At 47.7% G+C, this 95,358-nt stretch carries 84 protein-coding genes and 2 tRNA genes (1 of these 86 running past the window's edge); 37 read left to right on the top strand and 49 right to left on the bottom strand.

The genetic code is table 11. The annotated features are described in order from the left end of the window. The first annotated feature begins 180 nt into the window (after window positions 1-180). The gene (locus HR45_RS02515) at window positions 181-1,266 is read left to right on the top strand and encodes a GGDEF domain-containing protein (protein ID WP_037439336.1); all 1,086 of its coding nucleotides are present in this window, start codon (window positions 181-183) and stop codon (window positions 1,264-1,266) included. Between the two features lie 5 nt (window positions 1,267-1,271). Here the strand turns inward: HR45_RS02515 and HR45_RS02510 are convergent, their stop codons facing one another. The 6 genes from HR45_RS02510 to HR45_RS02485 form a co-directional block, all read right to left on the bottom strand. Continuing rightward, window positions 1,272-2,582 (bottom strand): HD-GYP domain-containing protein, encoded by a 1,311-nt coding sequence (locus HR45_RS02510; protein ID WP_052074428.1) that lies wholly within the window; start codon window positions 2,580-2,582, stop codon window positions 1,272-1,274. 217 nt (window positions 2,583-2,799) lie between these two features. Continuing rightward, window positions 2,800-4,842 carry a TonB-dependent receptor gene (locus HR45_RS02505; protein ID WP_037439460.1) on the bottom strand — a complete coding sequence of 681 codons (2,043 nt, stop codon included), beginning with the start codon at window positions 4,840-4,842 and terminating at the stop codon, window positions 2,800-2,802. Between the two features lie 397 nt (window positions 4,843-5,239). Further along, on the bottom strand, window positions 5,240-8,134 hold the full coding sequence (locus tag HR45_RS02500) for a glycoside hydrolase family 2 (protein ID WP_052074427.1): 2,895 nt from the start codon (window positions 8,132-8,134) through the stop codon (window positions 5,240-5,242). A 182-nt stretch (window positions 8,135-8,316) separates the two neighbouring features. Then, window positions 8,317-10,620, bottom strand: coding sequence for a DPP IV N-terminal domain-containing protein (locus HR45_RS02495; RefSeq protein WP_206537874.1), 2,304 nt, complete (start codon window positions 10,618-10,620; stop codon window positions 8,317-8,319). Between the two features lie 231 nt (window positions 10,621-10,851). Beyond that, window positions 10,852-11,310 carry a YaiI/YqxD family protein gene (locus HR45_RS02490; protein ID WP_037439334.1) on the bottom strand — a complete coding sequence of 153 codons (459 nt, stop codon included), beginning with the start codon at window positions 11,308-11,310 and terminating at the stop codon, window positions 10,852-10,854. Between the two features lie 8 nt (window positions 11,311-11,318). Continuing rightward, entirely contained in the window at window positions 11,319-11,687 is a 369-nt protein-coding gene (locus HR45_RS02485) for a hypothetical protein (protein ID WP_037439332.1), read from the bottom strand. A 255-nt stretch (window positions 11,688-11,942) separates the two neighbouring features. Between HR45_RS02485 and HR45_RS02480 the strand changes: the two genes are divergently transcribed. Next, window positions 11,943-12,506: a cytochrome b gene (locus HR45_RS02480; RefSeq protein WP_037439330.1), complete on the top strand. Its 564-nt coding sequence runs from the start codon at window positions 11,943-11,945 to the stop codon at window positions 12,504-12,506. A 58-nt stretch (window positions 12,507-12,564) separates the two neighbouring features. On the opposite strand, the gene HR45_RS02475 is transcribed toward HR45_RS02480, so the two are convergent. Next, complete coding sequence (locus HR45_RS02475) at window positions 12,565-14,667, bottom strand: TonB-dependent siderophore receptor (RefSeq protein ID WP_037439329.1); 2,103 nt, start codon at window positions 14,665-14,667, stop codon at window positions 12,565-12,567. A gap of 441 nt (window positions 14,668-15,108) precedes the next feature. Here HR45_RS02475 and HR45_RS02470 point away from each other — a divergent pair, with 441 nt between their 5' ends. After that, complete coding sequence (locus HR45_RS02470) at window positions 15,109-16,998, top strand: M61 family metallopeptidase (protein ID WP_037439326.1); 1,890 nt, start codon at window positions 15,109-15,111, stop codon at window positions 16,996-16,998. Between the two features lie 83 nt (window positions 16,999-17,081). On the opposite strand, the gene HR45_RS02465 is transcribed toward HR45_RS02470, so the two are convergent. Next, entirely contained in the window at window positions 17,082-18,230 is a 1,149-nt protein-coding gene (locus HR45_RS02465; protein WP_037439320.1) for a hypothetical protein, read from the bottom strand. Between the two features lie 73 nt (window positions 18,231-18,303). Further along, the gene (locus HR45_RS02460) at window positions 18,304-19,767 is read right to left on the bottom strand and encodes a sensor domain-containing diguanylate cyclase (protein ID WP_037439318.1); all 1,464 of its coding nucleotides are present in this window, start codon (window positions 19,765-19,767) and stop codon (window positions 18,304-18,306) included. A 172-nt stretch (window positions 19,768-19,939) separates the two neighbouring features. Between HR45_RS02460 and ettA the strand changes: the two genes are divergently transcribed. The 3 genes from ettA (at window position 19,940) to HR45_RS02445 (ending at window position 26,127) form a co-directional block, all read left to right on the top strand. Then, entirely contained in the window at window positions 19,940-21,607 is a 1,668-nt protein-coding gene (gene ettA, locus HR45_RS02455) for an energy-dependent translational throttle protein EttA (RefSeq protein ID WP_037439316.1), read from the top strand. A 304-nt stretch (window positions 21,608-21,911) separates the two neighbouring features. Further along, complete coding sequence (locus HR45_RS02450; protein ID WP_037439453.1) at window positions 21,912-23,018, top strand: efflux RND transporter periplasmic adaptor subunit; 1,107 nt, start codon at window positions 21,912-21,914, stop codon at window positions 23,016-23,018. Further along, window positions 23,005-26,127, top strand: a complete 3,123-nt coding sequence (locus HR45_RS02445; protein WP_037439314.1) for a multidrug efflux RND transporter permease subunit — start codon at window positions 23,005-23,007, stop codon at window positions 26,125-26,127. The genes HR45_RS02450 and HR45_RS02445 overlap by 14 nt, the downstream gene beginning before the upstream one ends. Window positions 26,128-26,564: 437 nt before the next feature. Here the strand turns inward: HR45_RS02445 and HR45_RS02440 are convergent, their stop codons facing one another. Both HR45_RS02440 and HR45_RS02435 read right to left on the bottom strand, forming a co-directional pair. Then, window positions 26,565-28,067, bottom strand: a complete 1,503-nt coding sequence (locus tag HR45_RS02440; protein WP_037439312.1) for a putative bifunctional diguanylate cyclase/phosphodiesterase — start codon at window positions 28,065-28,067, stop codon at window positions 26,565-26,567. An 80-nt stretch (window positions 28,068-28,147) separates the two neighbouring features. Continuing rightward, window positions 28,148-28,990, bottom strand: coding sequence for an HDOD domain-containing protein (locus HR45_RS02435; protein WP_037439310.1), 843 nt, complete (start codon window positions 28,988-28,990; stop codon window positions 28,148-28,150). 358 nt (window positions 28,991-29,348) lie between these two features. Here HR45_RS02435 and trhP point away from each other — a divergent pair, with 358 nt between their 5' ends. The 3 genes from trhP to HR45_RS02420 are packed head-to-tail and all read left to right on the top strand — an operon-like array spanning window position 29,349 to window position 31,237. Continuing rightward, window positions 29,349-30,719 carry a prephenate-dependent tRNA uridine(34) hydroxylase TrhP gene (gene trhP, locus HR45_RS02430; RefSeq protein WP_037439308.1) on the top strand — a complete coding sequence of 457 codons (1,371 nt, stop codon included), beginning with the start codon at window positions 29,349-29,351 and terminating at the stop codon, window positions 30,717-30,719. A 10-nt stretch (window positions 30,720-30,729) separates the two neighbouring features. Continuing rightward, entirely contained in the window at window positions 30,730-30,981 is a 252-nt protein-coding gene (locus tag HR45_RS02425; protein WP_037439307.1) for a YfhL family 4Fe-4S dicluster ferredoxin, read from the top strand. A gap of 49 nt (window positions 30,982-31,030) precedes the next feature. After that, a complete protein-coding gene (locus tag HR45_RS02420) occupies window positions 31,031-31,237 on the top strand; it encodes a hypothetical protein (protein WP_037439306.1) in 207 nt (68 codons plus the stop codon). A 57-nt stretch (window positions 31,238-31,294) separates the two neighbouring features. On the opposite strand, the gene ltaE is transcribed toward HR45_RS02420, so the two are convergent. Further along, window positions 31,295-32,308: a low-specificity L-threonine aldolase gene (gene ltaE / locus HR45_RS02415; RefSeq protein WP_037439300.1), complete on the bottom strand. Its 1,014-nt coding sequence runs from the start codon at window positions 32,306-32,308 to the stop codon at window positions 31,295-31,297. Window positions 32,309-32,570: 262 nt separating this feature from the next. Here ltaE and HR45_RS02410 point away from each other — a divergent pair, with 262 nt between their 5' ends. Further along, the gene (locus tag HR45_RS02410) at window positions 32,571-33,200 is read left to right on the top strand and encodes a trimeric intracellular cation channel family protein (RefSeq protein ID WP_037439298.1); all 630 of its coding nucleotides are present in this window, start codon (window positions 32,571-32,573) and stop codon (window positions 33,198-33,200) included. 39 nt (window positions 33,201-33,239) lie between these two features. Here the strand turns inward: HR45_RS02410 and tpx are convergent, their stop codons facing one another. From tpx to HR45_RS02395, 3 genes are all read right to left on the bottom strand, one after another. Further along, window positions 33,240-33,818 carry a thiol peroxidase gene (gene tpx / locus HR45_RS02405; RefSeq protein ID WP_037439296.1) on the bottom strand — a complete coding sequence of 193 codons (579 nt, stop codon included), beginning with the start codon at window positions 33,816-33,818 and terminating at the stop codon, window positions 33,240-33,242. A 120-nt stretch (window positions 33,819-33,938) separates the two neighbouring features. Continuing rightward, on the bottom strand, window positions 33,939-34,769 hold the full coding sequence (locus tag HR45_RS02400) for a mechanosensitive ion channel family protein (RefSeq protein ID WP_037439291.1): 831 nt from the start codon (window positions 34,767-34,769) through the stop codon (window positions 33,939-33,941). A 256-nt stretch (window positions 34,770-35,025) separates the two neighbouring features. After that, window positions 35,026-35,571, bottom strand: a complete 546-nt coding sequence (locus HR45_RS02395) for a DUF4136 domain-containing protein (RefSeq protein ID WP_037439290.1) — start codon at window positions 35,569-35,571, stop codon at window positions 35,026-35,028. 168 nt (window positions 35,572-35,739) lie between these two features. Here HR45_RS02395 and HR45_RS02390 point away from each other — a divergent pair, with 168 nt between their 5' ends. The 4 genes from HR45_RS02390 to ruvX all read left to right on the top strand — a co-directional run bounded on the left by HR45_RS02390 (window position 35,740) and on the right by ruvX (window position 37,562). After that, the gene (locus tag HR45_RS02390) at window positions 35,740-36,060 is read left to right on the top strand and encodes a hypothetical protein (RefSeq protein ID WP_037439288.1); all 321 of its coding nucleotides are present in this window, start codon (window positions 35,740-35,742) and stop codon (window positions 36,058-36,060) included. Between the two features lie 161 nt (window positions 36,061-36,221). Then, a complete protein-coding gene (gene yciH / locus HR45_RS02385; RefSeq protein ID WP_037439286.1) occupies window positions 36,222-36,551 on the top strand; it encodes a stress response translation initiation inhibitor YciH in 330 nt (109 codons plus the stop codon). A 22-nt stretch (window positions 36,552-36,573) separates the two neighbouring features. Next, window positions 36,574-37,134, top strand: coding sequence for a YqgE/AlgH family protein (locus tag HR45_RS02380; RefSeq protein ID WP_037439285.1), 561 nt, complete (start codon window positions 36,574-36,576; stop codon window positions 37,132-37,134). Between the two features lie 8 nt (window positions 37,135-37,142). After that, window positions 37,143-37,562 (top strand): Holliday junction resolvase RuvX, encoded by a 420-nt coding sequence (gene ruvX, locus HR45_RS02375; protein WP_037439284.1) that lies wholly within the window; start codon window positions 37,143-37,145, stop codon window positions 37,560-37,562. Window positions 37,563-37,632: 70 nt separating this feature from the next. On the opposite strand, the gene HR45_RS02370 is transcribed toward ruvX, so the two are convergent. The 4 genes from HR45_RS02370 to HR45_RS02355 all read right to left on the bottom strand — a co-directional run bounded on the left by HR45_RS02370 (window position 37,633) and on the right by HR45_RS02355 (window position 41,661). Then, a complete protein-coding gene (locus HR45_RS02370; RefSeq protein ID WP_081933357.1) occupies window positions 37,633-38,199 on the bottom strand; it encodes a glutathione peroxidase in 567 nt (188 codons plus the stop codon). A gap of 70 nt (window positions 38,200-38,269) precedes the next feature. Next, window positions 38,270-39,337 carry a hypothetical protein gene (locus HR45_RS02365; RefSeq protein WP_241461040.1) on the bottom strand — a complete coding sequence of 356 codons (1,068 nt, stop codon included), beginning with the start codon at window positions 39,335-39,337 and terminating at the stop codon, window positions 38,270-38,272. A gap of 164 nt (window positions 39,338-39,501) precedes the next feature. Then, window positions 39,502-40,614: a PilT/PilU family type 4a pilus ATPase gene (locus tag HR45_RS02360; protein ID WP_037439282.1), complete on the bottom strand. Its 1,113-nt coding sequence runs from the start codon at window positions 40,612-40,614 to the stop codon at window positions 39,502-39,504. 9 nt (window positions 40,615-40,623) lie between these two features. Continuing rightward, window positions 40,624-41,661: a type IV pilus twitching motility protein PilT gene (locus tag HR45_RS02355; protein ID WP_037439280.1), complete on the bottom strand. Its 1,038-nt coding sequence runs from the start codon at window positions 41,659-41,661 to the stop codon at window positions 40,624-40,626. Between the two features lie 35 nt (window positions 41,662-41,696). Here HR45_RS02355 and HR45_RS02350 point away from each other — a divergent pair, with 35 nt between their 5' ends. The 7 genes from HR45_RS02350 (at window position 41,697) to hemW (ending at window position 46,456) form a co-directional block, all read left to right on the top strand. Beyond that, a complete protein-coding gene (locus HR45_RS02350) occupies window positions 41,697-42,404 on the top strand; it encodes a YggS family pyridoxal phosphate-dependent enzyme (protein ID WP_037439279.1) in 708 nt (235 codons plus the stop codon). An 84-nt stretch (window positions 42,405-42,488) separates the two neighbouring features. Next, window positions 42,489-43,307, top strand: a complete 819-nt coding sequence (gene proC, locus HR45_RS02345; RefSeq protein WP_037439278.1) for a pyrroline-5-carboxylate reductase — start codon at window positions 42,489-42,491, stop codon at window positions 43,305-43,307. A 17-nt stretch (window positions 43,308-43,324) separates the two neighbouring features. Continuing rightward, window positions 43,325-43,876 (top strand): YggT family protein, encoded by a 552-nt coding sequence (locus HR45_RS02340; protein WP_037439277.1) that lies wholly within the window; start codon window positions 43,325-43,327, stop codon window positions 43,874-43,876. After that, a complete protein-coding gene (yggU, locus tag HR45_RS02335; protein WP_037439275.1) occupies window positions 43,876-44,175 on the top strand; it encodes a DUF167 family protein YggU in 300 nt (99 codons plus the stop codon). The genes HR45_RS02340 and yggU overlap by 1 nt, the downstream gene beginning before the upstream one ends. Before the next feature lie 59 nt (window positions 44,176-44,234). Further along, entirely contained in the window at window positions 44,235-44,672 is a 438-nt protein-coding gene (locus HR45_RS02330) for a DUF4426 domain-containing protein (RefSeq protein ID WP_037439273.1), read from the top strand. Between the two features lie 48 nt (window positions 44,673-44,720). Then, complete coding sequence (gene rdgB / locus HR45_RS02325; protein WP_037439270.1) at window positions 44,721-45,323, top strand: RdgB/HAM1 family non-canonical purine NTP pyrophosphatase; 603 nt, start codon at window positions 44,721-44,723, stop codon at window positions 45,321-45,323. Next, window positions 45,323-46,456, top strand: coding sequence for a radical SAM family heme chaperone HemW (gene hemW, locus HR45_RS02320; protein ID WP_052074433.1), 1,134 nt, complete (start codon window positions 45,323-45,325; stop codon window positions 46,454-46,456). The genes rdgB and hemW overlap by 1 nt, the downstream gene beginning before the upstream one ends. A gap of 398 nt (window positions 46,457-46,854) precedes the next feature. On the opposite strand, the gene HR45_RS02315 is transcribed toward hemW, so the two are convergent. The 4 genes from HR45_RS02315 to trmB all read right to left on the bottom strand — a co-directional run bounded on the left by HR45_RS02315 (window position 46,855) and on the right by trmB (window position 50,171). Further along, window positions 46,855-47,796, bottom strand: a complete 942-nt coding sequence (locus HR45_RS02315) for a LysR family transcriptional regulator (protein ID WP_037439267.1) — start codon at window positions 47,794-47,796, stop codon at window positions 46,855-46,857. Window positions 47,797-48,082: 286 nt separating this feature from the next. Next, the gene (locus HR45_RS02310; protein WP_037439265.1) at window positions 48,083-48,868 is read right to left on the bottom strand and encodes a YggN family protein; all 786 of its coding nucleotides are present in this window, start codon (window positions 48,866-48,868) and stop codon (window positions 48,083-48,085) included. Between the two features lie 236 nt (window positions 48,869-49,104). Next, window positions 49,105-49,428, bottom strand: coding sequence for a 50S ribosome-binding protein YggL (locus tag HR45_RS02305; protein ID WP_037439260.1), 324 nt, complete (start codon window positions 49,426-49,428; stop codon window positions 49,105-49,107). Between the two features lie 26 nt (window positions 49,429-49,454). Next, window positions 49,455-50,171, bottom strand: a complete 717-nt coding sequence (gene trmB / locus HR45_RS02300; RefSeq protein ID WP_037439257.1) for a tRNA (guanosine(46)-N7)-methyltransferase TrmB — start codon at window positions 50,169-50,171, stop codon at window positions 49,455-49,457. 166 nt (window positions 50,172-50,337) lie between these two features. On the opposite strand from trmB, the gene mutY reads away from it, so the two are divergent. Together mutY and HR45_RS02290 are read left to right on the top strand one after the other, a co-directional pair. Then, window positions 50,338-51,438, top strand: coding sequence for an A/G-specific adenine glycosylase (mutY, locus tag HR45_RS02295; protein WP_037439255.1), 1,101 nt, complete (start codon window positions 50,338-50,340; stop codon window positions 51,436-51,438). Between the two features lie 3 nt (window positions 51,439-51,441). Continuing rightward, window positions 51,442-51,720, top strand: coding sequence for an oxidative damage protection protein (locus HR45_RS02290; RefSeq protein WP_037439253.1), 279 nt, complete (start codon window positions 51,442-51,444; stop codon window positions 51,718-51,720). Window positions 51,721-51,775: 55 nt separating this feature from the next. Here HR45_RS02290 and HR45_RS02285 read toward each other — a convergent pair whose 3' ends face one another. After that, the gene (locus tag HR45_RS02285) at window positions 51,776-52,954 is read right to left on the bottom strand and encodes an MFS transporter (protein WP_037439251.1); all 1,179 of its coding nucleotides are present in this window, start codon (window positions 52,952-52,954) and stop codon (window positions 51,776-51,778) included. Window positions 52,955-53,294: 340 nt separating this feature from the next. Here HR45_RS02285 and HR45_RS02280 point away from each other — a divergent pair. Together HR45_RS02280 and HR45_RS02275 are read left to right on the top strand one after the other, a co-directional pair. Then, window positions 53,295-53,370, top strand: a tRNA-Phe gene (locus tag HR45_RS02280). A 6-nt stretch (window positions 53,371-53,376) separates the two neighbouring features. Continuing rightward, window positions 53,377-53,452: transfer RNA gene (locus tag HR45_RS02275), tRNA-Thr, on the top strand. 126 nt (window positions 53,453-53,578) lie between these two features. Here the strand turns inward: HR45_RS02275 and HR45_RS02270 are convergent. The 12 genes from HR45_RS02270 to HR45_RS02215 form a co-directional block, all read right to left on the bottom strand. Then, window positions 53,579-54,280, bottom strand: a complete 702-nt coding sequence (locus HR45_RS02270) for a SapC family protein (protein WP_037439249.1) — start codon at window positions 54,278-54,280, stop codon at window positions 53,579-53,581. A gap of 234 nt (window positions 54,281-54,514) precedes the next feature. Further along, window positions 54,515-55,804, bottom strand: a complete 1,290-nt coding sequence (locus HR45_RS02265; protein WP_037439247.1) for an NAD(P)/FAD-dependent oxidoreductase — start codon at window positions 55,802-55,804, stop codon at window positions 54,515-54,517. Window positions 55,805-55,929: 125 nt separating this feature from the next. Beyond that, on the bottom strand, window positions 55,930-57,312 hold the full coding sequence (locus HR45_RS02260; protein ID WP_081933354.1) for an MATE family efflux transporter: 1,383 nt from the start codon (window positions 57,310-57,312) through the stop codon (window positions 55,930-55,932). After that, window positions 57,313-58,368 carry a CobW family GTP-binding protein gene (locus HR45_RS02255; RefSeq protein ID WP_037439444.1) on the bottom strand — a complete coding sequence of 352 codons (1,056 nt, stop codon included), beginning with the start codon at window positions 58,366-58,368 and terminating at the stop codon, window positions 57,313-57,315. It abuts the gene before it with no gap. Window positions 58,369-58,598: 230 nt separating this feature from the next. Beyond that, a complete protein-coding gene (locus tag HR45_RS02250; RefSeq protein WP_037439245.1) occupies window positions 58,599-61,652 on the bottom strand; it encodes an EAL domain-containing protein in 3,054 nt (1,017 codons plus the stop codon). Between the two features lie 69 nt (window positions 61,653-61,721). Beyond that, window positions 61,722-63,314: a glycogen synthase gene (locus HR45_RS02245; RefSeq protein ID WP_241461039.1), complete on the bottom strand. Its 1,593-nt coding sequence runs from the start codon at window positions 63,312-63,314 to the stop codon at window positions 61,722-61,724. After that, window positions 63,314-64,582 carry a glucose-1-phosphate adenylyltransferase gene (glgC, locus tag HR45_RS02240; RefSeq protein WP_037439243.1) on the bottom strand — a complete coding sequence of 423 codons (1,269 nt, stop codon included), beginning with the start codon at window positions 64,580-64,582 and terminating at the stop codon, window positions 63,314-63,316. Before glgC ends, HR45_RS02245 begins: the two co-directional genes overlap by 1 nt. Window positions 64,583-64,620: 38 nt before the next feature. Continuing rightward, window positions 64,621-67,140, bottom strand: a complete 2,520-nt coding sequence (locus HR45_RS02235) for a glycogen/starch/alpha-glucan phosphorylase (protein ID WP_037439241.1) — start codon at window positions 67,138-67,140, stop codon at window positions 64,621-64,623. Further along, window positions 67,137-69,383 carry a glycogen debranching protein GlgX gene (gene glgX / locus HR45_RS02230; RefSeq protein WP_037439239.1) on the bottom strand — a complete coding sequence of 749 codons (2,247 nt, stop codon included), beginning with the start codon at window positions 69,381-69,383 and terminating at the stop codon, window positions 67,137-67,139. The genes HR45_RS02235 and glgX overlap by 4 nt, the downstream gene beginning before the upstream one ends. Continuing rightward, window positions 69,377-71,662, bottom strand: a complete 2,286-nt coding sequence (gene glgB / locus HR45_RS02225) for a 1,4-alpha-glucan branching protein GlgB (RefSeq protein ID WP_241461038.1) — start codon at window positions 71,660-71,662, stop codon at window positions 69,377-69,379. The genes glgX and glgB overlap by 7 nt, the downstream gene beginning before the upstream one ends. A 26-nt stretch (window positions 71,663-71,688) precedes the next feature. Beyond that, window positions 71,689-73,842, bottom strand: a complete 2,154-nt coding sequence (gene malQ / locus HR45_RS02220; RefSeq protein ID WP_037439237.1) for a 4-alpha-glucanotransferase — start codon at window positions 73,840-73,842, stop codon at window positions 71,689-71,691. Between the two features lie 377 nt (window positions 73,843-74,219). Then, window positions 74,220-74,696 carry a MarR family winged helix-turn-helix transcriptional regulator gene (locus HR45_RS02215; protein WP_037439439.1) on the bottom strand — a complete coding sequence of 159 codons (477 nt, stop codon included), beginning with the start codon at window positions 74,694-74,696 and terminating at the stop codon, window positions 74,220-74,222. A gap of 327 nt (window positions 74,697-75,023) precedes the next feature. Between HR45_RS02215 and yiaY the strand changes: the two genes are divergently transcribed. The 5 genes from yiaY (at window position 75,024) to HR45_RS02190 (ending at window position 78,880) form a co-directional block, all read left to right on the top strand. Beyond that, window positions 75,024-76,172: an L-threonine dehydrogenase gene (yiaY, locus tag HR45_RS02210; protein ID WP_037439235.1), complete on the top strand. Its 1,149-nt coding sequence runs from the start codon at window positions 75,024-75,026 to the stop codon at window positions 76,170-76,172. A 184-nt stretch (window positions 76,173-76,356) separates the two neighbouring features. Continuing rightward, window positions 76,357-76,518, top strand: a complete 162-nt coding sequence (locus HR45_RS02205; protein WP_241461037.1) for a hypothetical protein — start codon at window positions 76,357-76,359, stop codon at window positions 76,516-76,518. A 29-nt stretch (window positions 76,519-76,547) separates the two neighbouring features. Continuing rightward, window positions 76,548-77,219 (top strand): DUF2461 domain-containing protein, encoded by a 672-nt coding sequence (locus tag HR45_RS02200; protein WP_037439233.1) that lies wholly within the window; start codon window positions 76,548-76,550, stop codon window positions 77,217-77,219. 67 nt (window positions 77,220-77,286) lie between these two features. Further along, window positions 77,287-78,573 (top strand): RsmB/NOP family class I SAM-dependent RNA methyltransferase, encoded by a 1,287-nt coding sequence (locus HR45_RS02195; protein WP_052074425.1) that lies wholly within the window; start codon window positions 77,287-77,289, stop codon window positions 78,571-78,573. A 139-nt stretch (window positions 78,574-78,712) separates the two neighbouring features. After that, a complete protein-coding gene (locus tag HR45_RS02190; protein ID WP_037439231.1) occupies window positions 78,713-78,880 on the top strand; it encodes a hypothetical protein in 168 nt (55 codons plus the stop codon). 85 nt (window positions 78,881-78,965) lie between these two features. On the opposite strand, the gene HR45_RS02185 is transcribed toward HR45_RS02190, so the two are convergent. Then, window positions 78,966-79,304: a P-II family nitrogen regulator gene (locus tag HR45_RS02185; protein ID WP_037439230.1), complete on the bottom strand. Its 339-nt coding sequence runs from the start codon at window positions 79,302-79,304 to the stop codon at window positions 78,966-78,968. Window positions 79,305-79,516: 212 nt separating this feature from the next. Between HR45_RS02185 and HR45_RS02180 the strand changes: the two genes are divergently transcribed. The 3 genes from HR45_RS02180 to HR45_RS02170 all read left to right on the top strand — a co-directional run bounded on the left by HR45_RS02180 (window position 79,517) and on the right by HR45_RS02170 (window position 81,091). Continuing rightward, a complete protein-coding gene (locus HR45_RS02180) occupies window positions 79,517-80,023 on the top strand; it encodes a GspH/FimT family pseudopilin (RefSeq protein WP_037439228.1) in 507 nt (168 codons plus the stop codon). A 90-nt stretch (window positions 80,024-80,113) separates the two neighbouring features. After that, window positions 80,114-80,611 carry a GspH/FimT family pseudopilin gene (locus HR45_RS02175; RefSeq protein WP_037439226.1) on the top strand — a complete coding sequence of 166 codons (498 nt, stop codon included), beginning with the start codon at window positions 80,114-80,116 and terminating at the stop codon, window positions 80,609-80,611. Between the two features lie 111 nt (window positions 80,612-80,722). Beyond that, complete coding sequence (locus tag HR45_RS02170; protein WP_037439224.1) at window positions 80,723-81,091, top strand: PilZ domain-containing protein; 369 nt, start codon at window positions 80,723-80,725, stop codon at window positions 81,089-81,091. A 22-nt stretch (window positions 81,092-81,113) separates the two neighbouring features. On the opposite strand, the gene radA is transcribed toward HR45_RS02170, so the two are convergent. Continuing rightward, complete coding sequence (gene radA, locus HR45_RS02165; RefSeq protein WP_037439220.1) at window positions 81,114-82,481, bottom strand: DNA repair protein RadA; 1,368 nt, start codon at window positions 82,479-82,481, stop codon at window positions 81,114-81,116. A gap of 151 nt (window positions 82,482-82,632) precedes the next feature. Here radA and HR45_RS02160 point away from each other — a divergent pair, with 151 nt between their 5' ends. Next, window positions 82,633-85,023: a PilZ domain-containing protein gene (locus tag HR45_RS02160; RefSeq protein ID WP_037439218.1), complete on the top strand. Its 2,391-nt coding sequence runs from the start codon at window positions 82,633-82,635 to the stop codon at window positions 85,021-85,023. A 20-nt stretch (window positions 85,024-85,043) separates the two neighbouring features. Here the strand turns inward: HR45_RS02160 and serB are convergent, their stop codons facing one another. After that, entirely contained in the window at window positions 85,044-86,012 is a 969-nt protein-coding gene (serB, locus tag HR45_RS02155) for a phosphoserine phosphatase SerB (protein ID WP_037439216.1), read from the bottom strand. Window positions 86,013-86,092: 80 nt separating this feature from the next. Between serB and HR45_RS02150 the strand changes: the two genes are divergently transcribed. Beyond that, window positions 86,093-86,728 (top strand): AhpA/YtjB family protein, encoded by a 636-nt coding sequence (locus HR45_RS02150; protein WP_037439214.1) that lies wholly within the window; start codon window positions 86,093-86,095, stop codon window positions 86,726-86,728. 51 nt (window positions 86,729-86,779) lie between these two features. Here the strand turns inward: HR45_RS02150 and HR45_RS02145 are convergent, their stop codons facing one another. From HR45_RS02145 to rplU, 7 genes are all read right to left on the bottom strand, one after another. Beyond that, window positions 86,780-87,169 (bottom strand): DUF3718 domain-containing protein, encoded by a 390-nt coding sequence (locus HR45_RS02145; RefSeq protein WP_037439212.1) that lies wholly within the window; start codon window positions 87,167-87,169, stop codon window positions 86,780-86,782. Between the two features lie 80 nt (window positions 87,170-87,249). Next, entirely contained in the window at window positions 87,250-87,732 is a 483-nt protein-coding gene (gene folA, locus HR45_RS02140; protein ID WP_037439211.1) for a type 3 dihydrofolate reductase, read from the bottom strand. A 12-nt stretch (window positions 87,733-87,744) separates the two neighbouring features. Beyond that, window positions 87,745-88,212, bottom strand: coding sequence for a threonine/serine exporter family protein (locus tag HR45_RS02135; protein ID WP_037439209.1), 468 nt, complete (start codon window positions 88,210-88,212; stop codon window positions 87,745-87,747). Continuing rightward, window positions 88,212-88,970: a threonine/serine exporter family protein gene (locus tag HR45_RS02130; protein WP_037439208.1), complete on the bottom strand. Its 759-nt coding sequence runs from the start codon at window positions 88,968-88,970 to the stop codon at window positions 88,212-88,214. The genes HR45_RS02135 and HR45_RS02130 overlap by 1 nt, the downstream gene beginning before the upstream one ends. A gap of 25 nt (window positions 88,971-88,995) precedes the next feature. Next, window positions 88,996-90,162 (bottom strand): Obg family GTPase CgtA, encoded by a 1,167-nt coding sequence (gene cgtA, locus HR45_RS02125; protein WP_037439206.1) that lies wholly within the window; start codon window positions 90,160-90,162, stop codon window positions 88,996-88,998. 124 nt (window positions 90,163-90,286) lie between these two features. Continuing rightward, entirely contained in the window at window positions 90,287-90,541 is a 255-nt protein-coding gene (gene rpmA / locus HR45_RS02120) for a 50S ribosomal protein L27 (RefSeq protein WP_037439204.1), read from the bottom strand. Between the two features lie 14 nt (window positions 90,542-90,555). Next, window positions 90,556-90,867 (bottom strand): 50S ribosomal protein L21, encoded by a 312-nt coding sequence (gene rplU / locus HR45_RS02115; protein ID WP_037439203.1) that lies wholly within the window; start codon window positions 90,865-90,867, stop codon window positions 90,556-90,558. A 266-nt stretch (window positions 90,868-91,133) separates the two neighbouring features. On the opposite strand from rplU, the gene ispB reads away from it, so the two are divergent. Beyond that, a complete protein-coding gene (gene ispB, locus HR45_RS02110; RefSeq protein WP_037439201.1) occupies window positions 91,134-92,105 on the top strand; it encodes an octaprenyl diphosphate synthase in 972 nt (323 codons plus the stop codon). Window positions 92,106-92,203: 98 nt separating this feature from the next. Here ispB and mdh read toward each other — a convergent pair whose 3' ends face one another. Then, window positions 92,204-93,139: a malate dehydrogenase gene (mdh, locus tag HR45_RS02105; protein WP_037439200.1), complete on the bottom strand. Its 936-nt coding sequence runs from the start codon at window positions 93,137-93,139 to the stop codon at window positions 92,204-92,206. 277 nt (window positions 93,140-93,416) lie between these two features. On the opposite strand from mdh, the gene argR reads away from it, so the two are divergent. Then, window positions 93,417-93,887: a transcriptional regulator ArgR gene (argR, locus tag HR45_RS02100; protein ID WP_037439199.1), complete on the top strand. Its 471-nt coding sequence runs from the start codon at window positions 93,417-93,419 to the stop codon at window positions 93,885-93,887. A gap of 63 nt (window positions 93,888-93,950) precedes the next feature. On the opposite strand, the gene HR45_RS02095 is transcribed toward argR, so the two are convergent. After that, complete coding sequence (locus HR45_RS02095; protein WP_037439196.1) at window positions 93,951-94,886, bottom strand: Dyp-type peroxidase; 936 nt, start codon at window positions 94,884-94,886, stop codon at window positions 93,951-93,953. A gap of 77 nt (window positions 94,887-94,963) precedes the next feature. Next, window positions 94,964-95,358: the end of a gamma-glutamyltransferase gene (gene ggt, locus HR45_RS02090; RefSeq protein ID WP_037439437.1), read on the bottom strand. Its footprint extends 1,312 nt past the window's final position; only the last 395 of its 1,707 coding nucleotides appear in the window; its start codon lies off the right edge, out of view — the gene reads right to left on this strand; the stop codon is at window positions 94,964-94,966.

Genomic DNA, 95,358 nt, shown 5'->3' with positions numbered 1-95,358 from the left:
AGCCACCTGCTATGCAGGTGGATTTTTACTACCAAAAAGATAATTAATTGACACTAATGCTGTTTATGTCAAAAAATTAGGATCTGCAAGCTAGTTTTTCGCAGCAATTGTCGGTAATGTCTGAGCCGTAAATAAAGGACTATAAAATAAATCTAATATTAGGGAGCATCTAGCCAACAGATGCAGGACGCCAGTCGTAATCCCGCATTATGGGACGATAACAACCATTATCGACGCTCTTTATTGCGCATCATGCTGTGGCTGATGGCGGCAATTGCGCTCGGCCTGAGCCTCAGTAATCTTTCCTCTCATAAAAGCCTGGGCTTTATTCTGGCTGAAGCTGGCATCGGCCTTTATTGTTTGCTGTTTCTGGCACGTCTAAAAACAATTCAGCATTTGCGTTGCTGGACCACACTGCTCATCACGCTGGCGTTTACCATCATTAGCTACGGCATTTACTCCAAGGCGTTGTTTGCCGATGGCTTTTACTGGCTAATGTTATTGCCGCCCATGAGTTTACTGTTCAATGGCCTGCTGGTGGGGGGAATATTATCGGCCCTGTTTGGCGTGGTCGGTATCGGCATTATGGGGCATTCACTGCGCATGCCGGACCAATCGATAGATATTCCATTATTTGTAAATGCAAGTGTCTGCTATCTGCTTATCTGGGCCATCTGCCATGTGTGTGAATATCGACGCATAAGAGTCGTGAGGAAGCTACGTGACATCGCCTCACGCGATCCGCTCACTGGCATCTACAACCGACTGCACCTCGAAGATGTATTCTCTCTATTGGTGCAACAACATCAACAGGGCGCAAAGTCGTTTGCCTTACTGCTGCTGGATATCGACTATTTTAAACGTCTTAATGACCAATTTGGTCACAGCGCTGGCGATCAGGTTTTACGGGAATTAGCCGCCAGATTGAAGCAAATCTGCATGAAGAACGACTGGCGTTTTCGCGTTGGTGGTGAAGAATTTTGTATCTTGCTGCCGGACTGCGACCGAGAGCTGGCGCAATCGATGGCAGAAAGCTTAAGGCAAAATGTGCAACGTCAACCCGTTCAGTTTCATCAGCAAGCGCTGCCATTTACCGTCAGTATTGGCATTGCCATCTGGCAGCAAGATGGCGACGACTTTGATGCCTTGTATCGTCAGGCGGACCAACGGCTATATCATGCCAAACGCTGTGGCCGTAACCGCACCGTTGTAGCTATCGGAAACAGCCCGCGAATGACAACAGATGTCGACAGTCAGCAAACCTAAGCGGGTTACATTAACGGTGTCCAATGCTGCTGATAGTTTTGTCTGGGCATCAATTGGTTGAGATATTCCAGATTTGCGTTGGGATCAGCGCCGCGGGCAATCTCATAACAACGCTCGGGCTGTTGCAGCACAATTTGCACTATCTGTTTATCGAGCTTGCCCTTATCGACAAAGCCACTCACGATGTCGAGCACACGACTCAAATCCATTCCCGGGCGATAAGGCCGATCTTGCACTAATGCCTGAAACACGTCAGCAACGGCAATAATGCGTGCTTCGGTACTAAAATCACGCTCCGATGGATGAAACGGATAGCCCGCATTATTAATGCCTTCGTGGTGATATGCCGCCCAGCGCGCAATCTCCTGCATGCCATCAATATGGCGCAAAATTTCATAGGTTTCATAGCTATGCTGGTTCATCACCGCCCGCTCGGCATCATCTAACGGCCCAGGTTTATCTAAGATGCTGTCCGGCGTATGCAGTTTGCCGATATCGTGCAATAAGCCAGCAATCTCTATCTTGTCGCACTGCTGCTGTGATAAACCATATTGAGTAGCGATAAACTTGGCAACATCGGCGACTTTGACCGAATGCTGCGCGGTAAAGGGACTCTTTTGATCAACAATATAGGAAATGATCAGCGACAGCTGTTTGACCTCAGCCAAAGATAACTGTTGATGACTGGCGATTTTGCCCATATCCCAGGTGTAGCGAGTGATGTGCCGATCTTCCAAGGCTATCCAGAATGATTCACAGTCTGCCACCCGCTGAAATGCCGCCACTAACTCGGGATCGAAATAGCGGCCGGAATGACTATCGATCATCTGACAGATCTGTTGCCGCGCCAGCAAAATATCGCGTTCGTAATGCGCCGCAGCAAACACATCGACCCGATCACTGAGGAAAATCAGATTCGCCATGCGTTTGTCATGTTCGCTGATCGACTTTTCTCGCAACGTTTGCCAAGCCGTATGGTGATGTAATAGCGGCAGCGCGAATTTCTTTAGTGGCGCAAAGGCATTCAGCAAGTGATACCCGATATCGCAATGAATGTGGGAATCTTCCCAGTCGAAAAAATTCACCAGATTGGCATGCATCTGTTCAGAGGACACTCCACAATCATGCAGCAGGCCGAAGTCAAAGGCGTATTGCAGCGAATTATCGCTGAGCCCCAGTTCATTGCCGATTTGCGCCGCAATATAGCCAACCCGCTTGCCATGATTGGTATCATTCATTCCAACCAGTGACACCGCAGTTTCAATCGCCAGAATCATCTGCCGTAAATCGATAGTGAGTGAGCCAGAGTTATTCATGTCATTCCTTCGACACTGAAATTATGATTGCTACCAATAATAGTCAGTAATCAATATTTGTCTGGCTTTCAAGCCCCAAAAACGACAAAAAAACACCAAAGTGGCATATAAAAAATATAAGTAAATTAGCAGGTTAAATTAGATAACAGCTGATATTAGCGGGTTTGACGGCCAACATCACAACCAAACCCGCCATGAAACAACAGCTTAACGGTGATTAGAAAGAATAAGTAACAGAAACGCCAACGTTGCGCGGATCGGCAACCGACGCATAACCAGTAGGATAACGTCCACCTGCAGCAGTGCGGCTGAGTACCGCCATTTTATCAAAGGCGTTATTGACGAATGCATTGATCTGCCAGTCCGCGGTTTTATAGCTGGCTTGCAAACGCACTAAGGTATAATCCCCGGCTTTGTTGCCAGCGGTATTGGCAAAATCACCATAGTATTCGCCCACATAATTGGCCGAAGCGCTGGTACTTAACTCATTGGTTAACCAATAAGTCACACCAAGGTTACCGGTAAATTTAGGGGCATTATTCAGCTCATTGCCATTGGCACTTTGGTAATCAGCGCCTGCATCCTTAATATCACTGTGAAGCCAACCAGCTCCGGCGTTTACCTGCAGTGAATCGGTCACATCAGCGTTAATGCCCACCTCAGCACCATATGTCACGACGTCATCCATGTTGATGATGTAACGCTCAGTATTGAGTGACTGAAAGCCGTCATAGTCGTTGTAAAACAGGTTAGCAGTCAGGAACACAGCACCATCAAGCAGTGCACTGCGGCTGCTGAGTTCATAGGTCATGACCTTTTCTTCGTCATAATAGTAATAATCTTGCGCGGTAAAATTCAGTGCGCCACCCGCCGCGTTGTAGCCCTTACGCGCACTTAGCGCTAAGGTGGTGGCATCCGTCATGGCGTACTGCAGTTCCAGTTTAGGCAGGAAAACATCCGTGTCTTTATCGAGACCAGCATCAATGGCGCCATAGATAAAATGACGTGTTTGCGACTCACGCTCCAAGCGCGCGCCGGTCAGTAAACTTAGCTTATCGGTTAAGGAAAAGGTGATTTCACCGTAAGCCGCCAGCGAGTCACTGCTGTCATCGCCGTTATATGCCGCCGAACCAACGCTGAGGATATCGTGCTCACGTTTAAAATAATCGACGCCAATGAAACCAAACATGGCATCGCCGCGCTGATTGAATGACAGCTTGGCATCCACCGTGTAGTTGTCTTCATCAAAAGCCAGCACCTGCTTTTCCGCTTCAGTTTCATCGTAACTGTCAAAGCCCCAGTGATAGTCCATGTAGGCGGTTAACACTTCCAAACGCAGATCATCATTAAACGCATAATCCGTTTTGAGACTGGTCGTTTTCACACGGGTTTTAATGTCGCGGAAATAGAGTCGATTAAATTTGGATAGATCATCTGCTTTGTAATAGACGCGGCCAACATCGCCCTTTTCGTTGCTGTCAGAATAGCTGAGTAACATCGATAGCTTATCGGTCGGAGTCCATTTCAGCTTGGTACGGACGTGAGATGATTTCACCTTATCCAGATCGTAATCCGGTGAATTGCCTTCATAGCCACTGTCATCCGTAATGGTATTGCCATTGAGCTGCTGAGCACTGATACGAAACGATAGCGTGTCGGTCACCAACGGGCCGGAAAGCGCTACCGAGGTATCGATATAACTGTCCTGATTACGATAGCCCAGCCGCGCCGCACCATGCCAATCTTCGGTCGGATCTTTGGTCTTAATGTAGATGGCCCCTGCCATGCTATTGCGACCATTGCTGGTTGATTGGGGGCCGCGATAGATTTCCATCTGCTCCATATCCCACAAGCCCATATCGCCACTGTTGTCCGCCACAAAAGGTTGCGCCACACCATCGACCAAAATAGAGACGCGACCTTTCGCACCGCCGGAAATCGAGTTAAATCCACCGGCCGAGCCATTACCACTGACACCACGAATATCAGGCAATGAACCCGCTACCGCCACCACATTGGGGATCTCAGATACCGCTTCGGTAATCGACTTATATTGGGTGCTGTTGAGCACCTCTTCCGACAATACCGCCACCGATGAACTGGTGTCTTTGAGCGATTTAGGCGCTTTTTCACCAATAATCACAATTTTTTCAATCGCCTGCGTATCAATAACAGCATCGTCAGCCAGCGCATTCTGCGCCATCAACGCCGAGGTGATGGCCAAACTAAGAGGGAGTTTTTTATATATGAGTGGGGACATCATCAGCTCCAAGCTAATCATTTTGCACATATCTAAGCCAGCCTCCGTTAAGTGCTTACCACCGCATTGAAGGCGAAGCAACACTGAACAAAAGAAAGCTTATATGTTTAAATTCAATGACTTTAAGAGCCATAAGTGACTCATGAAGACATTCACGAGTCATTACTCTAGCGCCGAACCAAACAAATACAAATGAGTTTGATTATCATTTGTGATCATTTACACAGATGGACCGTCTTAACGACTGATATTTACATTTGTTGGCAATCACAGACGACATGCAAGACATTTAAGCAACTGAGGCAAGCATCGAATAAAAAATGCCGCACAAGGCGGCATTTTGACAACATGACTCATAGGTACGGATTAAGCGACAAGCGCTAACCCAAGCGGCGATTTAGAAAATATCCAACTTGATATTACGTATCCCCCACTCACGCATTGCTTCACCTTGCGGACCCATCTCATTGGCCGGATGGAACTTGGTACCAATCGGGCTGATACGATGCAAAAAGCTAATCTCACCTGGATAATGCAACGACAAAGTATTGGCTGGTTGTGCGCCATCATCAGGCTGCATCACCCGTACAAACAGATTATTGGTTGGGGTGGAGAAACTAATCTTGCTGTTATTCCCCGTCAGAGTCAGCCAGTGAATGTCCGAGAAATACCCCTTAAACTCAGGAAACTGCCATTTTTCGCCGGCAATACCGTCATTATAATCATTCTCCCAAGTGCCGTACTTAACCCCTTCTAAGCGGTTAGCCCACACGCGATACGGACCATCACCTAGCCAACGTTTATGCTGAATCGCGGCTTTCGGATAGTCAAAACTGACGCCGTGCAGCACATATTTGCCATCTAGCTGATAGTCGAGATCCATCGACAGATAACCTGCTGCGTGTACCGTCCAAATCAGCTTGCTTATCCCCGCAGGCGGATTAACCACAGTGATCACTATGTCGCCGTTTTGGGTGGTAGTTTTGAGCTCTGTGGTGCCTTTAGCTGTCGCCTTGTCGTCGACACGCGTGCCATCATGTAGCGGCCACACACCTCTGCGACTATCAAAGGCACTATCGTCGGAACGCAGTAATACCGGTCCATGGGTCAGCGCAGCTTGGCCCTGCTTTTGATAGGACTGTAAGAGACCCGTAGTCGCATCGAAGTTAATGATCGTGTCAGCGACGCTCACTTGCAGTTGCTTGCTGGTATGCAAGGTAATTTGCGGCTTGCTGCCAGACTGCGCTTGCTTAGTAAAATCCTGTTCTGCCTGCTGCGCGGCCGCTGTTGCGGTCTGAATTGGCCAGGTGTCAGTCCAGATTGGCTCATGTTTTGCGTTATAGAATTCGACTTCCAAACGGCCTTGCTGCTGCCAATTATCTGGTAGCGCTAACTGCACTTTGCCCTGCTGCTTAGGTTTAATCGCGGGCAATGCCATCTTATGGCTGGCGACTAATTTTGCTTTACCAGCAAACGGGGTCACTGGCTGATACAAGCGCCACTCCAGCGTTGCACCACTTAAGTCGATAAAGTCATAGAGGTTTTTAATGGTTAACTCACCATTAAATTGTGGCGATAGCGTTTTGCCATTGGCGATATTGACGACCTTAATCGGCGCCCAGATATCTTTAATAGTGAAGTAACTGCCTTCCAATTCATGGTGCGGGCCAACAATGCCATCAGGTGCATGATTTCCATCAGTGTCGATGCGGTTATTTTCATCGGTGCGCACTACGCCTTCATCGGCCAGCACCCATAAAAATCCGCCAGCACCAAATGGCGCATTACTGATGTAATTCCAAAAATCGCGTAAGCCAGCACCGTGACCACCATCGTACAAGCCATGCAAAAACTCCGTTGGCATCAGAATTTCGTTCTGCTCTGTTTTCGCCAACAGCTCGGCATAGGTTGGGTAATGATCGGTATCAATATGACGGAACAGCTCCCACGGATGGATCACCGGCCGCTGTTGAAGATCGTACTTGGCGTAATCGTCATTAACCTCGTTATTCCAACCACCTTCATTACCATTGGCCCACATTAGAATGCTTGGGTGGATTTGATCGCGGCGAACTAACTCACCCACCAAGCGCTGCGCGGTAGGCGTATCTAACACTGGCTTTTGCCACGTCGTCAGTTCGTCAATCACATAAATTCCCATGCGATCGGCGGCTTCTAAAAAATGCACATCTGGCGGATAGTGCGACATACGTACCGCATTCATGTTCATGCTTTTTATCAGCTTGATATCATCAATGCTGATTTGCTTAGTGAGCGTGCGGCCAGTTTCTGGACGGAAGCTATGACGGTTAACGCCCTTCAAGGTGATCTTGGTGCCGTTCAAGTACAAACCATCATGCGGCCGAACTTCAAAGGTTCTAAAACCGAATGTCTTGTCCAAGCTATGAACCGTGTTAGCCCCAGCTTTGAGCTGCAATCTGACTTGATACAGATTAGGTGTTTCCGCTGTCCATAACGCCGGGGCATCGATTTGTGCAGTTAAATGCGCTTTATGCTCACTCACGCTGCCAGAACTAAATGGCTTGCCGACCGGATTGCCCGCCATATCAAGGATTTGCCCTTCAACATAACTGTTAGCTGGTAGTGCATCACCGCCGACGTAAGCGTCCAGCGCAAATTGACCATTGGCTTTGGCATCGAGGCTGACCCAATCGATATAAGATTTTGGCAATGCCTGCAGGAAGACTTGACGGAAAATCCCGCCAAACACCCAGTAATCCGCTTGGCGTTCCGCGGCTTCAATGTGCTTATTGGCCGAGATTTTATCCACGACCACTTTCAGCTCATTGCTTTGCCCAGCCTTTAAAAACGGGGTGATATCGTAGCTGAAGCGATAAAAGCCGCCTTGATGCTTAGCGCCAACCTGCTGACCGTTAACAAATACGGTGGCATCGGTCATGACACCATCGAACACTATCTTGATGGTTTTACTCTGCCAGTCGGACGGAATGCTAAAGTCTCGACGGTAGATGCCCTGCTCATCGTGTTTATCCACTACGTGGCCATAATCGTAGCCACCGAAGCCTTGCAACTCCCAATTAGACGGCACGGCAATTTTGCTCCATTTGCCACAGTTGCGGCCTTTGGTGCAGTAAAAATCCCACTGCACGGCATCATCGCTGCCGGTACCACTGAGCATTTGGATCTGAGTAGTCACCTTGGCAGAAGGTGCTGCTGCTTGCGGTGTTTGATTAGAACAGGCCGCTAAACCGAGACTAAGCCCGACAACGAACAGTTGCCATAGCCGATGTCTGACGCTACGAATATCCATCATGTTTCCTTGTATAGTCTTGTGTCTTGCTCCCTCAGGAACAACCTTGCCCACCAATTCACTTATGGTGCAGCAAAACCCATTAGTAATACAATTAAACTTGAGTGGAATTAGCTCATCATTAAATCTGAGCACCGCGCACTAACAAAAAACGCCGCTGTTCGCGGCGTTTTTTTATGTGGCTATTGAGTCGTGTTCCAATTGGGCAACCGCACTTGCGTTAAATGCTCAATAAAGAACATAAACTGACGCCGCTGCACATAATCAATCGGGCCGGTGGAGCGACCGACACTGTGCTCACCGCCGGGTACGGCTAATAAATCAAAGTCTTTATTTGCCTTGATCAGTGCGTTCACCAATTGTAGTGAGGAGGATGGGTCAACATTGCTGTCTTGCTCACCATAAATAATCATCAGTTGGCCTTGCAGCTTAGCGGCATTCACCACCGCCGAAGCGCGTAAATAGCTGTCATCAACAGGCCACCCCATCCACTGCTCGTTCCAACTCATTTTATCCATACGGTTGTCATAACAGCCCGCATAGGCCACGCCAACTTTATAGAAATCGGGGTGAAACAGCAGCGCACTCAAGGTGCTTTGACCACCCGCCGATGCGCCATAGATACCGACGCCATTGTCGATGTCATACCAAGAATATTTTTTCGCAGCGGCTTGATGCCACAGCATGCGATCGGGAAAGCCGGAATCGCCAAGGTTCTTCCACGCCACATCGTGAAACGCCTTGGAGCGATTTTTAGTCCCCATGCCATCCATCTGCACGACGATAAAACCTAAGTCAGCCAGTGCTTGCATGCCAATCACTTTATCGCCGCCAGAATGATAACCAAACGGCCAGAAATCCTTTGGCACAAAGCTGTCATGAGGGCCGGCATAGATATTCTCAATCACCGGATAGCGCTTATTGGGATCAAAATTTTGCGGCTTAACAATCAATCCCCAAATGTCGCTCTTGCCATCACGGCCTTTAGCAACAAACACCTGTGGCGCCTTAAAGCCAGCTAGGGTCAGCAAGCTGATATCGCCCTTCGCCACAGTGCGGATTAGCTGACCATCGGCGTGATTTAACGTCATCACATTAGGCAGGTCCACACGGGAATAGCTATCGACAAAATACTGCATGTCACTAGAAAAACTCAGATGATGATTGGCTGGCGCCTTGGTTAACGCGGTTAAACCGGAACCATCAAAGTTGATGCGGTAGTAGTGGACAAAATAGGGATCTTCACCGGCATTAACGCCACTGGCGGCAAACCAGATTTGCCGCTTGTCATCATCCACATGCAGCACATTACGCACCGGCCAAGCACCCTCGGTAATTTTATGCTTCACCTGACCGCTGGCACCATCCATCAGATACAAATGCGCCCAGCCATCACGCTCTGACAGCCAAATGATTTCATTCCCCAAACCATGTACTTCATGGGCATAACTGCCACCCCATTGATTAATAAAGGTATCAGTTTGCTCATCAACAACAGTCCGCGGCTTGGCAGTTTCGACACTGACTTCTATTAGCTTGGCGCGCTGGTGACCACGCTCAGTGTAAGTAAAAGCGAAGCTTTTACTGTCGCGACGCCAATGCAGATTTTCTAGCAGATAGCCGTTAGCAAACAAAGCGCGATCGATAGCAACTTGCTTGCCGCTGTTCACCTCAAACAACACCGGCTGCTCGACATCCATCACATCGCCGGGCTTGGGATAAAGCTGCTTGATGACTTTGGGCTGCAACTGATCATCGGGCGATGACAGCACCCGCGTGACGTAACGCGCATAACCGGGCGTGACTTTCAATGCCACAACAAAACGTGAGTCTGGCGACCATTGAATCGACTCAGCATCGTAAAAGTTGTCTTCAGTGCCATCTTGGCTGAGCAGCAGTTGTCGGCCATCACTGCCAAGTAACTCAATATTATTGTCTTTTACATGGGCACTGAATTTAGCGTTAGGGGCTGGCCGCAAAGGGTTAGCAGCTGGCACCCGCATATCTCGCACTTCGCCATCCGCAATCGGCCTTGATGGGTCTGCAACGGCATTGCAACTAGGTGCACTAAGGCTGCAATGCCAAGGCGCATAATGCAGATAAAAACTGATGCCATCGCCTTCGTACCAAAAATCATCAAATGGGAGTTGTAATGCGATAATGGTTTCGCCCAGCGCAGTGGTCATGCCCTTGGCCACCAGCGTTTGGTCAAAAGCTGCAGCTTTAGTATCGCTGTCGGCATTTTCTTTAATAAAAGCAAAGCCACCCGCGACAGTTTTGCGATAGTAAAATTCGTGGGTATCGGGAACCCAGCGCGCCGGAAAGGCAATATCACGGGTAAGGCCTTGCCAATTTTTGCGTAAATCGACACTGGCTTGTATCTGCTCAGCAGAGACTTTGGCGTGGGCAATTGGCGCAAAAAACGCCGTAAAACAGCAGGTAAGTAGGACTGAGGTTGATAGTTTCATCTTGTTATAGGTTGTCATGATTGGTTGGCATCAAATCAACAATATGCCGCATGGTTCGTTCGATAACTGACACCATTCCACAACCGCATAATTTATACAAAAATTTAAGCGTTTCTAAATATGACAGGTGCGCAACCTATACAGAGAAACGACGATAAGCAGACAGCTTAAACAGCAAGTGACGAGCGCAGAAACAAGGAAAGTGCAGAGCCCAGACTGCGCTAGTTGCTAACATCAGACGCCATCATATTAACGGGCTTGCCGCACATGGCGAGCCAAAATAGTATCCAGTTTATTGGCAAAGGCTTGACGGTCAGCTTGGCTCAAGGCCGGTGGACCACCGGACTCAATACCACTAGCACGCAGTGTATCCATAAAATCACGCATGGTGAGCCGTGACTTAATGTTGTCATCGGTATATTGCTCGCCACGCGGCGTTAAGGCCAAGGCCCCTTTTGCCAACACATCTGCCGCTAACGGAATATCGCTGGTAATGACTAAATCGCCGCTTTGCACCCGGGCTACAATTTCGTTATCGGCGACGTCAAAACCTTTTACCACTTGTAAGGTATTGATGAACTTTGACTTAGGCACTCGCAGCGCCTGATTGGCCACCAGCGTCACCATCACTTGGCAGCGCTCGGCAGCGCGAAACAACACCTCTTTAATCACGACAGGACAGGCGTCAGCATCGACCCAAATTTGCATCTTAACTCCTAAGATTCAGCCAATGGCGGCACTAGGCCCCACATTGCCAGTCCGGCAACCGCTGACACCAATAAGGCTATTTTACTCACCGTATTACCTTTTGATGGAGCGCTGAGTTCCATGCGTCCCCGCACCACCATGACCAACATGGTAATACCGCTGAGGTAAGCTAGCTCCACTAAATTCGCCAGGGATTTGCCACGCATATCCACTGCGGATAGCAGCGCCCAGACAAAGAAAGGCATAAACAGTTGGCCCCAATCCCAGACATAAAGCTGGGCGCGACTTTGATAACGCCACCAAATCACCAACCCCACAATGGCAGTGGGCAATCCAAAAAACGGGTACCAGACAAATAAAGCGTTTAGTTGATCCATGAACAATTACACATAACTCATTTTCTTGCGGTTATTGTGGCCTAATTCAGGCGGCAATCCTAGCGCTGTGCGCGAGCAGCATGACGATGCAACAGCCGCTATAGTATTGCTTGAACGAGGATGTTGCGAAAAAGCTAAACATGCCAGCGCTGATATAATCGAAAAATGTAAACTGTAGCTTCAAAAAATTCACATATTCTTTGCCAAATTAGCAGGATATGATGACCTCAGTTTCTGATACAGGATGTTAACTACATGACAACTCAACGTTCTTACACTGGTATTGCCAAATTGCTGCACTGGACGATGGCGGCGGTAATTTTGGTCGCAATGGCGATTGGCGCTTATGCTGCATTATTCATGAGCTATGGTATTGATGCTGCGCACGATGCCGCCAAAGGCGAAATGATCACGCTGCATAAAGAGATTGCAACTGTGAGTATCTTTCTGATTGTGCTGCGTATTATCTGGCGTGCCACCCACCGTCCACCCGAGCTAGTAGGCATGAGTCAGTTCATGCAAAAAGCAGCGCACGGTGGCCATCATCTGCTGTACCTGCTGATGGTACTCGTTCCTATTTCAGGTTGGGCATTTAGCTCAGCAGCGGGCTACCCAATTCCTGTTGCAGGCTTATTTACGCTGCCACCTTTGCTGGACAAATCGCCAGATCTGCAACCCATTTTTGCTGAGATCCACGAGATTTTGACCTACGGCTTATTGGTGGTGATTGCTGGTCACGTATTCTTTGCCTTGAAACACTACTTCATCGACAAAGATAAGAGCTTGCAATCTATGCTGCCGGGTAAGATTAAAGACTAATCTGCCCAGCCATAAAAAACGCCAGCATATGCTGGCGTTTTTTATGGCTGAATCTCAGTTAGAAGCTGTACTTCACGCTGACCTTATAGCTGCGTGGCTCACCAGGCATAGTCCAGATGGCCGAATAAGAGCTTGGGTAGTAGGTCTCATCAAATAAGTTGGTCACGTTCAGTTGCAATGACAATTGCGCGTTAATCGCATAGTTGGCAAACAGATTCACTAAGGTGTAGTCCGGCAACACATAGTCAGGGTCAATGGTTTCACCTAAACGCTCGCCCACATATTTGACGCTGCCACCAAAGTTAGTTTCTTTACCAAACAATGAGGTGTAATGCTTCAGCGTTAGGCTACCACTGTGCTTGGGAATATTAATCAAACGACTGCCGCTGGGAATGTTGACGCCCCAATCAGCATTAATCACATCGTTGGCGGTATGCGCATCGGTATAGGCGTAAGACAACCACAGCTGGGTTGCTTCGCTAATGAATGCTGTCAGCTCCACCTCAACACCATCGCTTTCCGCTTTACCCAACGCAGCCGAATAACCGGAATTCACCGGATCGGCGGTCAACACATTACTCTTTTCCGCTTTAAATAGCGCAATTGAGCCCGAGATAACGTCAAACTCAAATTTGGTGCCGATTTCATAAGATTTACTTTCTTCTGGCTCAAAGGCAACGCCCTGATAATCGGCACCCGTGTTAGAGCGGAAGCCCTCAGCATAGCTGCCATAGAAGCTGACTTGTGGACGCCATTGATAAACTAAGCCAGCGCGCGGACTAAAGACGTTTTGCTTTTGCTTACTCGTGGTTTGAGTGTTGTGCTTATCAATCTGTTGCTCAAAGCTGTCAAAACGGCCGCCGAGCAACATTTTCCACTGCTCACTCAAATCCAATTGATCTTGCAGGTAAATGCCATAGCTATCTTGCGTCTCAGTTTGATCGTTTAGCAGTGCCATTTCCGGTGCTTGCTGACCATATTCTGGTGTAAATACATTGATGCTGTAGCTGTTGTCTCCTGCTGAAGGACGATAACGCAACCAATACTTATCAAAATCAAAATGATAGCCATCGATACCTAACAACAAATGGTGTTGTAAGCTGGCCAATTCAAAGCTTCCTGAAAGCTCTACTCGGCCCGATAAATCTGTCGCAGAAAAATCACGATAACTGTGCTGACGACTCAAGGTCTCACCATCGGTAAACAAGAGTTGGCGACCATGCACCAGTTCAGGATCGCTAGAAAAACCTTTTAGCGAGGTATCGCGATAAGCAATGCCACCAAGTAAGCTCCAATCACCAAAATCGTGTTCAATTGAGAGTTGATGTCCCAATACATCTATTTCATTGGCACCATCACTTTCTTCGCCCAGAAAGCGGGTCACAGGCAGTGCTTCGGGATCGCCATCAATCGCCACAATGCCACGATCAAATGGCGCTTCCTGATCCACATATTCCAGCTCATAGCTGACTCTGGTTTGCTCATTCAGCAGCCAAAGCAGAGACGGCGTAAGTACGGTTTTTTTCGACGCTATTGGGGTGCGGAAACTGCCCTTATCTTCATACGCGCCATTGATACGCGCGGCAACCGAGTCAGAAAGTGCGCCAGTAACATCCCCTTCCACTCGATAGTTGTCCCAACGCCCAGCAGAAAGCTGCAGGTAACCTTGCGGCGCAAACTGCGGCTTTTTGGTAATAATGTTGATAGTTCCGCCCGGCTCTGAGCGGCCATAAAGTGCCGAGCCAGGTCCTTTCATCACTTCGATACTTTCAATATTGGAGGTATCCCGAGTGCCACCAAAACCGCGGCCAGCGTTATAGCCATTTACCAAGTAACCAGACGGGACATTTTCATCACCAATAAAGCCGCGCACAGCAAAGCTGTCCCATACGCCACCAAAGTTGTTCTGCCGACTCACCGCCGCAGACATATCCAATGCATCCATAAAACTGGTGATACCCGCGTCATTCAAGCGTTCTAGCGACAACACTTCCACTGACTGAGGTTGCGCGTTCAGCGGCACATCGCCACGAAATGGCTGACGAATATGATTTACTTCGATGTGTTCAATGTTGTCTTCAGCGGCGGAGACGTTAGCTGACATTGCGGCGGCAACCGCAGCGGTTAATGCGGTAAGACGAAAAGCCCCGATTACGGACATAGGGTGAGACTCCAATATGAGACTCAGCACGACTTTAATTCAGCCCAGTTCCGATACAGGCGACCAAGTGGCGAGCGCTCAGCAGATTTAGACTTGCGGCGAAGGAGCACATTCCCTGACCAGCACCACACGTCATCCTAATTGCAGCGAATGTTAATGGTAATTATTGTTATTTACAAACAAGAAAATGCAATTTATGAGGAAATGTTAAGCAACTAACATTTTTACCACGGTATGCCCGTAAGTTAGCGGTGGAGCAGACAGTAACAAACAGCAACACTTCCGTCGTTGCGTCAGCTTTTATTCACTAGATTTCAGCGTTATTGTGTGTTTGCTTTTAGAGTGTGGCCCAGATCACCTTTTACAGCGCCACGCCGTAACTAACCAACCAAATAGAAGGCGTCACGAACGCCCAATACATAACAAGAATTAGGAGCCCCTGTGAAAAATGCTGCAATTACACTGGCGGTAGGTCTCGCGCTGACTGGCATCGAGTTTGCTGCCAATGCTGAAGTGCCAACCCCAGTTGATAAACCCTATACTGGCAATATCCAATTAAAAGTGGATGCTACAGACCTCTCCCACCGCATCTTCAATATCAGCGAAGTTATCCCCGCCAAACCGGGCAAACTCACGCTGTTGTACCCTTCATGGATCCCCGGCCATCATTCACCAACCGGCCCTATCGATAAAGTGGCGGGCTTTGAATTCAAAGCCAACGGCAAAGTGCTGGCATGGGAACGCGATGCGGGGAATGTTAATGCTTTCCATATCGACGTGCCGCAAGGCGCTGACAAAGTGGAAGTCAGTTTTCAGTTTTTGTCTCCACAAAACCGTGGTCAAGGCCGCGTAGTAATGACACCAGAGATGCTCAATCTGCAATGGAACACAGTTGCGCTATATCCGGCAGGTTATTACACCCGTCAGATCCCAGTCGATTCCTGTGTCACACTGCCACAAGATTGGCATTACGCCACGGCGCTGGAAGCCAAAAGCAGCAAAGGCAACAGCTACTGCTTTAAGACTATCGATTTTGAAAACCTCGTCGATTCCCCCATGTTTGCTGGTAAATACTACAAGCGGGTTGATTTGAATCCCGGTGCAGAAACGCCAATCCACCTGAACGTATTTGCCGACCGAGCTAAGGATTTGGAGATCAGTGATGAAGGCTTAAAAGCGCATCGCGAGCTGGTACAGCAGATGTATAAACTGTACGGTGCGCATCACTATAATCACTATGACTTTCTACTGGCGCTAACCGATAAACTCGGTGGTATAGGTCTGGAACATCACCGCTCCAGCGAGAACAGCGGCAAACAAGATTATTTCACTAAGTGGGATAAATCTTGGTTAGGTCGTGATTTATTAGCGCACGAATTTAACCATTCATGGGATGGTAAATATCGTCGTCCGGCTGAACTGTGGACCCCAACTTACAACCAAACTAAGCGTGATATGGGGTTGTGGGTGTATGAAGGTCAAACGCAATTCTGGGGTTATATTGTCGCCGCCCGCTCCGGCTTGTGGAGCCACGACAACGCGATGGATATGCTAGCATTGTTAGGTGCTACCTATGATAAAGGCCGCCCTGGCATGCAATGGCGCAATATTTTGGATACCACCAATGATCCAACGATTGCCCAGCGGTCACCTTTAGCGTTCCGCAACTATCAAATGAGTGAAGACTACTATCAAGGTGGACAGCTGATCTGGTACGCCATTGATGCCAAACTGCGTAACCTGACCGGTAATAAAACCTCAGTAAACGATTTTGCGAAAGCCTTCTTTGGCGTACATCCTGGCGCGTGGGATATCAATACCTACACATTTGATGACGTGGTCGCGACGCTGAATGGTCTGCAACAATACGATTGGGCCAGCTTCATCAATGCCCGACTGAAAGGCCATGTTAACCTGTCAGATTCGCTGAAAGATCAAGGTTGGCAGTTAGTGTATAACGACACACCATCCAAAGCGGTTAAAGCGATGGAAGACCGTTATAAGCGTTATAACTTCACCTATTCACTTGGTTTTGACACCAACAAAGATGGCACGTTGAGAGACGTGTTATGGGATAGCCCAGCCTTCAACGCCGGTTTGTCGCCAAGCATGACTATCATTGCGGTTAACGGCGAAAGCTACAAAGCTGAACGTTTGAAAGACGCGATTACCGACGCCAAAGACAGCAAAGCACCGATTGAATTGCTGGTAAAAGATTTCGATCAATACCGCACCATCAAAGTGGATTATCATCAAGGCCTGAAATATCCGCATCTGGTGCGTATCGAAGGCAGCAAAGATTACCTGTCTGAGATGCTGACACCGCTATAAGTTCTGTTGGTTCGCCTAGATATGATGACAAAGCAAACAGCCCGCACTGCGGGCTGTTTTTTATTTAAATCATCGGCAAGCGTTTACCAATCAATAACACATGGATCAAAATCCGGCGACTGAGTTTCGAGCAAAATCTGCTGTGTCGTTATCCGCGTGCCTTCGAGCTGTCCGGCATTACGAATATTATCGAGCCAATCGCTGTAGCGTTTGCGGTCAAGATAAATCAACAGCTCCATCAATGACGCTTCCCGCTGAATTTTGTCAAATTCGGCCCTTTTTTCGGCCACTTGCGCTAAACCCGCTTCGGCGTTAGTGAGCTGATAAACCCGCTTTTGAAATGAAAGTCCATTGCTATTCACAAACATGGTTGATGGGCTATTCGCCATCCTCTGCCCTGCTCGCAAACACATATCTAGGCCTGCTGCATTGGTTTCCTCTAACTCCATGCAGTAACTAGACACAGGCTGATAACCTTCAATGGGGCGAGCAGCTAGTCCTAACGCACTCATCATGGTGCCAACGCCATCTGCAGCCCCAGCAGTTACATAGGCTTGCTGGAACGCCGCAAGGTGTTCAGCCCAAGCATTAAAGTAAAGTGGCTCGCTGATGATATGTTCCATTGCTGCGAGAGCTTGCTGTTCTTGCTTGTGTTGCAACAAAAACGATGCCTTTTGCATCCAAAACGCCGCATCGTTTTCGTGACCTTTCATCAATCGCTCAACATCGGTCACGCTACAACGGTCAGTGAACTTATTGCAGTACGATAACGCATCGTAGGCCACTAGTGCGTTGTCTGGATACTGCTCGCTTAATGCTAATAGCGATTGGGTTTTATCTTGGTCAGTAGCGTATTTTTGCAGATAAAAATAGGCTAGCTGCTGCAGCGCGTCATCAGACTTTCCCATGTTATCAATATAGCTGTCTCGCTGGGCTTCAAATGCTGCCTCATCTTCATCTAGCGTGTGGACGATTTTTGATCCATCACAACTTGCCATCAGTTTAGATAATCGCTGACTATCAAGGATAGGTTTGGAAGAAGATACAGTTGCCAAGTTAGTTTCGGAGGCAACTGGTGCCACTGAACTTTTTAGCGATGTCGAATCTGGTGCGAGTTCGCGTGATGTTTCAGTGTTTGCAATATAAACAACAGAAGCGCTCGATTGCGACCACATCCAATACCCGATGATGACCAACAATACGATGACAACCACTACTCCATATTTTTTCATTCGCATCATCCGTAATATCGTTTAGCAACACCATGAATAACAATTGACTCACATTATTATCAATCAAATCCCGCTAATGTGTTGCTGGCCACCATACGATTTGATTGCGGCCTTGAGACTTGGCTTGGTATAGCGCTTCATCAGCATGTAACAACCAATCACTCAAACTACCACTGGGCTCCATCATAACCATGCCAGCACTAATTGTGACACTAAGACGCTTACCGCCCGTAATAATGGTTAACGCCTCCACGCCGAGGCGAATGCGTTCAGCCAGATCCTGCGCTTTTTGTGCATCGCAATGGCTAAACAACATCACAAACTCTTCACCACCCCAGCGGCAGATAATATCGGACTGGCGAACATGCGTGCGACAATGCTCCACTAACTTTTTCAACACCAGATCGCCGGTATCATGCCCATAGGTATCGTTAATCTGTTTAAAATGATCGATATCCAAAATCATCAATGCCATCGGCCACGAGTCACTATCTTTACTCATAGCACTAAAAATCAGCTCACCTGAACGACGGTTATTCGCCCCCGTTAACGGATCGACGGTTGCAGCATGCGCCAAGCGGCGATGAAAACGTCCTTGAGTGACAAAACCCACCGCCAGCACCACCAGAGTAACCGCTAATGCAGTACCCACATTGATAAGAAATTGGGAAAACATCGGTGAGTTACTGACACCATCCCGTTCTTCAACAATCAAATACCAATTGAATTCTTCCACCAAACGCACATTGAGATACACGGTGCCCAGTTCATCCTCAAAGTGAAAGCTGGTCTCCTCACCAGTAAATAACCTGTTATAGATAGCGGCGATGCCTTGCCGCTGTTTCAGTGACTGCAATTGACCATTTTTACTTTGCAGCATCACCTTACCTTGCTGATCCACAAAATAGATTGTGCGCTGATATTTCTGTTGATATTCAGTAATTAACTTTCTGACTTTATTAACCGATAGCCCAACCCCAGTGACGCCAATACGCTGGCCCGCATAGTCATAAACCAGATGGTCAATATAGATATCTGTGCGTTCCGGATTATCAGGATCGTGGCCAATATCCACAGTGTAATGCTGCTCAAGCGGCAAGGCTTGCAGGCGGCGATACCAGTCGCCATTACCGGGCATGTTGTCGAGTTGCAGCACTCTATCAGGCAAGAAATAGCGGCCGTCTTTTTCCAATATGAAAAAACTCAGAAAGGTACCGAACTTACTATTAATCTCAGTCAAATAGCGCTGTATAGGCGCTGCTGGAGGCGAGGCTTGTAACGCCCAATCTCGCACAAACGTGTCGTGCGCCATAAGGGACGCGATAAACATCGGATTGACTAAGTCACGTTGGATTTGTGAATACACATTATCACTGGTTAATGGCAATGAGTTTTGCTCAATACGTTGACTCACCACCTTACTGGCGACGTGGTAACTGCTCCAACTCATCACAAAAAAGACCGTAAACAGCACTGCGCAATATAACAGCAGCACTTTGAGTCGCTTTTGCGCTAACCACTTTTCCGATGCAGGCATACCAGCTATCCCTTAGGGTAATAAACAGGCGAAATTTCATGCACATCACTCATAACCAATTAAAGCACAAAAATTTTTTAATGATGCGTCAATGACTCATCGACTATTGTCATTGGCAGCCATTGGCGCAATTTAGTAAACTTCCGCCAGCATCAAAAACGTAGGAATGTTTATGGCCCAGTTTGTATACAGCATGCTGCGGGTGGGAAAAATCGTCCCGCCTAAAAAGCAAATTTTAAAAGATATTTCGCTGAGCTTTTTCCCCGGCGCCAAGATCGGTGTACTGGGCTTAAACGGTTCAGGTAAATCCACCCTGCTGCGCATCATGGCAGGTCTGGACACCGAAATTGAAGGTGAAGCTCGGCCAATGCCGGGACTGAAGATTGGTTATCTGCCGCAGGAACCACAGTTAGATCCTAGCCAAACTGTGCGTGAAGCGATTGAAGAAGCCGTTAGCGAAGCCAAAAATGCGCTAACACGCTTAGATGAAGTCTATGCTGCTTACGCTGAGCCAGACGCCGATTTCGATGCGTTAGCCGCCGAGCAGGCCAAGCTCGAAGCCATCATTCAGTCACAAGATGCGCACAACTTGGACCATATTCTGGAGCGTGCCGCCGATGCACTGCGTCTGCCAGAATGGGATGCCAAGATTGAGGTACTGTCGGGTGGTGAACGTCGCCGTGTGGCGATCTGTCGTCTGCTGTTGGAAAAGCCAGAAATGCTGCTGCTTGACGAACCAACCAACCACTTGGATGCCGAGTCAGTGGCATGGCTGGAGAACTTCCTGCACGAATACTCAGGTACAGTTGTCGCGATTACCCACGACCGCTATTTCTTGGATAACGCCGCGGGCTGGATTCTGGAACTTGACCGCGGTGAAGGTATCCCATGGCAAGGCAACTACTCTTCTTGGCTTGAGCAGAAAGATCAACGGTTGCAGCAAGAAGCAGCCAGCGAAAGCGCGCGCCAAAAAACCATTGCCAAAGAATTGGAATGGGTGCGTCAAGGAAGTAAAGGCCGCCAGTCAAAAGGCAAGGCGCGTATGGCGCGGTTTGAAGAACTCAACACCCAAGATTACCAACGCCGTAATGAAACCAATGAACTGTTTATTCCACCGGGCCCTCGCCTCGGTGACAAGGTCATTGAAGTACGTAACCTAACGAAGAGTTATGGCGATCGTGTGTTGATTGATGATCTCAGTTTCTCTATCCCGAAAGGCGCCATTGTGGGCATTATTGGCCCTAACGGCGCGGGTAAATCAACACTGTTCCGTATGCTCAGCGGCGCTGAACAACCCGACAGTGGCGAAGTAGAAGTCGGTGAAACCGTTGAGCTGGCGTCAGTTGAGCAGTTCCGTGACTCAATGAATGATAAAAACACCGTATGGCAAGAGATCTCTGGCGGTCAGGATATCATTCGTATTCATGGCATGGAGATCCCGAGCCGCGCTTACGTGGGTCGCTTTAACTTCCGTGGTGGCGATCAACAGAAAATCATCGGCAGTTTGTCTGGTGGTGAACGTAACCGGGTGCATTTAGCCAAACTGCTGCAAGCTGGTGGCAACGTGTTGCTGCTTGACGAACCCACCAACGACCTCGACGTAGAAACGTTGCGAGCTCTGGAAGAAGCGCTGCTGGAGTTCCCGGGTTGCGCCATGGTGATCTCGCACGACCGTTGGTTCCTCGACCGTATATGTACCCATATTCTCGACTATCGTGATGAGGGTAAAGTGAACTTCTACGAAGGTAACTACACCGAATACTCAACCTGGTTGAAAGAGCAATTTGGTGCCGATGTGGTTGAACCTCACCGTTTGAAATACAAAAGAATGTCGAAGTAAATTTCGGCAAATTCGATTAAAAAGGGAGCCGAGGCTCCCTTTTTTGATGCGTTAATGTGTCAATCTATGGCAAAGATCTGACCTCAATAATTATGCAATTTTACTAAAGCGCCAAACACGAAAAATAACTTGTTGATTATTATGATTTTTAAATAATAATGCCGACCACTTTCAGACATCATAATTAGTGTATCAGCGAGCATTTATTTACACTTTTTTCACGTTAATCGCTTAGCTTTTACAGCGCCCTTCCTTAGAATACTGAGCATCGATCCTGGGGAAGATCTCGAACATCTTTATTATGCTGAAAAAACTCGTTATAGCGATTGCCCTCGTAGCAATCGGCAGTGCTGTAGCTTACAAGATGCGCGCCGCCACCAATACCGATGCGAGCCACACGTCGCATGCTCAAACAATTCCTGTTGTGACAGCCACGGTAAAGAAAGAAGCCCTTGCTGCCGATCTGCGCCTGATTGGCAAGTTAGCCGCCGAACACTCAGTATTTATCGCCTCTCAAGTCGCTGGCAAAATCGACAAAGTGGCGGTGCGTTCTAATGAACAGGTGAAGGCTGGCCAAACACTTATCATCATCGACGATGCCAAGGCCAAAGCAGCCGTGATGGAAGCTGAAGCTTATCTGGCTGATGAGACGCGTAAACTCAAAGAATATGAAAAACTGGCTCACAGCGATGCCATTACCCAAACCGAAATCGATGCCCAACATGCCAGTGTTGATATTGCCGCTGCACGCCTCGCGTCAGCCAAAGCAGAGTTAAATTATCACTACATCAAAGCCCCGTTTGATGGCGTGATAGGCTTAGTGAGTTTTAGTCGCGGTAAGATGGTCAGCCAAGGAGAAGAACTGCTGTCACTGGATGATTTGAGTCTACTACGACTCGATCTACAAGTGCCAGAAGCGCATCTGTCGCAACTCACACTCGGCATGGAGGTCAGCGCCAACAGCGCCGCTTGGCCAGCAGAGGATTTTGCCGGAAAAGTCACGGCGATCGATCCTCGCATTAATGAAGCAACGCTGAACGTACGCACGCGAGTGCTCTTTCAAAACCTTGCGAACAAGTTGCGCCCCGGCATGATGCTAAACACCAGAATGAGCTTTCCTCCCACCTACCTGCCAGTGATCCCTGTGCAAGCGTTGGAGTATTCCGGCACCAAACGTTTCGTCTACAAGGTCGACAACAAACAGATTGCCCACCGTACAGAAGTCCATTTAGGCACCAGAGTTGATAACCAAGTGCTCATCACTGATGGCCTCAATCCCGGTGATGAGATTGTGGTACAAGGTCTCGTCAATATTCGCGATGGCATGCAAGTAAAACAGTTAAAACCTACCTCAGCTGTGCCGGAAACCAGTCAAGCAGCAACCAAGGAGAACGCTGATGCTGCTGTCTGATGTGTCAGTAAAACGGCCGATTGTCGCCATCGTACTTAGCTTATTGTTGTGTGTATTCGGAATCGTTTCATTCAGTAAACTCTCGGTACGTGAGATGCCGGATGTGGAAAATCCGGTGGTCAGTATTCGCACCTCCTACAGTGGCGCCTCAGCCGCTATTATGGAAAGCCAAGTCACTAAAAACATTGAAGATCAGTTGACGGGGATCAGTGGTATTGACCAGATCACCTCGGTCAGTCGTAACGGATCATCACGCATTACCGTCAATTTCAAAATTGGCTGGAATATCATGGAAGGCGTGAGTGACGTGCGTGATGCCGTATCGCGAGCACAGCGTCGTTTACCAGAAGAAGCTGACGATCCGATTGTGTATAAAGATAACGGCTCTGGTCGCCCGGCAATCTATATCCGCTTGCGCTCCAGTGAGATGGATCGCACTCAGCTAACCGACTATTCGCGCCGAGTTTTAGAAGATAAATTCAATCTTATCAGCGGTGTCAGCTCAATTAACATCTCTGGCGGTCTTACTCAGGTGATGTATATCAAGCTCAAGCCTGAAGCGATGGCGGGGCGGCAGATTACGGTTAGCGATGTCATTACCGCGCTCAATAATGAAAACTTAGAGTCGCCCGGTGGCCAAATCCGTAACGATGCCACGACCATGACAGTGCGTACGGCAAGACTTTATCTGCAGCCGGATGATTTCGACTATATGCAGATCCGCACCGCCAGTGACGGCACCCCTGTATACCTCAAAGATATTGCCGATGTGTATATTGGAGCACAGAACGAAAACTCCACCTATCGTAGTAACGGGGTATCAAACGTCAGTCTTGGCGTTGTGCCGCAATCAGATGCCAATCCGCTGGAAGTCGCCAAAGGTGTACGGGCGCAAGTAGATGCCATGCAGAAGTTTCTGCCAAAGGGCACTAGTCTTGCCATCGACTACGACTCCACCGTGTTTATCGATCAAGCCATTGATGAAGTGTACTCGACACTCTACATCACTGGCGGCTTAGTAATTTTGGTGCTGTATGTATTTATTGGCCAAGCGCGGGCGACGCTGATCCCTGCAGTGACAGTACCGGTATCGTTGATCTCGGCGTTCATGGCGGCATACTTTTTTGGTTTCTCCATTAACTTGTTGACCTTGATGGCGCTGATCCTAGCAATCGGTCTAGTGGTCGATGATGCCATTGTGGTGGTAGAGAATATCTTCCACCACATCGAGCGCGGAGAACCACCGTTGCTGGCCGCCTACAAAGGCACCCGCGAGGTTGGCTTTGCCGTTATCGCGACAACCGCCGTGCTGGTGATGGTGTTTCTGCCGATTTCTTTTATGGAAGGCATGGTGGGGCTGCTGTTTACTGAGTTCTCGGTACTGCTCGCCGTGTCAGTGGTGTTTTCATCAATTGTTGCGCTAACGCTGACACCAGTGCTGGCCAGTAAATTACTCAAACCGCATCAGCAACCCAATGCACTCAACCGTGTGCTGGATTGTATTTTTAGCAAGTTGGAAAGTTACTATCGCCGCGGGGTGCGCTACTGCGTTAAACATAAGTTTGCCGCTCCAATTGTGATTCTCGCCTGTATCGGTGGCAGTTATCTGCTAATGCAGCAAGTGCCGGCCCAGTTAGCACCTGCAGAAGATCGTGGTGTGGTGTACGCCTTTGTGCGGGGTGCAGAAGGTACCAGCTACAACCGCATGTCTGGCAACATGGACATCATTCAGCAGCGTCTCATGCCGATGTTAGGCAAAGGCGTGTTGAAGTCATTCAGTTTAGAAACACCTGCGTTTGGCGGCGCCAGTGGCGATCAGATTGGTTTTGTCATCATGCGCCTAGAAAACTGGAAAGACCGTGACGTTAATGCCGCTCAGGCGTTAGAAATGATCTCAAACGCGCTCAAAGATATTCCCGACGTGATGATCCGCCCCATGTTGCCAGGTTTCCGCGGCCGCTCTAGTGAAGCCGTGCAATTTGTCATTGGCGGCTCTGACTACAAAGAGCTGTATAAGTGGGCGCAACTGCTGCAGTCTGAAGCAAATGCCAGCGGTATCATTACTGGCGCCGATTTAAACTATGCGGAGACCACACCCGAACTGATGGTACGTGTTGATCGTCAGCGGGCAGCCGAATTAGGCGTTAGCGTATCCGATGTATCAGATACGTTAGAGGTCATGCTCGGTGGCCGTCGTCAAACCACCTATGTCGAGCGTGGTGAAGAATATGACGTCTACCTGCGCGGCGATGAAAATCACTTCAACAGCATGACAGATATGAGCAAAATCTACGTGCGTACCCGCTCAGGGCAACTCGTCACGCTCGACTCTGTTGCGCACGTACAGGAAGAAGCCTCAGCTCAGCGTCTGTCCCACACCGATAAGAAGAAATCGATCACTTTGAGCGCTAACGTTGCCAATGGCCATACATTGGGAGAAGCGCTGAACTATCTGGATAATCTGGTGGTAGAAAAACTGCCGGGCGATATCAGCGTCAGTTATTCTGGCGAATCCAAAGACTATAAAGAAAACCAAAACAGTATTTTTATCGTGTTTGGCTTAGCGCTGTTAGTCGCCTATTTGGTTCTGGCGGCGCAGTTTGAAAGCTTTATTAACCCGCTAGTAGTGATGTTCACTGTACCCATGGGAGTATTTGGTGGTTTCCTCGGGCTCTGGTTTACTCATCAAGGGATCAATATTTACAGCCAGATTGGCATGATTATGCTAATCGGCATGGTGACTAAAAATGGTATTTTGATTGTCGAGTTTGCCAACCAATTACGGGATAGAGGCCTCGCTTTTGAGCAGGCGATTATTGATGCTTCCGCGCGCCGTTTGCGCCCGATTCTGATGACGGCGTTTACCACCTTGGTTGGGGCGGTGCCGCTGATATTCTCCACAGGCGCCGGTGCTGAAAGTCGGATTTCCGTGGGCACTGTGGTGTTCTTCGGCATGGCATTTGCGACTTTGATTACCTTGTTCGTCATTCCGGCCATGTACCGACTGCTGTCGTATGGCACCAAATCACCAGGTTGGGTGGAGCAACAATTGAATGATGCATTAGCCAGTCAGAGTAACCCCGCTGAAGCGGTAAAAGTGACAGACTAAGCCGATAAAGGTAGCCGAACTTAACCTCACTGTTTCGACAAAAGAAAAGGGATGCCCAGAGGGCATCCCTTTCTTTCACTCAGGGTAAAAACCGACCCGTCAAAAGCCGGTTTGTTTATGGTCAATCTGTAACAGACGCCATAAACCAACATGAATGCTAGCGCGAGATAGCTGTAACTCTGACACTTGAGTTAGCAGCGTCACTAACATTCACTGATATCCAGGCCACATCCTAGTGTCTCGACATCTTGGGTTGGCATTATACGTATATGAGAACAGTTAGTATAGTGTTATTAAGATTTAACAGAACTAAAATCAATTTATTGTTGCTGAAACTGCAAAAACTGGTCAAACATCAGTAACAAATCGAGGTTAACGTGTTATTAATCCGAATAATTAATGGAATTTTCGCTATTTTTTGAAAATAGCAGGAAAGTCTAATGGGTAAGATCTCGACCTTCCACATTTGAGAACAGGTGTAAATTCAGACCGTGATATTCTAATTCGGCAGCACGCATGGGGTTCGCGTAAAACTGTCCTTGAATAACGTCAGCACCGAGTTTACGCAAGGCTTCACGCTGCGCTTTAGTTTCCACACCTTCAACTGTTACGCGGAAACCCAACTGGTGGGCAAGTTGAATAGTACTACGCATAATGTGTAGCGCACTGACATCGGTCAATAAGTCTTGCAAAAATGCTTTATCTATCTTGATTTCATCCACCGGCAGATCTTTCAGGTAGGCCAGCGAAGAATGACCAGTACCGAAATCATCAATCGCCACTTCAATGCCCATCTCTCTGAGTTGGCGCAGCTTATCCCGAGTATCCAGCATATCGGCAACTAAAGTTCCCTCAGTAAGCTCTACCGCGAGCGAACTCGCGGGAATATTATGCGCTTTCAGCTTGCTGGCAATAATGGCGACAATATCTTTCTCAAAGTCGCTGCTACTGAGATTGACCGCCACCCGCAAATGTATTCCTTGCGTATGCCAGCGGCTGATTTGCGCCATGGCATTTTCCATTACCCAATCGCTGACCAGCCCTTGCATACCAGCACACTCGGCCAAAGGAATAAATTCCGCTGGTGAAATAAAGCCTAACTCTGAGTGATCCCAACGAATTAGTGCCTCAACCTGCAAACACTGGCCGGTTTCGATGCTTTCCTTCGGCTGATACACCAGGTAAAGCTGATTACGATTCAGCGCTTTCGGCAGGCTATTAATGATCTTCATTTCGCGCAAATTAACCGTGTCATCGCCGGTTTCATAGATCGCCAGCAACTGGTGGTTTTTGCCCGCTTTTTTCAACGCCAAATCTACTCTACGCAACATCAATGAAATATCAGCGTGATCCTTCGCTAGCTGCAGACAGCCAATTTTAGTTTTTACACCAATGGGTGCGTTATCAATCACGTAGGGCTGTTGCACCAGTTGCTGCATTTCGTGCAAAGCTTCACTCGTCACTTCCTGCTCATAAAACAGCAAAAACTCATCACCATCCATACGTGCTAAAAATCGAGGTTGGTGCTCCAACTGCCGCAGGCGCAGAGAAAAAGCCTGCAACACTTTATCGCCGGTACTGAAACCAAAGAGATCATTAACAAATCGAAATTTTTCAATATTGATTAGGACTAACGAGCCCTGCGTGATTGGCATTAACGGCGTTAACGCCTTTTTGAGCATGGCGCGATTAGGTAAACCAGTGAGTGTATCCCGCCCGATACTTGAAGGAAGTTGCCGCAACAGCGCTTTAAATGCGGTATAGAGCGGCATCATTAATTCGGGGACTTCAGTAAATTCCAACGGTTGCCGTTGATCCGCTTGCTCACGCACATTGGCGGCAAGCTTATTGACGAAACGTTTGAGGTGAATATAACGCCACGCTGCAGCCAGCAGCAGGAGTACAGCGACTAACAGCAGCACGCTTAAAAGATAGCTCATGTTTGCCCCAACTATTTCCTCAAAAACCACCTTGGGCGCGAGGAAAAATATATTCCCGTCAGAATACCGAAAATTACCGCTTAATGGTAACTGGCTTTAATCGAATGGAATTGTTCTAAAAACGCTTCACTGGCCAAATCATCTGGAGTAACAGGTAAGCCTTTCTCAGCAAACACGTCGAGTCGCTGCTCCAGCTCCGCCCCAGCACGCAGCTCACCGACATAAAACGCGGCGGCACGAATAAAATCCAAATAGGTAACGTTTTCAGGCAAGTAATGCAGATCAGCCCAGCGCTCAACCACTTCGGTCACTTCTGGCGCAAAATCCCAGCTATTGAGCACAGCGCGCCCAATTGGACCTTGTAGCTTTCGCACCAATGCGCGTAACTGGCCAACACTGTTAAATAATTCTGGGTGAGACTCAGCTTCGGTCAGTACCGGCAAGGCGCCGATATTATGCACTAACCCCGCTAACGTCAGCGTATCGTAATTCAATGGCGTTTGTGGGTGCTGCTTTTTATACATTAATAACATTGAGCACGCTGCCGACGTCACTTCAATAGACGTCGTCCAGACTTCGTCCATCACTTCCCACACCATCTCATTAGTAGAGATAAATAATTGCTCCATCGCAATTGAGGTCACAATAGACTTAATCTGCGTTAGCCCGATGCGACTAACCGCATTATTAATGTTTTCCGCTTTAATACCGCGGCTATAGAGCGCACTATTGGCGACTTTGATTAAACGCGCCGAAATTGCCGCATCTTGCCCAATCACCTCCGCAACCTGTTTCAGGCTCGAATTAGGCTGTCCTACTACCTCTTGTACACGAATTGCTACTTCAGGCAGCGTTGGAAGCACCAGCGTATCGCTTTTTAGTTTTTTTAGCAGACCGACCAGTAGCAGGTGTTCAGTAGACATGCACGCCTCAAATTTGTTAACAGTTTGTTTTAAAAATTTTATCAAGTATATCAGTTAAGACCCGAAACAAGGGAAAGATAATGCAATCAGGTTGCGAATCCAACCGCAAATATACGGGATATGACCAAACTCTACATTTGTTGCATGCCTTTCGCAGCACCAGATTTAGCCAGTTAGAGAGCTCGGATGAGATCGTTAGCCATCATCAGCTAATTGCGCTAGTAACTACTGGCTATAAATCAGAGTAATTTAATCAACTTTTTGATTTGCATCACTTGACCAATCTTAAGTAAAATGCCGCGCCTGCACTGCTATACAATAGTAGCGGCAGCCTTATTCACGTCATTGAGAGAGTGTTATGTTTAAACCTGAGCTGTTGTCCCCTGCCGGGACCTTAAAAAATATGCGCTATGCCTTCGCTTACGGTGCTGATGCCGTCTATGCCGGTCAGCCGCGCTACAGCCTGCGGGTACGTAACAACGATTTCAAGATGGAAAACCTTGCCAACGGCATCAATGAAGCTCATGCACTCGGCAAAAAACTGTATGTGGTGAGCAATATCGCGCCACATAACGCTAAGTTAAAAACCTATATCAAAGATATGGAACCTGTGGTTGCCATGCAGCCAGATGCATTGATCATGTCTGATCCTGGTTTGATCATGATGGTGCGTGAAGCGTTTCCTGAACAAGTGGTACACCTTTCTGTACAAGCTAACGCCATCAACTGGGCATCAGTAAAATTCTGGGAATCTCAGGGCATCAAACGGGTGATTCTGTCACGCGAACTGTCACTGGATGAAATTGAAGAAATCCGTCAACGCTGCCCAGACATCGAGCTAGAAGTGTTCGTTCACGGCGCGCTATGTATGGCCTATTCTGGCCGTTGCCTGCTGTCGGGCTACATCAACAAACGTGACCCGAACCAAGGCACTTGCACCAACGCTTGCCGTTGGAAGTATGACGTGCACGAAGCGAAAGAAAACGACAGTGGCGACATTATTGCCGCTAACCCAGTACAGATTGAGCAACCTCAACCTACGCTAGGCGAAGGCTCTGCCACTGACCGTATCTTCCTGCTGCAGGAAGGTAATCGTCCAGGCGAATATATGCCAGCGTTTGAAGATGAGCATGGCACTTACATCATGAACTCCAAAGATCTGCGTGCGATTCAACACGTTGAGCGTTTGGCGAAAATGGGCGTTGACTCGCTGAAGATTGAAGGCCGCACCAAGTCTTTCTACTATGTAGCGCGTACCGCGCAGCTATATCGTAAAGCAATTGATGACGCTGCTGCAGGTCGCGCATTTGACCCAAATCTGATGCTGCAACTCGAAGGCTTGGCACACCGCGGTTACACCGAAGGCTTCCTGCGTCGTCACGTACACGACGAGTACCAGAATTACGATTACGGTTACTCTGTCAGTGACAGCCAGCAGTTTGTCGGCGAATTTACCGGTAAACGCAATGCCGCAGGCATGGCCGAAATTGATGTGAAAAATAAGTTCGGCGTTGGCGATAGTGTTGAACTGATGACGCCTCAAGGCAACATCAGCCTGACCATTGAAACACTGGAAAACCGTAAAGGTGAGCAGATTGACTGCGGGCCAGGTAACGGCCATACCGTTTACCTGCCAGTACCGGCAGAAATTGATGTTAGCCACGCGATTTTGCTGCGCAATCTTACGTCCGGTCAAGACACCCGTAATCCGCATCAAGTCGCGGGTTGAGTAACGCATTATGGCGCTGTTAATCGACGATAGTTGTATCAATTGTGATATGTGTGAGCCTGAATGTCCGAATCAGGCCATCAGCATGGGCGAAGAGATCTACGAGATTGACCCGGAGCGTTGCACCGAATGCGTTGGTCACTACGACAAGCCAACCTGCGTATCGGTTTGCCCTATCGACTGCATCGACAAAGACCCACAGCGGGTTGAGTCCGACGACGAATTGTTGATTAAATATGCCAAGCTGACGGGGCGTTTATAACGCCCCAATAGTCCCCTAGTGTGCGTGTGAACACGGAGAGTGCCCAATAATGAAAACATTTGCCCTGTTGAGTCTTCTCGCATTAAGCCTATTAAGCGGTTGTGCGGAGCTCAAGCACGCTGGTCAAGATGTCGGTCACGCCACCAAAAAAGCCACAACAGCCATTGGCCATGCTACTCGCGATGTAACGCGTGAAATAGGTCATGCATCTCGCGACGCGGTGAATTCAGTTAAAGAAGAGATTAACGAAGACTGATATTAGCTGTCGCTAACAAGGACGGCGACAAATCTGCTGACGTGCCGCCGTAATGACTTAAGGTAATTTGGCAAAGAAATCCTTGCAGGCAGCAACCACTCGCGTGATATCGGCAGCGCTGATATCCTTATGCGTCACCAACCGCAAACGCTTCGCCGCCGAAATTAAAATCCCTTGCTCCGCCAGCGTTTCCACCAATAACGGCACAAGCTCTTCTGCAACCGTGGCAAACACCATATTGGTATGAACTTCCACGCCTGCGGCAATCTCGTCAATTTCAGTGAGTCCCGCCGCTAAAGCTGCGGCATTGGCGTGATCGTCAGCTAAACGTTCCACTTGCTGAGTTAAGGCTATTTCCGCCGCAGCAGCCAAAATCCCCGCTTGGCGCATGCCACCACCAAGCATTTTGCGCCAACGGCGAGCCCGGCTAATAAAATGTTCGCTTCCCAACAGCAACGAACCCACTGGTGCACAAAGTCCTTTTGATAAACATACCGACACTGAATCAAAGTGCTGGGCAATATCCGCAATCCTAATGCCTTGAGCAACCGCGGCATTGGCAATGCGGGCGCCATCCAAATGGATTTTCAAACCATGATAAAACGCCAGTTGTTGTGCTTCAGCCAAGTAGGCTTGCGGTAACACCTTGCCACCAATCGTGTTTTCCAAGCTCAGCAATTTCGTGCGGGCAAAATGAATGTCATCAGGCTTTATCGCTGCAATCACCTCGGTTAGCGGTAGGCTACCATCGGCATTGTTAGCAATAGGCTGAGGCTGAATACTGCCTAAAATCGCCGCACCACCTGCTTCATATTTGTAGTTGTGAGCCAACTGACCACAGATATACTCGTCGCCGCGTTCACAGTGAGACATCAATGCCAACAAATTGGCCTGAGTGCCTGAAGAGGTAAACAACGCATCTTCAAAACCTAGCATTTCAGCAGCGCGTTGCTGTAGGCGATTCACCGTAGGATCGTCGCCATATACATCGTCCCCGACCTCAGCATTTGCCATCGCTTTGCGCATAGCCGCCGTCGGCTGGGTAACGGTATCACTTCTTAAATCAATCATTTTATTCAGATAATTACCGCAGAAAGCCTCACTCTAACGCTTGCCATTTTCACTGTACAGTGAAGGTTCTTCTTGCCTCCCACAAAAACATCAATATAACTAACCCACAACAAACAAGCACAAACTTTAAAAACGCGATAAATTGGCAAAAAAATGAAAGTTTTTAATTATTTTTTCTAATCCAAAAGTAAGAATATTTCATTGTTCATCTAGCCATTTATACGCCAGAATGCCGCGCCTTTGAAACAACAGGATAAACATCATGCAAGACAGTCAATTCGTCATGTTGCTTTGGTTTGTTGGCGTATTAGCCGAAGCAATGACCGGAGCGTTAGCCGCCGGCAGAAAGCGCATGGACCTGTTTGGTGTGATGATTGTCGGCTGCGCCACGGCAATTGGTGGTGGCACCCTGCGCGACATCCTGCTTGGCAATTATCCTTTGATTTGGGTAGAACATTCACATTATCTGTTGGCCATCATTCTGGCGTCGTTACTCCCGGTATTGATTGCGCCGTTAATGCGTTATCTCACTACGCTATTCCTCACTATTGATGCGCTTGGTTTGGCCGTTTTTTCGGTGATTGGGGCACAGAAGACCTTAGCATTAGGCTTTAGTCCGTCGGTAGCCATTGTAATGGGTGTCATTACTGGCGTGTTTGGTGGGGTCATTCGCGATGTGCTTTGCAATGAGATCCCGCTCATTTTTCACAAAGAGCTCTATGGCATTGTCTCGATAGTAACAGCCAGCTGTTACGTGATACTGCAAATGGCTGATACCAGTGCTTGGATAAGCTTGGGGGTGAGTCTTTGGCTGGGTTTTAGCTTACGGCTGCTAGCAATTCGCTTTCGTTGGTCTGCGCCCACGTTTTACTATTTCGACAAGGCCCAGTGAACCCAGAAGAAAAAAGCGCCAATACTGGCGCTTTTCCGTTTAGTTGGTAGCTTGGCTGATCTGCCGTAATGCAGTCAGCGCCTTATCATAATCCGGATGATGCGAGACATCCGCCACCAACTCTTTATACTGTAGCTTTCCATCGGCATCGACAATAAAGATAGCGCGTGCCAATAAGCCCATATTCGGGATGAGCAGTCCGTAACGCTTAGCAAAGTCACGCCAAACAGCGTCCGACAGCACCTTAATTTTATCGACGTTTTCTACTTTGCAAAAACGCTTCTGCGCAAAAGGCAGATCTTCACTGATCGTGAGCATCACCACATCGTTATCGAAGTTAGCAACCTCTTTATTAAAACGTTTGGTCTGTAACGCACACACGCCTGTGTCTAGACTAGGTACAGCACTAATGAGCACTGTTTTACCTTTGAAATCTGACAAGGTAATTGGTGTGAACTTATCATCAACCACTTTGAATGATGGGACGACTTGGCCAATTTCAGGTTGTTCGCCTGACAGCGTGACCGGTTTGCCGCCCATAAGCACTTCAGCGGCGATGGAAGAGCCAGACACAAGCAGGCTTGTCGCGAGAATGGATGCAGTAAACCAGTGTTTCATATGCTGCTCCTTGTTGGGATAGATGTGATAGAGAGTGTTACTAGCAAAGTGTCTAACGCTATCTTCAGCTGAATAAATTAGGCTGGCGTCAACGCCAGCCTAAGCTCAAACACTAAGCGATTATTTAGCTGCAGTACTAGGCAGCTCTTTGACATGAATATCCATTTGTGGATAAGGAATGCCGATACCATTTTCGTCCAGCGCCAGTTTGATTTTTTCCATCAAATCAAAGTGTGTTGGCCAGTAATCACTGGAGTTTACCCAAGGGCGCACCACAAAATTAATCGAAGAATCAGCTAACGCATGCAAACCGACAGTGTAACTAGGATCCTTCAATACTTTTTCGTGATTTTCCAAAATGTCGATCAACAGCTGTTTGGTCTTTTTAATATCCGCGTCATAAGACACACCAATCACGAGATCAAGACGACGCGTGCTCATGGCTGAATAGTTGGTAATACTGCCGTTCATTAATGAGGAATTCGGTAAGGTTATGACTTTGTTATCCGGCGTTTTTAAGCGGGTAGCAAAGATAGTGATTTCATCGACAACACCTGCAACACCACCAGCTTCAACATAATCCCCCACCCGACATGGACGGAACATGACCAACAACACGCCAGAAGCAAAGTTAGACAGTGAACCTTGCAGCGCCAAACCTACGGCTAAACCCGCGGCACCGAGCACTGCGACCAGAGAGGCGGTTTGAATACCAAGCTGCCCTAATGTCGCAATCACAGTAAACGTAAATACCACTGCCCATGCCATATTAGACACGAAAGAACTGACTGTTTTTTCTGTCTTACGGCTTAATACGTTGGCAGTAATACGTTTTGCCAATCCGGCAAAGTACTTACCAATAAAAAATATCACCAAGGCTAGGATGACTTTCATACCATAGGCCATCACCAGATCCGGCAGTTGTTCCATAAAACTCTGTAGATTTTCCATTCACATGCTCCTAATGAACGCAGATGTCATCCAGGCTGAAATGCCGAGGCTTCAGCTCACTTTTAACAACAGTGTTAAGTTAGCGCTAACTTGGCAAAAATTCACCATAAAGTCGTTACTACGCCATTTTTTTAAATAATGCGTATTAAAACCTACTTTGGCCGCGCTAAATACCGAAAAAATGTAGGGGTATCAAATAAAAACGGCTAGTAGTTAGCAAAATAACTACTAGCCGAGTAATGGATAACAACAGTGATTAGTCAGCTTTAGGCGGGAAATTTCCCAACATAGCGGCTGCCGCTTCATTGACCTTGTCAATCCGCTGCTGTGGCGTCTTATAGTCACGCACAATATTTTTAGCAGTACTGCGCCAAATCAGTTGATGGTTTTTGGCATCCACCATATCCAAAATCAGATCACCCACATCATACTCTTTAACCTGAGAATAAGATGGGCCCCCCCACCAGCCGCGATACCAATAAGGTCCCCAACCAAAGTTAGCATTCAACGTATCGACGTCAGCGCGCTTATTAACTTTGGTCATGTAGTTGACCATCAGTTCAGCGTCTTTAGCATCGACTTTAACAAAGCCTTTTGCTGCTAGCTGTTGATCGACCGCAACATGAACACGTTGCGCCAGTAACCCATCTTTTTGGTACTCACCGTCGGTTGCCTTAGTCTCCACCCAAGCATAAGTTTTATATTGGGAGAAATTAGTAGCAGGATCATAATCCCACCCCGGATGCACGGAGGCGCAGCCGGCCATCACTAACGCTACTGCGGCTAACATAAGATATTTCATAAAAATCACCTAGTTGCTCTGCAAGTCAGTTGCTTTCACCATCAGCTTACCGCCAGCTCAACAAATCTACAACTGCAATTAAGTATCGAATAATTTCACTTCATACTTGCAATTTAAATTTTTTAAATGATAATGATTATCATTAATTTGCTAACAAAGGAATAGCATATGGCTTGGATTATCTGCGCGTTTATTGTGACAAGTATGGTGTATCTGCTGACACCACAAGCGGTAACGAAAGGCGCTAACAGTCATATGTTAGGACTGACCGCGATCACTCAACCTAAGTTGTTAATGATATTGCCGTTGGCAATGCTCACATGGCTAGCAATCAGATCGTTTTCAATGCCATTCTCCTTTTTCACGCTTGCCGCAGTAAGTTTTGTTTCCACCTCAATTGTGCTGCTAGTGCCTAAATGGCGCTTTGCAATACTGCCCTGCGCCTTCCTCTCATTACTATCTGTGCTGTTAGGCGTTATTTGGGGCTAATCGGTTTATTGTTTTCATCTTACTCCCTGCAGCCTTGAGATGAGTCAGCCGCTTCTATTGAAGCGGCTTTTTTGTTGGCTAACTTTCTTGGTAACTATGCGGAATTAGACACAAATCTGCTAAAATCCGTCTTATATACAAGAATTAATGAGATAAACGCTATGCGAGTAGATCCTAATGTGTCACTGGTATACAGCACAGATAAGGGACGAATTACCGAAACTGAAGCGCCAGTTGCTGTGCCTCATGGAGATGGCATTGTGCGTATTCATCGTGATAGCAAGGGCCGCAAGGGTAAAGGAGTATCTGTTATCAGCGGACTCGGTTTAGCGGCGGACGAGCTAAAAGCCCTAGCTCAAAAACTTAAAAAGCAATGTGGTTGTGGTGGTACAGTAAAAGACTTTACTATCGAAGTTCAGACTGACAATCGTGAGCAACTCAAAACATTGCTGGAAAAGCAAGGTTATAAAGTGAAGCTCGCGGGCGGTTAAGGCGCAAATTTCAGGAGCTGTTATGGATAGTTTGCAGAATCACTTCTTAATTGCGATGCCCTCGCTAAATGACTCGTTTTTCGAGCGTTCGCTGATTTATATCTGTGAACACGACGAAAAAGGCGCCATGGGTATCATGGTCAATCGCCCTATCGGCGTTGATGTAGAGGAGTTATTAGCTCAACTAGAACTGCAAGATGAACGTCATTTAGCGCCATCGCTCGAAAACCAAGTCTTAGTGGGGGGGCCCGTTAATCCGGAACGAGGCTTTGTTCTGCACAGTAGCCAACAAAACTGGATTAATAGCAACGCCATCAACGACGAGCTAATGCTGACCACATCACGTGATATTTTGACCTCCATTGGCACCCAAAAAGCGCCTGAGCACTTCTTAGTCGTGCTTGGCTATGCTGGCTGGAGCCGTAATCAGTTGGAAAAGGAACTGGCGGAGAATTCGTGGCTTACTATCCCCGCGACCGCTGAACTGCTTTTTGATACACCATTTGAAGAGCGTTGGGAAAAGGCCACCAAATCGCTAGGGTTTGATTTGTGGCAGATGTCGACCGACATCGGCCATGCATAAGGTTTTACATGTCTCGTACAGTGTTAGGTTTTGATTTTGGCACCAAGAGTATTGGTGTTGCAGTGGGGCAGGAAATCACCGGCAGTGCCCAGCCACTAAAAGCGATAAAAGCCACAGATGGTGTTCCGGATTGGACGCTGATAGAGGCATTACTTAAAGAATGGCAACCCGATTTGGTGGTGGTAGGCCTGCCACTGAATATGGATGGGACCGAGCAAGAGATGACTCAGCGAGCGCGGAAGTTTGCCAATCGTATTCATGGCCGTTTTGGCGTCCCTATCGCAACACAAGATGAGCGCCTGACTACCACCGATGCTAAAGCACGGCTATTTGAATATGGCGGATATCGAGCACTGTCTAAGGGACAAGTCGATTCAGTGTCGGCAGTATTGATCGTCGAGAGTTATTTTGAAAACTCGTATCAATAGTTAACAATAACTAAAAAAAGCGGCGAGCATAACATCTATGCTCGCCGCTTTTTTAACATCAAGATTCATGCTAATTAGCCGTTGCCAGTAACTTATCAATTGCTTGATTAAGTTCCTCGCTGTCTGGCGTCACTCGCGAGCTAAACTGCTGTACCTGTTTGCCGTCACCACTGACTAAATATTTATAGAAATTCCATTTAGGTGAGCCCGCCTTATCATCCAAGTATTTAAACACTGGGTTTACGTCACTACCGCGTACTGCAGAAGTGGCCAACATGGTAAAAGTCACACCATAATTGATGTAGCAAATTTTGGCCGTATCCTTTTCATCATCTTCTTCCTGAAAAAAGTCGTCCGATGGAAAACCTATGACCACAAGTCCTTTGTCAGCATAACGTTTATGCAGTGCCTCTAACCCCTTAAATTGAGGGGTAAAACCGCAATGGCTGGCAGTATTGATGATAAGTACTGGCTTACCCTGTGTTAATTCGCACAAGTTAACCGTTTGCGAAGAGTGCAGCTTACGCATATCGCGATTGAGATAATCAGGACAATCGGCAGCGAAACTTACACTACCGAATAATCCCAATCCCACCACCGCTAGTTTAAGACTCTGGTGCAGATATTGAGTAAACATTGGACCTTCCTGTGTCTATCGTGTTGATTCCCAATAATACGCAGCTTCAGCCGTGGCAGATCATCGTCGGTTAGAAGTATAAGCCGATGTTGATATTTAATCGTGAGTGCCAGCCGTTTTCGCCTTCAGCAATGCCGATACCTGGACCGTTAGCGAACCACATATTCTTACCAGCAATCCAGTCAACATAGGTGTAAAACTTACCCGCCGTCAGCATACAGCCCGTCACGTTTTGAATGGAGTTATCCAAGCCCGCGCCAGAAGCGGCGGTGTAGGTAAAATCGTTATAGCAATTTACGTTGGAAATTGGCCCCCATGAAACATCCATACTATGGGCTAAGTTAGCGCTATAAACATCGGCTTTTGAGGCGATTTCAAACGGGTAAGCAAATGCAGACATCGCCATACGATCATCAGGGAAGTCGTAATCATAATGAATGTACTGCAGTTGTGTTTGCCATTTACGCCAGTCCATCTGCCAATGAACCGCTGCGGCATAACCATCGGTGTCCTCACCCGCTACCGCATTTTCGCTTGGCACATAATCAAATTCACTCCACTGGAATGAAGCGCCCAGTTTATGCGCAGCATCACCAACGCTTAATTGCTTCTCAACACGTGCATTGAGCTGTCCGGCTTCTTCGTAAGGGCGTGCGGGTGTTGTTGCCACATCAAAGGAGTAACGCTTTACTCTGCTGCCGTCACCATATTCATCATTGGCAAAGTAAGCTAAATCGTAACGCCAGCCGTCATCAGCATCATGCTGCCAGTGGATACCCGCATCATAATCATCTTCAAACCCAAGATAATAGGTACCACCGAACCAGAACGAATGCGACGCAGTAGGCAATAATCCAAACGGCACTAAAGTGATACCGAGCTTCACAACATCCTTATCAGTAAATTGGTAGCCTGCCCAAGCGTGATGGACCACTTCTTGATCTTGGTACCAGCGGTATTGTGCAGACGCGAGTAATTTGTCTTTTTTGTAGTTCACATCGATGCGAAAAAGTTCGAATTCAAACTTTGCGTTATCGTCGTAGTCTTTCCAACCGTAGTTAAGGCGCACTGCGCCACCGATATCGAGTTCATCTGTAACGGGTACTGCACTCACGTAACCTGATGCAAATAAAGACACAAGAGCGAGCCATCTCATGGCATGAGTTTTCATCATATTCTCCCAACGGTCAAAATTTGGTGCGGAACCTTAACAAAAAATTAGTTTGAATTCGAATTATTTATCGAATATTTAGAACTAATAACAATAGTTGCTCGCGATCTCCTGTGCCAATTTAATGCGGCTTAATCCATGTCTAATGTAATGCTGTCCATGGAACCAGACGAACCAGCATTCCCACTCTCCAACTTGATCATCAAACGCAAATCGTTCGGTGAGTCAGCATGGTGCAGAGCATCGGCGTAGGTGATCTCACCATCTTTATAGAGCTTGAACAGCGCTTGGTCGAACGTCTGCATGCCCTGCTCATTGGACTTCGCCATAACTTCTTTCAGTACATGCAATTCATGCCGCTGAATCACACTCGCCACCCGCGGCGTATTGATTAAGATTTCAATGGCTGCACGGCGCCCGGTACCATCCGCTTTTGGCACCAACTGTTGCGCCACAATGCCGCGTAAATTTAACGACAAGTCAAACAGCAATTGCGCATGCTTATTTTCCGGCACTAAGTGCATAATCCGATCAAGTGCTTGGTTAGCGTTGTTGGCGTGCAAGGTCGCCAAACACAGGTGACCGGTTTCAGCAAACGACAGAGCGAACTCCATGGTTTCCTGACTACGGATCTCACCAATCAAAATCACATCAGGGGCCTGACGCAATGAGCTTTTCAGTGCTGCGTCAAATGATTCAGTATCGATGCCGACTTCACGTTGGGTGACGATACATTTGTTGTGTTGGTGCACAAATTCGACCGGGTCTTCAATGGTCAGAATATGGCCTTTGGTATTGGCATTACGATATCCAATCATTGCCGCCAGCGAAGTTGACTTACCGGTACCGGTGGCCCCGACCATGATCACCAAGCCACGCTTGGCCATCACCAAGTCTTTTAACACTGGTGGCAAACTCAAATCTTCCAAGGTCGGAATTTTGGTTTCGATACGGCGCATCACGCAACCTGCGGCTTCACGTTGCCAAAAAGCGCTGACACGAAAACGTCCTAGGCCTTTTGAACCAATCGCAAAGTTGCATTCTTTGCTTTCGTGGAATTCCTGCTTATTAGCGGGGGTCATCAACGACTCGACAAATTCGAGTGCCTGCGCCGCAGTAAAGGCATTTTCAGCTAATGGGCGTAACGCACCGTCGACTTTGGCACTGGGCGGAAAGCCGGCGGTAATAAACAGGTCTGACGCCTTACGTTCAACCATGGCTTCCAAAAAAGGTCTGACGTCCATAGCGACTCCTTAGAAATTAACCTGCTTGTTAGAACTCTTGGCCAGCGCATCTTCGCGACTGATCACGCCACGACTCACTAATTGCTGCAAACTCTGCTCCAGCGTTTGCATGCCATGCGCCATACCAGTTTGGATAGCCGAATACATTTGCGCCACTTTATCTTCACGAATAAGGTTACGAATTGCAGGCGTACCAATCATAATTTCATGTGCTGCCACGCGGCCGCCGCCAATCTTCTTAATCAACGTTTGCGAGATAACGGCTTGTAGCGATTCCGACAACATGGTCCGTACCATATCTTTTTCACCTGCGGGGAATACGTCCACTACACGGTCAATGGTTTTAGCTGCTGAAGTGGTGTGCAAGGTGCCAAAAACTAAGTGACCTGTTTCCGCCGCTGTCAGCGCCAAGCGAATGGTTTCGAGGTCACGCATTTCCCCCACCAGAATCACATCCGGGTCTTCACGCAAGGCGCTACGCAATGCCGCTTCAAAGCTCCAAGTATTGCGGTGCACTTCACGTTGGTTGATCAAACATTGCTTGTTCTGATGCACGAATTCGATGGGGTCTTCGATGGTCAGAATATGGTCGTGACGGTTGTCATTCACATAATCGATCATCCCAGCCAGCGTGGTACTTTTACCCGACCCTGTAGGCCCTGTGACCAACACCAACCCACGCGGATACGAGGAAATTTTCTTAAAGATTTCAGGCGCGCCTAATTGCTCTAAGGTTAAGATATCAGTAGGAATGGTACGGAACACTGCCGCAGCGCCACGCGATTGGTTAAAGGCGTTAACCCTGAAGCGCGCCAAGTTAGGAACTTCAAACGAAAAGTCGATTTCGAGGTGTTCCTCGTAATCCTTACGTTGTTTATCGTTCATGATATCGTACACGAGGCGATGTACGTCTTGATGCATCAATGCCGGGACATTGAGCTTTCTCACCTCACCATCGACACGTATCATAGGTGGAACACCTGCAGAAAGGTGTAGATCTGACGCTTTGTGTTTTACACTAAAAGCCAATAATTCAGTGATTTCCATAACTTGGTATATCCGTTAAACCAAAAGATAACAACATGACAACAATAGCAGACAGACTCGAGCTAGCCCAGCAAAGGATAACCACCGCCGCTAAAAATTCCGCGCGCAATCCCGATGAGATCCAACTGCTTGCAGTCAGTAAAACCAAGCCCGTTAGCGATATTCTCGCCGCCTACCAAGCAGGACAACGTCGTTTTGGTGAAAACTACGTCCAAGAAGGTCAACAAAAGGTAGAAGCACTGCTGCAACAGTGTCCCGACATTGAATGGCATTTTATTGGCCCGTTGCAGTCAAATAAGAGCCGCATTGTCGCTGACTATTTTGACTGGATGCACACACTGGAGCGTGCAAAAATCGCCGATCGCCTCAATGCGCAGCGACCTTCAGATAAAGCACCGCTGAACGTCTGTATACAGGTGAATATCAGTGGTGAGGCGAGTAAATCTGGCGTGGTTGATAAAGACAGCATGCTAGCGCTCGCGGCGCACATTGCCACCTTACCCAAGCTTAAATTACGCGGATTAATGGCAATCCCGAGTCACTCTGATGACAAGCAACTGGCTAAAGAACTGGACACTATGCAGCAGTTATTCAATACGCTTCAGTTAGGCTATGAAAGTGTTGACACCCTCTCGATGGGCATGAGTCAGGATTTAGAACTTGCTGTCGCACACGGCTCGACTATGGTGCGCATTGGTAGTGCCATATTTGGTGAGCGAGACTACAGCGCGAATGCCAACTAGCCCTTGTTTTTAGCAGATCGCGCCCAAATACTATAAGCAACTCGTCTGTTGGCGAGTCGTTATTTTCAAACAAAAGAGGATCGCATGACTTCTAACAAAATCTGTTTTATCGGTGCCGGCAACATGAGCCGCAGTATCATCAGTGGACTCGTTAACAGTGGCTATCAACCTGAGCTGATAGAAGCAACCAACCCAAGTACACCGAAGCTGGACGCACTGAAAGCGGATTTTGCCATTAATACCAGTAGCGATAACGCTGCAGCGGCACAACGGGCCGATGTCATCATCCTGTCAGTAAAGCCACAACTGATGCAACAAGTGTGTGAAGCGCTGGCAACGTTAGACCTGTCAAATAAGCTTATCATCACGATTGCCGCCGGTATTCCCGCCACACGCTATCAAGATTATTTCGGTCAACCAATTAAGCTCATCCGCGTGATGCCTAACACTCCAATGCAATTAGGTGCGGGTATGTCGGGCTTATATGCTCCAGACAATATCTCGGCAGAGCAAAAGGCCATTGCCGAAGCGATTATTAAAACCGGTGGAGATACAGTGTGGGTTGATGATGAAGACGGATTGAATCTGGTCATTGCACTCGCGGGGAGCTCTCCGGCCTATTTCTTCCTGTTTGTCGAAGGCATGATTGAAGCTGGCATTAGCATGGGAATGGAACGCGATAAGGCGCGCAAGCTTGCGCAACAAGCGGCCTTCGGAGCTGCCAGAATGTTGATTGAGAATCCGCAACTGACAGCCGCGCAACTGCGTCAGAACGTCACCTCAAAAGGTGGCACCACTCACGAAGCGGTGGAAACCTTTAAACAAGGCGATCTGCATGGATTAACCGCCAAAGCAATGGCAAACTGTATCGCTCGTGCAGAAGAAATGGCGAAACAATTTTAACCACTAAGAGACCCGAAATGACTGATCCATTTACTTTTTTAGTTAGCACCATATTCGATCTGTACCTGATGGTCGTTATCCTGCGTATCTGGATGCAATTGGTGCGAGCGGACTTTTACAATCCCTTCAGCCAATTTATTGTAAAAGCCACCCACCCGATTATTAAACCGCTGCGCCGGGTACTGCCGTCAATCGGCAATCTCGACACTGCGTCAGTGGTGCTGGCGTTAGCAGTGGTTGTGCTAAAAATTCTGGTTATCACCTTGATTGCAGGTGCTCAATTTAACATCCTTGCCACGCTCATTTTTGCCTTAGTGTCTGTCATTAAACAGGCGGGAGTACTGCTGTTCTATCTGTTGATTATCCGCGCAATTCTGAGCTGGGTAAGCCAAGGTAGCAACCCATTTGAATATGTACTGTATCAGTTAACAGAACCATTTTTGGGTCCAATCCGCCGCATCATTCCACCGATTGGCGGTTTAGATTTGTCTGTGCTGGTGCTGTTTATTCTACTGAATTTCCTTAACTTACTGTTAGCGCAGCACGTTCCATACTGGGCTGTTGCCTGATGAGTAAAGGGCAAACGGCCGTCACCATGGAGCAGCAACAATTGCTGCTCCGTGTTTATGTGCAGCCCAAAGCCAGCCGCGATCAATGGTGTGGTCTGCATGGTGATGAAGTTAAATTGGCTATCACGGCACCACCTGTGGATGGCAAAGCCAATCAGCATATTGTGAAACTACTGGCCAAAGCCTTTAAGGTTGCCAAAAGCCAAGTCCATATTGTGAAAGGTGAGTTAGGCCGGCATAAGCAAATTCGCATCGATACTCCACAACAACTCCCCGCAGAAATAGCTGCACTGCTGTGATGGGAATTCATGCGCTAGCTGGGTATAATTTGGCTGAGCCTTTAATCGACTGAGTTACCATGAGCCGTTCTTGTATCACTGCCCTGTTACTGTGGCTAACCGCCTTAGCATTGCCTGCCTACGCAGAGCAAAAATTGCAGGTCGGTCATTACGATATCCACTACACGGCACTACCTAGTACTTTTATCTCCCCAGCTGTGGCACAAACTTATGGCATTCAACGTAGCCGCTATCTTGCGTTAGTGAACATTGTCGTCATTGATCAGTTAAAACCAAATAATGGCTACACTCAGGTCGAAATCAGCGGCATCGCCACCAATCTGCTCGAAGCGCGATTCAAACTAAAATTCAGGGAAATTCGTGAAGGCCAGTCAATCTATTATCTGGCACAACTCCCCTACCGAGATACTGAAGAGATCCATTTTCATCTGGCGATAAAACATCAAGATGATTTGAATACTAAGCTGAATTTTAGCCAGCAGTTTTTCAACGACTAGTCTTTTTCGGCAGCTTGCACTGCCAACAACTCCGCAAGGAATTCCACAATGCAGAAATTTGTTCTGGCCAGCGGTAACAAAGGCAAATTGAAAGAATTTGCCGAAATGTTTGCCCAATACGATATCCAAGTGCTTCCACAAAGCGATTTCGCCGTTGAGGAAGTGCCGGAAACTGGCACCACCTTTGTTGAAAACGCCATTATTAAAGCGCGCCACGCCGCCGCAGTAACAGGCTTACCAGCTATTGCTGATGATTCAGGTTTAGAAGTTGATGCACTGCAAGGCGCTCCCGGCATCTATTCTGCGCGCTACAGCGGCGAAAACGCCACTGCGGTTACAAATTACACTAAGCTGCTGGATGCACTGAAAGAGAAGAATGCGCCTCGCACCGCGCGCTTCCAATGCATTTTGGTTTACATGCGTCACGCAAAAGACCCAACGCCGATCATTTGCCAAGCAGCTTGGGAAGGTGAAATCGGTTTTGACGTCAAAGGTGAAAATGGTCACGGCTACGATCCCATCTTCATTCCACAAGGCATGCAACAGACCGCGGCAGAGCTCAGCAGTGAACTGAAGAATGAGCTGAGTCATCGTGGCAAAGCACTTAACCTGCTGTTGGATGCTTTTAAAGCACAGGGGATTATTGCTTGATCACTCAACTGCCGCCACTGAGTCTGTACGTACACATTCCTTGGTGTGTACGTAAGTGCCCCTATTGCGATTTCAATAGTCACGCGCAGCACGGTGAAATTCCGCAGCAACAATATGTGGATGAGCTGCTAAAGGATTTGGATACCGATTTAAAGTGGGTACAACAGCGCCCGTTACACAGTATCTTTATTGGTGGTGGCACGCCCTCACTGTTCGATGCGGAGCAAATAAAACGTTTACTGGATGGCATTGCAGAGCGTATTCCATTTGAGGCCGATATTGAGATCACCATGGAAGCCAACCCTGGCACTGTAGAACATGATGATTTCAACGCCTATCGCGCTGCGGGTATCACCCGTATCTCGATGGGCGTACAAAGTTTTGCCTCAGATAAGCTGAACATACTCGGGCGTATTCACGGTGGCGATGAGGCTAAAAAGGCTGCGGCTTCGGTGGCAAAAGCGCACTACAACAGCTTCAACCTAGATTTAATGCATGGCCTGCCGAATCAATCGCTGGCACAAGCACTGAACGATATCGAGACCGCCGCATCGCTGAACCCTCCGCACCTGTCTTGGTATCAGCTAACGATTGAACCCAATACCCTGTTTCATAGTCGTCCCCCTGTACTGCCAGACGATGAAGCGTTATGGGATATTTACCAGCAGGGGCAACAGCGGCTCAAGGCGCTAGGTTATCGCCAATATGAGATTTCGGCTTACGCCAAACCCGGTTTTGAATGTCGTCATAATCTCAACTACTGGGAGTTTGGTGACTATCTCGGTATAGGCTGTGGCGCCCATGGCAAAGTGACTTTGTTAGACGAGCAGCAAATTCTTCGCAGCGTCAAAGTAAAACACCCTAAAGGCTATCTCGCAGGTGAGCATCTCTACCAAGTAGACGAAGTGTTGCCTGAAGATCGACCGCTGGAATACCTGATGAATCGACTAAGGTTAATGGGTCCGATTGCTAAAGCAGAGTTTGCGGCGAGAACGGGCGTAGATTCGTCAGTGCTGGATGAAGGAATGCTGCAGGGTGAACGTAACGGCTTGGTAACAGTCGATGCCGAACACTGGGAACTGACAGATAAAGGCCACATGTTCGTTAACGAGCTATTGTCTTACTTCTGCTAATCTGCGCCGTTGACGTAAAAAATACCCCGCGATAAGCGGGGTATAACCAAATCAGGATGTCGGTTTAAATGCCGCGCTGAGGTTGTGTTAACAACACAGCCATCACATCAGTATATGCACAGCAAGAGATTCGGATTGCAAAAGCTGCTGAATCATAGCGCTACGTCAAAGGGGTCATTTCGACGCAGATATGTCCCTAGATCCCACCCAAATCAAGCCTTGTCATTGTAGTAACTCTCTTAGTTGATGCAAGTTAATTACCTTTGATTTGTAACCAAGGTCAAAAAATACATTTCCCTTAATTTACACTTTTAAAAACAAGGTGTTGATTTGTAGTATAAATTTATTATCCAGAGAAAAACCGATTGATTTAGCACTATATTTCTTGTTTTTCCGTACTACTTCCGCAATGCAAAAATTTCTGCAAATTTGTCATCCCACACAGGCGGAGTACCAATATGTTCCTTTATAAATTCGATAAAGGCACTGACCTTAGGTGCTAGGTGTTTACGGCGAGGATAAACCGCCTGCAAAGGCAGATGGTTAACCAATTGCCAATCTGTCAGCATAGGCACTAACTTGCCTTCTGCAATCTCATTCTCCAACAGATAGGTGGCCATATAGACCACGCCAAGGCCATTAACCGCGGCGGTCTTCAGTGCTGGCGCATTATCCACGCGGAAGTTACCAGAAACACCTATTTCACAGTAATCATCACCCCGCTTAAACTGCCAAACAGAGTGCTCATGCCACTCACCGTGATACACCAAACAGTTATGCTCGACTAACTGCTCTGGGCGCTCAGGCACGCCATGCTTAGCAATATAATCTGGAGATGCCAGCAGTAAAAACTGACACTTCATCAACGGCCGAGCCACCATTCCCAGCGGCAGTTGCTCCGACATGGTCAGTAACAGATCAAGGCCTTCGTTCACCACATCGACCTTATGGTCCAACAGACTGACTTGCAGTTCTAATTCTGGATGACGCGCCATAAACTCAGGCAACGCCGGAATAATGTGGGCAGTACCAAAAGACTGTGAGATCCCCAGTTTTAGCACGCCACGAGTGGCATCATTTAGATTGTGCACACTGGCGACCGCTTGATCGGCGCCTCGCAACAGTTCTTCGCCTTGAGCATAAAGCAGGTTGCCCGCTTCGGTCAGACTTAAACTACGAGTCGTACGTTGGATAAGTTGCACACCAAGCCGATGTTCCAAATCAGCGACTTGCGTACTGACTTTCGACTTTGAAATTCCCAAGCGACGGGCGGCGGAGCTAAAACTTCCGGCGCGAGCGACATGAGTAAAAATAGCGATGGGTTCCAATAGTTCTAGCATTGATGTCGCCTATAGCTGCTTTATTCTTGTTAATTGGTTCGCTGAACTGTCTTTTACGTGGAAAAGTGATCGGCCCGAACGAGCTGATTGTACAGCTCAGAGAATAATTGTATCGAGAATAAAAAAGTATACCAACTCTTTAGTGACTACTCTAATGCTCAAAGTAGATAAATTGCAGATTACAAACTAAAAAAAACCGCATCCAAATAAATTGAGATGCGGAAAAGGAAGGTCCGTTAAAGAACCAGTCACAAGGAAGAAGAAAAAACTCGCAAGTAATGTCCGATTAATGACGATTTGAAATCAGGGTATAGTCTTCAAGCTCAGGGATCTGTTGTTGCACTTTCGACTCCAACTTTTGCAGTTCGGCAAAGCTTTCACACAACTCATCCGCATTGCGCTCAATCTCGTCAGAGCGTGCTTCCATACGCGCCTCAATGTCATCACCCATGCGTTCCATTTTGGCGCCAAATGCTTCCATCTTTTCACTAAAGCTGTCGCCATCACTGTCCATCATGCTTTTACCGATGTTAACCATGATACTGCCCAGCGAACTCATCACGGCTTTTTCAATATCGTCGCTGAACTCATCGCCAAAGGCTTCATCAAGCGAATCATCTGAAGCACCAACGTAGTAGACATCTCCTTGGTGATAGGCCAAGTCACTAATACGTTCATGCAGATTCGCCATTGCTTCGTTGAGTTTGCCACTGCCCTCTTCGCCTAATAATGGCGCTAACGACGTGCCCACAGCATCGGTCGCAATGTCCATCGCGTTGTCTAACAAAGTGATGACTTTTGGTATCTGTGCAGAAACACCATTGCGGTAATCTTCAATCAATTGCTGCTGCTCGGCGTTCAGTGGCACTTGTTTGCCGTCGACGAATAATTTGTCGCCTTCAATGCGATAGAGCTCTTTATCGTGCTCAGCAACCCGCAGCTGTTGTTGCTTAAGGGTGACATCGTAGTTGAGCGAGATATTGCAGCTGTCGTGTGAATGATAAACAGAAGCCTGCGCTTGTCCGGCGAGCAGTGAACCAGTTAATGCCAATGCACATACCAAAGTTTTCATTGTGAGTCCTTGTCATTCAGTATTGATGTTTAGTGATAGCACATGGCGTGCCAATTTTTAACGCACTGATTTATAATAATTTAATTTCATTAAATGTATTAAGGTGTGTGCTTGTTAGCTAAAAGCACCAGTTTTTAGTGAATATGACGAGCGCAATACGCAATTGGTTGGAACAGACATAAAAAAACAGCGCACAAGGCGCTGTTTTTTTATGTCTATTGGGCAAGCGCTGAGGCTTAGCTCCACCAAATATCGTATAAATCGGTTACGCTAACTTCGAGTACCTGCTGGCTTTTCCAAAAGTCTTCCACCGCTTGGCGGTCTTCATCGGTACATTTGCCAATGCGTTGCGTAGCAACAATGCCATCCCATACGTGATGACCGCCGCCATGAAAACCAAGACCACGAGGTTCTATCACTTGCTCGATAAACTTATCGACCTGTGCATCAATTTCATCTTCCGCGATATCATCAGGGAAGCGCCACGCGACATCAAAACCAAGTTCCTGAAACTCATCAACACGCAACTTTTTGCGTAAACGACGACTGCGAATAGCCATGAGCAAATTCTCCGATTTATATAAGGTTATTCAGTGCGCTCGAACATTAAATCCCACACGCCATGTCCAAGACGTTGACCACGAGCTTCGAATTTCGTCAGTGGACGATAATCAGGTCTAGGCATTACCGTACCATCAGGTGATTGATTTTTATAGCCTGTTGCCTGATTCATCACTTCCAGCATATGTTCACTGTAGTTTTCCCAATCAGTCGCCATATGGAATACACCACCAATTTTGAGGCAACTATGTACTAGCGCAGCAAATTCTGGCTGCACAATGCGACGTTTGTGATGACGCTTCTTGTGCCAAGGGTCAGGGAAGAACAGCTGCACTCGTGACAATGAACCATCAGCGATAGCATGTTGCAGAACTTCAACTGCATCATGGTGATACACGCGCAGGTTAGTGACACCAGCTTCAGCCGCTGCTGATAAACAGGCACCAACACCAGGCTTATGAACTTCAATACCGATAAAGTTTAACTCTGGGGCCGCCTTCGCCATTTCCACCAAAGACGCGCCCATGCCAAAACCGATTTCCAGTACAGTGTCGGCTTCACGGCCAAATACTTGTGCTAAATCGATGGTCTCAGCGGAATACTCCAACCCCATGGTTGGCCAGTTTTCTTCAAGCGCTTGAGCCTGACCTTTGGTCAGTCGTCCTTCGCGCAATACAAAGCTTTTGACTTTACGCAGGTACTTGCCTTCTTCATTGAATTCAGCAGTAGTAACGTCGCTCATTTTTGCTCCTGTCAACGGACAGCCATGTGAAAAGAATGGGCATTATGCAAACTTCAACTGGCGGTGCAAGTGTTAGCGCAGAAAAAGTGCACCAACTACCTTTTTAATCACGGTCTAGCACAGTATCTGCTTGTGCGGGATCATCACCACAGATACACTGGCGCCCATGAACACAGCCCCTTTTTCACAACGCGTAATCGAGTGGTATCGGCAGTTTGGCCGCACGACCCTACCTTGGCAACAACATAAAACCCCTTATAAAGTATGGATATCTGAGATAATGTTGCAACAAACTCAGGTTGCCACTGTTATTCCGTACTTTGAACGCTTTATGCAACGTTTTAGCAGTGTTACCGAATTGGCTAATGCTGATATCGACGAAGTGCTGCATCACTGGACCGGGCTTGGCTACTACGCCCGAGCGCGTAATCTGCATAAAGCCGCCACCATCATTCGCGACAAGTATCATGGCAAGTTTCCCGAAAACTTTGATGATGTAGTAGCGCTTCCTGGTATTGGCCGTTCGACCGCTGGCGCAATTTTGTCATTAGCCTGCGGACAACATCACGCTATTTTAGACGGCAACGTTAAACGTGTATTAACTCGCCATAACGCAGTCACTGGTTGGCCGGGACTGCCCAAAGTTGAACAACAGCTATGGCAGTTGGCTGATACATTGTCCCCCGCGCAACATATCGACCAATATAATCAGGCAATGATGGATATTGGCGCCACGCTCTGTACCCGCAGCAAGCCAGCGTGCGAACGTTGTCCAGTGGCATTTGATTGCCAAGCACAACGCCAAGGCAGACAAAAAGACTTCCCTGAGAAAAAGCCGAAAAAAGCGATTCCCGCCAAAGATGGCTTTTTATTGGTCGTGCGCCAGCAACAACAAGTATTACTGCAACAGCGCCCACCCGCAGGGATTTGGGGCGGCTTGTGGTGTTTTCCTGAATTTAGCAGTGAAGCAGCCATCAAAGCCGCAGCAGCTATGATCAATGCCGATGCAACACTGCATCCATTGCCCGCATTTAGGCATACATTTAGTCATTTTCACTTTGATATTCAACCACTGCTACTTGATGTCAGCAGCGATGAAAATGAGTTCAACGAAACCATGCTAACACCGCAAGCTGGTGATGCTGTCATGGAACCCAAAGCCACTCTCTGGTATAACTTAGCGCAACCATCAAGGGTCGGGCTGGCCGCCGCTACTGAGCGGATTCTTGCTAGTCTTCAGACCGCTTCAATCAAGGAGCTTGAATAAATTATGGCACGCACAGTTCATTGTGTTTATTTCGACAAAGACGCCGACGGGCTGGACTTTCAACTTTATCCAGGCGAATTGGGTAAAAAGATCTTTGATAGCATCAGTAAAGAAGCATGGGCGCTCTGGCAGAATAAGCAAACCATGTTGATTAATGAGAAAAAACTCAACATGATGAATCCAGACGATCGCAAGTTGCTTGAAGAACAAATGGTGGCCTTCTTGTTTGAAGGTGGCGAAGTCCATGTGGAAGGTTACGTTCCACCAAAAGATGAAGATTAATCTTTGTTTTTAGAATAAAAAAGGCTCCTGAAGGAGCCTTTTTTATGCGCGAAAATTACGCCTGAGATTTGCGCTGAGTCGCAGCCAAATAGGTGATAGCAACCAGTGACAACATCACGCCACCACAACAAACCGCAAACCAACCGTGCCATTGATAAAGCACAACGGAAATGTAGGAACCAATCGCCCCACCGGCGAAGTAGCTGGTCATATAGCCTGCGTTTAAACGGTTACGCGCTTCAGGTTGCAGTGCATAAATGACATTCTGATTGCTGACATGCGCCATCTGTACCGCTAGATCCAATAACACAATGCCAAACAACATACTCAGCAGCGAATGATCGGCTAAAAACAGCAACAACCAGCTCACAAGCCCCGCTATCCAGCCAATCCAACTGCCCCAATTGCCTTTACCGCCATCAGCAAGTTTCCCCGCCCATTTAGCCGCCACAACCCCAGCCACACCTGCGATACCAAACAGGCCGATAACCGCATCCGAATATTCATAGGGAGGATTTGCCAACACAAACGCTAGTGGCGTCCAAAACAGAGTAAACATAGCAAAACTGAGCGCACCAAGAAACGAGCGCTGCGCCAATACCGGTTCGGTTTTAAAGAGCGAAATTACCGAGCCTAATAACTGCCGGTAGCTGAGCGAAACTTGTGGCTGATATTTAGGTAACGAGCGCCATAGAGACACAGTGCAAATCAACATGGCGACAGCCGCTACCCAATACACCGCTTGCCATGACAGCAAGGAGGAAATCGTCCCTGCCACAACACGCGCTAACAGGATACCTAGCAGTAAGCCGCCCATCACGGTGCCAACCGCTTTACCGCGTTGCTCAGGTGCAGACAGAGTGGCAGCAAGCGGCACTAACACTTGCGCCACCACGGAGCAACCACCAGTAATGGCTGTGCCGACAAGCAACCAACTGACACTAGGTGCTATCGCATTAACGAACAAACCACTGGTGGCTAACAGCATTAACAGCACAATCATACGACGCCGCTCAACTAAATCTGCGAGCGGTACTAAGAAAAACAAGCCTAGGCCGTAGCTAAGCTGTGCGGCAGTAACGACACTACCGGCCAGCGCGTGGGAAATGCCAAATGCTTGCGCTATGGTATCGAGCAGTGGCTGAACATAATAGTTATTGGCGACAGCAACCCCGGTCGCGATCGCCATCAGCAGGATAAGTTTAGAGGAGAGAGTCGTTGGCTCAGTCTGCATATACATCCCTGATAAAAATGAAATTGACCAATTGAAACACGTGCGATAAGAAAAGGCGCATTATGCGCTTTTCTGGGTTTATCAGGAAGTCGTGACATTGCCACCGGTGAGCTTTCAGCACCAATCCGCCCATAAGACCTCACCAAAGCAGCATAATTTTGTCGTTTCTGTACAACTATTGCCCGGCCACAACTGATTTGTGCATTAACTAAGCGAATAAAACATTCAAGATTAAAAAGGACTTGCGCCAGTAAAATGTCCTGCTATATGATACGCACCACTTCGGCGGGGCAGGAAGTTGTGTGTTCCGCGAAAGTAATGACTGATAAAGAAATCAGTTGCCCGAATAGCTCAGTTGGTAGAGCAGCGGATTGAAAATCCGCGTGTCCCTGGTTCGATTCCGGGTTCGGGCACCACTTGATGCCGGCATAGCTCAGTTGGTAGAGCAACTGACTTGTAATCAGTAGGTCCCGAGTTCGACTCTTGGTGCCGGCACCATTTTTAAGGCCACTTTATAGTGGCTTTTTTTATACCTGAAATTTGGCGTGTTCCGCTCTAGCCGCTTTTCAGCCAATAAAAAAGGCGGTAAATACCGCCCTTTCAGATCGCTAAGCTTAACAATAATTACAGCTCAGACTCTGCCAATACCAAACGTGGAATTTGGTTCAGTGACGTCAGGTGACTGTAGATAGGGCCCAACAGACCTTTCTTACGCAGATCCAGATAATCTTCGTCGCTCAGCTCTGCCAACTTGCGCTCATCGATCAGATAGATACCGTTGATGTTGCGTTTTTCACCTTTCACTTCAACAGTCAAGGTTTGTTGTACCAGCAACTCTTTTTCAGCCAAGAATTTCAGTACCGCACGCGATTGTTGATCTTGCTCGAAATGACGCAGAACCAGTTCGCGGCGTTCTTTCAGCGCTTCAGTTTCTTCACCGTTTTCAAACAGTGCTACGCCTTCTTCTTTGCTCAGCAGTTCGCTTTCTTCACGAATACCAAACCAAACACGATCAGTTTGCTCTGGATCCAGCACGACAGCCAGAGGGTAGTCACGCAGCACGTTAGGTACATAAGTACCAACCCACTCACCTTCTTTAACTCGCAGGTTTTGTTGTGGCTTTAAGCCCAGCATCATTACTGCTTGGAAATCGTCAGATTCAGCATTTGCCTTAACAAATACAACTGGGGTATCAGTAGCTGCGTACATGATTTCGTGCAGGCTTACTGGCATCAAATGCTCATTTGCTACATGCTCAAAAGAAGGTTTTTTAAATTTAAGATCGGCATGTTTAGCTGGATCTAACAGTGAAATTGCTTGGGTCATTTAAAGCTCCTTGAGGGCTCTATTACTCTAAATTTTATGTTCCAATTATCAGGAAGCGCTTTTCCCTAGCCCGTAGTTATACCCTGTTTCATTCGCGAATAAAAATACAAAACCATAACAAACTGTGACTCAGGAGCCATGAAACGCGGGATTTTGCATCGACTGCGGGATTTTTAAACAACCCAGAAAACAGAAAGGGAAGCCTCAGCTTCCCTATTGAATCACCGAATGCGATTAATGCAGTTTCAACTTAGGCCGCTGCCATTTCAGCAAACGCTGCGCCAAACTAAATACCGAAGCCGAGAACCAACCATAGAGACTCGCTAGATGACGTTGATACAGCGACAGATACATCATACGCGCCACGTAGCCTTCAATGAACAGCGAACGTGAACGCAGATTGCCCATCAAATTCCCTACCGCAGAGAAGCGACTGAGCGATACCAAAGATCCATAATCACGATATTCAAACGGCTTTTCCGCCTTGCCCTTCATTCGATTGAGCAAGTTTTGAAACAGAGTTTCAGCCATTTGGGACGCAGCTTGAGCACGCGGTGGTACAGGTTTGCCACTTTCTTGGATCAACATAGCGCAGTCGCCAATGGCATAAATGCACTCATGACCTTTCACGCGCATGCAGGCATCCACCTCAATCTGATTACGCTTACTAATCGGCAAATCGGTAAAACTTTTCAGTGCATCAGGCCCTTTAACACCAGCAGCCCAGACTTTGAGGCCGGAATTAATCAGCACGTTGTCTTGCGTGATAAAGCCTTCCTTAACCACTTCTTTTACCTGTACACCGATATGCAAACGCACCCCAATATGATCCAACACGGTTTGTGCTCGAGCACTGACTTTATCGGGCAGCGCTGGCAGAATCTTCTGCGCCGCTTCAACCAAATGGATTTCCAGATGCGATTTGTCGATATTGAGGTAACCGTATTCTTTTACCGATTCCAACACATGATGCAACTCTGCAGCCAGCTCAACCCCGGTTGCACCAGCGCCGACAATGCCGATACTGAGTTTTTCACTGGTTTCATCCAGCAGGAGTAGTTCGTCGAGTAGCTTTTTATGGAATAGGTTGGCGCTATCGAGGCTATCAAGAAAGATACAGTGTTCTTCAGCGCCAGGTGTATTAAAACTGTTGGAAATACTGCCGATAGCCAGCACTAAGTAGTCATAGCTGACTTCACGCTCACCTAACAGCTCTTCACCTTCGTCATTCAATACGCGGGATAGATAGACGCATTTTTTCTCGGGGTTACAATCGTTGATCTCGCCGCGCAAAAAACGATAACCGTTCTTCAAACCGTGGTCACGATACAGCAATCCTTCTACCGACTGATCAATCACACCAACAGCGACTTCGTGCAACTTGGGCTTCCAGATATGCACCGGGCTCTTATCGATCAGGCAGATTTCAGCTTCGCCTGATAAGCCAAGTTTTCGACCAAGTTTTGAGGCCAGCGCTAAGCCACCGGCGCCACCTCCGACAATAACGATTCGTTTAGCGGTCACAACTTTTATCCCCCATGAACCTTAATTGAATTATGTTATTTATATCACACTTTTATAGTTGCATGGCCTGTTAGGAACGTAAAACTGGCAACTTTTATCCTGCCATTATTCGATGGGCTGGACATTTAACTTGCCAACATTCGCTGTTGTAACAGCACAAATTTGCGTAGCATCCACAGCGCCAACATAGTGCTACAACACGACAAGGAGATCCATACTCCGCTAACGCCAAATAGTGTGCCCAACACCGCCAGCAGTATGGCGATTAACACTAACTTACTGCCCGTGAGCAGATTGGCCTCTTTAGGGCGATTCATCGCTTGAAATAGGCTGGCGCCAACTAACACCATGCCCTCCATCGGCAAGCCCCAAAAATAGAGATACATGCCGTCAACGGCATAAGGTGTTAGCTGTGGATTATCACCAGCAAACAGATATACCAACCATTCCGGTCTACTGTAGATCAAACTCATGCCTAAAAACGCCACCACTAAACTCAGCCCTAGTGCCAATTTGACGGTTTGGCGCACTCGATGGAATAGTCCCGCGCCGACGTTAAAACTGAGGATAGGTTGCGTGCCGAGGGCAATACCTTCAAAGATGAGATAAAACATCGCTTCGGTGTAACTCACCACACCATAAGCTGCTAAATGGATTGCTGAACCTTGCCAGAGAAACGCGAGATTATGCAGCGTCAGCACCACAGAGAGATACAGCGTCATCATCATGCTAGGCAACCCCAGACGCAGCATCTGTTGCGTCCACTGCCAGTTAAGCCGTAGCTGCTCGCGACCAATACGCAAACGGCAATCAGCAGCAAAAAAGTGACGCATACATAGCCATGCCGCCACGCCCTGACACAACATGGTGGCGATGGCGACACCGGCAAACCCCAACGGAATCACCACAATCAACAGCCAATCAAGCACGATATTCAGTACACCGCAGCCGATTTGAATCAGCGTGACACGTCCAGGAAAACCATCATTACGTAACATCGCAGTGAAGGTCATCGACAACACCGGAAACACACTCAGCAGGAAATACCAGAATAGATAGGACTTGGAATAACGTAGGACTTCCCCCGTAACCCCAATCAGTTGCAGGATTGGCTCTCTAAAACTAATGCCGACAACCGCGAGTAGAACACCGGCAATGACTGACACCAGCACGCTATTACCAACGATCTGCCGCGCGGCGAGGATATTGCCTTTGCCTAGTTGTAGTGAAGCAAGTGCGGCACTGCCCATACCCACCAATGCCCCAATGGCATAGATCACTGCTCCAACCGGATAGGCAAGCGTAATTGCCGCAAGGCCTGTTTCACCGAGAAAATGCCCAATAAACATGCCATCAACGGTGACATAAATTCCAGTGGCCAACATCGACACCACGGTTGGCATCGCGTAGCGCCAAAACAGCTTAGCAACGGGTTGTGTTGCCATGTCATCTTGGCTAGCATCCATCACGCTTGCCGTCTCAGGCGTTGTTGCAAAGTTCGCACTCATTTACAGATAAGACTCCAGCCAGCGACATTGAATTAAGCTCTGGTGCAACACTTCAACATCCAATGAGCACTGACTGATGATCTCCAGTCGTGACTCCATGGCATCATCCACTTCTGCAAGCGTCATTTCCTGCTGTAGGCGATTCACCGCAATAATGCCTTCATCGGTAATCATCACGGCTTTAAGACGCTCACATGGCTGCGACTCAATCCACTGCATTAATGCCTGAAACGCGAAGGCCCAATCGGCACTAAAACGCCAACCGTAACTGAAATGTCCTTCCGCCTGTTGTTGCTTAAAGATGATCCCTAACTCATCAAATGATGTTTCCACTCCATCATCACTTGGTATTGCCACGCCTAAACCTGTGGTGACATTTGTAGACATCAAACTGGCGCTTCGACGCATTTTCGGCTGAGATTGCTGACGCTTTACAACATCACTAGGCTGCATCAGTCGTTCGAGTAAAGCGTTATCAATCGCTTGTTCTCGACTCCATTGATAACGAGTGGCAGGCACGAGTTCAGTAGGAAGTAATGCCAAGGCTGCCGCTACATTAAGGCTATCGGACCATAAATCCGCCTTACTCAACAGACAGATATCACTGCTGGCTAACTGCCCCAAAAACGTTTCATGTTCACGATAACGTTTATCCTGTAACGAACGCGGGTCGACCACGCAACAGCTGCTTTGCAACGTCAACACTTGCTGAAATTGCGACGACGCCAATACCTGCATGATCTGCTGTGGATGCCCTAGCCCCGTTGGCTCAATAACCAAACGCTGAGGTTTAGCTTTAGCGAGTAATTGCGTTACCGCCACTTGCAGTGGCACGCCAGCAGCACAGCATAAACAGCCGCCCGCGACTTCCCGAATAACGACAGAGTCAGAACCTTGCATCAAACTCGCGTCGATACCTATCTCACCGAATTCATTAACCAATATTGCCCAAGTTTCATGTTCGGGTTTTGCTTTTAATAGCGCTTGGATAAAAGTGGTCTTACCCGCACCTAAAAAGCCGGTAATCACATTGGTGGGGATATTGGCGAGGATCATGAGCTTATCCATAGGGAGAAAATAAAATTCGTCTGCTAGTGCCTTGCTAAGGATGCTGTGACCCGAGCATTAATCGGGAATAGCCAAAAGAGATGACGTTATTGGCACTATCACTAGCGAGCGATAAGACCAGAAAACGTCATAGGCTGCAGCAGACGCTAAAATTGGGCTAAGTGTACTTAGGCAAAGGTGCTTTCGGCAAACAAAACTGCGTAAAGCCATTAGGCGTACTAACCACGTAAGCGCTTATTATGTTTAAGGTATGCTTGTTCAAACTGCTCGGTAGGCAAAGGGTGAGAATAGAAATATCCCTGCGCATAATCGCAGCCCATGCCCTTAAGAATATCGGCTTGTTGCTGGCTCTCTACCCCCTCTGCAATCACCTTAATACCGAGCTTATGTGCCATTACAATAATGGCCTCGCACAAGGTGACATTATTTTCGTCGACATCAAGTTGATTGGTGAACGAACGATCAATTTTAAGGTAATCGATGTCAAACCGTTTTAGATAGGCCAATGACGAGTAGCCAGTACCAAAGTCATCTAACGACACTTGTACTCCAGCATCGCGATAACGCAGCAGTTTTGTGGAAACATTGTCATTGGCTTCAAGCAACAAGCCTTCGGTGATCTCAATGCAAATACTGCCACCAGCAACCGAATTCTGCGTTAGGTAGTTTAACCAAGCGTCAAAACGCGCGCCTTCATCGCGAAACTGAATTGGCGACTTATTGATGCTGATTTGAATATCTATGCCGTATGTCTCTCGCCAAGCCACCACTTGCTGTACGGCCTGATAGAACACCCAATCACCAATATCAATAATCAAGCCAGTGTCTTCCGCGACCGGAATAAATTCAGCGGGAGGAATATGACCTCGATGCGCATGTGGCCAACGGATTAATGCTTCCACCTTCACCACCTGCTGTGTATTGAGATCGGTAATCGGCTGATAATAGATCTCAAAGTGATTGCCTGTGACCGCTTCTCGTAACTCTTGGATAAGTTTCATCCGATAGCGCGCCTGTTGCTGCATTGAGTGAGTGAAGTAGTTGAAGCGGTTACGACCTTGCTCTTTCGCGGCATACATCGCCTGATCCGCATGCTTCAGTAATATCTCTTCGCTGGCACCATCGTCAGGAAATAACGTGATACCAATACTGGCACTGATATAAGCGTTTTCATCACCTAACTGAAACGGTTCGGCAAGTTGCTGTAAGATCTGCTGCGCAACGCGCTCAATCCCTTTGCTGTCATTGGCATCCATCAGCAACAGCGTAAACTCGTCGCCGCCCAAACGTGCGACGAGATCCGATTCACGCACACAGGTTTTCAGTCGTTTCGCGGCTTGCTGTAACAGACGGTCGCCCATATCGTGCCCGAGGGTATCGTTCACCTCTTTAAAGTAATCCAAATCTAAAAACAGCAATGCCAGTTTTGAACTACGGCGATGAGCTTTACGAATTTCACTGCTCATCTGTTCCAAGAACATGCGGCGGTTCGGCAATCCGGTTAACGGATCATAATTTGCCTGCTGCCAAATCAGACGTTCACTGTTTTTCTTCTCGGTGATATCAGAAAACAAAGCCACCCAGCGTTGATCGTGTTCCTCTTTATCGGTCAAGGTATTAATCGATATCCACACAATAATTTCGTGGCCATCTTTGCAGGTTAACCAGAGCTCACCTTGCCAACGTTTCTCGCGGTTAAGCTCTTGTCTAATATGTCGATAATCTTCCGCGCTGTGGTGCTGGCTTTTTAGCAAACTGACGTGCTGTCCTATCACGTCTTGCTCTCGAAAACCGGTTATCGCAGAGAATGCAGGATTAATATTGAGGACTTGGCCTTTGCTATTGGTGACCGTCATTGCTTCAGTGCTGTGCTTGTAAACAGAGGCCGCAAGCTGTAGCGAGTGCTCCCGTTGCTTTTGCTCAGTAATATCTTCATGCACACCGCAAATATTGATAGCAGCGCCTTGGTCGCTGCGTTCGGTTACTTTGCCATTAACGCGCATCCAACGTTGTTGCCCATCAAAGCGCTGAAAACGGAATTCACAGCTAAAGTGCGGCGTTCTGCCTTCAAGGTGTAAATCTAACTGATGCAATAGGGATTTGAGATCGCGCGGTTCAATCGTGCTGTACCACAACTGTTTGCCACCCTTCAGCAGCGTCTCTAGAGAGCACCTCATAATTTCCGCAGAGCGTTGGTCGACCACAAATTTATCGGTCGGGATATGCCAATTCCAGTAACCTAAACCACTGCTCGCCAATACTAGTTCCAATTCATCATAACTGGCTGACAACTTTTGCTCTGCCACTTTGGCAACCGTGACGTCAATGTAACCCGCAATAACCAGTGCAACCGCACCTGCCTGTCTTTTACACGAAACGGTGATCTGACAATAGACCACCTCTCCGTTCTTCTTTATGAAACGCTTCTCCAATTCATAAGAATCGATTTCGCCAGCCATCATGCGCTGATATTGGGTAAGGTCGGTCTTTAAGTCTTGCGGATGCGTAACATCGGCCCAGGTCATCGCCAGCATTTCTTCTTCGCTATAACCCAACATGCGGCATAAGCCCGGGTTAACCTTGAGCCAATGCATATCAGCATTGGCAATAGAAATGCCGATGTTGCCGACATCAAATTGTGAACGAAACAGAAACTCATCTTGCAGTTTAATTTTCTGATCCAGCTTATGTTGCAGTCGCTGCGACAACAAGAAACCTAGTAAGGCATTTGATAGAGGGAATATGGTGAAAGCAGGCCATGCCAACGAGAACATCACTTCGATGGCGATATCGGCAGGCAATAGCAGATTCGCGGTTAATATGGGCAGTTGCGCCACAATTGAAAACAGCAACAACTCGCCGATGTTGATGCTTTGCAACACTTCGTGACGGTAGTGGCGCCAATAACGCCACATCAGCCCTACCAGCACCGACGCCCAGATAACGGCCATTCCGGCTTCGGCACCAATACCGCCAATAGAGAGGCGAAACCAAGAGGCAATGAGCGCGGCAAATAGCGCGGGGACTGCACCAAAAAATAGCCCGGCCATGCAGAGCAAAACGGCACGACCATCATAAATGATACCGGAATCTAGCCGCCAAGGTGTCAGCATTAAAGCGATACAGAGACCGCCAATGATGACACCGGCCAGCAGTTGCCAAGCGTATTTATAGCGGGAGTTGCTATTAAGCGGAATCGCTTCGTAAGCAATGACCAAGACTAATAAAAGCGCAGCATTTTGGACAATGACCAGCACAATATTGGGCGCCATTTACGACTTATAACCCTTAAAATGAAGCGATTAAGTCAAGTTTAGCACAGCGCCCGAACTATCACTCAGTCAAGCAAATCCATATAACTCATCCACATAACGCTTAGCGCTGGCTTGCCAGTCAAAACGACAGCCGCCCGCGTTTTTCACCATAGTCTGCCACGGTGGAGAGCCATAGAGACTGAGAGCACGGTCGAGAGTATTGAGCAACTCTGCCGCCTGCTCTTGCAGATTATCACCACTGAAGGTAAAGCCATTTTTGCCATCAACCACAGTGTCACGTAATCCGCCGACACCGTGCACTAAACAGGGCTGTGAATCTCGCAACGCCAACATCTGGCTGATACCGCAGGGTTCAAATGAACTTGGCATCATGAACAGGTCACCGCACTGATACAGGGCATTGGAAAGCTCTTCATGGTAGCCGTTGATAAACAGAAAATTATCATGTCGCGCAGCGACTTCACTAAACTGGCGCGCAATCGCATCATCACCGCTGCCAAGCAGCCAAAAGCGTGCTTTTTCGTCCCACTGTTTCAGTCGCTTAAGCACCCCATCGAGCACAATCAAACCTTGCCAAGGTTGGCGTAGCAACAGCATCTTCTGATCCGTTAAACGACCAACAGAGGTCATCAAAAAGCTTTTAGGTCGACGCTGCTGAAACAAGCGAATTTGCGCAATCAATTCCGATGGGTGAACAGTTTCGCTGAAACCGAGTTTATACATGAGCGCTTCGTTAGCGAGCGACACTAACTTACGTTTGGTTTTCTCGCGCTCTTGTTCAGTGGTCGGTTGCTCAGGATATTCGCACCCATTGAGGATGCCGTATAGCTTACCTTTTCGTTGAATATATTGCAGATCGAGCTCTAACCCTTCACCGCCAAAGAAGCCTTGCTCATGCTGCGAGGGTTGCAACACCTCTTCTGCGTAACCGGGCGACACGAGATGAACTGCGTCACTTAGGGTAATCGCCGCCCGCAACGGATTGACACAATCTGGGTAGCGCGGATCAATCACCGGGTTTAATTGATGTTGAGGTAACCTCAGTAGCTCAGGGAACCAAGCTTCCAGCGATGAGATATCACCACGAAGCGGACGAATTCCCTGCATCGCCAAATTGTGAATACTCAGTACCACAGGTACATCCTGCAACGCGTGATACTCTGCAACATAGTGGCGCAACATAGCAAAAAAACCACAATGCCAATCGTGCAAATGAAAACGTGCTGGCATCGGAATAAAGCCAGCACACAAGGCGGTGGCAACAGCAGTACAGTAGAGCGCGAACTTTCCTGCATCGGTGGCAAATGGACGTCCGGGGGCGTCCTGCGTATAGATTGCATGTCCAGGAGAGACAAACATTTGGTGCGCTAACAAATAGATTAGCGCGCCTTGTTGCTGCGGGTTTGGCATACGATAAAGTTTCATTAAAAAATGACCGCTATCGAAATGCACTGGGAACTCGCACATATATTCCGCTTGCTGCTCTCTGGCGAGAAAACCGTAATCGGGCATCACAATATGGGCGGTGACGCCTTGCTTGGCTAATGCGCCGGGAAGATCCCGAATCACATCAGCCATTCCTCCCACTTTTCCACCTTTCAATGCGGCATTCTCTGCCGCTAACATCAACACTTCACGCGCATTTGGCGATTGCTGCATTATTCATATCCCACTGGCAGGCCTAGCATATCTCGAGTGACCAGCACGACCCCATCTTTGGAGACTCTAAAGCCTTTAGCTCGGTCATGATCATGGTTAAAGCCTATCTCCATTCCCTCGGGAATAATACAACCGCGATCGATAATTGCCTTTTTAATTCTGCAGTTACGCAACACCACCACATCGGGCAGGATCACCGAATCCTCAACCAGTGAGTAGGAGCAAACCCGCACTTCGTTGAACAATACACAGTGGCGTACCGTTGCCCCGGAAATAATACAACCACTGGACACCACCGAATCCACCGCCATGCCGCGACGACCATCATCATCAAACACAAACTTGGCAGGGGGTAATTGCTCTTGGTAGGTCCAGATGGGCCATTTGGCGTCGTAAAGGTTGAGCGCCGGTGTCGGATACAACAACTCCATATTGGCTAACCAGAATGAATCTAAGGTTCCCACATCGCGCCAATAAGCGGGCTCATTAGGGAAGGCGCTGCGGAACGGATAGGCGTAAACATTATGTTGTTCAATGATTGAAGGAATAATATCCATACCAAAATCACGGCGTGATTCCGCGTTTTGCGCATCTTTGCGCAACTGTTCAAACAGGAACTCAGTATTGAACACATAGTTCCCCATAGATGCGAGGCAAAGTTCGGGATTATCGGGAACGGATTTGGGATGAGCAGGTTTTTCCTGAAAGCCGAGAATACGATTGCTATGGTCAACTTCCATAACACCAAATGCATTAGCCGCTTCCTCTACCGGGACTTCCATACAACAACAGGTCATATCAGCGCCAGATTCTGCGTGCGCCGCTAGCAAACCCGCATAATCCATGCGGTAAACATGGTCGCCCGATAACACCATCACATAACGCGGTAACTCGTGCCGAATAATATCGATATTTTGAAATACCGCATCGGCCGTACCTTGATACCAACTATCGGAAAAACGCTGAGACGCAGGCAAGATTTCTACCGACTCCCCCAGTTCTTTCTTAAAATGGCCCCAACCGCGCATGATATGGCGAATGAGCGAATGTGACTTGTATTGTGTCACTACACCCACTCGGCGAATGCCTGAGTTGATGCAGTTAGACAATGGAAAATCAATAATCCGAAACTTCCCTCCGAAATACAGTGCTGGCTTGGCACGCCAGTCTGTTAATTCATGCAAGCGGCTCCCCCTACCGCCAGCGAGAATCAACGCATAAGTATCTCGAGTCAGATTACTGATATAACGCGGACTGGAATTTGGCATATAGCTCCGTCTCCCCAAAACCAAAAATGGTAGAACACCTATTTAGCGTTCCAGATATGATCCCGATAGCCTGCAATCGTGAAGTCGCTTGAGAAACGGCCACTCGCTGCAGTATTAAGAATACTCATTGCGGTCCATCGCTGCCTGTCTTGGTAGGCATTCGCAGCATCAAGTTGTGCTATACGAAATGCTTCAAAATCAGCGGCGAGCATCCAAGGATCTGTTGGCGATTCGATTGCCATCACCAGCGGATCAAAAATTCCCGGTTCCTGAAGGTTAAAGTGGCCACTCTTGAGTAATGACATAACCCCGCTAAGCCCTTCTGACGCGGAAATATATTCCCATGGGCGATAATGTCGGCGTAACTCTTCTACCTGTTTTGCGTTGAGGCCAAACAGAAAGAAATTATCATCGCCGACCTGCTCCAACATTTCGATGTTGGCACCATCAAGCGTGCCGATGGTCATCGCGCCATTCATCATAAATTTCATATTGCCGGTACCAGATGCCTCTTTACCGGCAGTGGAAATCTGCTCAGACAAATCAGTTCCTGGGCAGATCGTTTCCATAGCGGAGACGTTGTAATCCGGCAGAAATGCAAAACGAAGCCAAGGGTTCACCTTAGGATCGCAATTGATCATATGTGCGACGTTATTGGCCAATTTGATAATCAGCTTAGCAATCGCATAGCCCGGTGCCGCTTTCCCGCCAATCAACACACAACGAGGCTGCATGCCTTGGGTATCGCCATTGATAATGCGTTGATACAGGTGAATGACATGCAAAATATTCAGCAACTGTCGCTTGTACTCGTGAATACGCTTTACCTGCACATCAAACATCATTGCGGTATCAAACTCGACGTGACAACGTTCGGCTACCAACTTAGCCAGCTCAGCTTTGTTTTCCTGTTTTACTTTGTACCAAGCATCGGCAAAGGATCTGTTATCGGCAAATTTCTTCAAACCTTCGAGTTTAGCGAGATCGGTCACCCAAGCATCGCCCAACTTGCTACTAATCAGTGACGCCAATTTAGGGTTGCAGTAGGCCATCCAGCGCCGTGGAGTTACACCATTAGTACGGTTATTAAATTTCTCTGGCCATAACTCATAAAAATCGCGGAACAGACCGCTCATCAGCAATTCAGTGTGCAATGCCGCCACACCATTGACTGAATAAGATGCCACAATCGCCAGATATGCCATGCGAACATGCGGTACCGGACCTTCTTCAATAATCGACATGTTGCGCAATTTTGCGGTATCGCCCGGCCAACGATGCGCCACTTGGTCAAGATAACGCGCGTTGATTTCAAAGATGATCTCCATAATGCGTGGCAGCATGTACTGGAACATGCGCACCGGCCAACGCTCTAACGCTTCTGGCAACAAGGTATGATTAGTATAGGCCATACAATGGGTTACTATGTCCCATGCTGGGTCCCAATCCATTTCGTAGACATCCACCAATAGCCGCATCAACTCAGGAACGGCGATCGCCGGGTGGGTGTCGTTCAATTGAATTGCGTTTAATTTGGCAAATTCAGAAAAGTCCATGCCGTGCTGGCCAACCCAGTTACGCAGCAAATCTTGCAGACTGGCAGATGACAAGAAGTACTGCTGACGTAAACGCAGTTCTTTACCGTTTTCACTGCTGTCATTGGGATAGAGCACCATAGTGATCTGTTCTGCGAGGTTTTTCGCCGCAACCGCTTCGGTATAATCCCCTTGGTTAAATTCAGCCAGATCAAACTCGTTCGTCGCTTCCGCCTTCCATAATCTCAGTGTATTAACGCGCCCGTTGCGATACCCCGGCACCGGCATATCGTAAGCAACGGCAGCCACATCTTGCGTATCGCTCCACAACATATGGCAGCGGCCATTGGCGTCGGTATAGCTATGCGTGTGACCAAAAAACTTAACCGTCACGTTGTGTTGCGGCACTCGGACTTCCCACGGATTGCCATCCCGCAACCAACGATCGGGTTGTTCTACCTGATAACCATCCACGATTTTCTGCAGAAACATGCCATATTCATAACGAATACCATAGCCGGTAACAGATAAATCGAGGGTAGCGCAACTGTCCAGAAAACACGCCGCAAGCCGCCCCAGACCACCGTTGCCCAAACCAGCATCGTGCTCCTGTTGCTCTAACGCTTCGAGCGAGACCGCATAGTCATTGAGCACAGCTCGGCTTTCATCGGTAAGGTTCATATTCAACAGTGCATTGCCCATCGCTCGTCCCATCAGGAACTCTAGCGACAGATATGCCACATGCTTTTTCCCCTGCTGGATATCGGCTTTGCGAGTATCACGCCAGTTATCCAAGAGTTGCTCTTTAACCGCAATGGCTAACGCATGGAACATCCCAGCTTCGGATTGATCATCGCGGCTCAGGTCATAACGTAGTTGCCGGCCAAAGGCGACTTTTAACGAATCACAGGGTTCACAAGTCTCCTTAATCACCTTAGGAGTGACAGCCTTTTTGGCTGCTGTTTTTGCAGTGGTGCTAGCGGACGACCTTCTGGTCGAGGTTTTCTTTGACGCGTCAGTCATGCGTTACTCCTCTTTCCATATCCCTGTTCACCTGGCATCACGGCGCCCAGTAATTTTAATGATCTTGGTTCCAGTAGCAGCGTTTTACCGGCGGCATAACGTGCATTGGGATGCTGTGGTTGTCCTGTTGCTGATGTGGTGCACAACAGCGGCTGCCAACGGCAACCGACGAGAATTTCAGGCACCACAAATTCGCGCGGTTCTTCTGCGGCATGTAATAGCAATAGCAACATTTCAATGTTGCCTTCGTCATCGGTCATTTTCTGCAATAGTTGTAAGCTGCGACAATGGCCTTCCGCCCAGTGTTTCCAGGTCATGGCATCACCAAGACGGTCATACCAACCCAGTACCTGACGCTCGGTCGGATCTGATGAATGAATAAATTCTGGCGATTGAAAGATGCTTGATTGGCGTCGCAGGCTAATGACTCGCTGGCAGAATTGCCGCATAGCATCAGCCGCCGCATCAGAGCTCCAATCAAGCCAACCAATAGGACTGTCCTGACAGTAGGCGTTGTTATTACCGCGCTGGCTGTTGCCTTGTTCATCGCCCGCTAACATCATCGGCACGCCTTGCGATAACAGCAAAGTCGCCAAAATATTGCGCTGTTGCCGCTGACGCAAAGCCACGATCTCGGCATCATCACTCGGCCCTTCAATGCCATTGTTAGCACTGAAATTCTCATGGTGACCATCGCGGTTTTCTTCACCATTGGCTTCGTTGTGGCGCTGCTCGTAACTCACAAGATCGGCTAAGGTAAAACCATCGTGACTGGTAATAAAATTGACCGAACTGCATGGACCACGACCAGAATGCTCAAACAGATCGCCAGAGCCGTGTAGCCGTTTTGCCAGTTCAGGCAACATGCCGAGATCGCCGCGCCAAAAACGTCTGACGGTATCGCGGTAACGGTCATTCCATTCAGAGAATGGCAACGGAAACTGCCCTAACTGATAGCCACCTGGACCGATATCCCAAGGTTCTGCAATCATAATGGCGCCGCTGAGCACCGGATCTTGCAGCAATGCATCAAAGAATCCGGCACCAGTTGCAAAGCCATTTGGCTCTCTTCCTAAACAACTGGCTAAATCAAAACGGAAGCCATCAACGCCCATCACAGAGACCCAGTAACGCAACGAGTCCATCACCATCTGCAACACCCGAGGATGGCTGATATCAAGACAGTTACCGCACCCGGTGTCGTTGATGTAAAAGCGTTTATCATTGGGATGCAGACGGTAGTAACTTAAGTTATCAATGCCGCGAAAATTGTAGATAGGCCCGAGGCGGTTCCCCTCAGCAGTATGGTTGTACACCACATCCAAAATGACACGAATTCCCGCCTGGTGAAACTTGGCCACCATTTGCTGAAACTCGCCTATGCCATCATCGGTAGCACAGTAGCCTCTATGTGGGCAAAAGAAACCAACACTGTTGTAACCCCAGTAGTTGCTCATGCCTTTATCATTCAGGAACGGCTCAGAAAAAAAACTATGAACGGGTAGCAGTTCTACGCAGGTCACCCCCAGCGATTGCAGATATTCAATCACCTCGGGACTGCCGAGTCCGGCATAAGTCCCTTTTAAACGCTCATCTATAGCTGGAAATTGCTGTGTAAACCCTTTGACATGCAGCTCAAGTATCACTTCTGACACTAACGGCCGCGACGGCAAACGCTCACCGGCATAAGGCTTATCTTCGACCACCACCGAACGCGGCATTGCCCAAGCGTTATCCACACCGTTGATCAGCGTGTCATCACCGATATCACCATCGGCGGCCACCTTTTGACGATTGGCGATATCGCGGTCTGAATCGGACTGTTCTAGTTGCCGCTCAACATCCAACGGCTTGCCACTTTCATCCACACGGGCATACCCCAACATCCATGGGCCTGGCTGCAAATTGCCTTTCAGCCAGCGGGCATAGGGATCTAATAGCAACTTGTTGGCATTAAATCTGTGTCCGAGATGTGGTTGATACGGCCCTTTGATGCGATAGCCGTAACACAATCCCACCTCTGCGCCCTCCAAGAACCCACACCAAATTTGCTGCCGATGCTCGGGCAACACATAACGCGCAATTTCACGCCAATGACCGCCGATTTCTTGCACGAAACAGCACAACTCCACTTCCGTGGCATGCGCTGAAAACAACGCAAAGTTAACTCCGCGCACCTGCCCGCCAGCATCTCGAATAACGGTACTGCCCAGGGGATAAGGTTGACCCTGACGCATTAACATTCGTCATTCTCCAGCAACGAAAAATAGACTGTAGATAACGGCGGCAAAGTGATCACCGCCGAATGAGACATTCCCTGCCAGGGCTGTGGTTCACTATGGATCTCGCCGCCATTACCGACGTTTGAACCACCATAGAACTCACTATCACTATTGAGACATTCGCGGTATTGCCCCGCCTGCGGCAAACCAATGCGGTAACCTTGCCTTGTGGCTGGAGTGAAATTACTGACGATAATCATGGGCTTGCCATGCTTGTCGAAACGACAAAACGCTAAAATGCTGCTGGCAGCATCGGTGCAATCCAACCAAGCAAAACCACTGCCATCCATATCTTGTTGCCACAGCGCCGCTTGCTCGCCATAAAGCTTGTTCAGATCAGCTACCCACTGTTTGAGTTGACTGTGCGGCGCAAAGTGCAATAAATGCCAGTCGAGACTGAAATCATGTTGCCACTCGCGACGCTGGCCAAACTCATTCCCCATGAACAGCAACTTCTTGCCAGGATGTGCCCACATAAAGCCGTAGTAAGCTCGCAACGTGGCGAACTTTTGCCAATCATCACCGGGGATTTTTTCGATCAGTGCGCGCTTACCGTGCACGACTTCATCATGACTCAGCGATAAAATGAATTGCTCGGTGTAGGCATACACCATGGAAAAGGTCATCTCATGGTGATGATAACTGCGGTGGATGGGATCACGACTGAGGTAACACAAAGTATCGTGCATCCAGCCCATGTTCCATTTAAAACCAAAGCCGAGCCCGCCACTACTCACATCACGACTGACACCGCCCCACGCCGTAGACTCTTCGGCAATCATCATAATTCCGGGATAACTGGCATACAGGCGACTGTTGAGATCTTTTAGTAAATCAATGGCTTCAATATTTTCACGGCCACCAAACTGGTTCGGCGTCCACTCGCCGGGGTTACGGCTGTAGTCGAGATAAAGCATTGAAGAAACAGCATCTAGCCGTAAGCCGTCGATATGAAACTCCTGTAACCAATAACAGGCGTTGCTGAGCAGAAAGCTTTGTACCTCTTTACGACCATAGTTATAGATCAAGGTGTCCCAATCAGGATGGCTGCCTCGGCGCGGATCCTGATGCTCATATAAACAGGTACCATCAAAATTGCCCAGGCCATGAGGATCTTTAGGGAAATGTGCCGGTACCCAATCTAAAATCACGCCAATGCCTTCTTGATGAAATGCATCGACCAACATTTTTAATCCCGCAGCATCACCAAAGCGGTATGTCGGTGCATACATGCCTACCGGCTGATATCCCCACGAGCCATCAAAGGGATATTCGCTTAGCGGCATAAACTCGACATGAGTAAAGCCCATCTCCTTCACATAAGGAATAAGATGCGTGACTGCATCTTGATAATTGAGGTAATCACGGCCATCGTCACCTTTACGACGCCAAGAGCCGAGGTGCACTTCATAAATACTGACTGGCGCTTGATGCCACGCAGTAGCAGCTCGCTTCTTCATCCAATGGCTGTCACGCCATTGCCATGCTTCATGCAGTGGCACGATTGATGCGTTATAGGGCGGCGGCTCCATCGCGCGAGCATAGGGGTCAGCTTTTTCATGCCAGTCGCCACTTGCGGTTTGAATGGCGAACTTATAGTGTTCATGTCCCTGCAGTTCGGGAATAAAAATCTCCCAAATGCCCGAAGCAGGATGCTTACGCATGCTATGGCGCCGCTTATCCCAATGGTTAAAGTCGGCTATCAGTGACACAGATTTGGCATTGGGCGCCCAGACACAGAAGAGCACGCCACTGAGTTCGCCAAGCTGGTGCCAGTTAGCCCCGAGAAACTGCCATGCCTGCTGCTGCCGTCCTTCATTAAACAGGTAAGTGTCATCATTGTTTAACTGTGAGCCATAGGCGTATGGATCACGTAAGGTGTGCTCCGCGGCGGGATAAGTAACCTGAAGCAAATAGGGGAATGGTTTAACACGGCGCCCCATTTTACCGACAAACAACGGCTCAGCGCCGGAAACGGGCGCTAAACTCGCTACCTTTTTACCCGTTTTTTCGTCCAGCACATCAACTTTCAGCGCCCCTGGCAACACAACACGCACAACGAGGGCATTCTTTTCTCCCTCCACCAAATGCATCCCTAGCCAGCTATAGGGATCACCATGGTTACCATTGGCAAGTGCCCGGGCACAACCATATTCCGGACAGATATTGTCTGGAGCATTGTGCGTAGATGCGGCTGAAACTGCTATTTCGGTGACTGTTTCTGACATCTCCTGCTTCATCTCCTGATCCTCCTGTCAAAACTTGATTAAATCTGTGTGCTCCGTGCTGACCTTATTGCTGCCAACACGCGATGTAGCAATTCGTTCTGGGAAAATTCTGTGACTGACTGTGAATAGCGACGACGCCAATTAGGATATTCACTGCTGGTGCCGGGAATATTGATGGCATCTTCTTCAGCGAGTAAATCTGCTAAGGCAACGCTGTAAAGCTGTGAACGACCAGCAGCGACCGCGCCTGCCCAACTAGGCAATAAATGCGTAAAATGGGTGTCGCTGACATCACAATGAGCAATCTCAGCTAACCAGCGTAAAATGCCTTGCCGATGATACTCACGCCGCTGTTGCAGCTGTTCCAGTTCGCCTTGTTTGAGTAACTGTAGCTGTTCACGTATCAATAAATCTTTACCTTGCCACCAAGCGGCCATGGTCGGCACATCATGGTTGGCCAGCATCATCAACGAATGCTGTTTGTAATCATTAGGATGCTTGTAGCCCGCGTATTGGGGGAACTGATATTCATCACTACAGAAATAGAATAGTTCGTTCGAATAAATGCCTGCGGCAAACATGGGCTGTTTGATTTCAGGCGGTACTATGCCTAAATCCTCACCAATCACCATACAGCGTGCACGATGGCTTTCTAGCCGTAAAATGGCCATCATGGCCTCAAACGGATAGTAGATATAACTACCACTGGGCTGAGATTCGCCAGCTGCAGCCAGCGGCCACCACCAGATACGAAACAGTCCCATAAAATGGTCGATGCGCAGTGCCCCGCAATGGCGCATATTACTGCGCAGTAACTCGATGAAGTGACCAAAATTGTGTTGTTTTAAACCGACAGGGTCTAGCGGTGTTAGCCCCCAATTTTGGCCTTGTGGCGCAAATGGGTCTGGCGGAGCCCCGATGCTGGCGCGGGTACAAAATTGTTCACCGGCCTGTGCAACTTCAACCCCGCCACCAACGGCGCCAACGGCCATATCGCGGACTAATCCAATTTTCATACCTTGCTGCAACGCCTGCTGTTGGCAATGGGCAAGTTGTTCCTCTGCGACAAACTGCAGATAAAGATAAAACTCCGTATTTTTAAGCCACGGTGCTTGTGCTTGTACCGCTTGCTGCTCGGCGTATTGCGTCAATGCTACGCCCTGTTCAGAGACAAACGCATCAAAGGCAATCCGTCGCGGTGCGGTTTTGGCGTAGCCACAGAAGACTTTATAAAGCGCTTTTAATTCAGCGGCCTTTACTTTGGCAGCAGCAGGGTAGTCAATCCAGTCACCACCAGCATCGAGTTTTGGCATGCGCTTAGGCAGGTGTGTTGCCCACTTTGGATCTTTACCTTCTGAACTCATCTGAGCTGCGATATATAAAGGGTTAATGCGGCGGCGATCGTAGGGACTGTAAGGACTGGCGTCTTCGGGGCTGTGTAGTGGTAAAGCATGTAAGGGATTAAGCAGTAAAAAATCAGCGCCCTGCTCGGCAAAACGGCTAATGGTCGTGCTCAAGGTGGCAAAGTCGCCAAATGTGGTGGGAAGCTTACCGTCAGCAGACGGTTGCCAAAGCGAAAATACTTGCAGGCTGATGCCCCAAGGACGGCGTTCAGGAACAATAGCAGTGATATCGGCACCATAGACTTGCTCTGGCGCGATAACCAAAGTGCCTTCTACCGTACTTTCTGGCTCATCTTGAATGGCTAATTTGAGGTGATGATAGCCCGCGCCTGGGCATTCGAGACCTGCATCAGTAAAGAGTTGCTGCAGCGAGTATCGACGCTCAACATAGGCACGATTTTGCGTGAAATAATCACCACTTACCTCAGCTCGTTGCGCACTAAAGCTGAACGAGCTCAGGCCGTTAACCTCATCATCAAAGGTCAACAGCAGTTCCCCACCAAACTCAGCCAGAACTTGAAAAGTGATCAATGGGTGTTGTGCGTTGGTCCACTGAAAAGGCCGCAGCAGGCTTCGCCAAGGACGAGCATCCAGCTCATCAATCCGCGTTTCAACCCATGTAGCAAAACCATCGCTGTTGGCTGATGTTTCATACTGCGCCAGCTGATTTGCACACATGGTACGCAGCAGATGCTCACGATCTTCCATAGAAATCTCGTGATAAATGCCATCGCAATCTACGAAGCTATTACCGACACCTTGCAGGTAGAGCAACTTGTCCAGATCCATCCTTAGTTCTCCCTGACTGCTTCAGAAGGCAATTATTGAGCAGGTTACATGCCAGAAGCAAATGCCACACGTGCGAGTCCATTGGCAGATATCAGATAGCGAATGCTACTCATTATAAATCAGACAATTACAACATCAGACTCACATAATCCCATGGAAGTGTGACGTTATTATTGAAAGAAACAGCGAAGATAATGAATCAAAAACGTGCACTAATTCACCAATCAAGTGCAAATTTTGAATGATATCGGCCAATATCTGCCTAAAAATTCAGCTCACATCAGTATATTGGCGCAATTTGCGACAGAATCCTATCATCGCGAAAGAAAATAACTTTCGCGACAGGCATTTTTTGTCTGGGACTAGGTAGGAGATGACTATTTTTCTTCAGAAATTTGACCAACTAACAACACTGGTGCAGCATCGAGTTCTTCGGCATTCATCATCGATGCAATACGTTCAACCGCAGATAGCAATTGACTCTGCTCCCATTCTGCGAGTGATTGATAACGGTCGATAAAATGCTCTTGCAAAGGCGCGGGCGCTTTATCTAACAACGCGCGGCCAGTGTCGCTTAACAATAAATGAACTTTGCGCTTATCCGTTGATGAGCGTTCACGAATCACAAAGCCTTTGCTTTCAAGACGATCAATAATTGACGTCACCGTTGCAGGGCTGAGGTTAATTTCTGCGGCTATCTGCTTCACCAGAGGATTGCCAAGCGCCGCAATGCGCTGCATCACCATCAATTGTGGCCCTGTCAGGCCAGAGTGTTTGCTGAGTTGGCGGCTATGTAAGTCAATCGCTCGAATAATTTTTCGTAGCGAGATCAACAAAAGTTGATGTTTTTCCATCATTAAGATTACTCATGGTGGTCGCGGGTAATCCCCTAATCCAATGATGCCAAGCATAACAAAATGTATTCGCCGCTTCAGGCAATCAACAAACTATTTTTTTCTTAAAACGATCTGCTCTACACTAATGAGCGTTCATGATGATGAACAACTCTTGTGCGACCTGTTCGGCGCCAGTCACGACGGAATGTGACTCACACATTGGTCTAATTTTAAGCCTAAATCACGACTTAATTAATTAATATCATTTACTTTAGCAAATGCTTCTGATAAACCGATTGCCGCACAAGAGCGAAGAAACGCCCAAGAACACTAGGAGGTGTAAAAATGGCCACAAAATTCTTCATCCCATCAGTGAATGTGCTGGGTCAAGGCTCAGTAGATGAAGCTGTCAATGACATCAAATCTCTCGGTTTTAAACATGCTTTAATTGTCACCGACAAACCTTTAGTTGAAATCGGCATCGTGGGGCAAGTTGCCGAAAAACTGGGAAGTGTTGGCTTATCTGCGACAGTTTATGATGGCGTGCATCCAAACCCAACCGTGTCTAACGTAGAAGCAGGTTTAAAACTGTTAAAAGACAATAGCTGTGACTGCGTTATTTCTCTCGGTGGCGGTTCACCGCACGACTGCGCTAAAGGTATCGCACTTGTAGCTGCTAACGGCGGCGCAATCGGTGATTACGAAGGAGTCGACCAATCAGCTAAACCTCAATTGCCGCTGATCTCCATCAACACCACCGCCGGTACTGCCAGTGAGATGACCCGTTTCTGTATCATTACCGATGAAAAACGTCATATCAAAATGGCCATCGTTGATAAGCACGTAACGCCGCTGCTGTCAGTTAATGACCCAGAATTGATGTTGAAGAAACCGAAAGGATTAACTGCGGCAACAGGTATGGATGCCCTGACTCACGCAGTTGAAGCTTATGTATCTACCGCAGCGACGCCAATTACTGACGCCTGTGCAATCAAAGCAATTGAAATTATTCGTGATAATCTGCGCACCGCAGTTGCTGAAGGTAGTAACATCGAAGCACGTGAGCAGATGGCTTATGCGCAATTCCTCGCAGGTATGGCATTCAACAACGCCAGCTTAGGTTATGTGCATGCAATGGCGCACCAATTGGGTGGCTTCTATGATCTGCCACACGGTGTTTGTAACGCGCTGCTGCTGCCATTCGTTCAAGAATACAATGCGCAAGTTGCTGCGCCACGCTTGAAAGATGTTGCTAAAGCATTGGGCGTTGACGTGTCAGCCATGAGCGACGCTGAAGGTGCACAAGCTGCAATTGATACGATCAAGCAGCTGGCAAAAGATATCAATATCCCTGCTAACCTCACCACTATTGGTGTCAAAGCTGAAGATATTCCAGTGCTGGCAACTAACGCGCTGAAAGATGCTTGTGGATTTACCAATCCAAAACAAGCAACTCACGAAGAAATCTGCCAAATCTTCCAAAACGCAATGTAATAGACTGCGTTGAGTAATCAAAGGCTCGCCGCTTGGTGAGCCTTTTTTATAAGTTTGATGCTGACCAAACTAACCCCGTATAATCGACCATATCTCCATGACTAAGTCGATACCCTCTATGAGCGAGCCGAATTTTACTGAACTAAACCAGCGAACGTGTCTGTCCTTCAAACAGCAGCAACGCATGATCAAAGCTTTATTAGCAGGGAAAACTATACTCTGCGAACATTGTGGCAAGGCACTTAGCGCCAAATTGCCCAGTGCTAAAGGCGACGTTGTCGGCACAATTCGCTGTGCTAAAGGGTGTACCGATATTGAATTGGAAGCCGATATCGCCAGTAACTAAGAAACGCTCAGTATGGCAAAGAGGAACGCATGTTTTCTGAGAAAAGTTTTGTTTTTCTAAACGCATTAAAACAGCACAACGAACGTGCTTGGTTCAAAGAACATCAGCAAACCTATGAAGATGATGTGCGCACACCAGCATTACAGTTCATTGAGCAGATGCAACCGCATATTCATGCGTTATCACCACGTCTAACGGCGGTCGCTAAGAAGGTGGGTGGCAGCTTGATGCGGCCACAACGCGATACTCGTTTTAGTCATAACAAAGCACCGTACAAGCTTAATGTCGGCATTCAGTTTCGTCATTTTCAGGCTGGAGATGTACATGCACCGGGCATGTATGTGCATATTGCTGAAGATGAATGCTTTCTGGCCGCGGGCTGCTGGCACCCTGCGGGACCAGAATTAAATAAAATTCGTCAGTGCATTGATGACAATCCCAACAGCTATCTCAAGGCTGTCCAACAATTAGAAAACGCTGGATTTACTCTCGACGGCGATAAACTGCAACGCCCGCCTAAGGGATTTGATAAACAACATCCATTAATCGACGAGTTAAAACGTAAAGACTTTATCGCCCTTAAACCATTGAGCAGAGAACGCATCATCAGCACAGATTTTGTTGAGTTTTGTGCTGAGGAATTCCAAGCGACGCAGCAGCTCATGGCCTATCTTTGCTTTGCGTTAGAACTGGATTATTAAGCCATAAAAGGTAATTTTTGCTATACTCCGCGCCCTTTAGCAAGTGCACTCTTTTTGGAATCTGTTGATGACACCTATTGAAAAACGAGCCTTTAGTTATACCTCAACCATCATCGCGTTGTTTGAGGAGGTGATGGCGACGAAAAAGAATGCTGATAGGGTCATCGCTGATTATTTCAGGGCCAATAAAAAACATGGCGCCAAAGATCGTCGCATTATTCGTGAGAGCTTGTTTGGTTTGTTCCGTTGGTGGGGCTGGTTACAACGACTGCCAAAGATGGCGAACGATATCCAACCGTTACGTCTGCAACAGCTTTATATCACCGCTACTCTTGAGCAGCATCCATGGCAAGAAATAGCTGACGCTTGGGCGCAACTGGCACAGGTAGCAACTCACTCGGCAGACATAGAAGATGTTGTCAGCGCTTGTACATGGTTAAACGCACAATTCCCAACGCTCGATTTTACCCTAGAACAATTAGTGCCGGATTGGTTGTGGCCATTACTACCTGAGGATTTTAACCAACGTCAGGTATTTATTACTGCCTTATGTCAGCGACCACCCATATGGGCTCGGACACAACACACCAATCGAGACGCAGCTATTAGCGAGCTAAGAGAATTAGACATTGATGCGAAAGCAGGCCCATTTGCTGACTCATTAAGCTTGGGCAATAAAAGCATCAACCTTCAGCAAGTTGGGCTCTATCGTGACGGCAAATTAGAAATTCAAGATTTGGCATCGCAAGTGATAGGTCAGATCTGTCAGCCGCAGCCGAATCAAACCTGGTGGGATGCATGCTGTGGTGCTGGAGGTAAAAGCCTGCAACTTGCCTCGTTAATGGCACAGGCTGGCGCGGACAATAGCACAATTGTCGCCTCTGATATTCGTCCTGCAGCGATGAACGAGTTAGCTAAACGCGCTCAACGAGCAGGCTTTAGTAATATCAGCTTAAAGCGTTGGCAGGATGAAACCTTGCCAGTACCTGCTGCCAGCTTTGATGGCGTATTAGTGGATGCACCTTGCAGCTGCACTGGCACTTGGCGTCGCAATCCAGATCAACGCTGGCTGGATAATGCCGACATCGTCCACCAAAGTGCCACACTGCAACTGAGCATTCTGAGCCGGGCAGCGGCCGCCGTAAAAGCCGATGGCACCTTGGTGTACGCCACGTGCTCGGTAACCGATATTGAAAACCGCCAAGTCGTCGAACAATTTCTGACAGCTCATCCTGAGTTTGAGTTGCTGACGCTGACACATCCATTTAGCGGACATCAAACAAAATTTTTGACCATTTGGCCATTTGAAGCCAACAGCGATGGCATGTTTGTCGCCAAAATGCGACGTCTTTAGCAAGCTTCGCTCCATCATGCTGCTGTGAAAACGGTAAAAAATTCTTGCCGATAGTTACTAAATTTTTCGCTTTAGCTTGCCTAGCGCTTTAGGTAAAAAGAGAGCGTGCAATATTTGCACTGTTAATTGGAACAGTAAGATGTCACGCGAATACTATTTTGATGAAGATGATTCATCATGGGATGATGAACAGCTGCGCGGCAAACAACGCAGTAAAAAAGTTAAGCAACGTCGTCGCGACACTAAACGTCGCTACTTTGACGAACATATGGAGACAGAATATCTGGACACCAAATGGCAAGACTGATGCTCAACGCATCTTCATACAAGTCGCAACCGAATAAAAGAAGGGCTGGTCACTACCAGCCCTTTTGTATTGCATAGTACCTGAATTACACCGCTTCTTCGTTCTCTTCACCAGTACGAATACGAATTACACGTTCTACATCAGTTACAAAGATTTTACCGTCACCAATCTTGCCAGTACGTGCGATATCAACAATGACATCAACGGTTTGTTCCACGAGTTCTTCTTTAATCACGACTTCGATTTTCACTTTAGGGAGAAAATCCACCATATATTCAGCGCCACGATATAACTCAGTATGCCCTTTCTGACGGCCAAACCCTTTAACTTCAACCACTGTCATGCCAGTAATACCGATTTCCGCTAAAGCCTCACGTACGTCGTCCAGCTTAAACGGCTTGATAATCGCTTCCACTTTCTTCATCAGGTACTCCTTTATGCCTTAATAATGCACATTTGCCGCAAGCTTAGCATGCAGTGTTACAGAAAACTGTCTTTGATAATCAAAATTTAACTATAACCAGTGTTTTTGGTTATTAGATAATCGTCTAAATAGCAGGCAACGATTAGCGAATTAGCTTCTAAACTTGTTAAACGGGCGCAGGGAGCGAACCGAACGAACAAAAGGATTTGTTTATGAAACGGGATAATACTCGCGGCTTCACTTTGGTGGAGCTCATGGTCACCATTACTGTTGCTAGTATTCTATTAGGTATTGGCGTACCTTCGTTAACCACTTTGCTTCGTTATTACCATACCGATTCAGTACTCAATCAGCTAAAACAGACTATTTGGTTAGCGCGTAATCAGGCCATCAATTATGGGGTACGTGTCACCTTATGCCATTTAGAAAATGGCAGTTGCAGCGAACAAAACTGGCAGCATGGCATTACGGTGTTTGCTGATGTGAACGCCAACTATCAACTCGACGAAACTGAAACCGTGCTCTATCAACTCGAACAACTTGATGAAGACAGCGAGATCTTTTTCAATCGGCGCGCAATCCGCTTTTTACCCACAGGCCTCGCTAGCGGCATGAACGGTACCATGAGTTACTGCCCGAATAGCGACGATGTTCCTGACCGAAGTATTGTCGTCAATCAAGCAGGACGTATTCGGCTTAGCGACACAACTCATTGCTAAGTCAATAAGCTTGTTCATTTTATATTCCATTGCTGAGCAGCTATCCCTATACTTACAATTAACAAAGGTAAGTTACGTCGGAGAACTGCAATGCCAAGGTTTCAATCAGCCTTCACCTTAGTGGAATTAATGGTCACTATTGCAGTGGCAGCAATTCTGCTGACAGTTGGAGTGCCCTCCCTGAAATCGCTTTACGATGGCTATCGTGGTAGTTCATCCATCAGTGAAATTCAGCAAACATTGGCATTCGCACGCAACCAAGCCATTAGCTATGGCCGTCCGGTTGGTGTCTGCGCAAATAGTAGCAACACTAGCTGTGGCAGTGATTGGAGTAATGGCGTACTCGTTTATGCCACAACCGCTGGCAGCACCGACACGGTCAACCAAGTTCTCAAAGTGATTGATAGCTTCAATAGCAATGACTCGGTCAAAGGTAGCAAAATCGTATTCCGTGCTGATGGTATTGCCAACGGCTCAGCCAGTTTTGTTTATTGTCCTAATGGTGAAACTACGGCATCTCGCAGCGTATCGGTGAGTTCATCTGGTTTGATTAGTGAGGGCGCTGATAATCAGTCTTGTAGCGGCTAACTGGCTAATCTTACATAAAAAACATGTCAAAAAAGTATCTAGCAAATACCTGAAATCATTTTTTATGACTACAATTTAGGCACATTCTTAGGCAGTTACGGATAAAGCATAATGGAAGATAAACGTAAGTTTTCACGCATTCTGTTTGACACCAAAGCCAAGTTACATAATGACCAAGGTGAGTGGCAGACTCGGTTACATGATTTGTGCCTGAACGGTGCTATGGTTGAAGAACCGTCTGGCATGCATACCGATAAACCAATGGAACTCGGTTTCACCTTGCCTGGTTCGGATATTGAGTTACGAATGACCGCTGATGTGGTTTACCAACGCGATGGTTATTTAGGATTAAAATGTGCCTTTATCGATGTTGATAGCATCACCCATCTAAGACGACTACTCGAATTAAATACTGGTGACTCATCGCTATTAAACCGCGAGCTCAAACAGTTTATAACCGAACACGATCAGGCGCAGTGATAACCTGCGCCTTAGGTAAAATCTAAACCAGCGCATCCAACGCTTCGCTAAGCTTGGCCACTCCGACCACAGACATGCCTGGTGGTGCTTTTTTTGGTACGTTGGCTTTGGGCACAATCGCACGTGTAAAACCATGCTTAGCGGCCTCAATTAAACGTTCTGTACCATTCGGCACCGGCCGAATTTCGCCAGACAACCCGACTTCGCCAAAGACAACAAGATCGCGCGGCAATACAATAGAACGAAAACTCGATACCATTGACAACAACAGGGTCAAATCAGCACTGGTTTCCGACACTTTCACCCCACCAACAACGTTCACAAACACATCCTGATCCGACATCTGCAGACCGCCATGGCGATGCATAACGGCGAGTAACATTGCCAAACGGTTAGCATCAGTTCCCACTGCAATCCGTCTTGGATGACCTACTATTGATTGGTCAACCAGCACTTGCAGCTCGACCAAAAGAGGTCGTGTACCTTCCCACACCACCATCACCACCGAGCCAGGCGCCGCTTCATCTGCGCGCGATAAGAAGATCGCAGACGGATTTGCGACTTCACGTAACCCCTTTTCTGTCATGGCGAAGACACCAAGCTCGTTGATCGCGCCAAAGCGGTTTTTATGAGATCTCAGCGTGCGATAACGACTGTCAGTATCACCTTCAAACATCACCGAACAGTCAATACAGTGCTCCAGTACTTTAGGACCGGCGAGACTGCCGTCTTTGGTCACATGACCAACCATAATAATGGCGATATCATTTTGCTTGGCAAAGCGAGTCAGGAAAGCGGCTGATTCTCGTACCTGTGCGACACTGCCAGGAGAAGACTGCACGTCGCTGATATGCATCACCTGAATCGAGTCGATGACGATAATTTTCGGCTTTTCACGTAATGCGATTTCGCAAATAACATCAACGCTGGTTTCCGACAGCATTTTCAGTTTATCCGTCGGTAACCCCAAGCGATGAGCTCTCATCGCGACCTGCTGCAGTGATTCTTCACCAGTCACATACAAAGCAGGCATTGTCTGCGCCAACGAGCACAAGGTCTGCAGCAACAAGGTACTCTTACCTGCTCCGGGATGACCACCGATCAAAATTGCACTGCCAGCGACAATCCCGCCGCCGAGTACACGATCAAATTCGGTAAAACCGGTGGCAATTCTCGGTACCTCATTAAGATCAATTTGATCTAATGTCTGCACGCTACTGCCAGAACTGCCAGCATAGCCGCTGAACTTATTTCCCTTGGCGGCGGTGACTGCCCCTAAGCGAACTTCGGTAATAGTGTTCCATTCATGACAAGCGCTGCATTGCCCTTGCCAACGGGGAAAATCTTGTCCGCATTCGTTGCAAACATATGCTGTTTTATTTTTCGCCATAAGAAATGTAAATGATCAACCTGAAGAAAAATATCTGATATAACCTTATCTTAACTAACTGATTGTGGCGGATATAGCTTTAGTTTTTTGGTATTTTGCCGACAACTAATTATTAGCGATCTCAGTGTAACACTGTTTTGGGGTGAAACGGATGAGCCCAGAAGCTCACGCGAGCTTGATTGAGCAGCTCAAGCCGATGATGATGGAACCGAATTTCGATGACATTTTCACTCGCTTGACCGCCAAAGAATCAAATTCAACACGCTTTTTGCTCAAGATGGAAATCAACCGTCTTGCATCCCCATGCCTGCGTATCATAGATCTCCGCGATAAAAGCGACCAAGCCTGCACAGAAGTCACCGTTGCAGGCCAGCGTCATTTTCTCGATGAAGCGGGCAAACAAGATTTTGAAACTGCGCTAGCCCTGTATCGCAATCAATACACTATGGGTGTCTATGAGCATGTAATGAACATGCACAATGAGCGAAAACGGCGCCAACGTTCGCTACAAAATGAGCTGGATGAGGGAGAGGACTCCTTCAAGGTTCGCGGCATTATTTTAGGTAATTACATTCGCCGCACCGAAGAGCGTATGAATTACAGCATCAAAATTTTGGTATCTCAGCCCGGAAGACGAGAGGTTGCGGGCTCGACTATCGATTTATCGGTAGGTGGTGCGCGGATAAAGCTGCCAGCTAACCATAATCTTAATCTCAGCCAACCTCTGCTGATTAAGCTGATTGAACTCAGTGACGAATATTACTTCGCAGATCTGCAGCAAGGTGTTGAATATCAGGTCGCTGATGCGGTGACCAAAGATGATGACTGTGTTCTGCGACTGAAACGTTCAGGTGGCAGCGAACAGTTATCTGAGATGTTAGCGAATCTTATTCGTGGCTTTAAATTTCGTTATAAGGTCGACATCAACGATGTGCTGGTGAACGCCAGTGGCATGGGGTTTGAGCGCCACTACCTGCCACATTTTCCACATTTGCCCGTATTTATTGAGCGTAATGAGCAAGGCCAGTACCACGCCAGCACTATACTGCTTAGTCGCGATAACCAAAGCTTGTTACATCATTTTGTTGACGAAAAAGAGATCAATCAGCTTCCGGCAATTCTAGATGCTCAACGGCTAGCAGCGCTCATTGATGCCCCCGAAGACAGTCCACACGCATTACTGTTTAGCTTTACCTACCAAAGTCAGGGGCGAATATTTTTTTACTGCGCGACCCTCGCAGAGCTACAACAGCAACCAAGCCTATTACCGCTGTTTTTAGGTTTTGGCGCACAGAAAGCAAGTTGGCGAGTCTATCGTTTGTATGTGAATAGCATTGATCACAGTCAATCCTATAAAGCATCGATTCTGCCCGGTGATGATCAAAACTACGCCGCACTGACGGAACAACAACTTTCACGTTACACCCATATAGTGCAACTCTATGACTGCACCAGCAAAACTGGACAAAGCCGCTATCAAGCTTGGCAATACTCCACGACCGCCAACGAACTTAAACGTTTTGGTCTGAAAAAGCTCGATTATCAGGCGATTCGTCCAATCGCGATGCAGTTCAGTGAGCGTCGCCAGGAGCCACGTTATTCGTTTAAAACCAGCGTTATGATTAGCCAAAATGGTGCTGCGTACACTGGCGTCACTCAAGACATCTCAAGTCGTGGTTTGCAACTTAACTTCGCCCAGCCCGTAACATTAGATCCTAAACAAGAAATCGTACTCAGCTTTCCAAAACTGCAAGAGTTGTCGCCTAAGTCAAAATTACGTGAGCTGCCCTACCGCTTAGTCAAAAGCCGTAAAAATGGTATGACACAGCATCTCTCGGCAGTTATTGGCCACGATGTTCACACTGGCGTTGAGTTTTTAAATAGATTGATCATTCACAATCGCGCCAAACTGGATCAGCTCAGCGAACATAACGTCGAGATAAAAGAGCTGGCCGATGCGCTGAAAAACCAACTTATGCGTCATTTACGCTCCGTGCCCTATATGCTGGAAAAAACCAGCAAATCATATCGGGTTGCCTGCATCGGCATAGGTATGACCCGCGATCCAATCAGCGACAGATTTGCTTGTGATCGTGAGCAAAAACTACAGTTTGAGCTGTCGCCGTTGTTGGCTAATGGCCACTTAAAGCAGGATATCATCAATCCAATCAAAGAGATGAAGCCGCAGCAGAATAGTAATTTTACCGAAATATTTGCCGTGTCCGTTGGGCCTAAAAACAACAGTAAGCTGGTGCGATGCCAATATATCGACAGCTTTTCCTCTGCGCTGGAAGAAGTCCGTTATATTAAACAAGCGGATGATATCGGTGAGTTTGTTGCGTTTAGAATATATCGGGCAGCAACAGGAAAGCCGGACCTGTCCTATCTACAGCGGGAACTAGAATATATTCGTCTGCACGCGATGCACCGCGAAAAGCAGTTGGAGAGCTTGCTGTGGCGTATCGCTGGAGTCGGTGAAATCGCCGATGTAAGTCTGGAAGTGCGTTGGCGTTACCCAGAGCTGCATCAGCTTGCTGAATAACGCCCGATACTAAAAACCACTTACGCCTGTAAATAATAAGGCAGTACTTCAAGCCCCAACTGACTAATCGCAGCGTTAGCGGCCGCCGCCAACTTAGGTTTGGCATGATAAGCAACGCCGAATGCTGCAGCTTGCACCATCGGGATATCGTTAGCGCCGTCGCCGATAGCCATAGTTTGAGAGTGAGTTAGCTGCCACTGCGCAGCACAACGCGTTACTGTGTCGGCTTTGAATTGCGCATCAACAATGGTGCCCGTGACCTCTCCGGTAAAAATACCATCTTGCAACACCAATTCGTTAGCATAGGCTGCATCAAAGCCTAATAGTTGCTTCAGGTGCCCGACAAACGGCGTAAACCCACCTGAAGCGACCACCGTACGCCATTGATGTGACTTTAACTCAGCAATCATGCTTTCCAGACCTGGACTAAGCGGCAAACGGGCGCAAAGGGCATCAATAATCTCTCGATCAGCACCTTTAAGCTTTGCCACTCGCGCACGCAAACTCTGCTCAAAATCCAGCTCGCCTTGCATTGCGCGTTCAGTCACTTCCGCAACCTCTTGGCCAACCCCTGCCGCGGCAGCCAACTCATCAATGCATTCAATCTGAATCGCGGTCGAATCCATGTCCATCACCAATAAACCGGGCGTTGTTAACTCGGGTAATTTGGCATCAATATCGATCAACAACCATTCGGTATCTGCTAACAGACTTAACTGTTCGGTTTCTGCTGCGGTCAAGCTTCGGCTCAGTACCAATTCCAGTCCAAGTAGTGATTGTTGTCGTTGAATTTCGGCCAAACTCACAACCGGCAAATTCACGATGTAGCCAATCACCACGGCTTCTGCTGTTGGAGAAAAAACGAGTCTTAACCTTGGGCCAGAGGTATGTTGTCCCTCTTCATGCGCGAGCCATTGCTGTTGCTCACTGACATAACATTGTTTGCCTTGGAGTGGTTGTCGCTGAATACAGGAAAACGCTACGGCCATGCTCAAAAATTCTCCGTCTGGGCTGTGGTCAAATTATCCATTATGATTAACTAACCACCAGCGGTTAACTAAGGTACAAAGTGTTATTGTTCAAAGGTCTAAAAGCCACTCACACCATTATTCGTTTGCTGCAGATTGCCTTAGCGATAACGCTGATTATTGGCTTGGTGCAATTGTGGCAGACCAGCCTACTACAAGGCCAGCAGCTTCTAAAGACTCAAACAGAAAAGATGGCACGCTTAATGGTGCAACAGACCGCTTATGGAGCCGCACCAGCGCTGCAGCTCCAGAATGACGAACAACTGCAGTGGCTCACATCAGCATTGGTGGAAGATCCCAAAGTGATGGCTGCGACCATCTATAACGCTGAAGGCATGCGTTTATCATTTGCTCAAGATGTTAACGATGACGACATTGCCCCTGATGCACCAGAACTCGAGACGCTGCTGGCGCCATATCCGCCTTATGTAGAAGCCATTATTCAACAAGGTGAGAACCTAGGATTTATTGAGGTTAGACTCAACCCTAGGCTGTTTTTTGACGAAATTAAAGCGGCACACCAACAAAATATGCAACAGCAACAAATGATGCTACTGGTAGCCGGCGTGATCGGTATGCTGCTATCTCGAGCGCTATCATTTAAGCGCGCCGCTGCTGACCGGCGTAGAACGAGAATTAAGCGTAACCATAAGCGCAAACGACAGCCTCAATCCTGACAACAAAAAAGCCGGCACTAAGTCCGGCTTTCTTATTTCACCCACAACATATTAGTTACCGAGGCGGTCTTTAATTGCAGCGGTGATTGGGCTGCCAGAGAAACCATTCGCATCGGCCCACTGCGCAATCGTCTTACCATCTGATTCAGCAGCTTGCAGCTGGCCCGTTAGCAGGCGCTTAGCTACGTACTCGCCAGTATCATTGGCATTTGAGTGATAAGCAAAACGCAACAGACTTTCGCCATTACAAGCGATGTCAGTATAGATATTGCGTAATTTGAGGCGATGTTCTTTTAACTGATCACGCAGACGCATAGTGTTATTTGCTTGAACTTCAGCACAGATGTTAGCGGCGATGGAATCGTCAGCTTTTGCTGAAGTCACCACACCCATTGACGCTGAAACAGCTACCAGCGCTAATGCAACAGGAAATAAGCGCATTATTCACTCCTAATCTTTTTTGTAATTTTATTGGCCAAGGCCTTTGTTACACAGGGTATTACATTTTAAGCAAGGCGAATTTAACATTTTTTCGTAAGGCTGATAAAGCGAAATTCCAATCCATTGTCACTTTTACCAACTGTCTCACTTTCTATTTGCCAACTACCATCATCCCAATCGGGAAAAGTGGTATCACCATCCACATCTAATTGAATTTCAGTGAGATAAAGTCTTTGCGCTAATGGCAATGCCTCACGATACAATTGACCACCGCCAATGATAACAACCTCTTCAACGTCACCTGCAGCTAGCAGAGCCTCCTGCAACGACGCGACGAGAGTGATTCCGTCTGCGTGATAATCCTGCTGGCGACTGACTACAATATTGCAACGGCCTGGTAACGGACGTCCTATCGACTCAAATGTACGGCGCCCCATAATCACAGGTTTCCCCAGCGTCATAGCTTTAAAATGACGCAAATCTTCCGGTAGGTGCCATGGCATTTGGTTATCTTTACCTATGACTCGGTTATGTGCCATGGCGGCAATCATCGCGATATGCATCATCTTTTCCTATTAAATAATGGGACGCGTACGGTAATACACAAGCGCCGGCATTGCCAACCCTACCGATAATGCTCCCAAAATAAATATCGTTTTTAATCCGTTTGTTACGGCACTATTGAGTAATTCCGGCTGCAATGAGTGACTCGCCGTTAATTTCACTATAGCAATGACAGTGTTAAACGCATAAGAACCGGGGATCATCGGAATAATTGCGGCAACTGCATACAACAGCGGCGGCGCTAAGTGCCGTTTTGCAAAGGCAATCGTTATTACACCGATAAGGGCCGCTGCAACAAACGTTGCCCATTCAATAGGTAAACCATAGCGGAGCATGACTGTTCTGGCGCAATGTCCTATCGCGCCCGCAATCGCGCAGAAAATAAGAAAACGTTTCGGCACATTAAACAACATAGCAAAACCGATGGCTGGAATCGCCGCGAAAAAAGCATCATTGAGCAGCAATAATAGCAAGGACATTACAATAATCCTCCAAGCTGCATGGCAATGGTAATGCCAATCACCGATGACACTGTCATCAGCGTTGCCTGGCCCCAGCGGGAAATCCCAACATTCATGTGCCCCTTCACCATATCGGAGATGGCGTTAATCATTGGGAAACCTGGCACAAGCATCAGCACCGCGGCAGCCATAGCCAACTGTGGCGTTGCCGTAATGGGTTTCAAATAGCCGAGTTGCGCCACCAATGTAGTGATGAATGCTGTAATGGCGAAATTAACTAACACGTTAAAATGACGCGCGGCGAGGATCAGCCGCACGTACATGCCGCAAGCAGACGCCAGAAAAGTAATGAGGCACGCAATAACATCGCCACCAGAAAGATGGCAGAAACTGGCACACGATAGTCCAATGACAGGTATAACAACCCAACGGGGATATGAACGCGGATGGATGCGGGCTAATCTCTTACGGACTTCATTGGGGCCATAGAGGCCTTTTTCAGCGAGTAAACAGATACGTTGTAATTCGCAAACCACGGCCATATTAATGCCGTGTTCGCGAATACGCCTTGTGGTGGTGACGCAGCGGCCATGAACCAAACTGGTCATCACCAAGGCATTAGAAGAGATAGAGAGTTCGACGCTGGCGAGGCCTAGCGCACGTCCCAGACGTTGGCTGATCTCTTCAACCAAATCTGACTCTGCGCCATAGGCCAATAATAACTGCGCGGCCCGGACAACCTGCCGGGTGATATCGTTTTGGGTATCAGCGTACACAGGAAGTCAGGCTCTCACTTAGTTACTAGCGTTGGTAAATAACCTCAACATCGTAATCATCGTCGTCGAAGTCGTCATCAAATTCATCATCATAGTCAGGGTTGAGCTCGTCAACACTTTCTTTGTGGTAATTATCCCACTTGAATTCAACTTCTTCTTCGGCGTCCTTCTCACTTTCATCATTTGGCAAGGCAGAGATGAAATCGTACAGCTTCTCGGCAAGCTCTGCTGTACCTTCGCGAGTATAAGCAGACATAGTGTAGACATCGCCTTCCCAGCCGATTTCCTTCACGACCTTGGCAATCTTTTCGTCTAACTCTTCTTTCAGCAGCAGATCGGCCTTGTTAAATACTAACCAACGCGGCTTAGCCGCTAATTTTGGCGAATATTTCTCTAACTCGGCAACGATTGCCGTCGCGGCATCTGCTGGATTTGAACCATCAATAGGCTCGATATCCACAATATGCAATAAAATACGGCAGCGTTCGAGATGCTTAAGGAAACGGATCCCCAAACCAGCACCTTCTGCAGCACCTTCAATCAAACCAGGAATATCTGCGACAACAAAACTTTGTCCTGGACGAGGATTGGCAACCCCAAGATTAGGTACTAGCGTTGTAAACGGGTAATCAGCCACTTTAGGAGTCGCACGTGAAACGGCGCGAATAAAGGTCGACTTACCTGCGTTAGGCATGCCCAGCAAACCAACATCTGCCAATAACATCAGCTCCAAACGCAAGCTGCGGACTTCACCCGGTGTTCCCATGGTCTTTTGACGTGGTGCACGGTTGGTACTGCTTTTAAAACGCGTATTCCCCAAGCCGTGGAAACCACCTTTGGCGACCAATAGCTTTTGGCCATTTGTGGTCAAATCACCTAAGACCTCATCAGTGTCTTCATCGACAGCGCGAGTCCCCACCGGCACCCTCAGCACTAAATCGCCGCCACTATGCCCAGTACAATCACGACTGCGGCCATTTTCACCACGCTCAGCAGCATGGAAACGCTCAAATCGGTAGTCGATAAGTGTATTGAGGTTTTCATCGGCTAACAGATAAACACTGCCACCATCGCCCCCATCACCACCGTCTGGTCCACCATCAGGAACATATTTTTCACGACGAAAGCTTACGCAGCCATTACCGCCATCGCCCGCTTCGACCCTGATCACTGCCTCATCAACAAACTTCATACATTCTCCTGGCTGCTACAGATGGACAAAGTATACTGTTTCCGCTCTATTGCTGCCAAAATAACCAACATACAAAACAAAAGCCCCACCAATGGCGGGGCTTATATACTGCAGGAACTAAACCTTATTCTTCGATGCTAACGAATTTACGGTTGTTAGGACCTTTAACTTCGAACTTCACTTTGCCGTCTGTCAGTGCAAACAGAGTATGGTCACGACCAATACCTACGTTTACACCTGCGTGGAATTTAGTACCACGTTGACGAACGATGATGTTACCTGCCAGTACAGATTCACCGCCGAAGCGCTTTACACCAAGACGTTTACTTTCTGAATCGCGGCCGTTACGAGTAGAACCGCCAGCTTTTTTGTGTGCCATGAGTCAGACTCCTATTAAGCGTTGATAGCAGTGATTTTAACTTCAGTGAACCACTGACGGTGGCCAGTTTTCTTTTCGTGATGCTTACGACGGTTGAACTTCTGAATAGTCACCTTTTCACCACGACCATGGCTAACAACAGTAGCAACCACTTTGCCGCCAGCGACTAAAGGGGTACCTACTTTAACGTCTTCACCGTTTGCAACCAGCAGAACCTGATCAAATTCAACGGTTTCACCGGTAGCAACTTCGATTTTTTCTAAGCGAACAGTGTGACCTTCAGCAACACGGTGTTGCTTACCACCACTTTGAAAAACAGCGTACATAGCTATTTTACTCCGAAATTCTTAGCACTCAGGATGTAATAACGCTGAGCGCCACAAAAACTTTAATGACAATGGGCGCGGATTCTACGCGAAGAATCCAACACTGGCAAGCCCTAATTGGCAGCGAGATAAAAAAGAGCAGTTTATTACACACAACACTCGCTTAAGTACTGTCTTAACAGTCAATTTTAGGTAAAATCCTGCGGCAGATGTAACTCAAAACAAGCAAAACGGGTGGCAACATTCCCGTAAGATCTAGGTCTAATATGGATTTAACCGCAATACGTCAGTTAGCCGATGCTGACATGCAAGCAGTCAACCAACTGATTTATAAACAACTAGAGTCAGACGTTGCGTTAATCAACCAACTGGGATTCTACATTATTAATGGCGGCGGCAAGCGTCTACGTCCATTACTATCAGTGCTTGCTGCCCGTGCTGTTAATTATAACGGTGGAGACCACGTTAAGTTAGCTGCAATTGTCGAATTTATTCACACTGCATCTTTATTACATGATGATGTAGTGGATGAATCGACCTTGCGCCGTGGACGTGAAACTGCCAATGCGCTATTTGGCAATAGCGCTAGTGTATTAGTGGGCGACTTCCTTTATACCCGAGCCTTTCAGATGATGACGGAGCTTGAGTCAATGAAAGTGCTGCGCGTACTTGCCGACACCACCAATATCTTGGCCGAGGGTGAAGTATTGCAGTTAATGAACTGTAATGACCCTGACACCAAAGAAGAAACCTACATGCGGGTTATCTACTGTAAAACCGCCAAGCTGTTTGAGGCGGCGACACAGCTCGCATCGGTTGTCGCAGGGTGTGAGCCCCTTGTTGAGCAAGCAATGGCTGACTATGGTAAATATCTAGGTACTGCTTTCCAGCTAATTGATGACTTACTGGACTACACTGCGGATACTGAAGAACTCGGAAAGAATATCGGCGATGACCTTGCCGAAGGTAAACCGACACTGCCGCTTATATATGCTATTTCGAATGGCGATGCGAATGCCCAACAGATTATCCGTACCGCCATTGAACAAGGCGATGGTACAGACCATATCGATACTATAGTGGCAGCCTTAAATGATTGCGGCGCATTAGACTACACCTATCAGCGAGCTATCGAAGAATCAGAAAAGGCAATTGCGGCACTCGCTCCGATTGCCGAGAGTGATTTTAAACAAGCGCTTATCGGTTTGGCTAAGATAGCGGTATCCAGAACTCATTAAGCTTAATTGCGGCGCTACAACATTAGCCACAATTACGTCCAAGTAAGAAGCGGAGCATAGGCTCCGCTTTTTAATAGGTACGATTGATTTACTAAGTCTTATTTAACGAAATCAACACCTAACTGAATATCAGCATTCAGCGTGTCCAGCATACTGTCACGCGCTTGCGCTTCAAAAGCACTCAACTCACCATAAGGCAGCACTTTCTCAATACCGTTCTTACCCAGAAGTACTGGTTGTGCAAATAGTGGAGCATGCTCACTACCACCATCAACATAAGCACATTCGATGACATTTTCTTCGCCGAGCAGCCCGCGCACCAGAGAAAGCCCAAATCGACAAGCTGCTTGTCCCATTGACAAGGTAGCACTGCCTCCGCCGGCTTTGGCTTCAACCACTTCAGTACCCGCATTTTGGATACGTTTAGTCAGGGCTGCCACTTCTTCATCCTTGAAGCTGACACCTGCTACTTGAGACAATAACGGCAGAATCGTGACGCCGCTATGACCGCCAATGACGCTCACTTTCACATCCTTTACATCGAGTCCTTTAAGTTCAGCAATAAAGGTCTCAGAACGGATGACATCGAGAGTGGTCACACCAAATAAGCGGTTTTTATCGTAAACACCCGCTTTTTTAAGTACTTCCGCAGCAATGGCTACAGTGGTGTTCACAGGATTGGTAATAATACCAATTAATGCTTTGGGACAAGTTGCAGCGACTTTCTCAATCAAGTTACGCACAATGCCCGCATTAATGTTGAACAGATCAGAGCGATCCATACCCGGTTTACGCGCCACGCCTGCAGAAATCAATACAACGTCAGCGCCGACTAGCGCTGGCGAAGGATCCTCTCCAGAAAATCCCTTAATTTCAACTGCAGTGGGAATATGACTTAAATCTACCGCAACACCAGGAGTAACTGGGGCGATATCATACAAAGACAGCTGAGAACCAGCAGGTAATTGGGTCTTCAGCAAAAGTGCTAGAGCCTGGCCAATACCACCGGCGGCACCAAGTACGGCAACTTTCATAGTATTACTCCGTCAATCATCGGACTTTTTTGTGATGTAGATCCAACTTTAGTGTGTTGTGAATTTAAATCATGATCACAAAAGCCGCAATTATCCCTTAGTCATAGGGTAGATCACTAGTTTGAAACGGGATTCAATAGTTACAAATCGACATGTCTACAAAAGCTTACAGCCTAAATATGCATTATTATTCACTCAATCTGACTATTCGTTGACACTATTTTGAAAAATATGCAGTATGGCGCTGTCTAAATGAATACCTGGAAAAGATAACAGAATGAAAACAGCAAAAAGCCAGGATGATCTTATCAAGACATTCAAAGCACTATTGAAAGAGGAACGATTTGGTTCTCAAGGGGAAATCGTTAGTGCACTACAGACTGAAGGCTTCAACAACATCAATCAGTCAAAAGTGTCACGTATGCTCAGTAAATTCGGGGCGGTTCGGACCCGCAATGCCAAACAAGAAATGGTGTACTGCTTACCTGCCGAATTAGGTGTTCCCACGGCCGGCAGCCCACTTAAAAATCTGGTGCTCGATGTCGATCACAATCAGGCGATGATTGTTGTTCGTACCAGTCCAGGCGCTGCCCAACTGATCGCGCGGTTATTGGATTCCATTGGTAAGCCGGAAGGCATACTGGGCACCATTGCCGGTGACGATACGATTTTTATCTGTCCGGCTAACATTAAGCAGATTGATGACACCTTAGAAACAGTGAAGTCACTTTTTAACTACAGCGAATAAGCTGAGTTATGCCGATAAAAAAACGCACCTTGAAGTGCGTTTTTTTATTTTCTAGAGATGCTATTAGTCATTATATTGCATGAGAAAGTCTAGAGAAGGCGCAAAAAATGATGACCCACTCACGGCTTGGGTAAAGTGCAACATATGGTCATGGTGGCCTCCACCATCTCCGTGGATCATGCTAGCAAGCATTTTTTCAAAATGCAGCGGTGTTCGGCAAGTTGAGATAAACATTAGACCTTGTTGTTTCAAACCACCGTAGGGCATGCTTTGACGCAGGATTTCCATTGATTCACCATTGTCATATTTCAGATTTACCCGTTTGATATGACTGGTCAACGGCTTTTCATCAGACTCATATTCGATATTATCTTGCTTGGTGCGCCCGATAATATCTTCCTGCTTTTTCAGAGGTAAACGTTGCCACTTTTTCATGTTGTGGGCATATTTCTGCACGTGAATATAGCTTCCACCGCGGAATGCCATATCTTCATCACCGACTAATGCCACTTTCTGACGGTTACGCCCCTTAGGGTTTTCGGTACCATCAACAAAACCAGTTAAATCGCGGTTATCCATATAACGGAAGCCACGTTCTTCCTCTTGCAGTTCGGCCAAATCCTCTAGCATGTCATAAACGTCATTGGCGACTAGATGTAGAATATCCAACCGATCACAACGCAAGTGAATAAACAGATCGTACTCGATTGCGGGCGCATCGCGATTTCCCTCCTCCATCGCAGGGAAAGGTCTTAGTAAAGCTGGTCGTCCATCGGGATAGAGGTTATCCCAATAATTGGCCCCAACCGCAATAAAACCATTAAATGCGCTATCTGCATATTGATCCGATAACTCATAGATATGCTGAGCTATGCTAGCCAAACAGGGACGCATTTGTGCCTCAGAACCCTCAACGACGTTAAACATCAAATAGATGCTGTGCAGATTACCCTCTGCACAAATTCCCAACTGTTCACGTGGCATATCGATAATATCCATCAAGATACCTTTAAATGCAGATCAAATTTAGGCCACATTATCCGCTTACACAGACAAATGTTAAGCCGTAATTTATTTTAATATCCAGAAACTTGACCGTCTTTGCGGCTTTCAGATGCTCCGCGGTAAACACCTGTATCGACATCTACGCCGATCGCTTGATAACCACCAAAGGCACCAAGTGAATCACGCAGAATATGTCCTTTTTTCATCAACTCGCGACGGGTTTCCATCGGAAAGCCCGCTTCCAGGCTGACGTAGCCACCGTCTTCCATCTGCTCACCCGTTGGTTGAGTAGAGCCAGTATGTAAAATCCTCGGAGCATCGCCAGCTTCCTGTAAATTCATACCAAAATCAATGATATTGATCAGAATCTGTGCATGCATTTGTGGTTGAGTCGCACCACCCATCACGCCAAAACTCAGCCAAGGCTTACCATTCTTCGTCACAAACGCGGGAATAATCGTATGGA

The sequence above is a fragment of the Shewanella mangrovi genome (assembly GCF_000753795.1).
Taxonomy (GTDB): domain Bacteria; phylum Pseudomonadota; class Gammaproteobacteria; order Enterobacterales; family Shewanellaceae; genus Shewanella; species Shewanella mangrovi.
This window is presented reverse-complemented; position numbering and strand designations above follow the sequence as displayed.

Bases quoted from the DNA above. Each gene is read 5' to 3' on its own strand.
- HR45_RS02515 (WP_037439336.1), top strand. From the start codon at position 181: ATGCAGGACGCCAGTCGTAATCCCGCATTATGGGACGATAACAACCAT.
- HR45_RS02510 (WP_052074428.1), bottom strand. From the start codon at position 2,582: ATGAATAACTCTGGCTCACTCACTATCGATTTACGGCAGATGATTCTG.
- HR45_RS02505 (WP_037439460.1), bottom strand. From the start codon at position 4,842: ATGTCCCCACTCATATATAAAAAACTCCCTCTTAGTTTGGCCATCACC.
- HR45_RS02500 (WP_052074427.1), bottom strand. From the start codon at position 8,134: ATGGATATTCGTAGCGTCAGACATCGGCTATGGCAACTGTTCGTTGTC.
- HR45_RS02495 (WP_206537874.1), bottom strand. From the start codon at position 10,620: ATGACAACCTATAACAAGATGAAACTATCAACCTCAGTCCTACTTACC.
- HR45_RS02490 (WP_037439334.1), bottom strand. From the start codon at position 11,310: ATGCAAATTTGGGTCGATGCTGACGCCTGTCCTGTCGTGATTAAAGAG.
- HR45_RS02485 (WP_037439332.1), bottom strand. From the start codon at position 11,687: ATGGATCAACTAAACGCTTTATTTGTCTGGTACCCGTTTTTTGGATTG.
- HR45_RS02480 (WP_037439330.1), top strand. From the start codon at position 11,943: ATGACAACTCAACGTTCTTACACTGGTATTGCCAAATTGCTGCACTGG.
- HR45_RS02475 (WP_037439329.1), bottom strand. From the start codon at position 14,667: ATGTCCGTAATCGGGGCTTTTCGTCTTACCGCATTAACCGCTGCGGTT.
- HR45_RS02465 (WP_037439320.1), bottom strand. From the start codon at position 18,230: ATGAAAAAATATGGAGTAGTGGTTGTCATCGTATTGTTGGTCATCATC.
- HR45_RS02460 (WP_037439318.1), bottom strand. From the start codon at position 19,767: ATGCCTGCATCGGAAAAGTGGTTAGCGCAAAAGCGACTCAAAGTGCTG.
- ettA (WP_037439316.1), top strand. From the start codon at position 19,940: ATGGCCCAGTTTGTATACAGCATGCTGCGGGTGGGAAAAATCGTCCCG.
- HR45_RS02445 (WP_037439314.1), top strand. From the start codon at position 23,005: ATGCTGCTGTCTGATGTGTCAGTAAAACGGCCGATTGTCGCCATCGTA.
- HR45_RS02440 (WP_037439312.1), bottom strand. From the start codon at position 28,067: ATGAGCTATCTTTTAAGCGTGCTGCTGTTAGTCGCTGTACTCCTGCTG.
- HR45_RS02435 (WP_037439310.1), bottom strand. From the start codon at position 28,990: ATGTCTACTGAACACCTGCTACTGGTCGGTCTGCTAAAAAAACTAAAA.
- trhP (WP_037439308.1), top strand. From the start codon at position 29,349: ATGTTTAAACCTGAGCTGTTGTCCCCTGCCGGGACCTTAAAAAATATG.
- HR45_RS02425 (WP_037439307.1), top strand. From the start codon at position 30,730: ATGGCGCTGTTAATCGACGATAGTTGTATCAATTGTGATATGTGTGAG.
- HR45_RS02420 (WP_037439306.1), top strand. From the start codon at position 31,031: ATGAAAACATTTGCCCTGTTGAGTCTTCTCGCATTAAGCCTATTAAGC.
- ltaE (WP_037439300.1), bottom strand. From the start codon at position 32,308: ATGATTGATTTAAGAAGTGATACCGTTACCCAGCCGACGGCGGCTATG.
- HR45_RS02410 (WP_037439298.1), top strand. From the start codon at position 32,571: ATGCAAGACAGTCAATTCGTCATGTTGCTTTGGTTTGTTGGCGTATTA.
- tpx (WP_037439296.1), bottom strand. From the start codon at position 33,818: ATGAAACACTGGTTTACTGCATCCATTCTCGCGACAAGCCTGCTTGTG.
- HR45_RS02400 (WP_037439291.1), bottom strand. From the start codon at position 34,769: ATGGAAAATCTACAGAGTTTTATGGAACAACTGCCGGATCTGGTGATG.
- HR45_RS02395 (WP_037439290.1), bottom strand. From the start codon at position 35,571: ATGAAATATCTTATGTTAGCCGCAGTAGCGTTAGTGATGGCCGGCTGC.
- HR45_RS02390 (WP_037439288.1), top strand. From the start codon at position 35,740: ATGGCTTGGATTATCTGCGCGTTTATTGTGACAAGTATGGTGTATCTG.
- yciH (WP_037439286.1), top strand. From the start codon at position 36,222: ATGCGAGTAGATCCTAATGTGTCACTGGTATACAGCACAGATAAGGGA.
- HR45_RS02380 (WP_037439285.1), top strand. From the start codon at position 36,574: ATGGATAGTTTGCAGAATCACTTCTTAATTGCGATGCCCTCGCTAAAT.
- ruvX (WP_037439284.1), top strand. From the start codon at position 37,143: ATGTCTCGTACAGTGTTAGGTTTTGATTTTGGCACCAAGAGTATTGGT.
- HR45_RS02370 (WP_081933357.1), bottom strand. From the start codon at position 38,199: ATGTTTACTCAATATCTGCACCAGAGTCTTAAACTAGCGGTGGTGGGA.
- HR45_RS02360 (WP_037439282.1), bottom strand. From the start codon at position 40,614: ATGGACGTCAGACCTTTTTTGGAAGCCATGGTTGAACGTAAGGCGTCA.
- HR45_RS02355 (WP_037439280.1), bottom strand. From the start codon at position 41,661: ATGGAAATCACTGAATTATTGGCTTTTAGTGTAAAACACAAAGCGTCA.
- HR45_RS02350 (WP_037439279.1), top strand. From the start codon at position 41,697: ATGACAACAATAGCAGACAGACTCGAGCTAGCCCAGCAAAGGATAACC.
- proC (WP_037439278.1), top strand. From the start codon at position 42,489: ATGACTTCTAACAAAATCTGTTTTATCGGTGCCGGCAACATGAGCCGC.
- HR45_RS02340 (WP_037439277.1), top strand. From the start codon at position 43,325: ATGACTGATCCATTTACTTTTTTAGTTAGCACCATATTCGATCTGTAC.
- yggU (WP_037439275.1), top strand. From the start codon at position 43,876: ATGAGTAAAGGGCAAACGGCCGTCACCATGGAGCAGCAACAATTGCTG.
- HR45_RS02330 (WP_037439273.1), top strand. From the start codon at position 44,235: ATGAGCCGTTCTTGTATCACTGCCCTGTTACTGTGGCTAACCGCCTTA.
- rdgB (WP_037439270.1), top strand. From the start codon at position 44,721: ATGCAGAAATTTGTTCTGGCCAGCGGTAACAAAGGCAAATTGAAAGAA.
- HR45_RS02315 (WP_037439267.1), bottom strand. From the start codon at position 47,796: ATGCTAGAACTATTGGAACCCATCGCTATTTTTACTCATGTCGCTCGC.
- HR45_RS02310 (WP_037439265.1), bottom strand. From the start codon at position 48,868: ATGAAAACTTTGGTATGTGCATTGGCATTAACTGGTTCACTGCTCGCC.
- HR45_RS02305 (WP_037439260.1), bottom strand. From the start codon at position 49,428: ATGGCTATTCGCAGTCGTCGTTTACGCAAAAAGTTGCGTGTTGATGAG.
- trmB (WP_037439257.1), bottom strand. From the start codon at position 50,171: ATGAGCGACGTTACTACTGCTGAATTCAATGAAGAAGGCAAGTACCTG.
- mutY (WP_037439255.1), top strand. From the start codon at position 50,338: ATGAACACAGCCCCTTTTTCACAACGCGTAATCGAGTGGTATCGGCAG.
- HR45_RS02290 (WP_037439253.1), top strand. From the start codon at position 51,442: ATGGCACGCACAGTTCATTGTGTTTATTTCGACAAAGACGCCGACGGG.
- HR45_RS02285 (WP_037439251.1), bottom strand. From the start codon at position 52,954: ATGCAGACTGAGCCAACGACTCTCTCCTCTAAACTTATCCTGCTGATG.
- HR45_RS02270 (WP_037439249.1), bottom strand. From the start codon at position 54,280: ATGACCCAAGCAATTTCACTGTTAGATCCAGCTAAACATGCCGATCTT.
- HR45_RS02260 (WP_081933354.1), bottom strand. From the start codon at position 57,312: ATGAGTGCGAACTTTGCAACAACGCCTGAGACGGCAAGCGTGATGGAT.
- HR45_RS02255 (WP_037439444.1), bottom strand. From the start codon at position 58,368: ATGATCCTCGCCAATATCCCCACCAATGTGATTACCGGCTTTTTAGGT.
- HR45_RS02250 (WP_037439245.1), bottom strand. From the start codon at position 61,652: ATGGCGCCCAATATTGTGCTGGTCATTGTCCAAAATGCTGCGCTTTTA.
- HR45_RS02245 (WP_241461039.1), bottom strand. From the start codon at position 63,314: ATGCAGCAATCGCCAAATGCGCGTGAAGTGTTGATGTTAGCGGCAGAG.
- glgC (WP_037439243.1), bottom strand. From the start codon at position 64,582: ATGCCAAATTCCAGTCCGCGTTATATCAGTAATCTGACTCGAGATACT.
- HR45_RS02235 (WP_037439241.1), bottom strand. From the start codon at position 67,140: ATGACTGACGCGTCAAAGAAAACCTCGACCAGAAGGTCGTCCGCTAGC.
- glgX (WP_037439239.1), bottom strand. From the start codon at position 69,383: ATGTTAATGCGTCAGGGTCAACCTTATCCCCTGGGCAGTACCGTTATT.
- glgB (WP_241461038.1), bottom strand. From the start codon at position 71,662: ATGAAGCAGGAGATGTCAGAAACAGTCACCGAAATAGCAGTTTCAGCC.
- malQ (WP_037439237.1), bottom strand. From the start codon at position 73,842: ATGGATCTGGACAAGTTGCTCTACCTGCAAGGTGTCGGTAATAGCTTC.
- HR45_RS02215 (WP_037439439.1), bottom strand. From the start codon at position 74,696: ATGGAAAAACATCAACTTTTGTTGATCTCGCTACGAAAAATTATTCGA.
- yiaY (WP_037439235.1), top strand. From the start codon at position 75,024: ATGGCCACAAAATTCTTCATCCCATCAGTGAATGTGCTGGGTCAAGGC.
- HR45_RS02205 (WP_241461037.1), top strand. From the start codon at position 76,357: ATGATCAAAGCTTTATTAGCAGGGAAAACTATACTCTGCGAACATTGT.
- HR45_RS02200 (WP_037439233.1), top strand. From the start codon at position 76,548: ATGTTTTCTGAGAAAAGTTTTGTTTTTCTAAACGCATTAAAACAGCAC.
- HR45_RS02195 (WP_052074425.1), top strand. From the start codon at position 77,287: ATGACACCTATTGAAAAACGAGCCTTTAGTTATACCTCAACCATCATC.
- HR45_RS02190 (WP_037439231.1), top strand. From the start codon at position 78,713: ATGTCACGCGAATACTATTTTGATGAAGATGATTCATCATGGGATGAT.
- HR45_RS02185 (WP_037439230.1), bottom strand. From the start codon at position 79,304: ATGAAGAAAGTGGAAGCGATTATCAAGCCGTTTAAGCTGGACGACGTA.
- HR45_RS02180 (WP_037439228.1), top strand. From the start codon at position 79,517: ATGAAACGGGATAATACTCGCGGCTTCACTTTGGTGGAGCTCATGGTC.
- HR45_RS02175 (WP_037439226.1), top strand. From the start codon at position 80,114: ATGCCAAGGTTTCAATCAGCCTTCACCTTAGTGGAATTAATGGTCACT.
- HR45_RS02170 (WP_037439224.1), top strand. From the start codon at position 80,723: ATGGAAGATAAACGTAAGTTTTCACGCATTCTGTTTGACACCAAAGCC.
- radA (WP_037439220.1), bottom strand. From the start codon at position 82,481: ATGGCGAAAAATAAAACAGCATATGTTTGCAACGAATGCGGACAAGAT.
- HR45_RS02160 (WP_037439218.1), top strand. From the start codon at position 82,633: ATGAGCCCAGAAGCTCACGCGAGCTTGATTGAGCAGCTCAAGCCGATG.
- serB (WP_037439216.1), bottom strand. From the start codon at position 86,012: ATGGCCGTAGCGTTTTCCTGTATTCAGCGACAACCACTCCAAGGCAAA.
- HR45_RS02145 (WP_037439212.1), bottom strand. From the start codon at position 87,169: ATGCGCTTATTTCCTGTTGCATTAGCGCTGGTAGCTGTTTCAGCGTCA.
- folA (WP_037439211.1), bottom strand. From the start codon at position 87,732: ATGCATATCGCGATGATTGCCGCCATGGCACATAACCGAGTCATAGGT.
- HR45_RS02135 (WP_037439209.1), bottom strand. From the start codon at position 88,212: ATGTCCTTGCTATTATTGCTGCTCAATGATGCTTTTTTCGCGGCGATT.
- cgtA (WP_037439206.1), bottom strand. From the start codon at position 90,162: ATGAAGTTTGTTGATGAGGCAGTGATCAGGGTCGAAGCGGGCGATGGC.
- rpmA (WP_037439204.1), bottom strand. From the start codon at position 90,541: ATGGCACACAAAAAAGCTGGCGGTTCTACTCGTAACGGCCGCGATTCA.
- rplU (WP_037439203.1), bottom strand. From the start codon at position 90,867: ATGTACGCTGTTTTTCAAAGTGGTGGTAAGCAACACCGTGTTGCTGAA.
- ispB (WP_037439201.1), top strand. From the start codon at position 91,134: ATGGATTTAACCGCAATACGTCAGTTAGCCGATGCTGACATGCAAGCA.
- mdh (WP_037439200.1), bottom strand. From the start codon at position 93,139: ATGAAAGTTGCCGTACTTGGTGCCGCCGGTGGTATTGGCCAGGCTCTA.
- argR (WP_037439199.1), top strand. From the start codon at position 93,417: ATGAAAACAGCAAAAAGCCAGGATGATCTTATCAAGACATTCAAAGCA.
- HR45_RS02095 (WP_037439196.1), bottom strand. From the start codon at position 94,886: ATGGATATTATCGATATGCCACGTGAACAGTTGGGAATTTGTGCAGAG.